Annotated in this window: 94 protein-coding genes and 1 tRNA gene (2 of these 95 cut by a window edge); 41 read left to right on the top strand and 54 right to left on the bottom strand. The window is 43.6% G+C overall.

Annotated elements, in window-relative coordinates:
- Together JKP82_RS08365 and miaE are read right to left on the bottom strand one after the other, a co-directional pair.
- On the bottom strand, positions 1 to 266 hold the 5' end (the start) of the coding sequence (locus JKP82_RS08365) for a Yip1 family protein (protein ID WP_159531817.1). The gene continues 331 nt to the left of window position 1, outside the view; the window shows 266 of its 597 coding nt (coding positions 1-266); it begins with the start codon at positions 264 to 266; its stop codon lies beyond the left edge, outside the window.
- 461 nt (positions 267 to 727) lie between these two features.
- Positions 728 to 1,486, bottom strand: a complete 759-nt coding sequence (miaE, locus tag JKP82_RS08370; RefSeq protein ID WP_218396613.1) for a tRNA isopentenyl-2-thiomethyl-A-37 hydroxylase MiaE — start codon at positions 1,484 to 1,486, stop codon at positions 728 to 730.
- A gap of 140 nt (positions 1,487 to 1,626) precedes the next feature.
- On the opposite strand from miaE, the gene JKP82_RS08375 reads away from it, so the two are divergent.
- Entirely contained in the window at positions 1,627 to 2,238 is a 612-nt protein-coding gene (locus JKP82_RS08375; protein WP_159531813.1) for an acyl carrier protein phosphodiesterase, read from the top strand.
- Here JKP82_RS08375 and JKP82_RS08380 read toward each other — a convergent pair.
- A complete protein-coding gene (locus JKP82_RS08380) occupies positions 2,235 to 3,167 on the bottom strand; it encodes a LysR family transcriptional regulator (protein ID WP_218396615.1) in 933 nt (310 codons plus the stop codon). The genes JKP82_RS08375 and JKP82_RS08380 overlap by 4 nt on opposite strands.
- A 137-nt stretch (positions 3,168 to 3,304) precedes the next feature.
- On the opposite strand from JKP82_RS08380, the gene JKP82_RS08385 reads away from it, so the two are divergent.
- The 5 genes from JKP82_RS08385 to JKP82_RS08405 all read left to right on the top strand — a co-directional run bounded on the left by JKP82_RS08385 (position 3,305) and on the right by JKP82_RS08405 (position 11,069).
- Positions 3,305 to 4,330 carry a zinc-binding alcohol dehydrogenase family protein gene (locus tag JKP82_RS08385; RefSeq protein ID WP_218396617.1) on the top strand — a complete coding sequence of 342 codons (1,026 nt, stop codon included), beginning with the start codon at positions 3,305 to 3,307 and terminating at the stop codon, positions 4,328 to 4,330.
- A gap of 365 nt (positions 4,331 to 4,695) precedes the next feature.
- Positions 4,696 to 6,936, top strand: coding sequence for a heparinase II/III domain-containing protein (locus JKP82_RS08390; RefSeq protein WP_218396619.1), 2,241 nt, complete (start codon positions 4,696 to 4,698; stop codon positions 6,934 to 6,936).
- 326 nt (positions 6,937 to 7,262) lie between these two features.
- Complete coding sequence (locus JKP82_RS08395) at positions 7,263 to 7,760, top strand: (2Fe-2S)-binding protein (protein WP_218396621.1); 498 nt, start codon at positions 7,263 to 7,265, stop codon at positions 7,758 to 7,760.
- Entirely contained in the window at positions 7,760 to 8,782 is a 1,023-nt protein-coding gene (locus JKP82_RS08400; protein ID WP_218396622.1) for an FAD binding domain-containing protein, read from the top strand. The genes JKP82_RS08395 and JKP82_RS08400 overlap by 1 nt, the downstream gene beginning before the upstream one ends.
- Positions 8,772 to 11,069, top strand: coding sequence for a xanthine dehydrogenase family protein molybdopterin-binding subunit (locus tag JKP82_RS08405; RefSeq protein WP_218396624.1), 2,298 nt, complete (start codon positions 8,772 to 8,774; stop codon positions 11,067 to 11,069). The genes JKP82_RS08400 and JKP82_RS08405 overlap by 11 nt, the downstream gene beginning before the upstream one ends.
- A 159-nt stretch (positions 11,070 to 11,228) precedes the next feature.
- Here JKP82_RS08405 and JKP82_RS08410 read toward each other — a convergent pair whose 3' ends face one another.
- The 9 genes from JKP82_RS08410 to JKP82_RS08450 all read right to left on the bottom strand — a co-directional run bounded on the left by JKP82_RS08410 (position 11,229) and on the right by JKP82_RS08450 (position 21,955).
- Positions 11,229 to 11,678, bottom strand: a complete 450-nt coding sequence (locus tag JKP82_RS08410; RefSeq protein WP_218396626.1) for a hypothetical protein — start codon at positions 11,676 to 11,678, stop codon at positions 11,229 to 11,231.
- Positions 11,679 to 12,221: 543 nt separating this feature from the next.
- A complete protein-coding gene (locus tag JKP82_RS08415; RefSeq protein ID WP_159531797.1) occupies positions 12,222 to 13,157 on the bottom strand; it encodes a transposase in 936 nt (311 codons plus the stop codon).
- A 243-nt stretch (positions 13,158 to 13,400) separates the two neighbouring features.
- Entirely contained in the window at positions 13,401 to 15,149 is a 1,749-nt protein-coding gene (locus tag JKP82_RS08420; RefSeq protein ID WP_218396628.1) for a flotillin family protein, read from the bottom strand.
- 17 nt (positions 15,150 to 15,166) lie between these two features.
- Positions 15,167 to 15,787, bottom strand: a complete 621-nt coding sequence (locus JKP82_RS08425) for an OB-fold-containig protein (protein ID WP_159531793.1) — start codon at positions 15,785 to 15,787, stop codon at positions 15,167 to 15,169.
- Positions 15,788 to 15,897: 110 nt separating this feature from the next.
- Positions 15,898 to 16,716, bottom strand: a complete 819-nt coding sequence (locus JKP82_RS08430) for a hypothetical protein (RefSeq protein ID WP_218396630.1) — start codon at positions 16,714 to 16,716, stop codon at positions 15,898 to 15,900.
- A 66-nt stretch (positions 16,717 to 16,782) separates the two neighbouring features.
- The gene (locus tag JKP82_RS08435; RefSeq protein ID WP_218396632.1) at positions 16,783 to 18,696 is read right to left on the bottom strand and encodes an alkaline phosphatase; all 1,914 of its coding nucleotides are present in this window, start codon (positions 18,694 to 18,696) and stop codon (positions 16,783 to 16,785) included.
- A gap of 13 nt (positions 18,697 to 18,709) precedes the next feature.
- Positions 18,710 to 20,293, bottom strand: a complete 1,584-nt coding sequence (locus tag JKP82_RS08440; protein ID WP_218396634.1) for an alkaline phosphatase — start codon at positions 20,291 to 20,293, stop codon at positions 18,710 to 18,712.
- 323 nt (positions 20,294 to 20,616) lie between these two features.
- Positions 20,617 to 21,342 (bottom strand): UDP-2,3-diacylglucosamine diphosphatase, encoded by a 726-nt coding sequence (gene lpxH, locus JKP82_RS08445; protein WP_159531785.1) that lies wholly within the window; start codon positions 21,340 to 21,342, stop codon positions 20,617 to 20,619.
- A 121-nt stretch (positions 21,343 to 21,463) separates the two neighbouring features.
- Positions 21,464 to 21,955 carry a peptidylprolyl isomerase gene (locus JKP82_RS08450; RefSeq protein ID WP_159531783.1) on the bottom strand — a complete coding sequence of 164 codons (492 nt, stop codon included), beginning with the start codon at positions 21,953 to 21,955 and terminating at the stop codon, positions 21,464 to 21,466.
- A 161-nt stretch (positions 21,956 to 22,116) separates the two neighbouring features.
- On the opposite strand from JKP82_RS08450, the gene cysS reads away from it, so the two are divergent.
- A complete protein-coding gene (cysS, locus tag JKP82_RS08455) occupies positions 22,117 to 23,499 on the top strand; it encodes a cysteine--tRNA ligase (protein ID WP_218396636.1) in 1,383 nt (460 codons plus the stop codon).
- A 67-nt stretch (positions 23,500 to 23,566) separates the two neighbouring features.
- Here cysS and JKP82_RS08460 read toward each other — a convergent pair whose 3' ends face one another.
- From JKP82_RS08460 to gloB, 4 genes are all read right to left on the bottom strand, one after another.
- The gene (locus tag JKP82_RS08460) at positions 23,567 to 25,699 is read right to left on the bottom strand and encodes a TonB-dependent siderophore receptor (RefSeq protein ID WP_218396638.1); all 2,133 of its coding nucleotides are present in this window, start codon (positions 25,697 to 25,699) and stop codon (positions 23,567 to 23,569) included.
- 115 nt (positions 25,700 to 25,814) lie between these two features.
- The gene (locus JKP82_RS08465) at positions 25,815 to 26,870 is read right to left on the bottom strand and encodes an ion transporter (RefSeq protein WP_159531777.1); all 1,056 of its coding nucleotides are present in this window, start codon (positions 26,868 to 26,870) and stop codon (positions 25,815 to 25,817) included.
- An 18-nt stretch (positions 26,871 to 26,888) separates the two neighbouring features.
- A complete protein-coding gene (locus JKP82_RS08470; protein WP_218396640.1) occupies positions 26,889 to 28,568 on the bottom strand; it encodes a lytic transglycosylase in 1,680 nt (559 codons plus the stop codon).
- Positions 28,569 to 28,631: 63 nt separating this feature from the next.
- Positions 28,632 to 29,423, bottom strand: a complete 792-nt coding sequence (gene gloB, locus JKP82_RS08475; RefSeq protein WP_218396642.1) for a hydroxyacylglutathione hydrolase — start codon at positions 29,421 to 29,423, stop codon at positions 28,632 to 28,634.
- Between the two features lie 85 nt (positions 29,424 to 29,508).
- Between gloB and JKP82_RS08480 the strand changes: the two genes are divergently transcribed.
- Entirely contained in the window at positions 29,509 to 30,339 is an 831-nt protein-coding gene (locus JKP82_RS08480; protein ID WP_218396644.1) for a class I SAM-dependent methyltransferase, read from the top strand.
- A 413-nt stretch (positions 30,340 to 30,752) separates the two neighbouring features.
- On the opposite strand, the gene metG is transcribed toward JKP82_RS08480, so the two are convergent.
- The gene (gene metG, locus JKP82_RS08485) at positions 30,753 to 32,780 is read right to left on the bottom strand and encodes a methionine--tRNA ligase (RefSeq protein ID WP_218396646.1); all 2,028 of its coding nucleotides are present in this window, start codon (positions 32,778 to 32,780) and stop codon (positions 30,753 to 30,755) included.
- A gap of 106 nt (positions 32,781 to 32,886) precedes the next feature.
- Here metG and apbC point away from each other — a divergent pair, with 106 nt between their 5' ends.
- The 4 genes from apbC to JKP82_RS08505 all read left to right on the top strand — a co-directional run bounded on the left by apbC (position 32,887) and on the right by JKP82_RS08505 (position 36,493).
- Positions 32,887 to 34,059, top strand: a complete 1,173-nt coding sequence (gene apbC, locus JKP82_RS08490; protein WP_218396648.1) for an iron-sulfur cluster carrier protein ApbC — start codon at positions 32,887 to 32,889, stop codon at positions 34,057 to 34,059.
- 146 nt (positions 34,060 to 34,205) lie between these two features.
- Positions 34,206 to 34,802 carry a dCTP deaminase gene (gene dcd, locus JKP82_RS08495; RefSeq protein ID WP_057791038.1) on the top strand — a complete coding sequence of 199 codons (597 nt, stop codon included), beginning with the start codon at positions 34,206 to 34,208 and terminating at the stop codon, positions 34,800 to 34,802.
- Between the two features lie 73 nt (positions 34,803 to 34,875).
- A complete protein-coding gene (locus tag JKP82_RS08500; RefSeq protein WP_218396650.1) occupies positions 34,876 to 36,285 on the top strand; it encodes an SLC13 family permease in 1,410 nt (469 codons plus the stop codon).
- Between the two features lie 131 nt (positions 36,286 to 36,416).
- Positions 36,417 to 36,493, top strand: a tRNA-Pro gene (locus tag JKP82_RS08505).
- 101 nt (positions 36,494 to 36,594) lie between these two features.
- Here the strand turns inward: JKP82_RS08505 and JKP82_RS08510 are convergent.
- The gene (locus JKP82_RS08510; RefSeq protein WP_218396652.1) at positions 36,595 to 37,080 is read right to left on the bottom strand and encodes a hypothetical protein; all 486 of its coding nucleotides are present in this window, start codon (positions 37,078 to 37,080) and stop codon (positions 36,595 to 36,597) included.
- A gap of 3 nt (positions 37,081 to 37,083) precedes the next feature.
- Positions 37,084 to 37,416 (bottom strand): PadR family transcriptional regulator, encoded by a 333-nt coding sequence (locus JKP82_RS08515; RefSeq protein ID WP_218396654.1) that lies wholly within the window; start codon positions 37,414 to 37,416, stop codon positions 37,084 to 37,086.
- A 280-nt stretch (positions 37,417 to 37,696) separates the two neighbouring features.
- Between JKP82_RS08515 and JKP82_RS08520 the strand changes: the two genes are divergently transcribed.
- The 3 genes from JKP82_RS08520 (at position 37,697) to JKP82_RS08530 (ending at position 39,685) form a co-directional block, all read left to right on the top strand.
- On the top strand, positions 37,697 to 38,641 hold the full coding sequence (locus tag JKP82_RS08520; protein WP_218396656.1) for an SPFH domain-containing protein: 945 nt from the start codon (positions 37,697 to 37,699) through the stop codon (positions 38,639 to 38,641).
- A 2-nt stretch (positions 38,642 to 38,643) separates the two neighbouring features.
- A complete protein-coding gene (locus tag JKP82_RS08525) occupies positions 38,644 to 39,093 on the top strand; it encodes an NfeD family protein (protein WP_218396658.1) in 450 nt (149 codons plus the stop codon).
- Between the two features lie 454 nt (positions 39,094 to 39,547).
- A complete protein-coding gene (locus JKP82_RS08530) occupies positions 39,548 to 39,685 on the top strand; it encodes a hypothetical protein (protein WP_167347523.1) in 138 nt (45 codons plus the stop codon).
- A gap of 194 nt (positions 39,686 to 39,879) precedes the next feature.
- Here JKP82_RS08530 and JKP82_RS08535 read toward each other — a convergent pair whose 3' ends face one another.
- From JKP82_RS08535 to JKP82_RS08550, 4 genes are all read right to left on the bottom strand, one after another.
- The gene (locus tag JKP82_RS08535) at positions 39,880 to 41,382 is read right to left on the bottom strand and encodes a catalase (protein ID WP_218396661.1); all 1,503 of its coding nucleotides are present in this window, start codon (positions 41,380 to 41,382) and stop codon (positions 39,880 to 39,882) included.
- Between the two features lie 188 nt (positions 41,383 to 41,570).
- Positions 41,571 to 41,867: a hypothetical protein gene (locus JKP82_RS08540; protein WP_218396662.1), complete on the bottom strand. Its 297-nt coding sequence runs from the start codon at positions 41,865 to 41,867 to the stop codon at positions 41,571 to 41,573.
- A gap of 88 nt (positions 41,868 to 41,955) precedes the next feature.
- Complete coding sequence (locus tag JKP82_RS08545; RefSeq protein ID WP_220099890.1) at positions 41,956 to 43,470, bottom strand: metallophosphoesterase family protein; 1,515 nt, start codon at positions 43,468 to 43,470, stop codon at positions 41,956 to 41,958.
- Between the two features lie 96 nt (positions 43,471 to 43,566).
- A complete protein-coding gene (locus JKP82_RS08550) occupies positions 43,567 to 43,998 on the bottom strand; it encodes a hypothetical protein (protein WP_159531749.1) in 432 nt (143 codons plus the stop codon).
- 563 nt (positions 43,999 to 44,561) lie between these two features.
- Between JKP82_RS08550 and JKP82_RS08555 the strand changes: the two genes are divergently transcribed.
- The 6 genes from JKP82_RS08555 (at position 44,562) to JKP82_RS08580 (ending at position 51,898) form a co-directional block, all read left to right on the top strand.
- Positions 44,562 to 45,101 carry a hypothetical protein gene (locus JKP82_RS08555; protein WP_159531747.1) on the top strand — a complete coding sequence of 180 codons (540 nt, stop codon included), beginning with the start codon at positions 44,562 to 44,564 and terminating at the stop codon, positions 45,099 to 45,101.
- 3 nt (positions 45,102 to 45,104) lie between these two features.
- On the top strand, positions 45,105 to 47,114 hold the full coding sequence (locus JKP82_RS08560; RefSeq protein WP_159531745.1) for an alpha/beta hydrolase family protein: 2,010 nt from the start codon (positions 45,105 to 45,107) through the stop codon (positions 47,112 to 47,114).
- 209 nt (positions 47,115 to 47,323) lie between these two features.
- Positions 47,324 to 48,463: an FAD-dependent oxidoreductase gene (locus JKP82_RS08565; protein WP_218396665.1), complete on the top strand. Its 1,140-nt coding sequence runs from the start codon at positions 47,324 to 47,326 to the stop codon at positions 48,461 to 48,463.
- 121 nt (positions 48,464 to 48,584) lie between these two features.
- Positions 48,585 to 49,640 carry an MBL fold metallo-hydrolase gene (locus JKP82_RS08570; RefSeq protein ID WP_159531741.1) on the top strand — a complete coding sequence of 352 codons (1,056 nt, stop codon included), beginning with the start codon at positions 48,585 to 48,587 and terminating at the stop codon, positions 49,638 to 49,640.
- Positions 49,641 to 49,740: 100 nt separating this feature from the next.
- Positions 49,741 to 50,922 (top strand): MFS transporter TsgA, encoded by a 1,182-nt coding sequence (gene tsgA / locus JKP82_RS08575; protein ID WP_218396666.1) that lies wholly within the window; start codon positions 49,741 to 49,743, stop codon positions 50,920 to 50,922.
- 10 nt (positions 50,923 to 50,932) lie between these two features.
- Entirely contained in the window at positions 50,933 to 51,898 is a 966-nt protein-coding gene (locus JKP82_RS08580; protein ID WP_159531737.1) for a nucleoside hydrolase, read from the top strand.
- Between the two features lie 20 nt (positions 51,899 to 51,918).
- On the opposite strand, the gene JKP82_RS08585 is transcribed toward JKP82_RS08580, so the two are convergent.
- Entirely contained in the window at positions 51,919 to 53,328 is a 1,410-nt protein-coding gene (locus tag JKP82_RS08585; protein WP_218396668.1) for an 8-oxoguanine deaminase, read from the bottom strand.
- A gap of 279 nt (positions 53,329 to 53,607) precedes the next feature.
- Between JKP82_RS08585 and JKP82_RS08590 the strand changes: the two genes are divergently transcribed.
- Together JKP82_RS08590 and JKP82_RS08595 are read left to right on the top strand one after the other, a co-directional pair.
- Positions 53,608 to 54,540 (top strand): DHH family phosphoesterase, encoded by a 933-nt coding sequence (locus tag JKP82_RS08590; RefSeq protein ID WP_159531735.1) that lies wholly within the window; start codon positions 53,608 to 53,610, stop codon positions 54,538 to 54,540.
- Between the two features lie 187 nt (positions 54,541 to 54,727).
- On the top strand, positions 54,728 to 55,399 hold the full coding sequence (locus JKP82_RS08595) for a nitroreductase (RefSeq protein ID WP_159531733.1): 672 nt from the start codon (positions 54,728 to 54,730) through the stop codon (positions 55,397 to 55,399).
- 100 nt (positions 55,400 to 55,499) lie between these two features.
- On the opposite strand, the gene JKP82_RS08600 is transcribed toward JKP82_RS08595, so the two are convergent.
- The 4 genes from JKP82_RS08600 to JKP82_RS08615 form a co-directional block, all read right to left on the bottom strand.
- A complete protein-coding gene (locus JKP82_RS08600; RefSeq protein WP_159531731.1) occupies positions 55,500 to 55,967 on the bottom strand; it encodes a CreA family protein in 468 nt (155 codons plus the stop codon).
- Positions 55,968 to 56,317: 350 nt separating this feature from the next.
- On the bottom strand, positions 56,318 to 57,892 hold the full coding sequence (locus JKP82_RS08605) for an FAD/NAD(P)-binding protein (RefSeq protein WP_258544369.1): 1,575 nt from the start codon (positions 57,890 to 57,892) through the stop codon (positions 56,318 to 56,320).
- A 285-nt stretch (positions 57,893 to 58,177) separates the two neighbouring features.
- Positions 58,178 to 59,521, bottom strand: a complete 1,344-nt coding sequence (locus JKP82_RS08610) for a sensor histidine kinase (protein WP_159531727.1) — start codon at positions 59,519 to 59,521, stop codon at positions 58,178 to 58,180.
- A gap of 8 nt (positions 59,522 to 59,529) precedes the next feature.
- Positions 59,530 to 60,243 carry a response regulator transcription factor gene (locus JKP82_RS08615; RefSeq protein WP_218396670.1) on the bottom strand — a complete coding sequence of 238 codons (714 nt, stop codon included), beginning with the start codon at positions 60,241 to 60,243 and terminating at the stop codon, positions 59,530 to 59,532.
- A gap of 168 nt (positions 60,244 to 60,411) precedes the next feature.
- Here JKP82_RS08615 and JKP82_RS08620 point away from each other — a divergent pair, with 168 nt between their 5' ends.
- A complete protein-coding gene (locus tag JKP82_RS08620; RefSeq protein WP_218396672.1) occupies positions 60,412 to 60,882 on the top strand; it encodes a Spy/CpxP family protein refolding chaperone in 471 nt (156 codons plus the stop codon).
- 119 nt (positions 60,883 to 61,001) lie between these two features.
- Here JKP82_RS08620 and JKP82_RS08625 read toward each other — a convergent pair whose 3' ends face one another.
- Entirely contained in the window at positions 61,002 to 64,148 is a 3,147-nt protein-coding gene (locus JKP82_RS08625; RefSeq protein ID WP_218396674.1) for a ligand-binding sensor domain-containing diguanylate cyclase, read from the bottom strand.
- A gap of 392 nt (positions 64,149 to 64,540) precedes the next feature.
- Between JKP82_RS08625 and JKP82_RS08630 the strand changes: the two genes are divergently transcribed.
- Together JKP82_RS08630 and JKP82_RS08635 are read left to right on the top strand one after the other, a co-directional pair.
- Positions 64,541 to 65,086 carry a superoxide dismutase family protein gene (locus JKP82_RS08630; RefSeq protein ID WP_159531709.1) on the top strand — a complete coding sequence of 182 codons (546 nt, stop codon included), beginning with the start codon at positions 64,541 to 64,543 and terminating at the stop codon, positions 65,084 to 65,086.
- 174 nt (positions 65,087 to 65,260) lie between these two features.
- Positions 65,261 to 65,764: a thioredoxin family protein gene (locus JKP82_RS08635; RefSeq protein WP_159531707.1), complete on the top strand. Its 504-nt coding sequence runs from the start codon at positions 65,261 to 65,263 to the stop codon at positions 65,762 to 65,764.
- A 228-nt stretch (positions 65,765 to 65,992) separates the two neighbouring features.
- Here the strand turns inward: JKP82_RS08635 and JKP82_RS08640 are convergent, their stop codons facing one another.
- Entirely contained in the window at positions 65,993 to 66,424 is a 432-nt protein-coding gene (locus JKP82_RS08640; protein ID WP_159531705.1) for an OsmC family protein, read from the bottom strand.
- Positions 66,425 to 66,738: 314 nt separating this feature from the next.
- Here JKP82_RS08640 and msrA point away from each other — a divergent pair, with 314 nt between their 5' ends.
- From msrA to JKP82_RS08665, 5 genes are all read left to right on the top strand, one after another.
- Entirely contained in the window at positions 66,739 to 67,332 is a 594-nt protein-coding gene (gene msrA, locus JKP82_RS08645) for a peptide-methionine (S)-S-oxide reductase MsrA (RefSeq protein WP_159531703.1), read from the top strand.
- Between the two features lie 188 nt (positions 67,333 to 67,520).
- Positions 67,521 to 68,309, top strand: coding sequence for a substrate-binding periplasmic protein (locus tag JKP82_RS08650; protein WP_159531701.1), 789 nt, complete (start codon positions 67,521 to 67,523; stop codon positions 68,307 to 68,309).
- A gap of 215 nt (positions 68,310 to 68,524) precedes the next feature.
- Entirely contained in the window at positions 68,525 to 69,133 is a 609-nt protein-coding gene (gene mobA / locus JKP82_RS08655) for a molybdenum cofactor guanylyltransferase (protein ID WP_159531699.1), read from the top strand.
- A 150-nt stretch (positions 69,134 to 69,283) separates the two neighbouring features.
- Positions 69,284 to 70,561 carry a beta-propeller fold lactonase family protein gene (locus JKP82_RS08660; RefSeq protein ID WP_159531697.1) on the top strand — a complete coding sequence of 426 codons (1,278 nt, stop codon included), beginning with the start codon at positions 69,284 to 69,286 and terminating at the stop codon, positions 70,559 to 70,561.
- 104 nt (positions 70,562 to 70,665) lie between these two features.
- Positions 70,666 to 71,688 carry an alpha/beta hydrolase gene (locus JKP82_RS08665; protein ID WP_218396676.1) on the top strand — a complete coding sequence of 341 codons (1,023 nt, stop codon included), beginning with the start codon at positions 70,666 to 70,668 and terminating at the stop codon, positions 71,686 to 71,688.
- A 56-nt stretch (positions 71,689 to 71,744) separates the two neighbouring features.
- Here the strand turns inward: JKP82_RS08665 and JKP82_RS08670 are convergent, their stop codons facing one another.
- Positions 71,745 to 73,553 carry a putative bifunctional diguanylate cyclase/phosphodiesterase gene (locus JKP82_RS08670; RefSeq protein ID WP_220099891.1) on the bottom strand — a complete coding sequence of 603 codons (1,809 nt, stop codon included), beginning with the start codon at positions 73,551 to 73,553 and terminating at the stop codon, positions 71,745 to 71,747.
- Positions 73,554 to 74,028: 475 nt separating this feature from the next.
- Between JKP82_RS08670 and JKP82_RS08675 the strand changes: the two genes are divergently transcribed.
- Complete coding sequence (locus tag JKP82_RS08675; RefSeq protein WP_246604338.1) at positions 74,029 to 74,214, top strand: substrate-binding domain-containing protein; 186 nt, start codon at positions 74,029 to 74,031, stop codon at positions 74,212 to 74,214.
- Positions 74,215 to 74,336: 122 nt separating this feature from the next.
- Here the strand turns inward: JKP82_RS08675 and JKP82_RS08680 are convergent, their stop codons facing one another.
- Positions 74,337 to 74,714, bottom strand: coding sequence for a type 2 periplasmic-binding domain-containing protein (locus JKP82_RS08680; RefSeq protein ID WP_159534591.1), 378 nt, complete (start codon positions 74,712 to 74,714; stop codon positions 74,337 to 74,339).
- A 578-nt stretch (positions 74,715 to 75,292) separates the two neighbouring features.
- On the opposite strand from JKP82_RS08680, the gene JKP82_RS20825 reads away from it, so the two are divergent.
- Positions 75,293 to 75,544 carry a hypothetical protein gene (locus JKP82_RS20825; protein WP_159531693.1) on the top strand — a complete coding sequence of 84 codons (252 nt, stop codon included), beginning with the start codon at positions 75,293 to 75,295 and terminating at the stop codon, positions 75,542 to 75,544.
- A gap of 11 nt (positions 75,545 to 75,555) precedes the next feature.
- Here the strand turns inward: JKP82_RS20825 and JKP82_RS08685 are convergent, their stop codons facing one another.
- Genes JKP82_RS08685 through JKP82_RS08695 form a run of 3 tightly spaced genes read right to left on the bottom strand, consistent with a single transcriptional unit; the run spans position 75,556 to position 79,580 of the window.
- Positions 75,556 to 76,596, bottom strand: coding sequence for an HlyD family secretion protein (locus JKP82_RS08685; RefSeq protein WP_159531691.1), 1,041 nt, complete (start codon positions 76,594 to 76,596; stop codon positions 75,556 to 75,558).
- A gap of 25 nt (positions 76,597 to 76,621) precedes the next feature.
- Positions 76,622 to 78,121 (bottom strand): MFS transporter, encoded by a 1,500-nt coding sequence (locus JKP82_RS08690; protein WP_218396678.1) that lies wholly within the window; start codon positions 78,119 to 78,121, stop codon positions 76,622 to 76,624.
- Complete coding sequence (locus JKP82_RS08695; protein ID WP_218396680.1) at positions 78,114 to 79,580, bottom strand: efflux transporter outer membrane subunit; 1,467 nt, start codon at positions 79,578 to 79,580, stop codon at positions 78,114 to 78,116. The genes JKP82_RS08690 and JKP82_RS08695 overlap by 8 nt, the downstream gene beginning before the upstream one ends.
- Positions 79,581 to 79,842: 262 nt before the next feature.
- Here JKP82_RS08695 and JKP82_RS08700 point away from each other — a divergent pair, with 262 nt between their 5' ends.
- Positions 79,843 to 80,496, top strand: a complete 654-nt coding sequence (locus JKP82_RS08700; protein WP_218396682.1) for a TetR/AcrR family transcriptional regulator — start codon at positions 79,843 to 79,845, stop codon at positions 80,494 to 80,496.
- A gap of 88 nt (positions 80,497 to 80,584) precedes the next feature.
- Here the strand turns inward: JKP82_RS08700 and JKP82_RS08705 are convergent, their stop codons facing one another.
- Both JKP82_RS08705 and JKP82_RS08710 read right to left on the bottom strand, forming a co-directional pair.
- Positions 80,585 to 80,827, bottom strand: coding sequence for an HP1242/YdcH family protein (locus JKP82_RS08705; RefSeq protein ID WP_159531683.1), 243 nt, complete (start codon positions 80,825 to 80,827; stop codon positions 80,585 to 80,587).
- Between the two features lie 45 nt (positions 80,828 to 80,872).
- Positions 80,873 to 81,718 carry an enoyl-CoA hydratase/isomerase family protein gene (locus JKP82_RS08710; RefSeq protein ID WP_218396684.1) on the bottom strand — a complete coding sequence of 282 codons (846 nt, stop codon included), beginning with the start codon at positions 81,716 to 81,718 and terminating at the stop codon, positions 80,873 to 80,875.
- A 376-nt stretch (positions 81,719 to 82,094) separates the two neighbouring features.
- Here JKP82_RS08710 and JKP82_RS08715 point away from each other — a divergent pair, with 376 nt between their 5' ends.
- The 4 genes from JKP82_RS08715 (at position 82,095) to JKP82_RS08730 (ending at position 90,809) form a co-directional block, all read left to right on the top strand.
- Positions 82,095 to 84,665 (top strand): M1 family metallopeptidase, encoded by a 2,571-nt coding sequence (locus JKP82_RS08715; RefSeq protein ID WP_218396686.1) that lies wholly within the window; start codon positions 82,095 to 82,097, stop codon positions 84,663 to 84,665.
- Positions 84,666 to 85,011: 346 nt separating this feature from the next.
- A complete protein-coding gene (locus tag JKP82_RS08720; RefSeq protein ID WP_218396688.1) occupies positions 85,012 to 89,016 on the top strand; it encodes an ExeM/NucH family extracellular endonuclease in 4,005 nt (1,334 codons plus the stop codon).
- A gap of 14 nt (positions 89,017 to 89,030) precedes the next feature.
- The gene (locus JKP82_RS08725) at positions 89,031 to 89,639 is read left to right on the top strand and encodes a hypothetical protein (RefSeq protein ID WP_218396690.1); all 609 of its coding nucleotides are present in this window, start codon (positions 89,031 to 89,033) and stop codon (positions 89,637 to 89,639) included.
- A gap of 210 nt (positions 89,640 to 89,849) precedes the next feature.
- Positions 89,850 to 90,809 (top strand): WYL domain-containing protein, encoded by a 960-nt coding sequence (locus tag JKP82_RS08730; RefSeq protein ID WP_258544370.1) that lies wholly within the window; start codon positions 89,850 to 89,852, stop codon positions 90,807 to 90,809.
- Between the two features lie 45 nt (positions 90,810 to 90,854).
- Here JKP82_RS08730 and JKP82_RS08735 read toward each other — a convergent pair whose 3' ends face one another.
- The 4 genes from JKP82_RS08735 to JKP82_RS08750 all read right to left on the bottom strand — a co-directional run bounded on the left by JKP82_RS08735 (position 90,855) and on the right by JKP82_RS08750 (position 96,944).
- Positions 90,855 to 92,990 carry a response regulator gene (locus JKP82_RS08735; RefSeq protein ID WP_218396692.1) on the bottom strand — a complete coding sequence of 712 codons (2,136 nt, stop codon included), beginning with the start codon at positions 92,988 to 92,990 and terminating at the stop codon, positions 90,855 to 90,857.
- 100 nt (positions 92,991 to 93,090) lie between these two features.
- Positions 93,091 to 94,221 (bottom strand): pectinesterase family protein, encoded by a 1,131-nt coding sequence (locus JKP82_RS08740; RefSeq protein WP_218396694.1) that lies wholly within the window; start codon positions 94,219 to 94,221, stop codon positions 93,091 to 93,093.
- Positions 94,222 to 94,261: 40 nt separating this feature from the next.
- On the bottom strand, positions 94,262 to 95,713 hold the full coding sequence (locus JKP82_RS08745) for a glycoside hydrolase family 28 protein (RefSeq protein WP_159531669.1): 1,452 nt from the start codon (positions 95,711 to 95,713) through the stop codon (positions 94,262 to 94,264).
- A gap of 37 nt (positions 95,714 to 95,750) precedes the next feature.
- Positions 95,751 to 96,944, bottom strand: coding sequence for a glycoside hydrolase family 88/105 protein (locus JKP82_RS08750; protein WP_159531667.1), 1,194 nt, complete (start codon positions 96,942 to 96,944; stop codon positions 95,751 to 95,753).
- A gap of 639 nt (positions 96,945 to 97,583) precedes the next feature.
- Between JKP82_RS08750 and JKP82_RS08755 the strand changes: the two genes are divergently transcribed.
- Together JKP82_RS08755 and JKP82_RS08760 are read left to right on the top strand one after the other, a co-directional pair.
- Positions 97,584 to 100,280, top strand: a complete 2,697-nt coding sequence (locus JKP82_RS08755) for a TonB-dependent receptor (RefSeq protein ID WP_218396695.1) — start codon at positions 97,584 to 97,586, stop codon at positions 100,278 to 100,280.
- A gap of 141 nt (positions 100,281 to 100,421) precedes the next feature.
- Positions 100,422 to 101,141 carry a rhamnogalacturonan acetylesterase gene (locus tag JKP82_RS08760; RefSeq protein WP_373996591.1) on the top strand — a complete coding sequence of 240 codons (720 nt, stop codon included), beginning with the start codon at positions 100,422 to 100,424 and terminating at the stop codon, positions 101,139 to 101,141.
- Positions 101,142 to 101,192: 51 nt separating this feature from the next.
- On the opposite strand, the gene JKP82_RS08765 is transcribed toward JKP82_RS08760, so the two are convergent.
- The 10 genes from JKP82_RS08765 to kduD form a co-directional block, all read right to left on the bottom strand.
- Positions 101,193 to 102,110, bottom strand: coding sequence for a sugar kinase (locus tag JKP82_RS08765; protein WP_159531661.1), 918 nt, complete (start codon positions 102,108 to 102,110; stop codon positions 101,193 to 101,195).
- 46 nt (positions 102,111 to 102,156) lie between these two features.
- Complete coding sequence (locus JKP82_RS08770; RefSeq protein WP_218396697.1) at positions 102,157 to 103,632, bottom strand: mannitol dehydrogenase family protein; 1,476 nt, start codon at positions 103,630 to 103,632, stop codon at positions 102,157 to 102,159.
- Between the two features lie 2 nt (positions 103,633 to 103,634).
- Complete coding sequence (gene uxaC, locus JKP82_RS08775) at positions 103,635 to 105,050, bottom strand: glucuronate isomerase (protein ID WP_159531657.1); 1,416 nt, start codon at positions 105,048 to 105,050, stop codon at positions 103,635 to 103,637.
- Between the two features lie 12 nt (positions 105,051 to 105,062).
- Positions 105,063 to 106,547 carry a UxaA family hydrolase gene (locus tag JKP82_RS08780; RefSeq protein WP_159531655.1) on the bottom strand — a complete coding sequence of 495 codons (1,485 nt, stop codon included), beginning with the start codon at positions 106,545 to 106,547 and terminating at the stop codon, positions 105,063 to 105,065.
- A 152-nt stretch (positions 106,548 to 106,699) separates the two neighbouring features.
- Positions 106,700 to 107,716 carry a LacI family DNA-binding transcriptional regulator gene (locus JKP82_RS08785; RefSeq protein WP_159531653.1) on the bottom strand — a complete coding sequence of 339 codons (1,017 nt, stop codon included), beginning with the start codon at positions 107,714 to 107,716 and terminating at the stop codon, positions 106,700 to 106,702.
- 106 nt (positions 107,717 to 107,822) lie between these two features.
- A complete protein-coding gene (locus tag JKP82_RS08790; protein WP_218396699.1) occupies positions 107,823 to 109,118 on the bottom strand; it encodes a TRAP transporter large permease in 1,296 nt (431 codons plus the stop codon).
- Positions 109,109 to 109,600, bottom strand: coding sequence for a TRAP transporter small permease (locus JKP82_RS08795; protein WP_159531649.1), 492 nt, complete (start codon positions 109,598 to 109,600; stop codon positions 109,109 to 109,111). Before JKP82_RS08795 ends, JKP82_RS08790 begins: the two co-directional genes overlap by 10 nt.
- Positions 109,601 to 109,604: 4 nt before the next feature.
- The gene (locus tag JKP82_RS08800; RefSeq protein WP_159531647.1) at positions 109,605 to 110,588 is read right to left on the bottom strand and encodes a TRAP transporter substrate-binding protein; all 984 of its coding nucleotides are present in this window, start codon (positions 110,586 to 110,588) and stop codon (positions 109,605 to 109,607) included.
- A gap of 20 nt (positions 110,589 to 110,608) precedes the next feature.
- Positions 110,609 to 111,454, bottom strand: a complete 846-nt coding sequence (gene kduI / locus JKP82_RS08805; protein ID WP_159531645.1) for a 5-dehydro-4-deoxy-D-glucuronate isomerase — start codon at positions 111,452 to 111,454, stop codon at positions 110,609 to 110,611.
- A gap of 15 nt (positions 111,455 to 111,469) precedes the next feature.
- Positions 111,470 to 112,228, bottom strand: coding sequence for a 2-dehydro-3-deoxy-D-gluconate 5-dehydrogenase KduD (gene kduD, locus JKP82_RS08810; RefSeq protein ID WP_159531643.1), 759 nt, complete (start codon positions 112,226 to 112,228; stop codon positions 111,470 to 111,472).
- Between the two features lie 155 nt (positions 112,229 to 112,383).
- Here kduD and JKP82_RS08815 point away from each other — a divergent pair, with 155 nt between their 5' ends.
- Positions 112,384 to 113,577, top strand: coding sequence for a DUF4861 family protein (locus JKP82_RS08815; protein WP_218396701.1), 1,194 nt, complete (start codon positions 112,384 to 112,386; stop codon positions 113,575 to 113,577).
- A gap of 118 nt (positions 113,578 to 113,695) precedes the next feature.
- Here the strand turns inward: JKP82_RS08815 and JKP82_RS08820 are convergent, their stop codons facing one another.
- The 3 genes in view from JKP82_RS08820 to JKP82_RS08830 are tightly spaced (at most 43 nt apart) and all read right to left on the bottom strand, a layout consistent with a single transcriptional unit that may run on beyond the window.
- Positions 113,696 to 114,283 (bottom strand): DUF1989 domain-containing protein, encoded by a 588-nt coding sequence (locus tag JKP82_RS08820; protein WP_218396703.1) that lies wholly within the window; start codon positions 114,281 to 114,283, stop codon positions 113,696 to 113,698.
- A gap of 43 nt (positions 114,284 to 114,326) precedes the next feature.
- Entirely contained in the window at positions 114,327 to 114,992 is a 666-nt protein-coding gene (gene gntA, locus JKP82_RS08825) for a guanitoxin biosynthesis heme-dependent pre-guanitoxin N-hydroxylase GntA (RefSeq protein ID WP_159531637.1), read from the bottom strand.
- A gap of 31 nt (positions 114,993 to 115,023) precedes the next feature.
- Positions 115,024 to 115,343: the final stretch of a glycosyltransferase family 2 protein gene (locus tag JKP82_RS08830; RefSeq protein WP_218396705.1), read on the bottom strand. The gene runs 583 nt beyond the window's last position; only the last 320 of its 903 coding nucleotides appear in the window; its start codon lies off the right edge, out of view — the gene reads right to left on this strand; the stop codon is at positions 115,024 to 115,026.

The following is a 115,343-nucleotide window of genomic DNA, read 5'->3' on the forward strand; positions in this document are numbered from 1 at the left end:
ACTACAGCCAAGGCTACTACGCCAGCAACTAAGCCGAAATACATACCCGTCGCCATTAATAGCGCACTGCTTTCGCTTAATTTTATTAGGTCTGAGCCCATACTCCAACCTGTGTAGGCCGTTGAGTAATACGCCACAATAGTGGGTATTAACGCAATAATAGCAATGTGGCTAAAAGCGTAGAAAAAGGTTTCTTGGCGTCGATCGATATTACGGCATTCTTCTTTTGGATGCGTGTACATCCCAATAACATGGTTTAAAAGCATTGTCCTTCGCCTCTGAGAAAGTCTGAAGAGTATTATTTATTATAAGAATCAATGTTAATACTGAAGTATAAAATGCAACATTTATTTTACACGGCAATTTTGCTACAGGATGATGAATCAGTCAAATAAATAGTGTGAAAAACAGGGCCTAAAATGCACTTATTTAGCTAATTGATGAAGGTGCACCAAGATGGGTCGAAGTCAGGCAGTCATTTGAGAGAAATGATGGCTAAATAGCCTAACAAATATAAGGATTATCTTAGGTAATGCGATGCCATCAATTAGGTATGAGCAACCAGATTTGGACATATTAACAAGAGGTAATAGTAGCTATGCAAGACTAAAAGGGAGTGAAACGAGAAGGTAGCAAGAAACGATGAGTTAAACGCGCGGCATGACACCACGCATTATCAACTTCCACCCCTTCATTTTAGAAAGCCTGTAAGGGCCTTATAAATACCTTAAGCTGGAAGCCCGCTATGGAATTTAAAATCGCTGTCACTGGTAGTGATTAATTCAGCTTCTACCTCACCAAAGTACGCAATTCTTTCTGAAATATCTTTGCCCGCGATATCGGTGGCCAGCGACAAGTAGTCTTGATAGTGCCTAGCTTCGGAGCGAAGCAAGGAAATATAAAATTCACCAAGCTTTGCATCTACGTGGGGCGCTAATTTTGCGAATCGCTCGCAAGAGCGTGCTTCGATATAAGCGCCACATATTAGTTTGTCGACTAACGCATCTGGCTCATGAGTTTTAACGTGCCTAAGTAATCCTTTTGCGTAGCGCGAAGGGGTGATGCTTCGATACTCAATATCGAAATTGTCCATCATCTCCAATACTTGATAAAAGTGATGTAACTCTTCTTTAATCAGCAGCACCATTTTATCAATAAGGTCTTGGCCGTATTTTGAATCAGAGCGTGGGATAACAGATTTCGACAGTTTATTTTTAGATAGTAAGTCTCGCCAGGCACCTTCACGTTTATACACGTATTGCTCGAAGGGTTGCAGCCACGCCAAAAGGGCATCGCTACTTTCTTTATCGACGGCATATTTTCGAATAAGAAACATGGCCGATTGAGATGCTTTAAGCTCACAAATCAAATGATCTAAAAGCAGCATGGAAAAGTTTTCAGGCTTTGTAGCTTCTTCAACCCATGCATCTGGTGTTGTAGCGTGTAAAAACCTATTTATGGGGGCGAGTAATTCTGCTGTATTCACTGTCTTTAAAACTAAATTAGGGCTAACGTAAACCACAATTGTACCACATTCATACTTCGAACCGATGGGGGACCTAGCAAATACCAAATAATATTTGTAGGGGGAAGCGATTTGCTCGTTAATTGGCGTATAATGGGACAATGAATTACCTCGCTCATCTTTTTTTAGCCCAACCCAATGCTGATTCTCACTACGGCAATTTACTTGGCGATTTTCGCAAAGGTGTAGCACTCGCCACGCTCAGTAATGGCGTTAGTAAAGGCCTAGAAAACCACTATACGGTAGATAAGTTTACTGACAGTCATGCTAGTGTGAAACAAGCAAAAGCGCTGTTTAAACCTGAGCACAGGCGTTTTGCACCCGTGGCGATAGATATGCTGTTCGATCATCTATTAATTACGCATTGGGCGCGGTTCTCTAACATTCCCTTTGAATCATTTTGTGAGCACAGCTTTTCGTTATTGGAAAAGAAGCTGCCTGTTATGCCCACATCTATGCAGCGTAGTGTTTCTCATATGATTACGCACAACTGGTTTGCAGACTACGCGGAGTTTGAAGGGATAGGTTTCGCTATACAGGCGGTAGCGAAGCGCATACGATTTAAAAATGATTTTGCTCAATGCGTGCAAGATATAGAAGCAAACTTCACGCCCTTGAATAGCCTATTTCTAGGCTTTTTTCCGGCCCTAATTGAACATGTTCAGCAACACGGGCCTGAGCGCGGTACTCCCAGCGGACTTATCACGGTTTAGATTCGCTCCTCGGCAAAAATACCTGCCGCCACCAACTGTTGTAATTGGTATTGGCATTGAGTCCTAAGGGTATCTCTTAGCAACCTTACGGCGGGCGTTATGGATTGCCTACTAGGGCAAATTAGCCATAATTGGGTAGGTTTAACAATATAGTCAGGCATTAACGCCACTGCGCGGTTATTAAGTAGGTCGTCGCACATGTCTAAACTAGACTTTACCGCAAGGCCATGACCATTCACACACCATCTTCGCACCATGTCGCCGTCATTAGCAGCACGGTTACCCTGCATTTTAATTTTCACGGGTTGATTGTTGCGGGTAAGTTCCCACTCGTTATAAATAATATCGTGTAGCTGATAAAAAAGGCCGTTGTGTTTAGGTAGGTCTTCTAAGGTTTTTGGTGTGCCGTGCTTCTTTAAATAAGCGGGGGAGGCGACCAACAACCTAGGCACCTCACATATTTTAAAGCCGTATAAACTGGCATCGTTTGGCGAGCCGTAACGAAGGGCGATATCAACAGGGTCGCGATAAAAATCGATATTGCTGTCACTTAAATGCAGCTTCATGGTGATACCAGTGTGCTCATCCATAAAGCTATTAAGCCTAGGGGCAATAACATTGCGGCCTAAATCTGACGATAAGCCTATGCGTAATTCGCCCTCAATATTTCCCGTATCTTCTTGCAAGTTTTGCTTTGCGTGTTCAAGCATGGTGATGGCTTGCTCGCAAACAGGTAAATAACGCTCACCCGCAGCAGAAAGGCGAAGCGAACGAGTTGTTCGAATAAAAAGGTCGGAACCTAGCGTACTTTCAACTCGTTTAACTGCAGCACTAGCAGTTGCTGTGCGCATGTCTAAGCTAGATGCTGCGGCAGTAATACTGCGAAACTCAGCGACCTTTAAAATAACAATGAGATCTTCAAGTAACATAGATTATCTATTTTCTATTGAAAATGTTTCAAATATTGTGCTGTTTAATTTGAAACAGTCAAGGCGTATTATATTCTCATTGCATATGAATATGCACATTCGTTCAGTATTTTACTTAAGCAGAAGGGGATTTCTCGATGAAAGCAATTGGATACACTACATCTTTACCTATAACAGATGAAAACGCACTAACGGATGTAGAGCTTGCCAAGCCTGCCGCGTCGGGACGGGATGTGTTGGTGAAAATCAATTCTATTGCCGTTAACCCAGTAGATTTTAAAATTCGCCAACGTGTATCGCCTGAAAATGGTGAACCTAAAATTTTGGGGTGGGATGCGGTAGGTGAAGTGGTTGAAGCTGGTGATGATGTAGAAACCTTGGAAGTAGGTGATAGAGTATATTACGCGGGCGATTTAACGCGCCAAGGCACTAATGCTGAATTCCAGTTAGTAGACGAACGCATTGTTGGCCATGCTCCGAAAAGCTTGTCTGATAGCGAAGCGGCGGCATTACCGCTTACCGCGATAACTGCATGGGAATTATTGTTCCAACATTTGGCGCTTGAAAAACAACAAGCGGGTAATACCAAGAAAACTGACGAAACCGTGTTGGTAGTAGGCGCGGCTGGCGGGGTTGGTTCAATCATGCTTCAACTGCTAAAAACCTTAACCGGTGCTACGGTTATTGCCACTGCTTCTCGTGAAAGTTCTATACAGTGGGTTAAGAGCTTGGGTGCTGATTATGTCGTTAACCACCGCCAACCATTAGCTGAACAAATTACTGCGCTAAATATTGGGCCAGTTACACATGTGGCAAGCTTGAACGCCACTGATGCATATCTCGATGCCTACGTAGAAATCATGAAGCCTATGGGTAAAATTGCGCTTATTGACGACCCTGAAGCATTAGATATTTCAAAGCTCAAGCCTAAAAGTATATCGTTGCATTGGGAGTTTATGTTTACCCGTTCAATGTTCCAAACAGAAGATATGAGCGCCCAAGGTGAGTTGCTATCCGATGTTGCCGCGTTAATTGATGCAGGCCACGTAAAAACGACAGTAGGCAAGCATTTGGGTAAGATTAATGCGGCGAACTTAATTGAAGCGCATAAGACCCTAGAAGCAGGCACAGCAATTGGAAAAATCGTTTTAGAAGGTTTCTAACTTGTTTGTTGGGGGATCGTATATCGAGTTTGATGTGATAAAACTAGCTCAATGCAATTTTGACTAGCGAAACATAACGTATTCAACGTGGCGTACTAAGTGGTACGTCACGTTTATCATCCTATTCACGTTTTTATTTAGTACCTGCCTATACAAGATTTTTTAGTAAAAATACTACAGCTGATTGCATTTTGAACAAATGATTGATTGTTTTTGCGTTTTCTCCCAGTGGTCAGCTTTTATACCTTAGAGGTTCTGTTATTGTACTAATCCTCAATTCGCTATCTTCTTATTAACAATTTTTACCCTACACCCATTGTTAATAAATTCTAAAAAGGCGAAGTGTTAAAAACGGAACTTATAATATGAATATAAAAAAATTTACCCTTACGTTATTAACGGTGGGCATAACTATGTCGCCTTTTACCCTGCAAGCAACAGAACACCCTAATCTTATTCTTACCAAACCTGGTGTGGAAAGAATGAGAGACAATTTAGGCCAAGTTCCCCTGTTTGACACAACATTATCAAGTGTTAAGCAGGAAGTAGATGCAGAAATTGCTATGGGAATTGATACGCCTATTCCTAAAGACTTTTCAGGCGGTTATACCCATCAACGCCACAAGCAAAACTTCTTTGTAGCTCAAAAAGCCGGTGTGTTGTATCAGGTATTGAACGACGAAAAATACGCAAAATACATTCGCGATATGTTGTTTCAGTATGAAGCCATGTACAAAGATTTACCGCTTCACCCTCAAGAACGCTCGTATTCACGTGGTAAATTGTTTTGGCAGTGCTTAAACGACAGTAACTGGTTGGTTTACATGAGCCAAGCTTATGATGCCATTTACGATTATCTTTCTGCTGAAGAACGGGAAACGCTAGAAACGAATTTGTTCCGTCCGTTCGCTGATTTTATCTCACTAGAGAACCCGCAGTTTTTCAATCGCGTTCACAACCATAGCACGTGGGGCATCGCGGCGGTCGGTATGATTGGCCTAGTAATGAACGACGAAGAACTTATTCAGCGTGCCTTGTATGGTATTGAAGATGATGGTTTAGAAGTAGGCGGTAAAGATAACGACGGTGGCACCATTAAGGTAGAAGGTCAGCGCAAAGGCTTCTTTGCTAACTTAGAAGAACCTTTCTCGCCCGATGGCTATTATACCGAAGGACCATATTACCAACGCTATGCAATGTATCCTTTCCTTATTTTTGCTTTAGCAATGGACAACAGCCGTCCAGACTTAAAAGTACTTCAGCACAAAGACAATGTGTTATTGAAAGGCGTAAACGCGCTTCTTAATTTGTCTGATGCTGATGGTGAATTCTTCCCAATTAACGATGCCCAAAAAGGGATGTCTTATTACAAGAGCTCCTTGGTGAGTGCGGTGGATTTAGCTTATTTCTACGGTGATAAGAATCCACAACTGCTTAGTGTTGTTGAAAAACAAGGCGAAGTGTTATTGCAAGAATCAGGGCTACAAGCGGCAATTGACGTTCGCGATGGTAAGGTTGAACCTTTTATCAAGCAATCAGTGAACTTAAGTGACGGCGTGAATGGCAAGCAAGGTGGCATAGGTGTGTTGCGCCAAGGTGATGAAGATATGACCTTGGTGTTTAAGTATGCGGGCCAAGGCTTAAGTCATGGCCATTACGACAAACTTTCTTTTTCAATGTATGAAAAAGGCGAGGAAGTACTACAAGATTACGGTTTAGCTCGTTTTGTAAATATTGAGCAAAAAGGTGGCGGTAACTACTTAAAAGAAAACAAAACGTGGGCGAAAACCACCATTGCGCACAACACGTTGTCAATAAATCAGAAGAAACATTTTAACGGCGATTACGATATTGCAAGTCAGCATCATTCTGAATTATTTACTTTTGATGCTGAACGTGAAGATATCAAAGTGGTGAGTGCGACAGAAGAAAATGCGTACCCTGGTACCTTGATGCACCGCACTATGGCTATGGTCGCTAACGACAACTTCGAAAAGCCGTTCGTGTTAGACATTATGCGTGTTGAGTCAGATAAGAAAAATCAGTATGACTTTCCGTTCTACTATTTTGGCCAAGTATTAGATATGAACTTCAAATACGATACGCCAACGAGCCTGAATCCGTTAGGTGATGATAATGGCTATCAACATTTATACGTTGAAGGAAAAGGCGATGCGGCTGACCACAACACTCAGTTTTCGTGGTTGAGTAATGGTAAGTATTACACCATCACATCTATCACTAACAGTGAAGATGAAGTGTTTTTTACCCGTATAGGCGCTAACGACCCTGAGTTTAACTTACGACGCGATCCTGCCATCATGCTTCGCAGAAGTGATACACAGGATACCCTGTTCGTATCGGTAGTAGAGCCTCATGGGTCATATAGCCCAGTAAGTGAATCATCACAGAATTCAAAAAGTAGTATTACTGATTTGAGCGTGATGATTGATAGCGAAGCCTATACAGGTATTAAAATTACCGACGTTAAAGGCACGGAGCAAGTGTTTATTATCTCCAATGAAGATGCGTCGCAAAACGCGAAACATAGTGTGAAAGTAGACGGTAAAAAGTATAGCTGGACGGGCCCTTACTTTTACCAGTAATTTGGTCGCTATAGAAATTACGGCATAAAATCAAAGCATCGTAATGACAGGTTCAAGGAAAAGTGTAAGTGAACGCTGTTTTTAAATAGCAATGCTTTTCGTAATGAAATGCGCAGTGTAACTAAAGCCGCACCAACTCCAATAGTCGTCGTTAGCATTCAGATGTTATCGGCAATCTAAAGAGCGTGCGGTTTTTCTTTTTTAAATCGCAACATCAAATGCTGAACCAAACATAAAAAGGGGGCGTAGTGAAAAGGTGAACGACAAATATTCAGCTAACTCCTGAGCAGTAACGGATTGATAGCTGTACGGTATAGGAAAACGCCATGTCTACACTTTTTGTAAATGAAGAAGCTTACCCCCTCCCTGAAGATCCAAGAACCACGCTACTCGATTTTTTACATCAACATCTCTCTATGTTTGGCGCCAAAAAAGGCTGCGACCACGGTCAATGCGGTGCCTGTACCGTATTAGTTGACGGAGAGCGAATAAATGCGTGTTTGGTTTTCACCTTTCAGCTTGAAGGAAAATCGGTTACCACTATTGAAGGAATAGCCAAGAATGATGAGTTACACCCCCTACAAAAGGCCTTTGTAGAGCGGGATGCTTTTCAGTGCGGCTATTGTACTTCGGGGCAAATTTGCTCAAGTGTGGCATTGCTTGGTGAGCGAGCAGCAAAGAACCCCAGTGCGGTAACCTGTGGTCCTGATTACTCATCTAAAGAAGATATCAGGGAAAGAATGAGCGGCAATTTGTGCCGCTGTGGCGCTTATCCCAATATTGTTGATGCAATACAAGATGTTATTGCTTTGGAGCCACAATAATGAACCCCTTTAGCGTACAGCATATAAAGCATACTCAAGATATTACCGGTTTATCAACCGAAGACCGCGCTAAGTATATTGCTGGAGGTACTAATCTTATCGACTTGATGAAACTTCAGGTTGAAACCCCTTCACAGTTGATTAATTTAAGCCAATGGGAAGATGAGCAGAGTATTACTGAACACGACGATCATTATCGTGTTGGTGCCATGGTTACGAATACGGCACTCGCCAACTATGCCTATCACAAGCCATCACTCTCCTTGCTATCTCAAGCATTATTAAGCGGCGCCACGGTACAACTTCGAAATAGAGCGACCACCGGAGGCAATCTACTACAACGAACGCGGTGCTACTATTTTTACGATACCACTAATGCCTGCAATAAGCGCCAACCTGGTTCAGGGTGTGCGGCATTAACAAGCATGAACCGTATTCATGCCATTTTAGGTACTAGTGATGATTGCATTGCCACTCATCCATCAGACATGGCTGTAGCTATGATAGCCCTAGATGCAAAAGTGCTGCTAACCGCAAAATCAGGTGAGGAAAGGGGGGTACCAGTACGTGAATTTTACTGCGAGCCCGGTAGTACACCTCATATAGAAAATATTCTCGAGAATGAAGAGGTTATTACTGCCGTCATTATTCCAAAACAACGTCATGGCAGCCAATATTACCGTAAGGTGCGTGACCGTTCTTCTTATGCCTTTGCTTTGGTATCGGTAGCTGCTGGGCTTGTGGTAAAAGGCAATAGAATTGAAAAGGTTACATTAGGCTTTGGCGGGGTAGGAACTAAACCTTGGTTCCCTGCGAGCGCTATTAAAATGCTTATAGGCGCTGAGTTTTCTGATGAAGTTTTAGACCTCGCTATTGATGCTGAGTTGGCCGATGCGAAGGTATATGGCAGTAACAATTTCAAACCTGATTTACTCCGTAATACATTCAAAAGCGTACTGAATTCACTTTATGAACATCAGTGTGAAAATGATGATTACGAAGGAGCGCTTTATGAAAATTGATACTTCGAAAAACGTATTAGGAAAGCCGATAAATCGTGTAGATGGTGTTTTAAAAGTAACTGGACACGCACGTTATGCAGCCGAGCAGCAGTTCGATGAAAAAGCGTTAGTGGGGTGGCTGGTATCTTCTGACACTGCCGTAGGAGAAATTACTCATTTATCGACAGAGAAAGCTGAAAAGGCAGAGGGCGTGCATGCTGTACTAACCTATAAAAATGCTGGACCGCTTAAGCCATTCAGTAAGCCCGCAAGCGAAAGCCGTTTTACGCAGAGTAGGGCTGTACTAAACGAGCCTCATATTCGTCATTTTGGTGCGCCAGTTGCTTTAGTCATTGCTGATACATTGGAGCAAGCCCGTTATGCTGCGAGTTTGGTTGAGTATACGATTGATGCTAAAAGTCCAGATTTGCTTCTATCTTCAGAGCAGGCCACTACCGTGCCTGATTCCCTTGATGGCGGATTTGAAGCTGATGTCGAAAGTGGAAATAGCAGCCATGATAAAAAGGCAGTGGAGATAGAGGCTGACTATACCACCCCCTCTCAAATATCCGCGGCCATGGAGCCACATGCAACCATTGCAAACTTTGATGGCGAAAAGCTAAGCGTGTATACCAGTGTGCAAATTATTGCATCAGCAGTGGACGCGTTAGCGGTTACTTTCGAATTAGATGAAGAGAACATTGAGGTGAAAAGCCCCTTTATTGGGGGAGGTTTTGGTTCTAAACTAGGTTTGCATTACGATGCCGTATTGGCCTGTTTAGGGGCGCGATATTTGAAGCGACCGGTGAAGGTTGTTCTAAGCAGACGCCAGGTATTTTACAATGCGCCTCATAGAGGACATAGTTTTCAGCAGATGCATTTGAGTTGCGACAGTGATGGTTTGATAGGTGATATTGAACATCATAGTGCTATGCCGAAAGCAAAAGGTTACGAGTTTGCCGAGGCTACTGGAGCGGGAGCACGTGTAACGTATGCTGCAGAATTTATAAACAGTACCCATAGAATAAAGGATGCAGACACCCCGCTTATCGATTCTACACGTTCGCCTGGCGATGCCATTGGCTCGCTGGCGTTTGAATCGGCCATAGATGAATTAGCCCTAAAAGCGGGGATAGATCCGCTTACCTTTCGAATTAAAAACCTACCTGAAGTTCACCCTGTTAGTGGTAAGCGCTTTACTACCCATAGGTTGGGAGATTGCTTACAAGAAGGGGCACAGAAATTTGGGTGGCAACATAAACCAGCGCCCAAGCCTGGGAAATTAATAGGCCATGGCGTGGCAAGTGCTATGCGTATGAACGTTCTGGTACCCAGTGCAGCCAGCATAAGCCTCGACAGCAATGGAAAGCTTACTGTGCGTTCGGATATGACAGATATCGGAACGGGATCTTACACCATTTTGGCGCAGATAGCGGCAGGCGCATTCCATTCACAGCTTGATAGTGTAGATGTACAACTTGGTGATAGCAGCTTGCCACCATCCTGTGGTTCTGGGGGCTCTTTCGGCGCGGCAAGTACAGGCTCAGCATTAATGAAGGCCTGCGAGTTGTTGAAGCAATCGTTGAAGAAAACACTCAAACAAAAGTTGCCAAACCTTACGTCGGAATGTGAGTTGGTGTTAGAAGGCAACATGCTGGTGGTTTACGAAACCGATGTGGACACCCACACTACAACAAATCTGGACACACACATTAAGAGAGCAGATGTGGACACACACACTAATAGTAGTGAGCCGCAGCGTTTTCTTTTAAGTGAGCTTATCGATAAGGATAATTTTCCACTAACTGAAATAGGTGAAGTGGGAGAAGATGATACAAGTGAAGACGAACAGTATTCTTGTGGCGCTCATTTCGTAGAAGTGGAAGTGGACACCCACACAGGTGAAGTGCGACTGAAAAGACAATATGGCATTTTTTCAGCGGGTAAAATCCTCAATGTTAAAACGGCGTCTTCGCAAATTAAAGGCGGTATGGTGTGGGGGGCAGGGTATGCACTTACCGAAGCCATTCATCATCACACCGATTCGGCCAGTTTTATCAACCCCGACTTCGGCGAGTATCATATTGCAGTTAACCGCGATATTGCTGATGTCACCTTAGATTTCCTAGAAACGCCAGATTATGAAGCATCTCCTATTGGCGCCAAAGGCATTGGCGAACTCGGTATTACAGGCGCAGGAGCTGCTATTGCCAATGCGATTGCAGATGCAACGGGCGTGCGAATTCGAGAATTTCCGATCACAATGGATAAGGTAATGGAAGGACTGCAAAATAAGCGTGGAGGTTAGGCATGAGGTTCGTTAAGGATATATGGCGAACCAATAGGCTTTAACCGAAAGAGTAGTAACTATTATCTTCAATTTTGGAAAGATAAAATTATGTGTGACTCATAATTCGCAAGGACGCGATGAGTCACACGTCGAGAGGTTCGATATAAATCACATAGATTATTTTAAAATTATTTCACGTAACATATATTCCCCGGTCAAGGTACGGATTTTGGGGTACCCGGCGCTGAGTTCTTCAGACATAGTTTGATTGTCTTCCCCCCATTTTTTCATAAAAGCTTCATATTTTTTCTTACTGGGCTCCAAATCAGAGAGCTTCTCATAGGTAACGACTAATAGCATATTGAAGTCACCAGTTAATGGGAGTTCACTTGCGTATATTTTCCAGTCCTTGATGTAACCCATATCTTTTTGAATTTGGACTGCTTTAGCCCATGATTGCTGTAACCCAGCTAAATACATGTCTTCCATATTGGGGGCGACTTTAACCATGGTCATTGAGACAAGCTCGGTACCAATATCAAAATCTTCATAGACATCAAGGCGATCTTTGGCTTGTAGGTTTGTACAAACGCCAATTAACGTAAGGATTAAAAGTATAATTTTCATGCATTATCTCCTGATAATATTGAAGTGAGTTAATGCCCCCTACTTCAAATTCCAAGAGACTTGCGGAGTGTAACAGTTTTTATGGGTTGGTTAAATTTCATACAGATTTTATTTTTACTTCAATCTAAAAATCGAGTATCTCGATAGAGCTCCAATATCTAAAAGCTCCAATATTTAGACACCCATACTTCTGCAACGATATAGGGTACTTATCTATCTGAAGTTTTAGTAATTCGCTTAAACCTTCAACCTTGAGACACTCACTCAAGTTCAAACTGCTAATGCAATATAATCACATTTCTCGGGCTATAAAACAGGAGCAAATTAAGACAGCCACCTTTAGGGAATGTATAGAATATCTGCTTTTAGGAGTAAATCATTTCCCTTCTCGTTGCTGGAAGTGACTTGTCAGTGAGGTTGGAACAATACGTATATCGCTTGTAACTATTGCTTGAAATCTAGCATTTTTTATAAAATGGAACGAACGCTTAGTTACTATTAGAAGAGTTGCGCTGAGGGTGCCGTTTAGGTTTATACAGTTAGTTAAGCGGTTTCCAGTATCTTCTGTCTCCGTATAGCTATTGAAAGACTAATTGACGATGAAAACTGTTTTTCAATCCCTTGGCACATGCCTTCCCAGTCAATATTTTGTAGTCCAGTGCGAACAAGAATAGGTGAGAGAATATTGGAAATATAGCCATTTTGATCCGAACGGATTTTTCTTCCCAATTTATCGACGAGCTCTAGGTAATCATCGAGTAGAAAAGGGAGCCCTTTAATTGTATTCCCGTTACCTGCAAAAGGTTGTAAATGCCGAGGTTGCTTTCCAATCCTAGCTGCAGCAACTCTTTTTTTGATACTTGTGAAATCAGATTGTTCTGGGGTTTCTGATAAACCTACGCGCAACGGATTCAAATCGACATATGCCATGCAGGCGGCCAAGGCAGCTTCATCAAGTAATGATTGAGATTTAAACCTACCCTCCCAAAAACGTCCGGTACATTCGTCTTCTTTGTTTGCTAGACGCGCAATAAACTCATTTAAAAGCCGCATAAACCAACTGATATCGTGCAACCTTTGACGATATATATTTGCTGTTGCTATTACGGATTCTATTTGGGCGTCTGAAAGTAAGCTACGCTGTTCAGCTTGCATATACTGACGGGTTAAGTTTGTGCCTTTGTGGAGCGTATGCCAACGTTTCAATACTTCGTGAGTAGTCCACGATAAGGCTTCATCTCTGTCGACATGCAAAACGACGTGTGTGTGGTTGCTCATCACTGCATAGGCACAAACGTTAATAGCGAATATACTGGCTAGTTTAATTAGCCTAGCTTCAACCCACTGACGGCGATGCTCGTAGCTCTTTCCGCTGTAATGGTCTTCACCACACAGGAACGCTCTGCGCACGCACCGCGAAATACAATGGTAGTAAGGGGTATCTTGTAAGCAGATGAGCGATTTTCGAGGGCGAGGCATAGCGTAAACTCAGTAATCTTTATAAGTGTCACAATAGTGCCGTTTACATGAATATTAATATACTGAACTTGGGGCGGGTTTGTGTGGCTGTCCAAGCTTAAGTTGCTAGTTTAAGCGAGGCATCGAAAATGAAGTTCGGTGGGTGTCCAAGTTTTGCTTAGAGAAAGTGAAAATAACCTATCGATATGAAATAAAGAAGCCCCTGAAAGGGGGCTTCTTTATGAGTTTATCGGCTACGCAATACTATTCCGCCAATGCATCGGGTTCAGGAGGTTTGGGGGCTTTTATGACAGGTGCGTTAGCAGCTGTACCTGTTAGTATTTCACTTTTGCCAGTAAGTAAGTCATCGAGGGTACCACTTTCACTGTTTACCAAGCCGACTTCCCGAAGCATTGCGTCAACTACAGGCGCATTTGCTCGGTAACTTAAAGCCGCTTGTGTGACCTGGTCTGCTAAACCGCTACCTGTCGCAACGGTTTGGCCACTACCAGATTGACCGCTCCCTTGACCGTAGCCTTGAAGAATTTTAATACCTTCGATGTTCTCAAGAGGCTTAACTGCTTGCGCGATAAGCTCAGGTAAAACTTCCATCATAGCTAGCGACTTTTGAAGTTCGATCTGTTCATCTTTAAGTGTATTTTCTGCTTCATAAAGTGCCTGTTTACCTGCGGCTTCTACGGCAAGCACTTTCTCGTCTGCTTCAGCTTGTAGCATTTTCGCATCAGCGCTGGCTTTTGCTTCCGTTAAAATGGCTTCAGCAGTATTTTCAGCAGCCTCTTTCTTTGCAGCTGCTTCAACAGTAATATTCACCGCATCACGTTCCGCTTCTTTTTGCGCATCAATGACTTCAATTTGCTTCTTACGTTCAGCATCGGCTACCAATTTAGCGGTGATAACAGCTTCTTCTTTTTCTACTTTGGTTTTCTCTGCTTCTGCGGCTTTCGCGCGCGCCGCCGATTCTTCTTCAGACTTATTTGCAACCGCAATTTGTTTTACTTGCTCAGCAACTTCTACTTCTTGCTGTTGACGAATACGCGCTTGTTCAAGAGCCTGACTCTTAGCGATTTCTTGAGTTTCTATCTCGCGAGACTTTTCAATTTCGGCAGCTTCAATTGCGCGATTTTTAGCAATCTCTGCTTCGCGCTCTTCACGCTCTTTCATTTCTCGCTGCTTCGAGATTTCCGCTTTTTGTTCTTGGCGTTTAAACGCAAGGGTTTGCTCCTGCATCAAACGGGCTTCTTCTTCATCGCGCTTTACTTCTAAAGACTGTTTCTCTGCAGCCAAGTTACGTTGTTCAATAAGAATACGGTTCTCTTGTTGAATATCGTTGGTTTCTTTGCGCTTTTCTTCAATAATTTTAGCAAGACGAGCACGACCTTCAGCATCGAATGCGTTGTTTTCATTGAAAAATTCAAGGTCGGTTTGATCGAAACCAGTTAAACTGACTGATTCCAACTCCAAACCGTTCTTTTCTAAATCGTTAGCCACGCTCTGTTGTACTTTCTGTACGAAATCGGCACGTTGTTCGTGCATTTCCGTCATGGTCATCTCGGCTGCCACGGCGCGAAGCACGTCAACAAACTTAGACTCCATTAGCTTTTTAACTTCTTCAGCTCGGGTTGTGCGTGTACCTAATGTTTGCGCTGCCATAGAAATTCCGGCTGAATTAGGCGCTACACGAAGATAGAAGTCAGCTTTAACATCAACGCGCATTCTGTCTTTCGTTATAAGCGCATCTTTCTGCGTTTTTTCCACCTCTATCCGCAGTGTGTTCATATTGACTGGAATAATTTCATGTACAACAGGAAGTACAACTGCACCCCCGTCTTTAATAACTTTTTCACCACCAAGTCCGGTTCGAACAAAGGCGGTTTCTTTGGTCGCTCGAGTGTACAGTTTGGCAAAAATAAGCCCAATAGTGATAAGGGCTACTACAATAATACCTGCAATAAATAGCAATGAAGGTAAGTTTGACGTTTGAAGGGTTTCCATACTCAGTCTCTTATTTATTATTGATAACGGGTGGCTAACCAGCTGTGGGTGGTTTTCTTAACAAGGATTACGCGCTCACCTTGCTTGAAGAGTTCATTGTCTTCAAAAGGTTCGACTAAAACATAGTGGGGCTGTGCATAATCATCGGTGAATTTAGCTTCTGCCGGATTCCCCTTCGATGCAATCCCAATAGTTATATGTGCTACCGCACCTATGAAGTCGTCGTTTTGAATAGCAGAAGTTTGAAATTTTGGAATTACAGCCGCAATTATCACACTTACTTTCGATGTGAGTAAGGTGCCGACAATCGCGGAAAAAGGGAGCGTTACCCAAACGGGTAGGGTGGTATTAGCAATAGATTTGGTGGCGTAATTAGTCACAAACCCAAGTAAACCGAAAATGCTTAAAAGCACCACCAGCCATATTAGCAGCGGGACTCTATCTAAATTGAGCCAGCTCCCAAAACTAAGAATAGAGCTACTTTCTACATCAATATTTGAGCTAGGCATGTCGTCAAGCAAACCAATCATGCTTATGCCAAAAACAAGCCCCACAATTTCTATAATGAATAGAATGGCTACCGTGGCTAACGCGATACTAAACCAAAAATTCGCATCGCTCAGCAAAATATCTAACATTTACACCGTCCCTGATGATGTCTTTATTAACCTTTTTATATCACATTCTGTTTATATATCCAGTCAAAAACGACCAAACTAGGGACAGTTTTATATGATAAACCTAAAGTTTAATGACGGTGACCTTCACCTATCGCATTCCCATTTTGGTCATAAAATCCGCTAGCGCCTGCTTCTATAAAACCCTGATTTACCATGTTAGTTAAAAAGGGGTCGGTATGATCATCGCCAATGTCAGCATAATCGGTAGCTTTGTATTTATCACGGCTTTCAAAAAATGCTTCTAAGTTTACATTGTCGTCAACTGAAACTAATGACCACTCTCGGGTAGTATTCTTTTCATTAACACGAAACTGTTGGATTAGTTTTAACTCAGGTAGCCAAGCGAGCGTCATATCCACTTTGCTATTTTGATAAGTTAAATACTCAATTCTCATACAACCTTTGCCTTCAGAACGCTCTAAAGTCATTTTGTTTAGCAAAGTATTGCTAATTAATTGATAACGAAATGAAAAGTCTTTTTCTACTCGGCCGTGAATACTTTCGCCTGGCTGATATTCGATAGCGCGTTCGTGCTTATCAAAATAACGAACAGGCTTGATTAGCTTGTTTCGCACCATTGTCCAAGTTTCAGTAATGCCAACCTGGGGGTACTGATGAGCAACCGTATTGTTATAGCGCAAAAGCGAAATTTCCGTGCTATTGCCGGGAGTGAATCCGCGGCGGGTAGTGACGGTATAGTCAGCTTTCAGGTTGCCTGCTTCAAGTTCGCATTTTGTGTGGATGTCCACCTTGCTGGCATTGCTGGCATTGCTGGAGTGGGTGTCCAAATCTGTGCTAACAGACGTCGCGTGGCTAGGCGCGATAGTTAGCAGGGCTGAAATAACATACGTGGCTAAAGCTAACGAGGGTAAAACTAGGTACTTCATGTATATAAAACTCCGAAATAAGGGAGCGCAAACGCTCCCTTACGAACTGACGATAAACGTAATTTTTTATTCCACTACGGCGTCTGCTTGGGTAACGAAGTCACCCGCGAAGTCCATAATATGGAAGATTACGCTTTGTTCGTTTGTGCCATTTACTAAGAAAGCGCCAGGGCCCTTAGCATGAATACTCACGTCTTCTCCTGAGTGAGTTTCTGAGCCCATAGGAACTAACGCTTCTTGGTGATAACCCGGGGTAGTAGTGTCGATATCAGTAAGGTCTTTGCGACCAGTATCGTACGCTGTAGCGTAACCCGCATCTGAATTGGTTTCGTCTCCAAGGTTTCTGAAGCCAAGACCATTGGTGTAACCCAACGTGGTATAGGGTGTACCATCAGACGCTGTAGCGGCTTCGTCAGCGCCAACATTTACCACTTTACCTAATATGGGATTACCACGTTTAGGGTAGCCGGCAATGGTAAATACATGGCCATGGTCAGCAGTAACAATAATGAGTGTATCTTCATCGTTAGTCAGTTCGTCAGCCATGGCAACAGCGTCAGCAAAGGCTAAGGTATCGTATAAAGCGCCATAAGCATTTCCAGCATGGTGAGCATGGTCAATACGACCCGATTCAACCATAAGGAAGAAGCCTTCATCGTTATTATCAAGAATATTGATAGCCGCTTCAGTCATTTCTGCCACCGAAGGCTCACCAGCAATATCGTTGCTGCGATCAGCTTCATACTGCATATGCGATTCATTAAACAAACCAAATACGCGTTCGGTCGTTTCGGTGTCTAAGCCGTCAAAACCAGATTGGTCGACGATATAAACACCATTTTCATACATATTCTGCCATTCCGCTGTAAGGTCTCGACCATCCGTTCTATCACCTTCAACTTCGCTTGCAGCATCTACACTATTAAACGCAGCATCGTTGGGAAGAAAGTGGCGGCGGCCGCCGCCCATTACTACTTCCAAGCCATCCACGTCTAAGCCTTCATAGTTAGCTTCTAAGTTAGCTTCGAAGTTTACTAGCTGATCGGCTATATCAGGGCAGCCAGCAGTAACCGCATCTTCAGGCATATCAGATACATCTTCCCAGTTGCGATCGGCCGACTTGGCGTAGGTAGCTGCTGGTGTAGCATGAGTAATGCGAGCAGTAGAGATAATACCGGTAGATTTACCCGCTATTTCTGCAAGTTCTAATGCGGTCATGAGTTCGTTGCCAGCAACCGTACTGCATTCGCCGCGCTCAATATCTTCATCAACGCCAATAACACCCACATCGGTTTTTACACCACTAACCATGGCTGTCATGGTGCCAGCAGAGTCTGGAGTTTGCGCATCAACGTTATACGTTTTAGACAATCCAGAGAATGGGAATTTACCAAAGCTAAGCTGGTTTTCTTCGCCATCAAGCCCTTTTAACTGGCCATCTAGAATTCGTGCGGCTGTAATGGTTGAAATGCCCATGCCGTCACCAACGAACAGAATAACGTTCTTCGCTTTACCGCGAAGGTCGGCTACCATAGCCTGTAACTCTTCATTGTTGGCTACTTGAGTAACTTCGATGTTAGCGCTCGAGATACTTGCTGAGGTGCCTGTCGCATCCATCCACACTTGCTTGTTGTTTTCCACTTTTGCACTGGCGGCTATAAACCAGTCGTTGTTCAAAGTGGTAAGCAGCTCACCGGTTGCAACTTCAGAACTGCCGGGTGCACAAACGTAACTTGTATCGGTGATTTCGTCGTCACCTAACGTGCCATCTGCATTGGTATCTAGGCCAGAATCAAACTGTACACCGCTATTCGGGCAGTTTGCATCGCCTACTGCTAACGCAGTTTGCACGGTTAAGCTATTAAGGCCATTTGAACCATCAACACCTGCTGCGCCATCGTTTCCGTCATCGCCTTCAAGAGAGCAGGCGGTTAGGCCGGCAACTGCTAATGCAACAATACTCAATTTAAAAAGTTTCATTGTTCTTCTCCACTTATTCGTTTATCAGGCCAAGGGCTTGGTTGATTAGGTGGAAAACAACATTTTGTTCTATCACACCTTGTGCTAATTGACTTCCTGGTCCAGTTGCGTGTAATGCTATATCTTCACCAGAGTGTGTTTCAGATCCAAGTGGAATAAGTGCTTCTTGGTGATAACCGGCGGTAGTGGTATCTACATCGGTCAAGTCCATACGACCTGCCGCATTGTCGTAGTTGTAACCTTCATCAGAATCGGTTTCTGTTCCTAGGTCACGAAAACCTAAGCCATTGGTGTAACCTAACGTGGTATATGGCGTGCCGTCGGACGCTGTTGCGGGTTCTTCTGCTCCAACATTAACCACTTTACCTAAAATAGGATTACCGCGTTTTGGGTAGCCTGCAATAGTAAACACATGGCCGTGATCAGCAGTAACTAAGATAAGTGTTTCAGAAGGGTCGGTATTATCATAAGCGGCCATAACAGCGGCTTCAAACGCCAAAGTATCTGTAAGTGCACCGGCTGCATTACCAGCGTGGTGAGCGTGGTCAATTCGGCCTGATTCAACCATTAAGAAAAAACCAGTGTCGTTGTTATCTAAGATGTTTACCGCAGCTTCGGTCATTTCAGCAATAGAAGGCTCGCCCGCTACGTCATTGGCGCGGTCTGCTTCGTATTGCATGTGCGACTCGTTGAACAAAGCAAAAACCCGTTCTGTTGATTCAGTGTCTAAACTGTCGAAGCCTGTTTGATCAACAACATAGACACCATTTTCATATATCTCTTGCCACTCTGCGGTAAGGTCACGGTTGTCTGTACGATCGCCTTCTACTTCGCTAACTGCATCAGCACTATTAAAAGCGGCATCATTAGGTAAGAAGTGACGACGGCCACCGCCCATAACCACTTCAATACCGTCTACATCAACACCTGTATATCTGCCTTCTAGGAAGCTCTCAAAATTGACTAACTGATCGGCAATATCAATACAGCCGGCCGCAGCAGCCTCTTCTGGCATATCTGAAATATCTTCCCAGTTACGGTCAGCTGATTTAGCGTAAGTGGCTGCTGGCGTAGCGTGTGTAATACGTGCAGTAGAGATAATACCGGTTGCTAAACCTTTAATTTCAGCAAGTTCAAGTGCAGTAATAACTTCATTGCCAGCAACGGTAGCGCATTCACCGCGTTCAATATCTTCGTCAACGCCAATAACACCCACATCCGTTTTTAGGCCCGACATCATCGCTGTCATCGTACCTGCTGAATCTGGAGTTTGTGCATCAACATTGTAGGTTTTAACCAACGCTGTGTGAGGGAAGGTTTCAAATGCCAAGTAACCTTCTTCGCCCAACCCGCCTTCTAGCTGCCCTTTGTGGATGCGCGCAGAAGTAAGTGTAGAAACCCCCATTCCGTCGCCTACAAACAAAATCACGTTTTTGGCTTTGAACTGGTTGTTTGTCACTAGTTTTTCAGTAAGTTTGCTTTGCGCATCTGAATACCATTCGTTATCTGTTTGGTGTTCGGGTAAAACAGCTGCTTGCAAACCAGATGAAGCAACCAGTGCAAGAGCACTAAGCTTCGTTTTCCAAGTACGATTCATCGTCGTTCCCTACATTGAATTTAAATTGTGATGGTCAGTTTTATTGTTAATTAGTACGCAAATCGCCAAATGAAATTGATTCTCGTTATCATTTAAATGCGCTATTTTCAACGATATATCGGGAAAGTGACGTTTATTTGACAGATTTTTGAACGGGCTTTAACAAAGCAACTACTAAGTACAAAATTTAAGAGAAGGAGGGCAAGACTATTTGTAAATTATCTTTACAAATTAGAGTGTTGGAAAAGCGTATTTTGAAGACAAATAATAAAATTAAATTTATGAAATTTTTAGTATGACAGGAAGCTAAGTATCAGATATCGCTACTTAAAAGTGTGATGTTGTAACATAACATTGGAGTGTGATACACACAATGTGCTGCCTTGATCATACCAGTCACCTAACACGATTCTGGTTGCAGGTTTGCCATTGGCGGTAAGAGAATGAATGTTAGGGCGGTGTGTGTGTCCATGAATTAAGCGTTGAACATTGTGCTGCTCCATAACCTTAATCACTTCTGTGGGTGTCACATCCATAATATCTGGTTTAAGATGCTTTTGGTTCTCTTTACTTTCCGCTCGACCATTTCTTGCAACGCGGCGTCTGTACCATAAAGGCAAGGCTAGCATTAGCCTAGGCCACCACCAACCGCGAGATTTCTTTCTGAATTTTTGGTAAGCCACATCGTTAGTGCAAAGCTCGTCGCCGTGGGTGATAAGTGTGGGTGTCCCGTATAGGTCAATAACGGTGGGTTCGTTGATAAGTGTCATTCCCGCCTTGTATGTCCAGCCTTCGCGTATCGCAAAATCGCGATTGCCATGCATAAAGTAAATAGGCACATGTTGGCTTAAAGTCTTGAATGCCTCTGCAATAGCGGTATTAAATGGGGTAACGTCATCATCGCCAATCCATACTTCAAATAAATCGCCCAACACATATAAGGCATCGGCTTCCTTTGCATCGCTTTCTAAAAATTGCATTAGGCACGCGGTGATGTCAGGGCGGTCTGCACTTAGGTGTAAATCAGCGATGAAGTAGGTAAATGACATAGAAATGGACAACTTTGAAAGGCGTTTCGAAAAAAGAGGCCGCTTTGAATGAGTACGGCCTTTGCTTAATAAGATGTAGCGATAGTGAGCATTTAAGGTTTTAAATGCTCACTTAACAGCACTAAGCTACAACCGCTTTTTCAATAACAACTGGCTCAACAGGTACATCTTGATGATAACCGCTTGAACCGGTTTTAACGTTTTTGATTTTCTCAACTACGTCCATGCCGTCGGTAACTTTACCGAATGCGCAGTAGCCCCAGCCATTCACTGATTCGCTAGTGTGGTTAAGGAAGCTGTTATTACCCACGTTAATGAAGAACTGCGCAGTTGCTGAATGCGGATCATTAGTACGTGCCATCGCAATAGTACCAATTTCGTTAGCAACGCCGTTGTTTGCTTCATTTTCAATAGTATCTTTGGTGTCTTTCTGATCCATATCTGCAGTGAAACCACCACCTTGAATCATGAAACCGTCAATCACACGGTGAAAAATAGTGTCATCGTAAAAACCTTCTTTAACATAAGCTAGAAAGTTCTCTACAGTTTTAGGGGCTTTGTCTTCAAATAATTCTAGGGTGATGTCACCAAAGTTTGTTTTGAGAGTAACCATTTCTTCGTGTCCTGCCTTTAAATAAGTAAATACCCAGTAATATTACCGCATAACCAGCCATGCGGGGAAGTAGCGATGCTAAAAAGCATCGCAAAATCTTACCATTTGGCCACATACAGTGCTAAACTTTGCGGCCATTTTGATACTTAGGAATTCACTTTATGCTACACCTTTACAATACCCGTACCCGTGACAAGGCGAAATTCGTGCCGCTTCAAGAAGGGAAAGTGGGCTTGTATGTGTGTGGTATTACCGTGTACGACCTAAGCCATATGGGGCATGCTCGCACTTACCTTAGCTTTGATATCTTAGTTCGATACCTGCGTCATTTGGGTTTTGATGTGAAGTACGTTCGTAATATCACAGATATTGACGATAAAATTATTGCCCGTGCTAATGAAAACGGTGAAACCTTTGAAGCGTTAACTAAGCGCACCATTGGCATGATGCATGAAGACTTTGCGGCTATCAATTTACTTGAGCCAGACGTAGAGCCAACCGTTAGCGGACATATGGATGAGATCATCGATATTATTAAGATATTGATGGATAAAGGCTTTGCATATCAGGCCTCAAATGGCGATGTATTATTTGATGTAAGCAAATTCCCTGAATATGGCAAGTTGAGTAAGCAAGACTTAGATCAGCTTCAATCTGGAGCCCGTGTTGAAGTAACATCGGACAAAGATGACCCGCTAGATTTTGTATTATGGAAGCCCGCTAAAGCCGGTGAGCCTGCATGGCAATCGCCGTGGGGTGAAGGCCGCCCTGGTTGGCATATTGAATGTTCTGCCATGAACAAAAAGCATTTGGGTGCACATTTTGATATTCACGGAGGAGGTTCTGACCTTACGTTCCCGCACCATGAGAACGAAGTGGCGCAGTCATGCTGTGCATTTGATACACCGTACGTAAACGTATGGATGCACGCTGGCATGGTGCAAGTAGACGACGAGAAAATGTCTAAGTCGTTAGGTAACTTTTTTACCCTTCGTGACGTATTACAAGAGCACGATGCTGAAACCTTGCGCTTCTTCTTAATGTCGGCACATTACCGTAGCCAGTTAAGTTACTCGCAAGATAACATTACCCAAGCAAAAGCGGCATTAGAGCGTTTATACACTGCGCTTCGTGGTGTATCAATAGATGAATCTACCGACCTTAGCTACGGCGGTTATTTAGCGCGCTTTGAAGCTGCCATGAATGACGATTTAAACGTACCTGAAGCATTTTCAGTATTGTTTGATGTGGCGCGTGAAATAAACCGTAATAAAGATAATGCCGAAGAAGCGAGTAAATTAGCTGCGGTGCTTAAAGGTTTAGGTGCTATTTTGGGCATGCTGCAAAGCGACCCAGATGCTTACCTTAAAGGCGGTAGCGAAAACGATGATGAAGCCGCTGAGATTGAAGCGCTGATAAAACAGCGTAACGATGCGCGTGCAGCTAAAGATTGGGCAGCAGCAGATGCTGCGAGAGATGCACTTAACGCTAAGAATATAGTGTTAGAAGATGGGCCTGCAGGTACGACTTGGCGCAGAGGGTAGGTGCTCAAAACAAAAAAGGGCTTAGCTGACATCATCGGCTAAGCCCTGATTATCAAAAAACATTCGCTTAAAAACGCTTTTCAATACCAATTTCAAATCTACGTTGTGCACCATACCAACAGTTATTCGTGTCGTAACATGCACCAACATACTCTTTGTCGGTCAAGTTACTTACACTGCCTGTTAGTTTTAAATCGTACTCTGGCATGTCGTAAGACAATACCGCATCAACCAAGGTGTAAGAAGGCACAGTGTCGGTGTTGTACTTATCTACTTGGGTTTCACCCACGTAACGTACACCTGCACCTAACATTAATCCGTCTAGAGCATCGTCGAAAAAGTAGTTTGCCCAAACAGAGGCACTTTCTTCAGCAACCCATACCGGTGTTTTACCTACTACGTCTGGGTCTAATGTATCTTCGGTCACTTCCATATCAAGGAAAGTCGCATTTGCTTGAACCGATAGTGCGTTGGTCACGCGGGTATTAAGTTCTAGCTCAATCCCTTTAGATTCAACTTCACCATTTTGTGTATATTGCGCAAAGTCTGACGTATTGACCACTACATTTTGTTTCGTCAGTACGAAGTACGCCCCCGTAAACGTGGTTGCGCCATCACCGCTAATATATTTAGTACCCACTTCAACTTGGTCAGCTGTAGTAGGTTTGAAAGCTTCGCCAGTAACTGAGTCGGTGCCTGAAACAGGTTCGAAAGATTCAGAGTAGTTCGCATACATGCGCCACCCTGAGTCAAACGTGTACATAGCTGCTACACGGCCTGAAAACTCATTCTGGTCAATTTCTGTGGTGCTGCCGTAAGGGAAGCCAGCGTACTCATTTTCAGCTACATCGGTACTTTCAAATTGATCATATCGACCATTAAGTAAGAACGTGAAATTATCGATACGAATTTCGTCTTGAAGATAAAAGCCAATTTGCTCAATGTCGATAACGTGATCTTCTTGATAGAAATCCAGTGGCAGCGAACTTACATCGAAAAGGTCGTTATCAATATTGCTTAAATCAAGCACTGGCGTATCTGTGGTTAATGTATCGCGATACGCTACGGTTGAGTCGGAATTTTGATAATCCACACCGAATAACAGGTTGTGTGATACATCGCCAGTTTTCACAAAACCTGCGACCTGCGTATCAACGGTCACACCATCAATTTCTTCATCGGTAAGGTACGCTGAACGGGTAAGGAAAATTCCATCCGTTGGTTCACCAGAATGATACGAGTTTTGCTGCAGGGCATCCGCATCGGTGTAGCGAAATTTTTGTAATACTGACCAGTTTTCACTAAATTCATGGTTCAGTTTATAGCCAAGCATAAGCACTTCGCGAGAATAACTGTTCCAGTTTTTATCACCGGCGTAAACACTAGCGTCAAGCTTGCCATAAGGTGCTTCGTAAAGGGTACCAACGCCTGGAAGTGGGGTAGAGGGCACCATTTCAGGGTCGTCTTGATAGTACGCAGAAAGGGTAAGCTCCGTTGCCTTGCTAATATCTACGGTTACAGAAGGCGCAATGGTGTAGCGCTCATTCTCAGTAGTGTCCTGAAATCCATCTTGTTTTCTACCAAGTGCCACAATACGAAAGCGCGCGTTGTCGGTAAGTTGGCCGGTAGTATCTACACCAAGCTCAAATAAGTTATCTGAACCTACCGCTGCACGAACCAAAGTTTCGTCTTCGTCTTTTGGATATTTGGCCACCTGATTCACCATTCCACCTGGAGGAACTAGTCCATAAAGTGAAGATGCAGGGCCTTTTAGAATTTCTAATGATTCAGTGGCGAACGAGTCTACTTGCGGGTACAAATTCCAACTGTTGTTACTTAAAAGGGGTAGGCCATCGTAAAAAGTTTGGTAGGTATCGAATCCACGAATGGTAAATTGGTCAAAAATAGTGATGGTTGGGCGACTTTCAGTCGTTACACCGGAGCTATAGCGCAAGGCTTCTGACACAGATTGTGCTTGGCGCAATTGCAAAAGCTCTTGATCGATAACACTGATACTGACAGGCGAATCGATAGGGCGCAAAGAAGATTTAGTGGCCGTACTTCTGTACGACTGCATAGGGTTAACTTCAATGTGCTCAAGGCTTTCATCTTCTTGTTCTTGTGCAACTGGTGATGTAGCTACCGCTATCGCTAATGCGGTTAAGGAAGGGTAAAACCAACCTTTACGACCGTTCGACATTCTTTATTTCCTCAAAATGTAAGACTAACAACCAATGGTATTGGTCAGAAGTCTACCATATGAGTATTGAAATGATAATGGTTATCATTAGGTTTTAATTCGCGCAAAGGTGTATCTACAAGTTCCTTTTTATTGTTGTATCCTCTGAAGGCGCTGTTACTGGCATTGTAGATTCTTTTTTAGCGAGCTCTGATTTCCAGCGCTGTTGTGCAATGTGTCCTTTCATCAATTCTAAGCATTCATTCACCACCTGTAATACTTCTTTATCTAATGCATCGGCTGTAGGGGTGTAATCATGCATACCCACTGAGATGAAATGGTCGATGCGATCAGCATCTAAATCAGACAACAAATTTACCAGCGACATGGTGACAATATCGGTTACCGATTCCTCCAGTGTGTTTTCAATTGTTTTACCAATTATGGGTAAGTAATTAAGCGTAGACACCTGGGAGTTTCCACGTACCGCTTTGCCTACACTTTTGCGAACATGTTCACGTATCACTTCACCATGTTCGTCGTTACTTATCGATTGCCCTAAGTGATTAATAACACCCGCCATCCATTGGGTAATAACAGGGCGGCGTGGTGCAAGGACTTGCTCGGTAATCTCATCTACCAATGGTGAGCCTGCGGCAATGTCTTTTTGCGCATCGCTTAATACTTTCACCACAATTCTGTCGCTAAGCTCTTCAACAAATACATCGTAATAGAAGGCGAAGAACCGAAAAATTGCGGTGCGGTTTAAATCAATAATTTGATATTTGTGCAGCCGATGCAAAATTGAAAATATGCGTAGGAAGCGGAACAGCCGCGTAGCCCCAAGAGGAATTAGTCCAACTAAATCGTACCAATGCAGAAAAGGGAAAAAATACCAACGCAGGTGCTCTTTGCGCACGATGGCAACAATCCACCTAAAACAAAACTCAGTGAGAAAAATGCCAATGAAGACTAAATCAACCAACAAGAAGTTGTGATGAATGGGGTCGTAAGCGTTAATTAAAGCGGGGAAGAAGGCATCTATTTGAGAATAGATAAAATCGGTAGCGTACAAGGCATCGAAAATTAGCCATGCTAGGTTTAAAAATAAAATACCCAGCATGACTAAATCTAAGATTAACCAGGGCGTTTCATGACTGTTACGTAAATTGTCCCGGTTAATCCTTAGCATTGCTCTATCCTTTGCTATTTAGCCTGTGCTATTTAATCTAGTGACGTCTACAAACAGCTTTAGCTTCTGGCCCGGCTGTAAGTAACGCGATGTATTAATGTTATTCCATTTGCCAATATTGCTGATGCTGACATTGAATTTATTCGCAATGCGCGACAGGGAATCACCGTTTCTAACCGTATAGGTTACGCGTTTGGTTATAGCATCAGCGTTTTTTGAGTTGCTATTGTTATTCTGCCAAACCACTAATTTTTTCCCAAGACGGAGCATGTCGCCAGGCGCCATATTGTTCCAACTCGCTAGTTTTTTAGTAGTAACGCCATATTTACGTGCAATATCCCATAACGTATCACCTGAGCGAATAGTATGGGTAACTTTATATGCACCGTGCTTTTTGTTTTGCACACTGGCTAAACGCTGGCCTTGTGATAGGTCGTAATTATCTAGCGCTTTCAAGGCCACAGGTACCATAATGGGTTGGCCAATACGAATAACGTTAGAGTTAAGCTCATTAACTTGCTTAATCACTTTTACAGTGGTGTGATATTTATTCGCAAGTTTCCCTAAGCTATCGCCAGGCTTCACCGTATGACGTACCCAATTCAATCGGTCGGTACGATCAATTTTAGCAAGCGCATCACTAAAATCAGCGGCTTCGGTTAACGGTAACACTAATCTATGCGGGCCCTCTGGAGCAGTAGCCCAGCGGTTAAAGCCAGGGTTCAATGCATGTAACTCTTTAAGCGTCATGCCCGCAAGGTCGGCAGCAAAGGCCAAATCTACCTGTGAACCAATATCAACCACTTCGATAACGGCGACGTTTTCAACTTCAGGCCATGCAAAAGCATATTCATCACGATGTTTTAAAATGTCTGCCAATGCTAATAATTTCGGTACATACGCACGCGTTTCACGAGGTAAGTTTAACGACCAAAAATCGGTAGGCTTACCGGCTTTTTTATTTGTGCGAATGGCTTTTGAAACTCTGCCTTCGCCACTGTTATACGCCGCTAGAGCATGTAGCCAATCGCCATCGAACATGTTCGATAAATAGGTTAGGTAATCTAAAGCACCTTTTGTGGACGCTATAACGTCACGACGCCCATCGTACCACCAGGTTTGCTCCATTCCGAAACGCTTGCCCGTGCCGGGAATAAATTGCCACATACCAGCGGCTCGGCCATGAGAGTAGGCAAAAGGGTCGAAAGCACTTTCAACAATGGGCAATAACACCAATTCCATTGGCATATCACGCTTTTCTATTTCATCAACAATGTAGTAAAGAAACGGCTTGGCACGAGTAACCACACGTTTCATGTACTCTGGATGCTTTAAATACCAGTTTTTTTGCACATCAACGCGGCGATCATCGGGAATGTATAAATCAAGCCCATCGCTTACTCGCTGCCACACGTTGGTAATAATGGCTTCGGTTTCTACTGAAGGATCGTCAATAAGCTCTTCTGCTTCCGACAGCAGATTATCTTTAGGGTGCACTACATCAATAACGCCTTCGCGCGCTATTTCACAGTCTTCAATTGCTTCTGGTGTGTCGTGTAATGTGTTGCAAGGTTCAGTTGAGCCTTCAACATTTTGTACATTCACCACGTCTTCTTGTATTTGTTCTTCGGTGATTTGGCACCCACTTAGCCCTAACGCTAATAAAACGGGTGACAAAACAAACAACTTCAACTGCATGTAGAAGGGACCTCTCGAATACCTGCAAACCGCACATTCTACCTTCAGTGCGTTAGTTTTGCATTAAAACTCATCTTTCCAGCGCCGAACTGCAGCAAATACCGCTACATCGTCGCCCATGTTTTTTTCGCAATAAGCTTCGGCAGCAGTTTGTACAGAAAGTTCATGAGAACGTAAGAAAGGGTTAATTTGTTTTTGCTCTGCCAAATATGAGGGCAGGGTTGGCATACCCATTTCTCGCTTTTTATCTACCCACGATGAATAGTTTTGTAGGTTTTGATTTTCTGGTTCTACTTCTAATGCGAAGCGTACGTTCGATTGAGTATATTCGTGGGTACAGTAAACCAGCGTGTTGTCGGGCAAGCGCTTCAGCTTGTTCAACGAGTGCAACATTTGTTCAGGCGACCCTTCGAATAACCGGCCACAACCTGCTGAAAATAATGTATCACCACAAAACAAAACGTTGTGGCCAAAAAACGCAATATGATCGAGTGTATGACCGGGCACTTCCATTACTTGGAATTCTAAATCTAATACAGGAAGCTGTAAGGTATCGCCTTGCGAAACGGATTTAGTGATGCCACGAATATGTCCCCCTCTTGGGCCGATAACGGGAAGGCCTGGGTTTGCCGACACTAATTTGGCAATGCCACCCGTGTGGTCATGATGATGATGCGTAATTAACACGGCCGCTAAATGTAGGTTTTCACTGTTTAAAAACGAGAGTACGGGCTCCGCATCGCCTGGGTCGACAACGATCGCTTGGTCGTTATTGTGAATACACCAGATGTAATTGTCGCTAAATGCTTCTATTGGAAAAATTGAAATGCCGTGAGGAAGAACGTCAGTCGTCATGGTGCACCTGCTTGTGTAGGTATAATTATGCGATACTATAAGAACTTGTTGTACACAGAGCAACCTTAAGGCACGCTTAGCATCTATGAGATCAGCATTTCGCTCCCAAGCACCCCGTTATCCTGAAGACTGGACCGACTTTCCAGCAGGAGAGCAAATTAAGCAAGCCATCACGCAAGTGTGCGACGACTACACCCAACGCATTTTTGGGTATCACTTCGTGAAACTCGGCAGTTTAAGTGCTCAAATTCCTTTGGTGAAAAGCCCAATACGTAACATTGTTAGCCAAGTGCCATTTAGTGCGATGCATTTAGAGCGTGATGAGATAAGTGAAAGTGCGAGTAATAGTGATGGGCGGATAGAAAGCGTTGATAGTTCAGCAAGCCCCAAAATAGTAGGACAGTCACATCAGCTGCCATTTTCTGAAAACAGCATAGATGGCTTTTTACTAGCCAATGAATTGGACTTTGCGCAAGACCCTCACGAAATTTTACGGGAAGTAGACAGAGTTATTACTCAAAGTGGTTACGTTATTATTAGCGGGTTCAACCCGCTGAGTTTAGCCGGCATCGCCAAGTACTTACCGGTCAAGCGCGACAATAAACTGCATGACGCTCGTTTTTTTACCTCATATCGCATTAAAGATTGGTTGCAGCTGTTGGGCTTTGAAATTGTAGAACAGCGCCAAATTATGTTTTCTACTTTGTTTTTTGAACAGCGGTGGGATTATGCGAAAAACATTCAGCAATACCTTTCCACTTATTTCCCATGGTGTAGTGCCGTTTACGTAATATTGGCCAGAAAGCGGGTAATGCCTATGACGGCTATTCGCCCGAAACTTCAACTAAAACGTCAGTTCTCTCCTGTTGGTGCCGCGAGCGCCAGAACCTCTTCCTATAATAAAGCCAAAAGCTGAGACACCCACAGTTTTAGTCTAAGCCGAAACATGGACACCCACGATATTTCTGGGTGCTTAAACGTGGACACCCACGTTAATTTGGAATATTAATCAGTGGATGTCCATTTTTTGATTGGGGTTAAAACATGGATGCCCACCTTTATCACCGATTTGACGAGAGCCAAAAACAAGACACCCACAATTCGCCTTGGCAATATAAAAGTGAGTGTCCGCAATAGAACTGGGGTTTTAAAAGTGGGTGTCCATGTTTTTAGTGGGCGTTAAAACATGGATGTCCACTTTTAAACTAGGCAGAGAAACAAGAAAATCTACATCATTTTCCCCACAAACAAAAAAGCCGCGTTGAGACTATCAACACGGCTTTCAAATTTTCTAGCGGTTCGTTTACCTAAAAAGTCAGCAACCCAATATTACTTAACGCGCATACCAGGCAATGCACCTTCGTGTGGCTCTAAGATATAAAGCTCATCACCCCCCGGGCCGGCAGCTAAAACCATGCCTTCAGACATACCAAAGCGCATCTTACGCGGTGCTAGGTTAGCCACCATTACGGTATGCTTTCCAATTAACGCTTCAGGTGAGTAGGCAGACTTAATACCGGCAAATACCTGCTTTGTTTCGCCGCCCAAATCTAGTTCTAAACGTAAAAGTTTATCGGCCTTTTCAACATGCTCAGCGTTGGCGATACGTGCAATACGTAAATCTACTTTAGCGAAGTCATCGAACGAGATTGTCTCGCTGATAGGATCTTTACCTAACGGGCTGTCTGGGCTAACCGCTGGCTTTGTTGGTTCTAGGTTTTCTTTTGAATCATCAACCATGGCGTCTACTTTCTCCATTTCTACACGTTGCATCATTGGCTTAAACTTGTTGATAGCGTGGCCCGTTAGCACGGTTTCAAGAGACGACCACGTAAACTCATCGTTCAAGAAGCCTTCCGCTTTTTCTGCCAATACTGGAAGCACAGGTTTTAAGTAAATGACCAACAGGCGGAACATATTAATACCCAACGAGCATACATCGTGAGTGAATTGCTGTTTGGTTTCGTCTTTAATAGTTACCCAAGGGGCGTTGGTATCAATGAACTGGTTGGCTTTATCGGCCAATGTCATGATTTCACGTATCGCTTGATGGTAACGACGGCGCTCGAATAAATCGGCAATAGTGTCGGCTGCATTTTGGAACTCGGCAATAAGCTCTGGCTCTAACACGTTGTCAGACAATTTGCCGTCAAAACGCTTAGTAATAAAGCTGGCACACCGGCTAGCAATGTTTACTACCTTACCTACTAAGTCTGAATTCACTTTTTGAGCGAAATCGGTAAAGTTTAAGTCGATATCTGTCACGCTATCGCCAAGCTTAGACGCAAAGTAATAACGTAAGTACTCTGGGTTTAAGTGGTCAAGATAAGTGCGCCCTTTAATAAAGGTGCCGCGAGACTTAGACATTTTCGCCCCATTCACCGTAACAAAACCGTGAATATTTACACCAGTAGGCTTACGGTAACCCGCACCTTCTAGCATCGCAGGCCAAAAAAGGCAGTGGAAGTAGGTAATGTCTTTACCGATAAAGTGGTAAAGCTCAGCGTCTGAATCGGCTTTCCAGAAATCGTCGAATTCCAAGTTGTTTTGGTCGCAGAAGTTTTTAAAGCTGGCCATGTAGCCAACGGGGGCATCTACCCATACATAGAAAAACTTATTCGGCGCTCCTGGAATTTCAAACCCAAAGTAAGGTGCATCGCGGCTAATATCCCACTGCTGCAAGCCTTCGGTAAACCACTCTTGAAGCTTGTTGGCCATTTCTTCTTGCAGGGCACCCGAGCGGATCCAGCCTTTAAGCATGTCTTCAAACTTAGGTAAGTCGAAAAAGAAATGTTCAGATTCTTTCAATACCGGCGTAGCACCCGATACCACACTGCGAGGGTTTTTAACCTCAGTAGGGCTGTAGGTTGCGCCGCACACATCACAGCTATCGCCGTTTTGATCTTCAGCACCACAGCTAGGGCAGGTACCCTTAACGAAGCGGTCTGGCAAAAACATTTCTTTTTGCGGATCGTATAATTGATTAATCGTACGCTTGCTAATGTAACCGGCGTTATCTAAACGAGTGTAAATTTCTTCACACAACGCCTTGTTTTCAGGCGAATGGGTTACATAGTAGTTGTCGTACTCTACGTGAAAATCGAGCAGGTCTTGGTGATGCTCTGCACGAGTTCTGGCCACCATTTCTTCTGGTGTAATACCCAGTTCCTGCGCTTTAAGCATAACAGGTGTACCGTGTGCATCATCGGCACAAACACTGTAACATTCGTTTCCACGCAGACGCTGAAACCGTGTCCAGATATCGGTTTGAATGTGTTCAAGCAAGTGGCCTAAGTGAATAGAGCCATTGGCGTAGGGCAACGCACTGGTTACCAGAATGCGGCGATTTTCAGACATAATAACGTATAGATTCTTCGCGTTTCAAAATGGCTGCAAATACTAGCGGAAATCCGCGTTTTTTGCATTACGAAATTCACAAAATACCCCGTAGACAGGATAATTTATGTTCTTTTCCCGTAAAGCTAAGCCACTCATCGACAGAGTTGCGGCTATTTTAGCCAGCTATTTCAGTATTGAAGCCGACATTACCGCACAATGGTGTGCAGATAAGTTAGGTTCAGAGCAAGCCATTGGTGACAAAAAAGCTGGTAGCGAAAAAGCTGACAACAAGAAAGCTGATCACGAAACTCCTTCCAACACATTCACCATCAACTTACCGTTTTGTTATAAAACTCAGCAAGCAACAATTAAAGCTTACGTGCTAGAAGCACTAAAAGGCGAGCTTTCCGAGCAGCAACTCATCGTTAGCCAAAACATAGCGTCGGGCGAAACTAAAAACACTGCCGTAAATAATATTAAAAATATTATTGCCGTGGCATCAGGCAAAGGCGGGGTAGGGAAGTCGACCACAAGTATTAATTTGGCCTTTGCACTTATGCAAGAAGGGGCAAGTGTAGGCATTTTAGATGCTGACATTTACGGCCCATCTGTGCCTATTATGTTGGGCAATACGGATGCACACCCTCATAGTAGTGATAACAAACACATGCAGCCGTTAAGCGCCCATGGATTGGTGGCAAACTCTATCGGCTACCTAGTGCCACAAGAAGACGCAGCAGTATGGCGCGGCCCAATGGCGAGTAGGGCATTAAAACAGCTTATTGACGAAACCTTGTGGCCAGTGCTCGACTACTTAATTGTAGACATGCCACCGGGTACTGGCGACATTCAGCTTACTATGGCACAACAAGTGCCGCTAACTGCTGCGGTAGTAGTAACCACACCCCAAGACTTAGCTTTAGCCGATGCCCAAAAAGGCATTAGCATGTTCGAAAAAGTGAGTGTGCCAGTATTGGGGCTGGTTGAAAACATGAGTTATTACCAATGTCGCGCCTGTGGCACCAAAGACTATGTGTTTTCAAAAGATGGCGGCGAAATCTTAGCTGAGCGACATGGCTTGCCACTACTAGGCCAATTACCACTCGATATCACCGTGCGCGAACACGCCGATGCGGGTACGCCACTGTTGGTAAGTGCACCTGAGAGCCCATTAAGTGAAAGCTACCGCGAAGCCGCTAGAGCGTTGTCGATGCAATTAGCGTTAACCGTTGTGCCCAGAACGCAGCAAAGCAAGCATATTAAAGGCGACCCCATTGGCGTTAACAGTAAGCTGTAAATGATAAATTTAAACAGAAATTAGTCACTTTTAACCGTCTCAGTTATTAATTTTGGTATTTAAAGTAAATAGAGCTTATAGCCAGTTGATTGGCGAGTGCTACATACGCATAATACCGCACACTTTATAGTAAGGACTTACCGCTTATGCGCCTTTGCGATCGCGATATATACGAACATTTAAAAGCTGGGAAAATAAAAATAGACCCAACTCCCGACTACGAAGAAATTAGTGGGGTGACGGTAGATATTCGCCTAGGTAATAAATTTCGCGTATTTGAAGATCATCAAGCACCTTACATCGATTTAAGCGGCCCTAAAGCGCAGGTACAAGAAGCGCTAGACCATGTAATGAGTGATGAAATTGAATTACCTGAAGGCAAAGCATTTTTCTTGCACCCAGGCGAGCTTGCACTGGCAATCACTCACGAATCTGTGACGCTGCCAGATTATATTGTAGGTTGGTTAGATGGGCGTTCATCGCTAGCACGATTAGGCCTGATGGTACATGTAACCGCACACAGAATCGATCCAGGTTGGTCTGGCAATATTGTGCTGGAATTCTACAACAGCGGAAAATTGCCGTTAGCTCTTCGCCCCAAGATGAAAATTGGAGCGTTAAGCTTTGAAGTGTTATCGAACCCCGCCGAAAAGCCATACAATGCCCGCGTAGATGCCAAATACAAGGGGCAAGACGGCGCAGTCGCCAGCCGTATATCGTCAGACGATAAAAACAGCGCCTAAACTCTACGGCGCAAAAACTCTATAAAGCAAAACATGTAACAAAACATGAAGTAAAGTATAAAAAGGATGCGCAGTGAGTGCCAATAAGCCGTTCGACAAAAGCTCGTTTATTATTCTTGTTGCCCTTCTTACTTCGCTTGCGCTTGGCTCAGGAATATACTTTTCAGATCTAAGTGCTGATATTGCACTTACCGCAGGCATTACCTTGTTTGTGGCTATATTATGGGTAACGGAAGCGCTGCCCATACCAGCCACTTCACTTATCCCGTTTGCACTATTTCCTCTTGCCGGGGTATTGACCCATGCCGAAGCGGCTTCATCGCTAGGTAGCCACGTTATTATCTTGCTAATGGCGGCGTTCATGCTATCGAAAGGGTTAGAGAAAGCTAACCTACATCAACGGTTCGCTATTTATATGCTACGAGTCACTGGGGCGGGAAGCCCGCTAAAGCTAATATTAAGTTTTATGCTGACCACCGCTATTTTAAGCATGTGGATAAGTAACACAGCCACCATTTTAATGATGCTACCTATGGCCATGGCCATTATTAATGCTATGGAAAACCCACGATTTGGTGTAGCCCTTATTTTAGGTATTGCTTATGCCGCAAGTCTAGGCGGCGTGGGCACGCCCATTGGCACGCCGCCCAATATTATTTTTATGAGCGTTTATGAAGAAACGCAAGGGCATGAATACAGCTTTATTGAGTGGATGAAAACTGGGGTGCCCATTGTACTGGTCTCTATTCCGCTAATGGCGTTGTGGCTAGCACGGGGATTGACGCAAGTGGGTAACATTGCTTTACCTCAACTAGGCAAATGGACAGTGGCCGAAAAGCGCGTTTTGGCGATATTCGGCACCGTCGCCATGGCATGGGTATTCAGGCCGTTCTGGAGTGCGTGGTTAGGTATTACCACTATTAGCGATAGCACCATTGCGGTAGCCGGTGTTGTGGCCATGTTTATGACCAATAACGGTGAAACAACGCCTGCCACTGAAACGCGCAAAGGCCAACACGACAAATTACTCGACTGGAAAACCGCCAATAATATTCCTTGGGGCATGTTGTTATTGTTCGCTGGTGGTATTTGTATTGCTAAAGCGTTTAAATCATCGGGCTTGAGCGTGCTAATGGGGGAGTGGCTTACCGGGCTTTCAACCCTACCGGTAATTTTCCTTATTCTGGGTATCTGTTTATTTGTAACCTTCTTGACCGAAATTACATCGAATACTGCCACAGCCACTCTGCTTATGCCTATATTAGCGGCAGCAGGCTTTGCGGTAGGCGTAGATCCTAAACTACTAATGATACCCGCCGCTATTAGCGCTAGTTGTGCGTTTATGCTGCCAGTAGCTACGGCGCCAAACGCAATTGCTTATTCCACCGAGAAGTTTGATATAAAAACCATGGCACGAGAGGGCATAGTGCTTAACGTAATTGTCGCCGTAGTGGTAACCGGTGTATGTTATTTAACGTTATAAAAACGGCGTTGTGCACCAAAATTTGCAGTATTATTTTACAAACTGATTAGCAATTAAGCGCTTAACCAAGGATTTGTGTAATTGTCGTTGCATTGTGACTAAAAATAAGTAGACTTATCGGCTCTTTCGGTCGGTGTGTGGCGCAGCTTGGTAGCGCACTGTCATGGGGTGTCAGGGGTCGGAGGTTCAAATCCTCTCACACCGACCAACTTCTCTGCTCCCCGCAGTATACATGACCAAATCATATCTATTTATTCAAGTACACCAAAATCACGTTAAGTCCACGCCAGAACCAATTGTCCTAAAGAATTAAGACATTTTTCGTTCAACGAAGCGCTTTAAACAAGCCCATTCTTTTTTTGCTGAAGCCTTAGTACCATCAAGAGTCATGAAGCTGGCAAACCAACCTAGTGTTAAAATCATCAGTACAGCTCCATTCGTGTCTTTATCATCAACAACTAAAGCCATAGCAAGCATTACGCTGGCCCATATTATCGCATGACCGAGCACTAATGGTGAATCTGACGAGGAATTGCCTTCAATTTTATTTATTACTCGACATATTCTTTGAATAATTTTGGCTCGGCCAGAAGACGCCCCCATCTCTGCTTCGGGGTAGCCCAATTCACTGGTCGCTTTTTCGAAAGCGAGCTGTTCATTGGTACCTGAATTTACATCTTGTTCGATAATGCAATATAAGTGGTCTTTCAATTCATCAACTTTATCTGCATCCCAAATGTTGTGAGAGACAACCTTATTACACCAATTCTCAACAGCGTTATCGAGATCAAACATGCGTTATTCTCCTTTAAAAGACATAAGTAAAGTGTATAGCTGATGCCACTGCTCTTGCATCTTAATTAATTCTTTGCGGCCTTCATCCTGCAAGGTGTAATACTTTCGCTTTCTACCCGTGTCGGCCTTACCCCAATAGGATTCAATGAAGTCGTTTTTCTCCATGCGATGTAAAATGGGATATAGCATTCCATCTGCCCATTCAAGCAAACCGTTTGAATGCTCTTTTACCTGCTGAATAATTTCGTAACCATAACTGTCACCATTCTTCAAAATAGAGAGTATTAACGGCGTTGCCGAAGCCGCGACTAAGTCTTTTGCAATTATTGAAGCCATAGCGTCTCTTTGCATAGGAGTGTTAGGTATAACTTACATAATACTTCTATGTATGGCAATGGTTGTTTTTTGAGCGGGAGCTAAGCTGTTAAAACGCAGGAGAAAATAGCTGTGTTAAGTAAGTATGTATTTGATTACCCGCTAGCGGTGGGTGTCCAATGATTGCCGCGCTCACTAGTCAATTGAAACGTTCCCTCACAATTTAACTGCTTTTAGTGTTTAATTATTGTGATATAAACACTAATTGAAGCCATTGTATTAATCGTTCAGGAGTACGTAAATGGAATTAGACACCTTACTAGGATACGTTTTTTCGTATCAAATCATCTTACTTGTGCTAATTGTTATTACCCTTAAATCGTCAATAAAATTTGTACCTCAAAACCGTGCGTACATCATTGAGCGCTTTGGTAAATACAACACCACCTTGGAAGCCGGCCTTAACTTTATTGTTCCGTTTATTGATAAGGTTGCTGCAAACCGCTCTTTAAAAGAGCAGGCGGGCGACGTTCCAGAGCAATCTGCCATCACTAAAGACAACATCACTCTAAGTGTTGATGGTGTGTTGTATTTCAAAGTGGTAGACCCTTACAAAGCCACTTACGGTGTGGAAGATTATACGTTTGCGGTAACGCAGTTGGCGCAAACCACCATGCGCTCTGAACTTGGAAAAATGGAATTGGACAAAACCTTCGAAGAGCGAGACTTATTGAATACTAATATTGTGTCTGCGCTTAACGAAGCCGCTGCGCCATGGGGCGTTCAGGTATTGCGTTACGAGCTAAAAGATATTAACCCACCGAATTCAGTGCTAGATGCGATGGAACAGCAAATGAAGGCGGAACGATTAAAACGCGCCCAGATTTTAGAATCTGAAGGTGATCGTCAAGCAGCGATTAACCGCGCCGAAGGTGATAAGCAAGCCATCGTTCTTGCCGCTGAAGCCGATAGAGAAGAGCAAATACTAAAAGCTGACGGTGAAGCGCAAGCGATTATTCGTGTTGCTCAAGCAGATGCAGAAGCCATTGAAACCGTGGGTAAAGCGGCCGCAACCCAAGAAGGGCAAAAAGCGGTGCAGCTTGAGCTGGCGAAAGGCGCTATTCAGGCGAAAGAGAAAATTGCAAAAGAGTCTTCCATTGTGTTGCTGCCTGAAAGTGGAACAGAAATAGGTAATGTTGTGGCGCAAGCAATGACGATTGCGAACACAATAGGTAAGAAGGCGTAGCCATGGACAATATGTTTACCAACTTACCGCATTTTTTAATTGGCATAGGCTTATTGTTGCTAATTATCGAAGTATTAATGGGTTTCACCACAATACTTCTGTTGACGTTGGGCATCGCAATGATGCTGGTGTCAGGTCTTATGTATATTAGAATACTTGATGAGGCGTTGTTAGATGCGTTTATTGCCATTGCGATTATTGATGCAATCCTTACATTAGTGCTCTGGCGTCCATTGAAGCTACTTCAAAAAGATCGCGCTCCTAAAGAGGTAAAGTCAGACTGGATAGGAACACAGTTCGATTTAGAAAGTGACGTGGCTCCTGGGGCGCCCGGTACCGCGCGATTTTCTGGCGTGGTATGGACAGTTAAATCTTCATCGGCCATAAAAAAGGGCGCAACGGCAGAAGTGGTGAAAGTGGAAGTAGGCGTTCTACACGTTCAGCCGGTTTAACAAAAAACCAAAAGGGTCAGAGTTAATTCACCATTTCAAAGTACTCTGATCCTCTTATCCCTTTACCGTTTTCCTCCTTCACGCTTTCCCTCTCATCAAATACTGGCGGTGGGTATCCACAAAATCTCCAATTTGCTTGTAGCTCGCTGTGGGTGTCCATAAAGTTAGATGTCCGTAAAATTATTGTGGGTGTCCATAAATCCCCTCTCAAATATTAACTCGATTTCCACATCTTTATTTGCGAGTTTGGTGTAAAATACGGTTATCACACATGAGGTGTTGTTCTAGCTTATTTGTGCGAAGGCATCTGAGTATATCTAAGTATAAAGGGTGCGCTTATTTCTAATCTTTCCATCTTTTTTGAACGGTGCAGGAAGTTGAACCGCTACACATCTATTCACGTTGAAAGCTAGAACCGCTGTAATATTGAACATACAAAACATGAGATTTATAAATGACAAAATTTGATGACAGAGTTAAAGAAATAGTGGCTAAACACCCTAACTTAACGCAAGAAGAAGCGATTAAAATTGTAACCGACAAGAACGAGCGAAAGAAAAAGAAAAGAGCGGAACGTTCTGATAAGAAATAGCCCGTTTAAAACCTAGCGATAAAAGTGGGTGTCATAGCTATAAAATATTAGGCATTGTGTAGTTCAACTCCCACGCATCTTTAAGTTTCGTTCTTATCTAATTTGAATATCAATAAAAAGCCCCAAACACTTCGTGTTTGGGGCTTTTGTGTAGCTATTTAAAATAACGTTAATTCAAACGTTACCGATTGAAATTAGTTATCTTCAATCGGCGTATTTTCGGTGATAGGCACAGTATTAACGTCGGTATCCAAGGTTTCTACCGCGTGCTTCACACCCGCAGCATAATCTGGATGTACTTTTTCTAACACGGCATACCAGCGCTCTTTTACGCTATCTGAGCATGGGCCCATCGCCGCCGCGTAGTTTTTATACATACGCTCTTTTTGTGCGTCATCGAACATCTCATAAAGTTTACGAGGTTGAACGTAATCAACATCCGCATCTTCTTGATGATATCTGTCTGCATCGCCGTCTATGCGAAGTGGCGGCTCTTTAACCGAGAAATCTGCCACAGGGCCTTCGTGTTGGTTTGGCTCGTAATACGCATCTGGATTGCCAAAATCATTGGTAAAGAAGCGCATTGCACCGTCTTTATGATAGTGGTTCACCTTGCTGTTTTTAGGCGCGTTAGCGGGTAACGCTTCATAATGCGTACCTAACCGGTATCTGTGTGCATCAGCATACGAAAAGATACGAGCTTGCAACATTTTGTCAGGGCTGAAACCAATGCCAGGTACAACGTTGGATGGGCTGAATGCCGCATTTTCAATCATTTGGAAATAGTTTTCAGGGTTTTGATTCATTTCCAGCTCGCCTACTTGAATAAGCGGGTAATCATCATGCGGCCACACTTTCGTTAAGTCGAAAGGGTTAAAAGCTTGCTTACCCGCATCTACTTCAGGCATAGCCTGAATGTACATGGTCCATTTAGGGAAGTTCCCTTCATCTATGGCGCTATACAGTTCTTCTTGATATTTCTCACGGGTACTACCAATAATTTGCTCAGAGGTTTCATTGGTGTAATTCTTAATGCCTTGCTGTGTTTTGAAATGGAATTTCACCCAATGGCGTTTGCCGTCTTTGTTCCACATGCTGAAAGTATGGCTTCCATAACCATTCATATGCATAGGCGATACGGGTATACCTCTATCAGACATCAGAATAGTCACTTGGTGTACACTTTCTGGCTGGCCTGCCCAGAAGTCAAACATCGCTTCTGGAGAGCGAAGGTTGGTTTTCGGGTGGCGTTTTTGGGTGCGAATAAAATCAGGGAATTTGTAGCCATCACGAACGAAGAACACCGGGGTATTGTTACCTACCATGTCCCAGTTGCCTTGTTCGGTATAAAACTTCAGGCTGAAACCACGCACATCGCGCTCGGTGTCAGCCGCGCCAGATTCGCCTGCTACGGTTGACCACCTGCTTAGCACTTCAGTTTGCTTGCCTACATGTGAAAAAATATCAGCGCAAGAATAGTCAGTAATATCATGGGTAACCGTGAAAGTACCTTGAGCTCCCCAGCCTTTAGCGTGAACAACGCGCTCTGGAATACGCTCTCGGTTTTGGTGAGCTAGTTTTTCTAGCAATTGATAATCTTGAAGAAGAGCGGGGCCGCGTGCTCCTGCCGTTTTAGTTGTTTCATTACTCGCAACTGGCGCACCAGCTGACGTTGTTAGTTGGGGTTTTTTAGCCATTGTAAATATCCTTCAGGGCTTTGAATAAAGCCAGTTTCCGTTGCAATCATGGTCGCTCGACCGTGGGCTTATTATTGCTACGGCACAATGCGTGAAAGAGTTTAGAAATGATTACGCAGGTGAAAGAATAAAATCAGAAGCGGGTGGGGAAGTTTACTTACTCTTTGTTCATTGACGGCTCTATAAGGTTAACAATCTGCCTCTACAATAGATGTCAGTATGGTATTAATAATATCTGGAAGTGGTTCACCGATAACTTGCTCGGCAGCTAACGACACTTTGTAATTGGCACTTTGCCCCTGCATAACCAGGGCTGCATTTATATCGTCAGATAAATAGGGCTGTACAAGAGTTTGAACGTCCGACCAAGCGATATCTTTACATTCCACGACAACCTTGTGTGATTGTCGTGCTTGCTTGGGGTCAAAAGCGTAGCTGTTTACTGAAAGTGCTGTCAGTATTAATGCAAATGCAACGTACTTCATTGCTGGTGCCTTATAAAGGTAATTAGGAGCGTAGTGAAAAGTTACACTATTGCGGCAAGCAATAGCCAGTAGTAATAACGTTTTTTGTTCAGTTTAAGGCAATCGTAAAAGGCGCTTTAAATTGGGGTTTTGGCTTCCCGTCTGCATCCGTTTTCCTAATTAACCATGCTTGAACAGTCATGTTCACTTTGCCGTCTATTTTGTTAAAACCAATTGTCATCATGTGTTCATTCGTTTTCTCCCGCCAGTAAGAAGAAAACCATCGGCCTTTCGTTGTGGTGAGTTTGTATGGCTTATCATAATAGTCAACGTCACTATCTGGCCAATTTACATCTAGCTTGGCTTTCGGGTCGGGAAATTTCTCGGGGCAATAGCTTGGCTTAGATGAGGCAACAGAGTTTACCCCAGTAAGGTTCGATGTTGGCGATGCAACGACTTCAATGAGTTTAATGCCCTGTGTACCAATATCTACCGAGCATATACGGCCAAAGTGCACATCGCCCGCCAGTACAACAATGTCATGGCTGGCAGTAGCAAGGGCATTTAAAAGCGCGGTGTATTGTTTTTTAAAGCTTAGTAAATTGCGTTCTAGTTTATTTTCTTGGGTGACTAAAACCTGTGGAATGACCAATACCCCAGGCATTGTAAGCGTGGTTATCCATTCAATGAGCTCAGCAAATCCCGCTTTGTTGATAAACTGGGTTTTTGACCGCGAAGAGCGTAAATCAGCGATGCAAAAAGACAAATCGTTACCAATGGTGAAGGTTTCAACCAGCGCTTTCGTTTGCTGAATGCGCTTAACACCATCTTCAGATGCGCCTTTCCACGCGGCACGAATTTTAGGGATTTTCAACATGTATAGGGTAGGTACTATGCCATCATAAAACGGGTAATCATTCCAATATTCGTGGTCGTCCGGTAGCATCCATGTGCCGCCACGAGAAAGCATGCTTCCTAGTGCTTGCCAATGCTTGGCGTAGTCATCGGCAATTCTAAGTCTTACTTCGTTGGTTAGCGGGGAAAGAGAGTCAGCGCCAATATCTAAGTAAACTTGGTCGCCTACCATGAACTTTATGTCGGGTTTAAACACCTTATCATTGTTTGCGTACAGCGTTTTGAAGGCTTGGGCAGTTTGGCCATAGTCTTTGTGCTCATAGAAGCAGCTGCTTAAAGAAACCGTAAAAGCGTTTGCCTCGCTGGTGGGAAGTGCTAAAGGTAAGGTGCTGAAATAAGCTGTTTTTAACAGAAGCCAATCGCCTGCGTAATCCAGTGCATCGTCCTCTAATTGTTGAAAAAAAACCACTTTGTATTCTTGATTTGACTGCAAGTTATCCAGCGTTAAAAGCGTATAAAATCGCTTGCTGACACGGCGAAAAGGGCGTTGCCATTGGTCTAGGGTAATATCTACTCGGCTTATTTCGGTATTATTTATATATACAATTATACGGCTAAGCGCCGGTTTTCTTAAATAAGGGAATAAAGTGCCCGTCCAAATTTCAGCACTGTGTTCAGAAACCTTATGAGGCACTAGGCTCCAAACCGATGTGTCTGAAAAAAGATCGGGTATCTCGTTCTCAATACTGCTCCGATTGACTATTTCCATATGAAGCCCACGTGAGTTAGTGGTAAATTGACAGTAATGGGTTAGTGTCGTTGTCGTGTTAACACCTCGATTGCGGCTTTGGGTTATACGTGCAATCTAGTCATCCATTTGTTCTCTTATTTCTGCCGACTTTTTGGCCTTGGCGTAAAAGCTGAATTTTTCTCTTAGCTCGGGATGCTCCATGATTAGTTGCTCCATGTGAGCATTTGCGGCTTCTTTAGTGTTGGTAGTTAAAAAAAGTATATCGTCAGAATTTGGCGCGCTGCTCAATCTGATTGAGCCATTATTCGTACTGCCATTATTGATATCGTTTTGCGTTCGATTGAACATTGCGTGCTTGAAGAACATGGGTTCACATACATTTCGCTTGATGTTCGAACCAATTGGTTTTTCTGCTCTGCAAACCATTCTAAATTTTTCAATTGTATTAAGTTGATTAAATAAGTCGTAGAAATCAACTTTAGCCTGTTCAGCTATTTGGCCCCACTTTGCTGCAGAAAATTGACCTATAATTTGAATAACTTCCATGTCTTCTTGGCTGCTTGTTTGTGTGTTTTTAGCCGAGGCTACGTGTGAAAGTAAAACAAGGGGGATTATTAACATCATCCTAATTTTCATTAATATTCTCTCGTCAAATATGTTTTTTTCAATTTGTTGTGAATAGAATAAAGGTTAAATGTTTGTTCGAATTTTGTTCAATTTAAAACGTAGCAAACTTTCTCTGATTTAACAATATGCTGTTGGGGCGGTGAACAGGGAAAAGGAAATTGCCTGTCGCCAAGCTTGTGGCCTGTCGCAAAGCCAAGAGTGTGATCGCGAACAATTTCCAAACATTTTACTGCGAGTTAATAAGCTTGAAAGGCCGATTAAACTATTCGTTAAGGTAATGATGTGCAATTGAAATTGGGTTATACAGATACGAGTGAATTAACGTTAAACGTCGTGCTTGATAGTCGTGTAGACAAAAGTATAGTGCCTAAACATGCGCGGGGCTGAAATTTAATTTTCCACAAAACGCCGTTGATAATCCTTCTCTGGTTGAGTAAAGTGTCTGGCAAAATAATTACAAAAAAATCAAAGGAATGAACTGCGTGAAAGCTGTATTAATAGCAATATTTGCCTTATTTTCGGCTGAGGTATTTTCAGAAATAGAACCCCTTGGACCTGATGAAGGATACGTTGCCATTGCACTGTATTCTAAGGGCTATTCAGAAAGCATTGTTTTAAAAGGCAGCGGCTTCGGGAACAAACTTACTTTTGGGCCGTTAAATTACTCCCAACATATCGAAGTCATAAAAATGCCAGCCGGTACGTATTCGTGGACCGAAGTATACGAACGTACGGGTTCCAGAAAAAAAGGTAACTTACTAAAAGTTTATTACGATTTATCTGACGATAATTTGACCTTTTCCGTTAAGCCTGGCGTGTTGAACTACACAGGCTTATTGATGATTGAAAAGTTGGGTAGCCGACTTCAGGTACGACAGCTAAACAGAGCGTCAATTATTCTCAAAATTCTAGAGCAAGATCACCCTGGTTACATAGGGAGTTTCGATGTAGTAAACGGTCTTTATCCAAACGATCACTATATCGACTTTTATCTCACTCATGCATTAAAAGAGGGGGAGTAATATATGTCACATCTTAAAATTATACTTTTGGTAATGTTTTCAAGCTTAGTGTTTATTTGTGCTCCTGTTCAGGCTGTAGATAAGGAAGCCAATGGTGAAGATATAAGCGACTTTTTCAAAGCATCTAAGTACAAGTTATTTTCCATAAACCCTTCAGGCACCGCCGTGGCATTTATCGAGCCTAAAGCAGCCACTTACGACCTTATTATTTATGATTTGAAACGGGGCACTATGGACGACCCAATAACGTTCGAGCGCCAGCAACTTCAAGTACAGCACCAAAACAAGATAATGAGTTGGGAAACTCATTATAATAAAATTCATGAATTAAAGTGGCTCTCAGATAGCTTTCTTTCACTTAAGCAACATTCTAACGGCCGTTTTCACCGTTATGTGCTCGTTGAGTTCGCAGATAGAAGTCAGCAGCCTAATCCGGCTTTTAGACTTTCTTATATTTCGCAGGAAGGTTATTGGGTAGATACATTACCTAATCAGGCACACAAGGCTATTTTCGCCCGTTATGAATACTCTGATGATTACGATTATTACATCAACTTATTTAAGCTAGATCTCACTAAAAAGATTTCTGAGTCTAATTTTCGTAGAAAGCTACGACTCAATAAAACGGGGCCAAAACTGCACAACTGGGTGTTCGACAGCAAAGGTTGGCGATTGGCTGGAACCAGAACCGTTGATGAAGTCACTGAACTGTTTGCAAGAACGGGAAGCAAACCCAAGAAATACCGTTACAAAGCAGTGTGGAAGAGCAATGAAGGCGATGTTTTAAAAGTCGTTGGCGGTAATGCAGACAAATTGCTTTTACTCACCAATCACAACAGCGATAAAATCAATTTACGTGCCTTCGATATTGAATCTCAACAGTTTACTGAGGTTGTTTTTGAGCACCCCTCTTACGATTTAACTGCTGCCATTAGGCACCCTGAGACGAAAGATATCATCGGTGTATCTTTTATTGAAAAAGGCATGGCGAAGCAGGTCTATTTTTCTGATGGCTACAACGCGCTAACATCTCGGCTTAGTAAATCAAGTCAAACGGAGGGGGTTTATGCGGTAGATATGGATAAGTCGGGGAACAATATTATTTTCGTGGCTGACGACAGCGCAAATCCTGGGCAAACCTATTACTACAACCGCACCACTGACAGTTTTAGCCACCTTATTGATTTGTACCCTTGGCTTGCCAAAAAGTCCCTCAGTAAAACAAAGCTATTGCGCTTAGAAGCTGAAGACGGAGTATCGCTAGAAGCATTCCTAACCCTTCCAAATAGCGAAAACCCTCCATTGGTGGTTATTCCCCATGGTGGCCCCATAGGCGTGAGTGACTCGCGTCATTATTCAGGTAACATACAAGTGTTGGTTGATGCAGGCTTTGCTACACTTCAGGTTAACTACAGAGGTTCTTCAGGGTATGGAAAGGCCTTTAAGCAACAGGGGCTTCAGCAATGGGGGCGCCTTATTGAAGATGATATTGAGCAAGCTCTCGCTTACACCAAAGAAAATTACGAGGTAAACCCAAACCAGGTCTGTATTGTAGGGGGCAGCTATGGCGGCTACTCAGCCTTGTACAGTGTTATTCGTTCCCCGCAGCTTTATAAGTGTGCAGCGTCTTTCGCAGGGGTTACTGATCTCGCTTTGCGATTCCAACGAAGTGATGCCAAAAGCGATGACATGATGCGGGCACTTACAGAAATAATGGGTGATCCCAAAACTCAGCAAGATGAGCTATTTAAATATTCACCATTGTATCAATTCAAAGATATAACAAAGCCCGTTTTTATTGCCCATGGTACAGACGACAATACGGTTGATATTGAGCATTCTTATCGATTACATTTTGCGTTAAAAGACCATGGTATAAAACACGATTGGATGGTGATGGATGACGTGGGCCACGGCTTTATAAATCCTGATGATGCGGGGTTGTATTACAATGCACTCATTGAGTTTCTTAATACGCATCTTGAAGAAGAACAAACCAATATTAATCACTAAGCATCTACCCGAGCTTGAGCACGGGTTATCGTTATCAAGATAACCCGTGTTTTTCAGCGGTTTCACATTAGCCTTTTCTACTTCATTTTTTTCCATTTTAAATCAATGCCCTTGGCAAGTGTTTTGCTTTCTTTCGTTTTAATTTGCAATATAAACCGAGTGTCTTGCAGTAAAGTCGGATATAACCAAAAACACATTGAGGAATGGGCATGGTGAACAACAAACTCAAACGCCGAGAGTTTATACAAGGTATTGGCGCAGGAACGTTAGCAGCATCACTTGCAGCGTGCGCTACATCAGCAACTAAAACCTCAACAAACCACGTGTTTCAGCGCCCATTTTCTCGTAGGCCCATGGTGGCGCCTAAAATTTCTGCCAATAATATCGTTACCGAAATAGTGGGGCATCGTCCTTATAGACCTGAAGGCTTTGTGGTAAAAAGCGAAGCATTCGGGAATAAAACATTGGTGCACAATTACGGGCATGGTGGTGGGGGGATTTCCCTATCATGGGGCTCTTCGGCACTGGCAGTGAATGAAGTTGCTAATTTTGAAACTAAAGAAGCAGCTATTATCGGTAGCGGGGTGATGGGGTTAACCACAGCCCGTTTGCTGCAAGAAGCGGGTTGGAAGGTGACTTTGTACACTAAATCTATGCCGCGCTTTACTACTTCACAAGTAGCAGGTGGAGAATGGGGGCCATATAGTGTGCACGACCCATTAATATCTAGCAGCACGTTTAAAACCCAATTGCAGCAAGCAGCAAAAATAGCACACAGCACCTTTGCGAAGATGGTGGGGAAGGACTACGGCATTCAATGGAAAGAGTTATATACCGCCGGAAACACAAAGCCTGATAGTGAAGGGCTTTTTCGGCGATACTACCCTTATACACAAGTGTATGGGCCTGAGCAGCACCCATTTCCAACCGATTACTGCATTTCATCTGCCACTATGCTGGTGGAAACCACCACCTTTTTAAGGCGCTTAGTAACTGATATTCGATTATCGGGTGGTGAGTTTGTGATACGTGAATTTACCAGCCAAGACGATATACACTCATTAGCTGAGCCAATTGTATTCAACTGCACAGGTTTAGGCTCAAGAGCGTTGTTTAACGATGAAGGTATTATGCCAGCTAAAGGACAGTTGGTGTTGTTACCGCCAGACCCCGCCGTCGATTACCTTACGGTAGGTGGCGGTTCTGACGTTTTGTATATGTTCTCTAGAAACGACTATATGATATTAGGCGGAACCTTTAAACTGAACGATTGGACTACCGAACCCGATCCTATCGAGACGGCAAGGATCATCAGCGAAAGCCAAGCTTTCTTCTCTTCTATTACTTAACAATAACCGTTAGCAAGCGCGTATGCGAGACTTGATATAGAGAATTGATATCGAGAAGATAAACAGAAATATGCTGTTTAAAATGACTCGCTAAAATTAAACATCTAAATTTGGAAAATACGTGAAATTCATAAGTACTTTACTGCTTATTTTGATAGTAAGTGGCTGTCAGGCTCATCAAAACGCGCAAGAACACAGTCAAAAACAAAAGCAAGCTCAGCAAGACATTCAATCATCAATAAATACTATTTCACCGGCTTTTGAACTTATTACCTTAGGTGACACGGGCGGTATTGAAGATGGAAACCTAAGTTCGTTTTTATTGCGCAGCGTAGAAGATGAGAACTTTATTAGCTTAGACGCAGGCTCTTTAGTGAACGGCATTAACGTGGCGCTTGAAAACAAAGCTTTTGATAGCTTAACTACCACACCAGACCCTTCGTTAAACCCAAACGGTAATATTCTGCATCATCATGTTAAAGCTTACTTACTTAGCCATGGTCACCTCGATCACGTCGTTGGACTTTTAATTGCATCCCCTGATGACAGCAGTAAGCCTATTTATGCGCTTTCGTCGGTAAATCAAACCATGAGCGATACTTATTTTAACTGGCAGGCATGGGCCAATTTCACCAACCGTGGTATCGCGCCAATGTTAAATAAGTACGAGGTTATCGACTTAACGCCTCAGAAAACGGTAGAAATTAAAGACACAGCACTTAGCGTTACGGCGTTTAGTTTAAGCCATCCATTAGAGTCCACCGCATTTGTGATTGAGCATAATAACGATATGTTTGTGTATTTTGGTGATACCGGGCCTGATGAAGTAGAAAAGCAAGGAAAGCTAGATGCAGTGTGGCGTTATCTCGCAAAGCAAATGCAGCATAAAACCCTTCGCGGTATTTCCATTGAAGTCTCGTTCGACAACACACGGCCTGATAATCTGTTATTTGGCCACCTTACGCCTAAATGGTTGATGCAAGAACTCACAACGTTTCATGCATTGGTAGAAGACAAAGAACAACTTAGCAATATGAAGGTTATCATCAGCCACATAAAATACAGCTTAAAGCGAGGCACAGATCCGCGAGCAGTTATTGCACAGGAATTAGAAAGTGCTAATGCACTAGGCTTTAACTTTATATTAGCGAAACAAGGGCAAGTGCTAGCGTTATAAAATGATTTTTTGACTAAATGGTCAATATTTTTATGGAGAGCATTGTTGTTTCAGTTCTAACTCGGTATAAAAGAGTATTACTAGCACCTAGGTCTAAGAATTGAATCGACTTTTACTTACCGCAATAGGGTTCATTAGCTACATGATAATGTCGGGTTTACTCACCCAAATTGGCGTTATTTTGAATGCGGTATCGTCTTCGCTAAATGCCACGCCAGCGGCAACCGTCGGCGTGTTTTCATGGCTAACTGGTGGCGCACTGTGCGGTACATTCGCATCACTATTCTTGTACGCTCGCCATTCGCTAAAGCAAGTACTTATAGCTAATTACACGCTATTTTTGGCGATCATGCTGGTATTGGTCGTCGTGGCGCCTACTTCCTATTGGCCGCTTGCAATAGTGCTTTGGGGGCTTGGTGTAGGCTGTGGTTGTGGGCTTGCTGGTGGGGCAGTCATTTTATCCAAGATTTATCATGAAGCAAAAAGAGCTTCGGCATTTTTAGCCACCGACTGCGCGTTCAGTGCTGCGGGGTTTATCTTTCCTTCTTTAGCTGCCGTAATCATTGCCGCGCAAGTAGATTGGGTTTATAGCTTTGGGGTTGTGGGGGCGTTGGCACTAGTACTTTGGGCAACCTTATTTTTTGTTCGCTTTCCTGCCACTGAGGCAGACGATACTAACGCGGCATCGGCATTGTCACAATTTAAACGGGTATTAACCCCTAGGGTGTGTTTAATTGCCGTGGGCGTTTGTACTTATTTAATGGCCCAAACTACTTTTCTTACTTGGTCTCCAAATTACTTACAACACACGTTCGGGGTAAGCGAAAAAATATCGGCGCAGGCCGTTGGGAATTATTGGGGTATGTCTATTTTCGGATTAATTACCGCAGCTATTTTTGTGAATAAAATTCCGCAGCGCTCGTTATTGATGTTGGTAACCGTGTTAGCAAGCCTGATCACTTTCACATTTATGTTAGCTTCCTCTGCGGAGTGGTTTCTCTTAACCAGTTACCTATTTGGGTTAACCACTACCTGCATATATAAAATTGCGATATCTGTTGGTTCTCAGCAGCTAACTTCAGCGCCCGCTGTGCTCGTCACCTTTTTATTATTCAGTGGCAACGTAGGCAGTACAATTGCACCCATGTTATCTGGTTGGGTGGTGCAGCTATTTGGCGTACAAAGCGCGATTATTATGACATGGGTTGGCTACACCTTTGTGGCGCTTGTGTTTGGTTTTTGTTTATTTTTGGAAAAACGTGAGCTGCGTGCCCACGCGTAAGGAATTAAAAATGGAAAAGATTATTTTTGATACCGATCCAGGTATTGATGACGCTATGGCGATTTTGTTTGCACAGGCAAGCGCCGATATTGATTTGGTGGCCATTACTACAGGCTTCGGTAATGCGAATATCGACACCGCCACGCGTAATGCCTTGTACCTTAAAAAGCGCTTTAATTTAAGCGCAGATGTGGCCCGTGGTGCAAAAGAACCATTAGTCATTCCGGTAGACGAGCCTGCCGATTTTGTACATGGCGATAACGGCTTGGGCAACGTCGATATTGATGAAACCGACTTACCAAGTGAAGTGTCACTTGCCGCTCACGATTATATTATCGAGAAGGTGAAAGCAAACCCCGGTGAAATCACGTTAGTAGCCGTTGGCCGTATGACTAACTTAGCGCTGGCACTTCGAAAATGTCCTGAGATTATTAATTTAGTGAAGCGTGTGGTGATCATGGGCGGTGCATTTGGTTACCATGGTAATACAGGAAACGTGAGCCCCTTTGCTGAAGCCAATATTATTGGCGACCCTCATGCCGCCGACGAAGTCCTTACCGCTGACTGGTCGGTAACCGCAGTGGGGCTTGATGTCACTAAAAAGGTGATAATGAGTAACGACTACTTAGCAAGCCTTGCTGAGTGTTCGCCTAAATATGGGTCTTTCATTTATGATATCACTCGCTTTTATGCCAATTTCCATCAAGAAACAGACCAAGTTGATGGCATATACGTGCACGATTCATCAGCGATTATGCAGGTGATTGCGCCACAATTGTTTGAAACGGTAGAGGGGCCAATTCGTGTGATCACAGAAGGGCCTGCCATAGGTCATACTATGCAAAAAACGGTAGCAAAGCGTTTCCCTATCGACGAGTGGGCCAATTATCCTGCGCAATCGGTTTGTTCAGATGTGGATGTAGATGCCTATTTGGCCAAGTATAAAGATATACTTAGCCAAGCGGCTTTTGACTAACGGGTTGCTAAGTTACTAAATTAACTGACAAGTTTCGCCGCCACTGCACGGTGGCGCGCCATTAGCGTTTGGGTATCTAACCCAATAATTTGCCCTGCTTTTACCCGCCATTTTCCGCCAATCATTACCTGTTCGGCTTTATCTGCTCCGCATAACAATAGTGCAGATATAGGGTCGTGACTGCCACTAAAACGCAGCTCATCGAGTTTGAAAAAGGCAAGGTCGGCTTGTTTGCCCACGGCAATTTCGCCTATGTCACAGCGGCCTATAAGCGATGCAGAACCCTTAGTCGCCCAGCCTAGAATTAACTCTGGGGTGATTTTTGCTGCACCATACTTTAAGCGCTGTAAGTAAAGTGCTTGGCGGGCTTCGTACATCATATTCGATGCATCGTTAGAGGCTGAACCATCTACACCCAAGCCAATGGGGGCACCCGCTTCAATCAGTTCAAGGGTAGGGCACATGCCGGAGGCTAAGCGCATGTTTGAAACCGGACAATGCGTTATGCCTGTGCCCGCTGCGCCCAAGCGGCGAATTTCATCTTTGTTAAAATGAATACCATGAGCCAACCATGTTCTATCGCTTAACCAGCCCACACTTTCTAAGTAATCGACGGTGCGCATGCCAAACATCTTCAAACAGAAGTCTTCTTCATCTAAGGTTTCAGCGAGATGAGTATGCAAACGTACATCTTCGTCTATTGCCATTTGCGCGCTGTCGGCCATAATTTCCCTAGTAACCGAAAACGGAGAGCAGGGCGCTAGAGCTATTTGCATCCACGCGCCGTCACCACGTTCATGGTAGGTGTCTATTAGCCGTTGGCTGTCTTTTAGTATTGCATCACCACTTTGCACCGTGTGCCTAGGGGGCAGTCCACCTTCATCTTCACCCAAGCTCATGGAGCCTCGAGTAAGAAGGGCGCGCATGCCCATACGCTTTACCGAGTCTACTTGCACATCTATGGCATCTTCCATACCGGTTGGGAACAAATAGTGATGATCGGTCGTGGTAGTACATCCAGACAGCAACAATTCAGCTAACGCCACATCGCAGGCTAGCGACAACGCATCGGGGGTAAGCTTTGCCCAAACTGGGTATAAGGTTTTAAGCCATGGAAATAGCGGCTGATTGACCACAGGCGCCCATGCGCGGGTGAGGGTTTGGTAAAAGTGGTGGTGAGTATTAATAAGCCCCGGAAGCATAACCAATTGAGAGGCATCTTCTGTTGCATCGATAGGCGTTACTGGTGTTTTTCCCGCCCCTACAAGCTCAACAATTTTATTGTCTTGCACCACAATGCCGCCTGCAGCATCGAGCTCGTTGCCGGTGAAAACGGCTTGCGGGTTTTTAATCCAAAGTGATTTAGATTTAGATGAAGGTTTAACTTGAGGCTTATCTTGAGGCTTAAATAAGGACGACAATTCAGACATAACTTGGCTCCATAAAATAATAAAATTAAAGATGCCAGCTCAGTTATGCCCTGTCTGCTGATCCAGGGAGCGTTTGTTTTACAAGTCTTTGCTAATTAACACTGCTAATAAACAAAGACTATTAACGATTAACGCAATATAGGATTGTAATGCTAATGCATTTTAGGTTCGATTTAAAGCCCTTCTACGAAGGGAGGATTGTACTGTTGTGGTATTACGCTAAACTTCATTTTAGCTGTTACATTAAAAGCAGCAGCCTAATGGAGAGATGGAAACCACATGCCTGACAATAAATTTAGACTAGTTACTCGAAGCGACTTTGACGGATTAGTTTGTGCCGTTCTTTTGAAAGACTTAGGTCTCATCGATGATATTTTATTTGTGCATCCAAAAGATATGCAAGACGGTAAAATAGATATTACCGAAAGTGATATAACCACTAATCTGCCTTATGTGGCAGGCTGTCACATCGCGTTCGACCATCATCTCAGTGAAACAGTGCGAAACGCGAGTGATATTAAAAATCATGTTATCGACCCTGATGCGCCTTCTGCTGCGCGAGTGGTATACGACTATTATGGCGGCGCAGAAAAGTTTCCTAATATCTCCCTTGAAATGATGGAGGCCGTAGACAAAGGTGATGCCGCGCAGTTTTCCGAGGAAGAAATATTAGAGCCAACCGATTGGGTATTGATGAACTTCATTATGGATGCGCGTACTGGTTTAGGTCGTTTCCGTGATTTCAAAATTTCGAATTATCAGCTAATGATGAAATTGATTGATGCTTGTAAAGACAAGAGCATTGAAGACATTCTGGAAATAGAAGATGTTGCCGAGCGTGTTGCTTTGTATCACGAGCACAATGAGCTAGCGAAAGTGCAATTGGCTAAATGTGCAACTGTTCACAAGAACCTTGTTGTGCTTGATTTAACAGAAGAAGAAACCATTTACGCTACAAATCGCTTTGTTATTTATGCCATGTACTCCGACTGTAATATCTCTATTCATAAAATGTGGGGTATTAAGAAGCAAAATGTGGTTTTCGCTATTGGTAAATCAATCACGAACCGCACTTCAAACACGAACGTAGGTGAACTATGCCTTAAGTATGGAGGTGGTGGTCATTTGAACGCCGGTACGTGCCAAGTAGAAAGCAGTAGAGCGGAAGCCGTTCTAGACGAGATAATTGACACTATCACGTCTGATGGTTAATCCATACCAATAAAAGTACGCTGGGGGGGATGTTAAAAATCATTGGTAACGCACCCTGGCTTTCCCCTCGAATACATATCTATAAAAACAAACAATCCAATATCTGGTTAGCGCTTATTGCATACCTATCTTGCTGTGTTTACTCTATTTTAACAATTGAGCGTAATGACTAAAATAGGAAGTAAGTATGAACTTTGCTGAATTTGCTGCATCACGTAAGAGCGTACGTGGTTTTACGAAACAAGCTGTTACTAAAGAAACCGTTGATGCCATAATTAACGCAGCAAAATGGGCCCCTTCGTCTTACAACACCCAAACGTGGAAAATACATGCGGTATCGGGTGACGTGCTTGATAAAATTCGTGAAGGTAATACAGAGAGAACATTAGCCGGTACGCCTTACGTGAGAGACTTCCCGTACAAGGAGGATTATGACGGCGTTCATAAACAGCGCCAGCGTGAAGTTGCCATGCAGTTATTTGATGTAATGGGTATAGCCAGAGAAGACAAAGAAAAACGTATGGACTGGATGATGCGTGGCTTTCGCCAGTTCGATGCGCCTGTATCGCTCGTATTAACTTACGATAAAGCTCTAGAGCCTGCAGGTATCACGCAATTTGGTTTAGGCTCTCTAGCTTACGGTATTGTATTAGCCGCGTGGGATTTAGGGCTTGGTTGCGTAATTAACGGTCAAGGCATAATGCAGTCTGATGTAGTGCACAAACATGCGCAAATACCAGACTCTGAGGCCATTATGATTTGTATTGCGCTAGGTTACCCTGATGAAAACTTTGCTGCTAACGAGGTAAGGTCGGTACGTGCCGACAATGAAGAGTTCGTCACGTACCACGGTTTTTAGTTCTAAATTAAACTTAAATTACGTCTCTAGCTAATCTTTGACGGCTAGCAATTGACGGGTAGCAATTGACGGGTAGCAATTGTTGGTAAGTAATCGGCGGTTAATCTTCGTTAGTAATCACACCGTAGGCCGCCGTTCCCCATAAAGGCACGGTTGATAAGCTATGTTTATAACTTCCTGATGTTTCTTTTGTAGAATACGAAAGATACATCAAGGTTTGTGACTTGGCGTCAAAAATGCGTCTCACTTTCATATTTTTAAAGAAAATACTTTTCGACTTTCTGAAAATAATATCGCCTGAATCTGACTTATCGATATCTCTGAGCATTTGCGCGGTAATTTCACCGGTTTGACGGCAAGCGATAGAGCTATCGGAAGGATCAGACACATCTAAATTCGCTTCAATGCTAGAGATGTGGCAAGTTACGCCCGTAACGATAGGGTCTTGCATGGCATCTAATTTAATATCTTTAGTGGTGAATACGCCTAACGACACATCTCCCACTTCGTTATCACTGCACGCGGCTAAGCTGGCTGCTGCGACCATCACGGCAATTATCTTTTTCATTTTTCTATCCTTTTAAAGCACGTTCTAATAGTGCGTCTACCCCTAATACGGTAATCACTTAAAAATCGATTTTTATCCCCAAATGACACAGGCACTCTAGCATAGATGGTGCATAGTTTTATTGGCTCACTTAAGCTTATTCACAACTAACTCGGCGACTTGATCGCAAAAGTCGAAACCGGAATAGTCTGGATTAAACCCACTAATATAGGGTACTGCCATAATAAAATAACGTTCATCCACGCTGCCGTTCGCTAGAAGGGGCTGAAAATCATCATTAATAGCAAAACCACCCGTTTCTAAATAGTATTCATTGTCGGAACCTTTGCATTCGCTATTAGGGTTGTCTGCTAAATGCTTTTTACCTTGGTGCTTGTCTTTAAACGTACTTTAGCGACCAATGGCTCGGCATCTGCAAACATAGATTTAAAGGGAAATTCGTCTATTGGCAGCGACTTCTGCCCAGTGCAATCGATAAAAGTTTTATATGTGTTTACAGCAGGCTTGTTATCCTCGTCCTTAAAATGAAATTGAAAATCGCCATCGCCTTCAATTTCAAGGTGACTACTGCTATCTACAGCAACAATATCGAGTACGCCACTATCGTGAAGGGCAAGTAATTGAGAAGCGGATGATTGCGGAATGTTCGCAATCATAAGGCCAATGAGTGGTAAAAGGTGATTGCGTAGTCGTAGGGTATCTTCTGCGCTAAAATACTTAGCGGGGTGGTTCATCGTGAAGCTTAACAATGCGAGGGCTTCTTTCCATTCTAAGGTGTGCGTTTGTTTAATCGACTGCTCAGCTTGCAGGTACTCAATTTTAAATAAGGTGGAGGGCTCATACGCTTTACGAGACTCAAGCATCCATTGGCAAAACGCTTCTACATTCATGTCTTCGATTTTCTGATGAAAGTGAGGGGCGCGTTTTTTTAATGTCGCTTTGAAGTTTCGCTCAAAAATAAAGTCTAAACTTAAGAAACCATCGTTATCAGCCCTATGTTGAGCAATTTCTTGCTCGCTTAGCATGCCTTCATCAGACACTAGTGGGTCGTCTAAGTGAAAGCGAATATTCGGCAGTAAGCCCGCTAAAGAGTGCATGATTATCTTGAAATCTGGTACGTCGTCGAATAAACGATATTTTAGTTGGTTATCAGATTGATAAAACTCACCATTAGCTTCGCTTAATGTACGAATTGCATCAATAGCGGTAAGGGAACTGCCTTTAAGCGCTATTGTATGGTTATATTTTTGCTGCAACTTAGTGGGCGGGTAGGGAGAATCAAAATACCCTTTTACTTTACCTTCGTGGATCTTGGGCCAAATATGGCCAGTGCAGATCACCACGTTATCGAATCCTGTTACCCATCCACTGTCAGTTAATATGTTAGTGCCAGTATGACTGTCGGTGTTTGTAAGCTCAGGGCTATTATTACGCTCAAGGCTACTTTCATCTGCAGTGCTGGGTTTAATGTCCAAAATGTTGCACTGAAGATGCACGTTCACGTGTATCCCTGCTGAACGGCATTTGCCAATTAGTTCACAAAATTGGGCCTGTAAATATTCCCCAATGAGCAATCGGGGTACCACGTGTTTTTCATGTAGTTTAGTTTTTACAATTTGATATTCCGCGAGGTGCTCGGAGCTTTGTTGGCGCAGCCATTCAAGTAGTGTTTCATCAAACGGAGCCAGCTCATCAGATGAAATGTTGGTAATATGTTCCCACGACGCCCCATCTTTACTATAAGGCATGCCTTTGCCAAGGGCGGTATTTCGCTCAAAGATATCGAAGGTTAAACGAGGAGGTGCTCTGCCATTTACACTCTCGGCATCATCAAGCTGCTTGTCAAAAAAGCGCAATACTTTTTTTAGAATAGAAAGGGCGCTGGGGCCGCCACCAATTAACGCAATCCTTGTTTTTGTCATCATTATCCTGCCCGTAATAAAGCACGCTATTTATTAGAAATATATTATCTCCACGGTGTTGTCGAGCCTATACTTCAAGCACGTAACGCAGGCTATTCACATTGGCAAACACGGGGAATAAGTTAGCTAGTCATCATAAATAAGCAGGTTATATGCCTTATTTTCAAGCTGCATTGCACTGGTTTTTTACTCGGCTGTAGGGGGCAGGTTAGACAGTACTGGTTTATATCAGGATTGAATCTGGTTCAACGTTCTATATCGAATAGTTGGCGGATTATACGCGGTGGATTACTGATTTATCGGCAACGCAATTGCAACGCTTAAGCCACCATCGGCAGGGCGAGTCATTTGTAATCTTCCACCATGTTTTTCAATGGCTTTTTTCGCAATGCTCAGCCCTAGTCCGAACCCTGATGTATGCATTTGGTTGCCTGCACGGTAGAAAGGTTGAAGCAACTTTTCTATTTCATCACTATCAACGCCAGGGCCATGGTCGCGCACGGTAATTACAGCCATGTTATTCTGCTTTTCCGTGCTCACCTCAACCAATTCACCGCGAGATGAATATTTGCAGGCATTGCCGATAATATTTTCCAGTGCTTGATGAAGGGCTTCTGCATAACCTGAAATTGTTACATTTGGCTCGCAGTTAAGGGTTAGAGGAATGCCCGGGTAGTGCACTGCCATATCGTCGGCTATACGTTCGCACAGGGCATTAATATCGCAAGCTTCTGGGGTTGGCTTACCTTTTTCTAACTTTGAATAATCCAATATTTGTTGAATAAGTGCATCCATACGAACGCAATCATTATGAATTTGCTTCACATGGCGACTATCAGGCGTGTGCTGCTCTATAATGGCTGCTGATGCTTGCAAACGAGCCAGCGGCGCGCGAAGTTCATGGGAGACATCATGCAACAGTTGTTGCTGATTCGTGGCAGCTTGATGCGTTTTATTGACCATAAAGCTAATATCAGCGGCTAAGTCGCCTAGTTCATCACCACGAGTCAGAATGGCTCTAGGCAGCGTGGCAACTTCTTGTTGGTTGGCATAACGTCGACTAAACGCACCTAGGTAGTTAATAGGGCGTACGATGCCCCAACTTAATAGCGCACTGACAATGGCTGAGGCAATAAAGATAAAAACGAACTGCAGAGATTGAAACCGGTAAAGTACTTGTTTATAGATGCGAGGCGCTTCTGGCAATCGGGTTTCTACCCGGTAGGGCAGTGCAGATAGGCCATAAACTAATTTTACTGTGCGATCCCGTTGAGGCACTTTGTTCATACGATAATGATAGATGGTTCTACCCGTGTTATCCGATATCTGCATAGCAATGAGATCGCCACGATGTCTGACATTATGGCTTATCCAATCTTTTATTTTCCCTTTAGGGACATTACCGTTTGCAAGGTCTTGCTCGTAACGCCACACAATGCGTTCGGCTTGGCTAAGTACACCATTAAAATAACGTTGGTTGTATTCATCAGAAGTGTATTTACTAATCAGTACATATCCTGTGGCAGTCATCACGAGTAGGCTAGCTAACCAGAACGTAAGGAATATTCGCCAAAACAGGCGTTTGAACCCAAACGTTTGTTTTATTGAATGCCAAACCTCTGAACGCTTCATGCTATACCTTACTGTTGCGTTGGTGGGGTAAGCATTTGATAACCCACGCCACGAACCGACTTAATCACGTCGTTTATACCTACCGCAGTCAGCTTCTGGCGTATTCGGCTTACGTGTACATCCATCGCGCGGTCGTAGGCTTCAAGTGGCCGATTAAGCACTTCTTCTGTCATTTCTTGTTTAGTAATGGTTTGTCCAACGCGTTCCATTAACAAGCTTAGCGCATTGAACTCTGCGCCAGTTAAAGGCAGAGGGGTGTTGTCTACTAACGCCGTTCTAGCGCCGCTATCAAGTACAATACCGTGAAGTTGAGCATGCACAACCGCTTGGGTTGGCGCATTGCCATTTTGGGTCCGGCGAATAATGGCGCGAATACGCGCGCCGAGTTCCCGTGGGTTACAAGGCTTCGCTAGGTAATCATCCGCCCCCATTTCTAAGCCAAGAATTCTATCTATGTCATCACCACGGCCCGTAAGCATGAGAATAGGCGTTTGCTTTTTTGCGCGAACATTACGCAGTACATCAAGGCCTGACATGCCGGGCATCATAATATCTAATACTACCGTATCGAACTCATCGCTTTGCAATAGGCGGGTAACGGCGGCATCGCCACTATTTAAGGTTTCAACTGCAAAGCCGTCGGTCTGCAGGAATTCACTGAGTAGCGCGCAGAGTTCTGCGTCGTCATCTACCAGTAAGATTTTGTATTTTTCATTTTCCATAAAATAGAGCTTAACCGTTTTATTTTGAGGGCTTTTCAACTTTACCGAACTTTACACTAGCTTAACCCTACTTATCGAATCGTTTATGCATACTTAGCTTCGTTGATGAAACAAAACGTTTCCCCCATGTCATGCAGCATCATGACCAAAACAAGTAGGAATATTAAGATGAAAAAATTAATTGCCGGTGTTTTATTGAGTGCATGTATCGCCACTACTGCTTATGCAGGTGGTAAACATTCTGATGATCGTAAAGGTCCCGACTTCTTCCCCATACACAAAATGACGAAAGTGCTAGATTTAACTGACGAGCAACAAGATGCACTAAAAGCATTAAAAGCTGAACTTAAAGCGGAGCGTAAAGCAAACCGCCCAGAGAAAGGTAGTGAAGGCTCGTTCAGAGCGCAATTTAAGGCACTCGATCCGTCAGACGCTAATTACGAGCAAGACCTAAATGAACTTGCAAACCTAAAAGCCGAAAAAGCGAAAGCACGTTTCCTTAAAATGGCCGATGTACGTGTCAAGGTAAGTGAAATTCTAACTGACGAACAGCTAGAAAAGTTCGAGTCGATGAAAGAAAAGCGTGGCAAGCGTGGTGAGCGCGGCGACCGTGGTGACAAGAGAGAAAGAAACAGTTAGTCGTATTATAGACTTTGTTTTTAATAAAAGCCCCCGCAGTTGGAAAGTCCAACGAGCGGGGGCTATTTTGTTGACTATTACTGTTTTATGTTCAGCAAAACTCGCCTTGGTGTTCTTTATTATTGCGAGTTACTAGGTTGTTGAACTTGCGCGTAGGTAAAAATAGATGAAGGCGCTTTGGCAACCTTTTCTAGTGCCTTTCGGTCTGTGCTTGATGGAATAGACGTTATTCCCATCCATGTGTTGCGGCGATTATTTTTCGCGCCATAAAGCGCGGTATCTGCAAACCCTATTGTGGTTTGCCAATCAAAAATATTGTAGTGCTGCTGAGAAAGCGGGTATGCAGCATAGCCAATTGAACAGGTGACGTGTTTGCGTGTTTCTTCTGTAATTTGGAAAGTAGTCGAACCCACAATATCCACCGCTCGCTCTGCCAACACGCAAGCTTCTTCTCTAGGCGTGTTATGGACGACGACTAAAAACTCTTCACCACCCCAGCGAATAAGGTAATCAGTCTCACGAAATATATGCTTTAAGCGTTTTTGTGTTTCAATTAGAACCTTGTCACCAGCCTGATGACCATAAGTATCGTTAATGTTTTTAAAGTGGTCTAAATCGACAACGAAGAATAATATATCGTAGTCGTTATTGGGAACAGTGTACGTTTGATCGCAGTTATCGTAATAACGCTGCACTAGGGCAATATCGCGCTCAATATGTTGTGTTAGATAGCGCCTGTTGTGCAACCCAGTCAGCGGGTCAGTCAAGCTGGCCTCTTTGAGCGCGGCGGCTTGTTCACTGAGTTGCTTATTGGCTGTCAATAACTCAGCGGTTCTTGCGTTCACGAGTTTTTCTAAAAATGCTTGACGGTGTCTGTGGTGTTTTACCCCTAGTAAATGGCCTATGTACACAGCGACACATAAAAATAAAATAGCGGCAAATTTTGCTAGCGGGGTTTGATACCACGCTGGCAAAACAACTAACTGTCGATGCAATGCGTTTTTTTCCCACGTGATCCCATCGTAAGAGTACTCAATTTGCAAAGTATAGTCGCCAGGTTGTGGCATAGTAATGACGGCTAAACGTTGCTCAGCATTTGCTTGAACCCAGTTTCCATCTAATCCCAATACGCGATAGCGATAGTGAGTATGTTCAGGGGTAAGGTAATCAAGCGCCGCAAATTCGAAGGTTATTCGTTTTATCAGCGGAGGAACTGTCAAATCAGTCGCGATTAGCCCTAGCGATTCGATGCTATCGTCATGGTGAACCACAGTAACATCAGTGAGCAAAATCGGCACAGACGACTTCGAAAACGTAAAGTTAGCACTGTCAATAATGGTTAAGCCGTTGATGCCTCCAAAAACAATGTCGTTCTCATCTGTCGTTGCAGCTGCTGAATGTGCATAAGGCGCATTCACCACGCTTGGTGCAGCGACTGCGTGACTGACAACAAAAGTATGGCGATTTATTGCCGCAATGCCCTGTGTAGTACTTACCCAAATATGATCTTCGCTTTCTCCCGCGATAGCAGCAATATTATCGCCTGGTAAGCCACTAGAGCTCTCTATTTGAATCCAGTCGGCTTTGTTAGGGTTAACAAATAAACCTGCAGAGCCTGTACCAACCCAAAGGTAACCTTTATCGTCAACGAATAAGCTAGATATATATTGTTGTTTTAGAATGGGATGAGCAACGTGAGTTGTAGCCAAGTTGATAGTTCGATCCATTCGAATATCGCCTTCGACCAATCCTTGCCACGTACCAATCCATAAGCGATTCTCATCAATGGCCAATGAGGCGATACGTCTCTCGGTAATACTGTCAGCAAATTCAATTTGTTTTTCTGTAGCGTTGTGCTGCACCCATAAGCCGTCTGTGCCGCCTAGCCACAAACTCGTCCCTGTCGATAAAAAGGCAGTGGTAAATGTTGTAGGGCTACGTGCTGAAACCGCCAACGGTCGGCCTTGTTTAGTGACACGGTCAACTTTCACTGTTGCAAAGTTGCTTGACGCATATACATCACCATTTTTAGAGACATGCAAGGTTTCAACGGGGTTTTCTGAAGTTTCCCAAAGCGGTTCTGTTTTGCCGTTTACTGGTGACAGTATTTCAATACCAGCATTACCAGAACCGACGAACAGTTCGCCATGATGAGACTGTACCGAATGTACTTTTCGGTAACTCAAGCTTTTATCAATATTTGCACCACCAAATATATTGATTATTGAATGGTTATTCGCATCGAAAATATTCAGTGTGTGCCCAGCGCCAATCCACACTAGCCCCTTGCTATCGGTAAAGGTAAACCAGATATTGTCGTCAGCAAGCGAGGCTGGTTGAAGTGGATTGTGCGAAAACTGGCGGGTTTCGTGAGTCTTAATATTCACTTCTATCAACCCTTGCCCAAAAGTGCCAAGCAGCAGCAAATCAGGTTTTATTTCGCTCATTGTGAAAAGCCAAGGCAATGTCGTGCTACCAATCGCTAATTGGCGAAACGGTGCATCCACATTTTTGACGAACAAGCCTTTGTCGGCGGTGCCTACGACGAGTGAGCCTGAAGCGGTCGAAAGAATACTACTGATACGGGGTTGTTTATCACTACCAACTTCTACTAGTTGCGGAGCATGTTTTATGCCGCTACTTGCGATATCAACAAGCGGAAAATGAAACAGCCCATGTTGAGAGCCAACCCACAACTGGTGCTTGTTATCTACATGAAGAGCATGGATCCTCGCTTTATTAGGTAGTTCAAATCTCAATAGTTTTTTCGTTGCATCATTAAAAATGAACAAGGCTCTATCTGATGTAAAAGTGAAAATATTATTATTGGCAACCGAGGTGACGTTAAGGTGGAGTATCGATACATCCGAAAGTAAACTTTGTTCATAAGCAATGAGTTGAAGTTTTCCTTGGTGTAAACGGTAGAGACCTTGTTGAGTACCTACCCATACTTCGCCATTGTTTGTAGCAAAGGTGGCTTGAATTTGAGGCGATGGCGTATCGCTTTGCTTATTTTCAAATGTTACCGCTTTCAACGACTGGGAATCCCATCGCCATAACCCTTTGGAATCAACAAACCAAATAAACCCGTCTTTAGTTTCCAATACCGAAAGGATAGGGCCGTCAATGAGTGAAGTCTCGGCTAGAGGCGTGTAAAACGTAGGCTGATGAAGCGTATGCCAGCTAGTGCTAGCTAAAGCAGGGATGCAGAAAAATAATGGCAACACTGATAAAGTGCGAAACAGATTAAAAACTCTAGTTAACAAAGTAGCGTACCACGTTAATCGTTAGTATTAACCCAATGCATACTGATGCACTAAATCTCTTTTGTACTTTGAGAATAAAGCGTTGTTATTCGTGTTGCAACGAGAAACAGGCGGCAGCAGTATTAATATAGACTTCATTGAATAAGCGCTTGTTTGCGTAAAGATTACACATCACCAGTTAAATCGTTACACCTATTCAAAGGCAACGGTAACGCTTAAATTATCGAGATCCTATTAATGTTTGCTTTTCATGTGGTTATAGCGAATTAACCACTTATGGTGCAAATTATGCTGCTCTTAAAAGTAAGTTGTAATGCAAGCTCGCCTAACAATTGCACGGGTACGGGTACGGGTTTCATTAATACGAATTTTAAGCAGAGAAGGAGAACGCGATGAAAAAGCTTACGTTAACCGCTATGGTGGGTGCAATCTCACTAGCCTTAAGCGCAAATAGTTTCGCAGGCCATCATGAGGATGAAGGGAAAAAGATTATGATGAATAATCTGAAAACAGGCGAAGCTATCGGCAGCGTGATGGTAAGTAGTTACGACGATGACGGTGTGGTATTTACGCCAAAATTATCAGGGCTAACCCGAGGTATTCACGGCTTTCATATACATGAAAATGGCGACTGCTCTGCGGCGATGAAAGATGGCAAAAAGGTGCTAGGTGGTGCTGCAGGCGGGCATTTCGACCCTGAAAATACGGGTAGTCACAGTGTACCTTGGTCTGAAGAAGGTCATGAAGGTGATTTGCCAACCTTGTACGTTGATGAAAGTGGTAATGCGACTCAACCTGTGTTCGCACCAGAATTGGAGCTTGAAGACATCGAAGGGCGCGCCATTATGATTCATGCCGGTGGCGATAACTACTCTGATTCCCCAGCCAAACTTGGCGGTGGCGGCGAGCGAGTGGCTTGCGGCGTAATCGGTAAATAGATAGCCTCTAAGAGCAACATTAGTAACCAAAGCGGCAGGAATGCCGCTTTTTTTGTGTTTAAGTTCCTCACAACTATCAAAGCCGTTCAAACCTGAAAAAGGGGGAATAGCGAACTTGCGTTTTACCTCAATGCACTATTGAATACGGTAATACGCTTTTTAAGGAGATGTAAGGTGTTTACAGATAAGTTTGTGTCTACTGTGCTAAAGTCAATGTTAACTGTATTAATAGTAATAGTCTCAACCAATGCTACGAGTGCAGATGACATTTCAGATGTTGTGGGTGAAATTAGCGGTGAAGCATTGCTAGCACAGTATCCAGCCTTTATGGACGAATATAAGTCGTACCAACCGAGCGACGCTGAGATTAAAGCAGTATCTGCTTTAGAAGACGATACGCTAATCATACTATTTGGCGCATGGTGCCATGACAGTGAAAGGGAAGTGCCCCGACTATTAAAAACACTAGATGCTAGCGGGTTAGATGTACCTCAATTTACTTTATTCGCCGTTGATAGAAAAAAGAGCGACCCAGAGGGAGTGGCAGAAAAGCACGGGCTTAACTATACGCCTACCTTCATATTAATGCGCGATGGTGAAGAAATAGGGCGAGTAGTAGAACGTGCGGAAACCAGTTTAACCCAAGATTTACAGGTGCTGGCGTTAGCGGCCGAGTGAAGCAGCGGATAAAGAAGTAGTTGATAAGATGGTATTGAATAAAAGAAGCAGCAGGCCTCTGTTAGCCTGCTGACTTATCCACTAATTTTTTACAATCGCCTTGTTCAAGAGCTAGCCTTAAACCTTAGTTCAATAACCTAACCTAGTCGCTAATTCAAGAACCTGGTCAAAAGACCTAAGCCAAGAGTTAAACTCAGTAGCTATTAATTAATAACATGACGAAAACTGTTACTGGTTAAGCGTGTACTCAAGGGTGATTTTCGTATCTAAAAGCTGCGAAACTGGGCAGTTATCTTTTGCTTCCTGAGCAATTTTAGCAAATTCGTCTTCGGTAATACCCTCAACGCTCGCTTCTAGGCTCAACGCTGACTGACTAATCTCATAACCATCGTCTGTCTTGTCTAAACTAATTTTAGCCGTAGTGTTTAGTTCTCCGTCATCATAGCCTGCGCTTGATAATGCAAAAGATAAGGCCATGGTGAAGCAGCTAGCATGTGCCGCCCCTATGAGTTCTTCGGGGTTGGTGCCTTTGCCATCTTCAAATCGTGTATTAAATCCGTAGGGTTGATTAGATAATGTGCCTGTTTCGGTCGAAATACTGCCTTTGCCTTGTTTGCCTAAAGGTTTGTATGCCGCACTGCCTGATTTAACTATGCTCATTTGCTATTTCCTTACGTTTTTGACCAAACTGGTTATACAGTTTGAATTTTAAAAACGTAACGATGCAAGTGCTCTGCCGTTGTCACTAATTTTCTGCAAACCTAAGCCATGCAGGCGATAGCGTTATAATGCTGATAGTAAACGCCACGAGTGTCGTAAGTTAAATGTGGTGTCATCACGTTATGGCTACAGAGATACATGAAAATTTTACGTGCAATTATAATGTCACTGAAAATGAAAGTTTCTAAGGCTTAATCCGTTCTGTATTAGTGAGCCGTATATTTTGTCTTCGATAGTTAATTTTAAGGTTAATAATGAAATCTATTTTGCCCGCATTATTATTAAGCACGTTTATCGCTGCCCCAATTGCCAATGCTGACGAGACTGTTCTGGCTGGTGGGTGTTTCTGGTGCATGGAATCTGATTTTGAAAAATTAGAGGGGGTAACCGATGTGGTCTCGGGTTTTACCGGAGGAACCGCGCCCAATCCTACCTATAACGGCAGCCATAAGGGGCATTATGAAGCGGTGAAGATAACCTATGATGAAAGCAAGGTGTCGTATCGAGAGATACTCGACCATTACTGGGTGAATATCGACCCCTTCGATGCAAGAGGGCAATTTTGTGATAAAGGCCCTAGTTATTTAAGTGCCGTGTTTGTGGCTAGTGAAGAAGAACGTGCCATCGCACAAGACACTAAAAATGCGGTAAAGGCGCAATTTCCAAATCAAACAGTGGTTACGCCTATTTTAGATTCATCGACGTTTTATCCCATTAAAGGTGACGAGATAGGTCATCAGGATTTTTATAAAAAAAGCCCAGTGCGCTACAAATTATATCGCTGGAACTGCGGCCGCGATCAGCGCTTAGAAGAGATTTGGGGTGATAAATCAACAGGTGAGTCTTAATTGGTTTCGTGCGGTGATCATTATTGAGTGCCGCTGCAGTGGACTAAAACACAGGTCTGCTTTGTGTGGCATTATCCGATTTGTATTTTTATCTCGCTATTTTTTCTTTATAGTTAATTTTAAAAGACACATAAACGTTGTTTAACATTTAATAGCGATGAAATTATCAAAACGGCTGGAAGTTGTACATGAAGAAGTACGTTGTGGTTAAGCTTATCTTGCTGTGTCTGGGATTTTCATCTTACGTTAGTGTGGCTGAAAAAAGCCAGCTACCTATGCCGAAAGATGGCGATACACTGTTAACCACAGGTTCGAGCTATTTCCCTTATGTTGATAAGAAGGCGCAAGACGGTGGCTGGTCTGTTTCCTTAGTGAAAGCTATTTTCAAGCGTATGAATACCCCCATTTATATCGATTATTTACCGTGGCAGCGCGGTTACAAATGGGCGCTTGAAGGCAAGTACCAAGGTACATTTCCCTATGTTTATACCGACGAGCGGGCTAAGTCGTTTATTTACTCTAAAAAAATTAATTCAATTCCCGTACGTATTTACACCTCGAAAGAAATGAAAGTGAATACATTAGCTGACGTTACAGGGGCTCGCCTGTGTTTGCCCTATGGTCATAGCTTAAGTAGCGAACAGTCGGCGTTTATCAAAGCTTATAAACTTTCTGTTCAACGAGCGGCCGATGCAGGAGGGTGTATTGTTCAAGTATCGAAAGGCTGGGGCGAAGTAGGCTTTACTAACGGTTATCTGCAAGGCGATTACAATTCAGCGCTATTTGAAGTGTTAGATAGTGTGAATATTATCGATATTCCTGTAGCCACTATTCCGCTTTATTACATTGTCTCTAAAGAGCTTGAAAATGCGCAAGCGCACATCGATAAATTTAATGCAGCATTAGCGTTTATTGAACAGTCCGGCGAGCGCCGCCAAATAGATGCGCGGTTTGAAGCCATAGCCAATCAAAAATAGCACTGGTTGAAATACTGCAAGCAATTAGGCGCTGTCATTGCGCTTAATCAATGTAAATGTGCTTAATAGATAACCATATTAACTGGCGTAAACCGCTAACTAAATACTGCCTCAATTATCATCAGTTGACTGAAATTTATGACTATCTCCATGCTAATAGCGTGGTAAAGTGAGTTGAGATTTTGTTAAGGGTAGTATTAGGAAAGGAAGTTGGTATGGTCATCGATGGTGTAGTGCTAGCAGGTGGGATGTCAAGCCGAATGGGGGAGGATAAAGCACTTTTGAAACGTGACGAGCGCGATATGCTTACTTACACGGCAGACTTAGTTTCCTCATTACCTATTGAGTATTTATTGATTAGCCGCAATGAAGCGATCACTGCTAATTATCTGACTAATGAGGCTGATGACTGCGCTCAGAACTATAAAGTGGTCAATGATGTTGTGGCAGATATTGGGCCTCTGGGGGGGATATACTCTGTCGCTATTCAGAGCAACGCTGACGCATTGATTATCACGCCCGTTGATTTGCCACTGTTACGAAAAGAAGATTTAGAAGCGCTTATCAACAGAGGAACTAGCGCAAAACGTCCCGTCTATTATTCCCATCATTATCTACCCTTATTTTTGCCATTAACCATAGAGATTCGTCAGTACCTGGAAGATGTTGTTAAAGGAAAAGTGCCGCAGCGTTCGGTCAATACAATGTGTACAAATTTTGGTGCAATTGAAGTAACACCTAAAAAAAATTCGCGGTTAACCAATGTGAATACGCCTGCACAGTGGAATGCCGCAAAAAAATTGCTATTACTGGCCGGAAATTAACGACATTTCAACGAACATTACTTTCTTGTTAGTGTGTTTAATCATCAGCTGGCTTATTATTTAAGCGCGTAAACAAATCGCTTTTTGCCAAAGCGCATCAATTTCACCGAATTCAATATTGCTTGTTCAATACATTTAAGGGTTAATGCAATGCTTTGTACCTCTTTATCATCCGCTAAATCTTATATGCAGATAGCTGGCTTGTGCATTTGCTGCGTTGTCTTCTCTTTCTCGGTGAGTGCCGCTAATGCCAACGGTCAGGCTTCCACTGATGGTGAAGTTCGTCAGGAACCACTATCCCCCAGTTTGGTTGACGTTGAACGCTACCCTGAAGCAGATGTTACCCAACCAGTCCCTCAATTTAGTGCAGATGCAAGTTGGCCTACAATGCCGAAAACATTGATTATTGGTCAGGTGCCGGGGCTGTCTGTAGATAAAAACGATAACGTGTGGATACTACATCGACCAAATTCACTGAGTAAGCTTGATGTAGGGCTTTCCAACAAGATGGGACTGTGCTGTGAAGCTGCCCCTCACGTCTTACAATTCTCTGCGCAAGGCGACTTACTGAAAGCGTGGGGCGGGCCTGAAATTTCACCTTCAATAAACGGCGAAAACCAGTGGCCAGCAACAGTCCATGGACTTTATGTGGATGAAGAAAGCACGGTGTGGTTAGGCGGCAATGGCGATGGCGATCATGTGGTGCTTAACTTCACTGAAAATGGGGAATTTATACGCCAGTTTGGCACTCGCGGGAAAACCGACGGCAACTTAAGTAAATCAATGTTAGGTAATCCTGCCGACATTTTTCATAACACCCTGACTAACAAAGTTTTTATTGCCGACGGGTATATTAATAAACGCGTGGCGGCGTTTAACACAGATGCCAACGAGTTTGACCAACTATGGGGTGCGTACGGCACTGCACCCGGCGGCGGTACGCGAGAAGGCGCGTTCGATGTTTCTCAAGCTACCGCCAATGCCGGTGCTACCAGCACACAAGCGCAAAATTTTGGCGACATTGTGCATTGTGTAACCCTAGCAACTGACGGCAGAATATATGTGTGCGATAGACGGAATAATCGGATTCAAGTATTCAAAGCTGATGAGAGTGGCACGGTTAATTTCGTGCAAGACGTGATAGTGGCTGGCGAAACCGGCGGCTTAGGTACAGCTTCTGACATCGCATTTTCGCCAGACAATAAATACATGTACGTGGCCGATATGATGAATGGTCGCATTTGGATTTTATTACACGAAAACTATCAAGTGTTGGGAAGTTTTGGTCGTCCTGGCCGCTACCCTGGTCAGTTTACTTGGTTACATAGTGTGGTAGCTGACAGCAAGGGTAATCTGTACACCTCTGAAGTCAGTACAGGCCGACGAGTACAAAAATTTGTATTAACAGGCTTTGAGAATAATCAATAGCGCTAGGCAAATCGGCTAAGTAAAAAAGTTGAACAATAGCGGTAAGCACCAGAACTAGACACCAAAGCCAAGCCATAGAATAAGTCACAGCAATAAGGATAATAATGGTTCGACATAAAAGCGTTAAATCACACCATGTAAGAAGAAGGCTTAATGTAAGTTTGCGCCTTGGAGCTGGGGCATTAAATACAGTGCTAACTAATTCGGTGCGATTGAGTGAATGGTTATTAAGCCTATTACTATTAAGTACAGCGACCGCTGTATACGCTGATGTCGATATAAGTAGCCAAGGCGAAAGCAATATTGCAACCTTAAGCCAAAACGTAACCTTAAGCCAAAACGTAACCTTGAGCTCGGGTGCCAATGGGGTACTGGACAAGCCTGGCTGCACCGTTAAAAACGATTCAAATGTTAATGTAAAAGGCGCAGTGCTGTTAATTCACGGTTGGGCAGGGCAAAAAGACGAAGTAGGCGACTTATATAAAGATTTGGCTCATCAGTTAAGTACGCATTGCATAGCCTCTGTTAGATTTGATGTTCGAGGTGAAGCTGAGCGTGAAGCAAGTAACTATACGTTGTCGAGTACCTTTAAAAGCCGCGTAGAAGATGCTCAGGCTGGGCTAGATTACTTGCAAGCGCAATACCCTAGTACACGACTGGTAGTGGTAGGGTTTAGTTTAGGGGGCGCGACAGCTATGGAGTTGGTCAGTACGCACCCTAAAGTTTTCGATGGTATGGTGTTATGGTCCACAGCGCTAAACCCAAATGAAATAGTCACGAATGCGCAGAACTATAAAGAAGTTCGACAAGCGTTAGAAGAGGGGCAGAGCACGTTAAAAAGCTGGGTTGATTTGACCCTGACCCGCAAGCACGTAGTGGGAATGTTAGGTTACAACCCTATTCGAAACTTAGGTGATTTTGAAGGGGAGTTATTAGCGATAAGAGGCTCGAACGACTATTTACCTGCCCATGAAAAAGTCATTTTTGAGGCGAGTAATGCGGTTCGTGAAGATGCCTATTACCTAGGTGGCGCCGATCATATATTCAACGTTTATGAGCCTGATACGAGCAAAAAAGAAGAAGTGCTGACTTTATCAGTTAACTGGATCAAGCAGCTACTTAATTAATGAAAGTTGTTTTTCAGACAAAGGCTGAAAACACAGTGCAGGAAAAAGCCGCCATGTTAAGTGTTACGGTTTAACAAAAATTCTATTAACGCGTTTTCAGGCAATGGTGTAGACCAGAAATAACCTTGCCCAATGTCGCAGCCAAGTGACAGGAGCTTTTGCAAGGTTTCTTCATCTTCAATCCCTTCCGCAACCGTCTTCAAGCCTAAACTGGCTGCCATATTGATAATCGCGCCTACCAGAGACTCATCGTGCTCAGAGAAACATAACGGGATAATAAAAGATCTATCTACTTTCAGCTTGGAGGCGTTAAAATTTCGAAGATAACCCAAGTTAGAATAACCAGTTCCAAAGTCATCAATGGCAATGGTAATGCCAAGCTCACTCAGTGACGCGAGCTGCTTTTGTATTTGCTCGGTTTCGTCAATCAATAAGGATTCGGTAAGCTCTAGTTCTAAGGCTTCAGGAGGTAAACTTGCTTCATACAATGCACTTTCTATAGTGCGTTGAATCTGGCCGTCTTTAAATTGCATCACCGATAAATTCACTGCCATGCGTATGTCATGATGACCTTGCTGGCGCAATTTGGCACAAAATTGGGTGGCTTGACGTATTACCCAGCTACCTAGTTCATTAATTAAGCCGCTACCTTCTGCCAAGGGGATGAATAGGTCCGGTGGGATCATACTGCCATCAGGTTGAGGCCAGCGTAATAGTGCTTCTAAGGTGTCAACTTTGCCACTTTTTAAATCTACAATGGGCTGGTAGTGCAGTTCGAATTGCTGTTCACTCAGCGCGGGGCGCAAGAGCTGTAGCATTTTAAACTTGTTTTCGCTGGCTTTGTCTAAGCTCTCATTGTAATGGTGATAGGTATTGCGGCCATCTTGTTTCGCTTTGTACATGGCGATATCGGCTTTACGGCACAACTGCTTAAAATCAGTGCCATCTCTAGGTGCGCTAGCTGTACCTAAAGAGGCTGAAACCGTTACCTGGGTTTGAAATATATCGAAAACAGATGCGCACTGCTCAATCAGAGAATTAGCGAGGGACGTCAATTCATTAGTTTGAGGGGTGATTGGGGCAATAACCAGAAATTCGTCACCGCCGAAGCGGATGAGATATTGTTTTGGCGACAAGATTGCAGTTAGCTGTTGGGTAAGTAGTTTAAGCAATTGATCGCCAGCTGCATGGCCTAAGGCATCGTTAATAGGCTTGAAATTATCTAAATCAATAAACAGAATTGCTAATGACAGCCCATTTTCTTCACACTCGCTTAGCGATAAGTTAAATAGGGTTTCACCATAAAGCCGGTTAGGTAAGTTTGTTAGGCTATCGTGGTGCGCTAAATGCTGAATTTGCGTGCGACTTTGGGCCACTTTTATATTTTCTCGCTGCAGAGATGTCATCAGATTTTTGATATCACGAACTAAAATGTAAACACTAAAACCCGTGACGATAAATATTACTAATGTAAAAATTAAATGCTCCCAGCTAAGCGACGGGATATTGGGGCTAATAACGCCTTGAAGTGATAACCCGACAATCAGAACACATTGCAAAATAACGAAAGAAAGTAGCGTTAAAAACAAGCCTACACCGCCTAAAATAGCAGCGAAAATTATCAGGGTGGGGTAACCCAAAATAGCTAGGTCGAATAACCCTGCACCGGTTGCCGCTAGCGCGAACAACATGGAAGACAATGACACCAGCAGGGTAGAAGCCGAGGCAAGTACTTTATGTTTATAAGCGAATACAAACGCAGCAATTAGGCAGGTAAGGCCGGCGGCAATAATGAAAAAGGTAATGTTTCGAGCCACAGAAAGAGAAGCCACTAGCCCGAGGGCAGACACTCCACAAATTTGCATGAGTCTACGGCGACGTATTTGATTAAACGCGTCTTTATCTATGGTTAACGCAGAGTTAGAAATTGTGAGCTCTTTCTAGTGACTAAAGGCCTTGGGATATGTATTTATAATAGCTCACTTTTCCGGTGAGGTAGATTAATTCCAGCGCTTGTATTAATACCTTGAGCTGCCTCCCGATACTTATGCACAACGTCGGAATGTGCTATAGATGGTGTTAAACCATTTCTTGCTCATTTACTCACTCTCTCTCAGTTCAATATATTAGCCACTTCTTTTGACACTTTTTCATACTCAATTGATTCGATAAAGCCTATCGAGAACGTTTTAGGCGTATTCAGAAACTTGTTTTTTCCTTTTCCGACCGAAACCGAGCACCGTCATATTGCCCTTACTACCGAACTTTTAGCGCACTTAAAACCAAGAAGGGGTGAGTGTTCCTGACGAGGTTCCTTTGTGAGGTTTTGATGATATTCCCATGACAGCGTTTTTTAAAGTACCTGTTACGGTAGTAAAGCAAGAGCCTTACATTATAGGAAAAGAAGCTGCACAACTGCTTCTTGAATTGATAGAAGATAAAGACAAGCATTCACAAAAAATTATGATTTCCTGCTCAGTAACGCAAAGAGACTCTTGCGCTAGCCCGAAGAGAAAAGGGGGGTAGTAAACGCGAGAGGAATAGGTGAATTTTGCTGTGGGGCGTAGGGTTTACTTGATACTTAATGGCAAATAAAAAAAGCGCTTTCAATATGATTAAAAGCGCTCTTGTTGCAAAATTTTATCTAGTTAGAAGCTACCGACTACGGTGACAGAGTCATTCGCTAAACTCTCATCCACAAAGCCAATAGTGTTTGGATTATCAGCAACAAGTTGCAGCATTTCTTCTTGTGTAGATACCTCTTCCGGGGGCGTTCCTTGGCCAGTAAAAACTAATTTAGACCAAAACGCAGAGTATTGGCTCTCTGATTTACCTAGCACGCCAGTATTAAAGGCACCACGAACGTCATTACCTTGTTCAAATGTTAAAGGAAGTGCTTTGCTTCCGTCAGGAAATGCTTTCATTTTGCCAAGATAGATTCTTTTGACGGATTCGGCATCAATACCCGAACTATTTTTTGCACTAACGATAATTACGTTTGCTGCACTTACAGGAAGTGCACACATTAAACTAAGTAATAGGACCGCTTTCGCTTTCATTTTCATTATTCCTTAAAATACTAAATCTAAAGATACTGCTATTGCAGGGGGCGATTGCTCTATCGTAAGGCGTTAGTCGATAGCGCCGTTGCGTCTGTGTCGTCGAATCCAGCATGTATCCTGCTAGGCGCGATAATTACGTATTAATTCTTCGAACTTAGAATAGTATAAGTTCAGTATATTAGCAGTGAAAGCTTATGCAAAATGTTAAATCCTCCATACTGAACGTTAATGTGCCTACTTTTACCTTTTACCTTTAAAAAATAAACAAAGATGCAGACTTCCACTACGACATACCCAGAATAAATACCTAAAACCGAATACCTCACATAATTACCTGAGTGTTATTATGGAGATATGAGCCTTAATACCATAATAGGTGAAGTTTTCGGGAACTTCCATTAATGACAAGCTAAGCGTGTGCCCAATAGGTTTATGGATTGGTGTATTATCAATATAGCGTATGTGGAAAGGATGCTTGTTGTTGCCACAGATGTTTAAATTTAGCATCGCCAGGAACGAGTTGATTCATAAAGTGGGCAGATATGGCAAAACCAAACAAAAAGGGGCCAGTTCGAACAGTGCAAATAGCCTGCGCGAAATGTAAAACCCCCATTTTTAAATACCGTAAAGGTGGTAAAGGAGCATTAGTAAAGTGTTTTAAGGAGCGTATTGTTGAAAACTATACCACCACACCTTGCCAATGCCCGGGCTGCGAGCAGTCTTTTGCTCGAGAAGCTCTCGTGCGGGGCGCTCCTGCTTATAAAATAATTGGCGGCAAAGTGACTATGAAATAGTAAAACTCGCGTTATTTGCCAACGCTAGTTTCTATGGTTGTAACTACCGACATGCCCACCCGTAAATCTTCAATATGTTCTTGTGTCCCGTCTAAACCAATGCGTATGGGGAGGCGCTGAACAATCTTTGTGAAATTTCCTGTCGCATTGTGTGGGGCAACTGCAGAATAACTGACATTACTTGCTGGTCCTAAGCTGGCTACCTTACCCTTCAGGGTGATACCCGGTAAGGCATCGACTTCAACGTTTACGGTTTGGCCCGCTTTAATATGTGCCAATTGCGTTTCTCGGTAGTTTGCCGTGATATATAAAGTATTACTAGGGACGACTACCATCAAAGGTTCCCCTGTATTTATGTACTCACCAACCCGCGCTAGTTTCTTCCCAATGATACCGTCTATAGGGGCATAAAACTTTGTGTAGGACAGTTTAAGCGTTTGAGTGTCAAGGTTTGCTTCGGCAAGTTCAAGCGCAGCTCTGGCTGCATCCAAACTTGCTTTAAGTACCTGGGTTTGCTGCTGTGTAAAGGTTAGTTCTGCTTTACTTTTCGCTACGTTAGCCTGAGCAATAGTAAGTTGAGCATCCGCTTGTTGTAGTGCTTGCTTACTACCTGAACCATCTTGGGCGAGGTTGCTGAAACGAGTTTGATTCGCTTTTGCTAAGGCGAGCGCGGCTTTACTCGCTTTATACGTTGCCTCTGCTTGTTCAATCTTTGTGTGTTGTTGAGATAATTTCGCTTTAATACTCGCGAGGTTCGCATTAGCACTATGGGCTTTCGCTTTGCTAGCGGCAACGGCAAGCTTAACGTCATCATCTTCAATTAAAACCATTAGGTCACCTTGTTTGACCTGCTGGTGTTCCTCGACTAAAACGGCTTTAACCGTACCTGATAACTTTGCTCCCACCGAACTGAAGTCGGCTTCTATGTAAGCGTCGTTTGTGGTTTGGAAGGCGCTGTTAGATTCTGGTTCATTTAAATAAACTACAGTGCCCACTGCTAAGACGACAAGTACGCTAGCGATAGTCAATTTGATAGGGCGGGGTAATGCCATAATTTGTTATCCTTGCTAAAAATGATTAATTGGTTACAGGTGAGCTGGGCGCTGGCACGTGAGTCATACTGAGCACGATGGGGATCAGCAGGCATGCAAGCACACCAAATAGACGGTAAATATCGGCTATTGATAGAGTAAGCGATTGCTGAGCGAAAACGTGTGACAACTCTGCAGGGTTCAGTATGGGTAAATATGAACTTGATGTTGACGCGTGCCCGATAAGCGTATCTGTATGCAAACTGCCGCGCTGCGTCAAAAGGTGGCCTACTAATGCGCCGCCTAACAATGTTCCTAATACCCGCAACGTATTGATAATACCTGAGAAGTAAGGGCCTTCGTGTGGTTGAACCACGCTTGTCATCAGAAACAGCATAGACACCACCGCCATAGGTTGCCCAATGGCTTGCAAAACTTGCGTTACTAAAAATTGATCACGGTTCCAGCTGCTGGTAATACCGGCACCTATGAAACACGCGATACCAATAGTTAATAAACCTATGGCGAACACAACACGTGCATCAACCCACTTTTTATATAGCAGTATGGCTACCACAGAACCCAACACTAGCTGAGGCAGGGCGATGATCAGTGCAAGTTGAGACGATTGGAGTACTCGATAATCTTGTACTGCAGTTAAAAAGTTCATGGGTAGTACCGTCGCTGACATGAACACAATTAGTATTAGAGTAAAGATGAGCGATCCTAACCCTAAATTTCTGCGTCCGAGTAGTCGCAAACTTATAAAGGGAGTAGGGTGGTACCACTCAGTAATAAGATAAAGAGCGAGCAAAGCGCCCCCATTTATTGATGCTAGGGTGATTAAGGTGGAATTGAACCAGTCTAAACGTTCCCCTTGTGTAAGAGCGATAGTTAGCAGCGCCATGCCAATTACGCCTAAGCCCATGCCTAGCCAATTCCCTTCTTTAAATCGCGCATACTTGGTGGCTTCCTTCGGTGCCCCCCAACGTACCAACGCAATAGCCACAAAACACAGCGGGATAACTTGCCAATATATAAGGCGCCAATTGTTTACCTCATCAGTCCATTGTCCGGTTAACCAAATAGCAATATTAGGCGAAAATGTCGCTGTCATGGCGTATAGCGCTAGCCCATGCAAACGTATATGCAGCGGCAATGCTTTTAACGCCATCATCATCAATAGTGGAACAAGAGCCCCACTGGCTACGCCTTGAACGAACCTGAGCGCGATAACCAGTGATAAGTCATTGACGAAGGGCAAGGTAAGCGCAATCAATGCGATAATTATCACCATGTAGGTGTGAAAACGACGAACCGAAAAGGTAATGGCAAACCATGTCGCAAAGGGGGTAATGAGTATTTCCCCTGCTAAATAGCTGGTGGTTATCCATGAGCCACCATCTACCCCAAAGCCAAGCGCGCCACGCACGTCCACTAATCCCAAGGTGCCAACTCTGTTGTTAAGACCTGCCATCATCGCACTGATAAATATACCAAGTAACGCTGCTAGAATTTTGGTGGGTGGTAAAGCAGGTTTACTCATCGCTCACCTCTATTGCGTTCCAGCCGCCGCCCAACGATTTATATAAAGACACCAAGCTTAAGCTTGTACTGGTCACACTTTCGCTCAGTGCAAGTTGGCTATCGAGCAAATTGCGCTGTGCGGTTAATACATCAAGATAGTTTCCCGCTCCTTGTTCAAAACGGCGTTCTGCAAAGTGAAGCGCCTGTTGATAGCCATGGTAGGCTTTTTCAAGGGCATCATGATGGCTTCGCATAGACGCAAGTCCATCGAGGGCATTGTCTACTTCGTGCCACGCATTTAGTACGGTTTTTCGGTAAGTGATAGCCGCACTTTTTTGAGCTTCTTCGGTTAGTTCTAAGCGTTTTTCGAGCTTCCCACCTTGGAAAATAGGTAAGTAAATAGCTGGGCCCATACTAAAAAAACTGGCATCCCATGTGGCTAAGTCGCCACTTTCAAATGACTCGAACCCCGTGCGGCCAACTAAGGTAATGCGCGGATAGAAGTTAGCTTGTGCCACCCCAATATCAGCAGTGGCTTTATGAAGCCTAGCTTGGGCAGAGAGCACATCAGGGCGTTGTTGCGCTAACTCACTGGGTATGCCAATGGGAATGGTATTAGGTAGCGAAGGTTGGGGCATGGCATCAATAAGCAGTGCATCGAGTGCGTGCGGCGATTCACCAAGCAAGATAGCAATACTGTTCATTTGCGCATTTCTTTTTGCAATAATTCTGGGGATTTGCGCTTCCACCGTGGCTAGCTGAGCCTCTGCCATCGACATATCATAGCGCGTAGCAAAACCATTGTTAGCTTGGTTACTAACCAGTTTTAGTTTTTGCGCTGCAATAGCTTTATTGTGTTGCACAATCTGTAATTGGCTTTGCGTACCTCTAAGTTGTAGATATTGGTGGGCAACTTCGGCCATCAAGCTAACCTTAAAGGCTTCTCGGTCTAGAAGCGTTGCCTTTAACTCAGCCATAGCACCTTCTTCGGCACGCTTGATATGACCCCACAAGTCGATTTCCCAGCTTGCATCGAAGCCTGTTTGCCAGTAGTTGTTTCCACTGTCTTTAGCGCCAAGCGCTGCAAATTTACTCTTGTCACTAATATCTTCACGGGTGTAGTCACCAAAAAAAGATACTTGGGGGAGTTTATTGGCTTTGGTTATTCCTAAGCGTGCTCGGCTTTGCTCAATGCGACTCGCGGTAAGTTGTAAATCCAGATTGGCGTGTTCAGCTCGCGCGGCAAGTTCAGTCAGGATAGGGTCATTAAATTGCGACCACCATGAAGCGGAAATCATGGTATTAGAGACATTATATTGCTGAACGTAGTCTCTATTATTCTCTATATCCGTTATTGAATAAGCTTCTTTAGGAATAGTAAAGGTTGGACCTACTGTGCAACCAGCAAGAAGCGCAATGCCTACAGAAAGAGTCAGACTTTTAAGCCTAAGGGCTGTTTTGAAGTAGTGGGTGCGCATAGCAATAGAATCTCTTGGTGTTGGTTATTACAAATCATAAAATCGAACCGAACTTATCGGTACAGTTTAAAGTCGAAAGAAAATCAACTCACTATTTAATAGTGAATCGATTTTCAGGGAATTCGTGGTCTTTTAGACTTAGTGTTATTAATTCTCAGAAAAATTTTTGGGAAGAGAATAATATTGAACTGTACCGCTCAGTTCGGTACTATAAGGTTGAATTGAAGAATTGTCAATAACGCTTAGGGTTGGGTAGTGCACAATGACGATAGCAAATGAACAAGAAAACGTAGCGCAAGCGCTTGGTAAGACACTAGGGGCAAAGGCCATCACGGTTTTACAGGCGGCAAGAAAGGTATTTTTAGCCCATGGATTTTCTAATGCTACAACTGACATGATTCAGCGAGAAGCGGGAGTATCTAAGTCTACGGTTTATGCGCATTTTGCCAACAAAGAAACCCTTTTCAGTGCGGTTGTACAGACCGAATGCTTTTCCACCTCGACTAGTATGCGTACCATTCGATATAAACCCGGACAGTTACGCGACGTGTTACGCAAGGTCGCTAACGTGTACTTGAATGTTGTTCTATCTAAATCAGGGGCAGCATTAGCGCGTATGGTCATTGCAGAGGTAGAGCGCTTTCCGAATTTAGGTAAAATTTTCTATGAATCTGGCCCGCGGGCGAGCATTAAGGTTGTCGCAAATATTATTGTTTCAGCGAATGAAGCAGGTGATCTAGAGCTCGGGTCATTAACGAGTGAAGAAGCGGCGAGAATATTTATTGGTTCAGTGAGAAGTGAGTTACAACTCTATTATTTAACTCACCCAGATGATATGCCTACAAAAGCACAAAAAGAGCAGTGGATCACGTTAATTGTCGATACCTTCACGCGAGCTTACGGTAAGAGCGCTTAGTGTAAAACGAACATTCATACCCCCTGTTGTACTAAGTAATACGTGCAACAGAGGGCGTAAGAAATTACCTATTAAATCTGCTTATTATTTACGTTGCCGCTTGTAACTTGTTGTACAGCGTATCTTTGAGTACTGCGCGGTCATGCTTCATTTGATGCAGTGTTTCGTCGCTGGTTGGACCGCCTTTTAGCTCAAGCTTGCGGATTTCTTCATCTAACGCGTTGTATTGTTTGGTCTCGCTGGCAAACGTACTGTCGCTTTCTACAAGTTTTTCAATAACGGCTTTGTATTCTGGAAAGTCAGATTGTAACGAGTGGTTTTCACCTAACATAATATGCTCCTAAAATTTTTGTTCACTAAAATGTTTCAAGTAGTGTTAGTTAATATCTTGTACGGCTACAACGAGATCATTCCAATTACGTTGATTTTCCATGTCGTATTCCATGCCTTTAATGTCGGCTTCGTTAAATCGTTTAACGGCAGGGGTTTTACTGGTTGCTTGATAGAGCCAGTAAGCTTCTGCACGTAACGCTTCATCTATAGGTTTATCGATAGACTCATAAACGGCTTGTTTACAGGCATTAATCGATTCTGCGGGAAACAGCGCAATGCGTTTAGCAAGGGCGTCTACATATGGGCCTATTTCATCGGGCTCCAGCGCTTTATTAATGGTGCCGTAAGCTTCGGCTTCATCGGCGCTAAAATCACGGGCACTTAAAATTATTTCTAGAGCACGGCCAAGGCCTGTTTGACGAGCCATCCGAGATGCGCCACCACCACAAGGTAATATTCCCATGCCTACTTCCATTTGCATGAACTTGTATTTGCCGCGAGCGGCGAAACGCATATCGCAAGCTAAGGCAAATTCATGACCACCACCTCGGGCAAACCCTTCAAGTTTCGCGATTGTGGCCTGTGGCAATTTGCTGATACGTTCTAATACCACTTGAAGGTCGAGCAATTTCACATCGCTGCGAGCTACCGCTTCGGTAGACATATCTTTTAGAAGGTTAGTGTCATAGTGACAAACCCAAATTTCCGGATTAGCTGATTGGAACACCACAACCTTGACGGTGCGATCGCGCTCAAGTCGCATAGCAAGACCCATTAGGTCTTCTAGCATTTCTTGGCCCTGAACATTAACGGGGCCGAAATCGAAAGTGACGGTAAGTATTGCACCGTCTTGCTTTGCGGTAAAAGTGGTATAGCCGTTATACGCCATGATAGTTTCCTCTGATTGCTTAATTGTTAAGTCATTCTATAGATGTGTTTAACTTTCCATTAAAAGACTAGCAGTGATTGGGTGGCTAAATAATCGGTAAAACCGTGAATACAGTTTATGTATTTTGTTGAAGATAGGATTTGTGCTGCGAATGTCATCACTGCGTGTTTGAGGTGAAAGGAAGGCGGGGAAAGTTGGTAGTAAGATGGAGGAACTCTCTGTTGTAACGGACATTTTTCGTAACAATTTCAAGTTTGATTTGCGACCGCCTACGTTGCGTACCGTGACAAACCTGATTATGCTCCCTCGCGATTATACTTGGGGCAATGCTCCGGCTTCAGGGACTCAGTTCCCTCTCTACATGGAATTATAAGATATGAGACGAATCATAACGTTGTTCAGTTGTGTTTTGGCGCTGCTAACAACACAAGCGATAGCAAAAGATGTGGAATACCGTTTACCCTCTTCCGTTACGCCAACCTTTCAAGATATTCATTTACACCTTGATCCCGATGCACCAGATTACTCTGGTTCTACTCGCATAAACCTTACGGTTAATTCAACCACTAAAAAAGTAGGCTTTTATCAGCAAGATCTTGTCGTCACTCATGCCGAGCTTATTCAAAACGAGCGCGTAATAGCACTTAATGTTGAAGAAGGCGAGTACAACATGAATTGGGGTATGGCTGATGCTAACATTGCACCAGGTAAATACACGCTAGTCATCAACTTCGAAGGTAAGGTAAATACTTCATCTGATGGGATGTATTTATCTCGTTTTGAAGAGACAAACTACCTATTTACGCAGTTTGAAGATATGCATGCACGTAAAGCCTTTCCTAGCTTCGACGAACCTGCATTTAAAATAGCGTATCAAATGACAATTACAGCCCCTGAAAAACAAGTTGTTGTGTCGAATACGCCCGTGGAAACTCGAGAAGTTAGCGAAGGCATGCAAACGGTTAAGTTTGAAAAAACCAAACCTATGCCAACCTACTTAATTGCTTACACCGTAGGGCCGTTCGATAGCGCAGAATTAAAAGGCTTGTCGGTACCTGGTAAAATCTACGTGCCTAAAGGCTATGCAGATAAAACAAAATTTGTGGTGAAACATACCCCTGAAATTTTAGCCACGCTAGAAGATTTCTTTGCTATTAAATACCCTTACAAAAAACTCGATTTTGTTGCAGTGCCTAACTTCACGCACGGTGCGATGGAAAACGTAGGGCTAATTACTTATCGCGACAGCTTATTGTTATTAGAAGACGAGCCGGGTTTAACGGAACGCAAAGGCCCGCTTAACGTTATTGCACATGAATTGGCACACCAATGGTTTGGTAACTTAGTTACCATGGCGTGGTGGGACGATTTGTGGCTAAACGAAGCGTTTGCCTCGTGGGCTGCCAGCTATACCATGATGGAGCTGTACCCAGAGCTTAATTTTGCCGATCGTATCGTGCAAGAATCTGCGTTCGGTGCCGACGCAAGCCCTACCGTTAAACCGGTTAAGAAAGTGGTTCGTACTCAGCCAGATGTAATGGATGGCTTGGGACTTAATTACTCAAAAGGCGAGTCTATTTTGCAAATGATAGAGTCGCTAATTGGTACTGAAAAGTTCCGTGAAGGTGTACGTAACTATATGAACACCCATGCGTGGGGCAATACGGTTGCTGACGATTTATGGGCTGCCCTTGATGGTGTTTCAGATATTAATCTAAGTGCCATGATGAAAGCCTACTTAGAACAACCTGCTTACCCACTTATTAGTATTAACGATAACGGCACTATCACCCAAGAGCGCTTTCATTATGCGGGCGCTAGCGTAGAAGCTCAAACATGGGCTGTTCCACTCAAACTTACTTATAAAGTAAACGGAAAAGTGAAGCAGGAAGTGGTATTTATCGATAAAGCCAAAACCACATTGCCACAACTTGCCGAAGCAGAATGGGTGTTTCCTAACGATAACGCCACAGGCTATTTTCGTTGGGCCATTTCAGCAAAGCAGATGGGCAAACTTCTAAACGACCTCAATGTACTTAATAACCGCGAAAAGAAAAATGTGTTGTATAACATGCAAGCATTACTTAACGCGGGCAAGGTGAGTATTGATAGCATAATGCCAGTATTAACGGCATTGGCAAAAGACAAGGACCCTGTTGTTAAACGTGCCGCGGTAGGCGTTTTGGGTGAGTTTGACTACTTAATTAACGACGATAATAAAGCAAATTATGCTGCCTTGTTGAATCAAGAGTACTTACCTTTGCTAAACGAACTTACACTAACGCCAAAAAGCGGTGAATCAGAAAGTATAATCAGTCTTCGAAATCAGCTTTATAGTTTGCTTGGAAACAGAGCAAACAACGAAACACTGATAAAAAAGAGTGAATTGATAGCCAAGCAATACATCGAAGATAGCAGTGCAGTTCCTGCGGGTATTGCTGGCACCGCGATAGGTATCACCACGAAGTATACTGAAGATGATCTTTACGATACGTTAGTGGCCGCATTCAAAGAAGCGCAACTACCAAATGTTAAACGCACTTTGCTTTATTCAATGCGCTACACCGATGAAGCTACGGTAAATAAGATGCTAGATTTAGCATTAACCGATGATATTACGCCTGCCAACACGCTTTATATGTTGGTAAGAGTATCGCGTAATCTTGAGCTTAAAACCGTATTGTATAAATGGTTAAACAAAAATTTAGATGCATTGATTGCCAAGATGCCTGATTACCATGTATCTCGTATGCCTGAATTTGTATCTACTACCTGTAGTGCTGAAAACTTAGACATGGCTAAAACATTCTACGAGCCAATCAAAGATGAGCATGAAGGAATGGCGCGTAGTTTCGACATTATGTTGGATGAATCGAACCAGTGTTTGCGTTTAAAAGCGACATACCAAGAAGACTTTAATAAATTCTTAGCCAAATACGGTAAGTGAATATAAGATTTAATTAATGTCTTTATAAATCAACAGCATTACTGTCACTCAACGCAAGAGGCTGCCATTCGGTAGCCTCTTTTTTATTTTCTACTCCAAAATGTCATAAAAGAGGGCGGTAAGCTTCAATTTTGTTACGACCCTAGTTTTTGCACGAAATTTACACACTTAGTTTTACCTGTACCAAAGTACACTTGAGTTAAACAAAAAATAAACTTATTTAAAAGAAATAAAGCTTTGTTTTTTATGGCTAAATAAAAAACTGTTATTATTTTGCACAAGTTCTTGCTGTGTATACGCAAGTATATAAATTTATACGTTCCTAAAAAAAGTGGACGACAACAACATGGCGAAACTGGGTAGGCAAGGGCGAGCGAAGTTGAGTAAGTCAGCTTTGTGCGTGAAATTAATATTGGGTAGTGTGTTAACGCTGCCACTTTCTTTTAATGCTTTTTCCGATGTAATTTGGGAAGAGAACTTCGATGAGGCTGCATTAGACGGTAAGGGAGCTACCGGAGGCGACAGCGTCGCAATTGATATGGAAGGCGTTTCGCGTTGGAATATTGATGTTTCTGCAGCGGAATTAACTGCAACATCGGATTGGTTTAAAGTTGTGAATGAGCAACTCAGTGCCCGCGATGTTGATGGCGAAGCAGTATGGTTGTCAGAAGTTATTATTGTTAATGGCTTAAGCGACTTGCAGCTCGACGTAACCGTTTCTGAAAGTGGTACGCAAGAAGCTGCTGATTACTTTGACGTGATGTATTCCGTTGATGGTGGAGAGTTCGTTCTAGTCACCAACGATTTAGGTACAGACAGCCATACTCTTGTAGATGATTATAGTAGCGCCGTGATTAATGCCTCTATCCCAGAGGGAAGTACGGTTCAAATAAAATTAGCCATGATAAATAATTCTGGCAGCGAATATCATCGCGTTGACAGTGTTGTATTATCAGGTTCGACTGGCTCAGAAGGGGAGGGTGAGGGCGGCGATGATGGCGAAGCATCTGAAGACACACTTCGTACCCTAACCGAAACCTGCTTTAACTGCCCTGATTTAACCGCAGTTAAATTACCTAGCGACTATGTTGAAGCGGATTATTATGCGCAGCTTGATACTGCAATAACTAACAATGAAAGTGCTGAAACACTTAAAGCGCTGGCTCAAAATATCATCTCACTCGATCACCATCAGCTTTCTTATTCAGAAGCATGGACAGCCCTAACTGACACCGATCAAGACCCTGCCAACCCAGACAATGTCGTGTTGTTCTACATGGGAACATCGTTAGCTAAATTCAGTAACGGTAGTGGCACGCAAAGCACTAACCAAGACAATTGGAATAGAGAGCACGTTTGGGCTAACAGTCATGGTTTCTCTAGCAATAGCCTAGCGGCATATTCAGATATTCATCACCTTCGCCCAACCGATATTTCAGTAAACGGTTCTCGCGGAAATCTAGATTTTGATTTCAGTGATGGTGCTTTGTCTGAAGCGTCAGCTAACCGTATCGACAGCGACTCGTTTGAACCGCGTGATGCCGTAAAAGGCGATGTAGCGCGTGCTATGTTCTACATGGACGTACGTTACGATGGCAGTGATAGCAGCGAGTCGGAAGAAGACTTGGTATTGGTTGACCGTTTAACCAGCACTGACGAAGCTGCCCATGGCAAATTGTGTGTTCTTTTACAATGGCATGAGAGCGACCCTGTTGATGAATTCGAACTCGAAAGAAACAGCAAAGTTTTCGAATTCCAAGGTAACCGTAACCCATTTATCGACAAGCCTGAGCTTGCTTCACTAATATTCAATGCAAGTTGTGATGGTACAGACGCTGGCGATTCAGATGGCGGTGATACGGGAGAAGATTCTGGTGATTCAGGTGATGATGCTACCGACGGAAGTGCAGGTTCAGGCCACGCGGTTTTCATTTCTGAATACATTGAAGGCAGCAGCTATAACAAAGCGGTAGAAATTTACAATGGCTCAACTGAAGCAGTAGATTTAAGTAACTATAAGCTTAAACTACTTTCAAATGGCGATACCAGCGTAGGTGATGAGAAAGTATTAGAGCTTAGCGGCACGTTAGCCTCTGGTGCCGTGGCTACCTTTAGTCATGCTAGCGCTGATGATGCGCTGACTACAGGCTCGACGTTGAGTAGCTTTGTAATGAACTTCAACGGTGACGATTACATCGAGCTAAGTTACGGTGATGTCACCATTGATGCTGTTGGTACGTTTGGCGTAAAAACTAACTGGGGTAAAGATGTAACCCTAGTGCGTAAAGCTTCAATTACTGAAGGTAATGCAACACGTAACGCTGCTTTTGACCCAGACAGTGAGTGGGATAGCTACAGCCAAAACACTTACGATTATTTTGGTTCGCATAATGGCAGTGTGGTCGACCCTACAGATCCAACCGACCCAACTGATCCGACAGACCCAGTTGACCCAGTCGACCCAACGGTAGAACTGGTACTTATCAGTGAACTGCAGGGCGAAGGTGATGCATCACCATTAGCTGACACTACCGTGATTATTGAAGCAGTAGTGACTAAAGTAGCTGAAGACTTATCTGGTTTCTTTGTTCAAGAAGAAGCGGCTGATTCAGATGGCAACGACGCAACCTCTGAAGGTGTGTTTGTATATGCTACTTCCCTCGAGACTTTCCCAATGGTTGGCGACTTGGTTCGCATGCAAGGTGATGTGGTTGAATACAACGACTTAACCGAGTTTGTACTATCAGGCGACGTTGAAGTGTTAGGCGCAGGTGGAAGTATTCTATATACCGAACTTAGTATGCCATTTAACATAGATACCAACCTTGAAGCCTATGAAGGTATGCAAATTACCTTTACCCAATCGTTACTGGTTAATGACGTATATAACTTAGGTCGTTACGGTCAGTTTAACGTGGGCTCTGAGCGCGTGATGATCCCGACTAACCAATATCCTGCGGGCACAGTCGAAGCGATAGCTTTAGCAGAACAAAATGCCCTCAATACATTGTTGGTAGATGATGCTTCAAACAGTCAAAATCTAGATGGTATTCCATTCCCTGTGGGCGGACTAACGCATGCTAATCCTCTTCGTTTAGGCGATACAGTTGAAAACCTCACAGGTGTAATGCATTACTCGTTTAGCGAGTATCAATTGCTACCGGTAATGGACTTAGAATTAGTTCGCACTAATGCACGTACGGCTTACCCGTTAATTGGGTTAACTGGCGATGTGAAAGTGGCTAGCTTTAACGTACTTAACTATTTCGATGGACCAGACTTCCCAACCTCTCGCGGCGCTACCAATGAATTCGAATTGGTTCGCCAAGAAGCGAAAATCGTTGCAGCACTAGCAGCAATGGATGCAGATGTTGTGGGTCTTGTAGAAGTTGAAAATGATGGTCATGGTGAAAATTCTGCCATTGCAACGTTAACCGCAGCGGTTAATGCTGAAATGGGCGGCGATGTTTATAGCTATGTGTCAATCAGTGAAGCATTAGGAACCGACGAAATTGCAGTAGGCATGATTTACAAGCCTGCAGTAGTAACACCATTTGGTAACGCTGTTACATCGTCTGAGTCACCGTTTGACTATGGTAACCGTCAGCCGCTTCTTCAATCATTTACAGTGAACGCCAACGGTGAAGCATTCACCCTTGCCGTAAACCACTTTAAATCGAAAGGAAGTTGTTCCAGTGCTACCGGTGATAATGCCGATTCAGGTGATGGCCAAGGTTGTTGGAACGCATTGCGTACCGATGCAGCAAACGGTTTGGTTGCTATTGTAGAAAACAATAGCGATACCTTATCTGACCGCTTATTAATTATGGGTGACTTAAACGCGTATGCAGCAGAAGAGCCTATTTTGGCCCTTGAAAGTGCTGGCTATACCAACCTGGTTAACACCTTTGGTGGCGACTCGGCATACTCATACACCTTTGGCGGCGAACTAGGTTACCTAGATCACGCATTATCAAGCCCAAGTTTAACTGAATATGTGGTTGATGCGACGGTTTGGCACATTAACTCAGATGAGCCTCGTGTGTTTGATTACAACGAAGAGTATAAAACTGACGCGCAAATCACGGATTATTACGGCGCTGATGCATACCGCTCTTCAGATCACGACCCAGTATTGGTAGTGCTTAACTTCCCAGATGCGGTTCAGCCTGGCGATTTTGATGGTGACAACGACGTAGATTATGACGACATTATGGCGTTCTACGGCTTGTTCTTATCAGGTGGTGCTAGTGACTTACAGTATGATTTTAATAATGATGGCGTGGTGAGTGCTTACGATATACGTGCCCTTATGACGTTATGCAGCCGCGCTGGTTGTGCAGTAAATTAATAGGAATTTTAATAATGAAAAAGTTAGCTTTAATCTTAATCATGGCTTTTACAGCTAATGTAAACGCTGCAATAATTAATGTTAGTACCGATCAGGCAACCTATAATGTTGGTGATACAATACTAGCTACTGTAATGCTTAACGTCGATGAATTACCAGACTCGGCAATTGGTTTTGGAGAAACACTGGTCAGTGGATATGACTTGAACTTCACATTTGACGATTCGCTATTGTCATTCATTAGTGGTTCTGAGTCGTACGGAACTGGGTTAGGGGTTGTGGCTTTTTCTTTTCCTGTACTTGCTTTCGCTGGCGTCGCTAACGTATCTCAAGCTGCTGACATCTTCGCTGATTTAGCCACATTACAACCTGATTTTGGAGAGTTCATGCTGTTCTCTTTACAGTTCACGGCGACCAATGTAGGAAGCGGAATTTTAGATGTTGTTAGCAATTCTCCCATTGCAATGCTAACCGATTTTTTCGGCGATGAAATTCCTAGTGTAACAACACAATCTGCGAGTTTTTCGGTTGAAGCGACCTCAGTCCCAGCGCCAAGTACTGGAGTTTTGGCATTACTTGCTTGCTTCGGTATGGCGGTATCACGGGTTAAGTCGCGTCGCTAATCGAGATATCGTAGCAATGTAACCCAACACGCTTATTACTAAGCATGTTAATAAAAACCCAGCATCTGCTGGGTTTTTTATATTTTACACTCGCTAAAGCATTTAAGACTTCTCATAGAAAACACCCACAAAGAATACGACAAAAATTTTTATTTACAGTGTGCTTAAAATGAACCACACTGGCTAAAAACACAGTTAAATGGAAATGTTATGTCTGCCACCCAAATGCTAGGTAATGAAGGGCGAGATTTCGGCCTTAGCGATGCTTCACCTTCAGAAAACGTAAGTCTTGATACTATCAGCTTTGCTCAGCGCCAGCGGTTGGCTTATATCGATTTTTGTTTGTTGTTTAAAGGGGCGATTTATCGCCAAGATCTTATAGGTCGCTTCGAAGTGGGCTTGTCTGCGGGATCTCGAGATTTCAGCCTGTATAAAGTGCTGGCACCCAATAATCTTACCTACGACGCGCGAGACAAGCGTTATTTCCAAACCGATACTTTCGTACCTTTGTTCGAGCACGACCCTCGAAGAACCTTGGTGAAGTTGGCAAACGATATTTCTGATGGCTTCGATGCTATCGGCGACATTCACTTTCCCGTTGAAAGTGCGTCTTCATTGAATGTACCCGACATTTATGTGGTAGCAAAATTAGTGCAAGCCATTGTTAATAATAAAGCTGTCAGTGTTATTTATACGTCGCTTTCAAGTGGTTCGGGAGCACGAGAACTGGTGCCTCACAGTATTGTGGATAATGGTCAACGTTGGCACGTACGCGCGTTTGATAGAAAGACGGGAAGCTTCAGAGACTTCGTGCTAACCCGTATTAGTAAAGTTACGTTAAAGGCCGATCCTGCACTCAGCGAACAGAGCCTTGCTGATGAAGCATGGCAGCGAAAAATAGCTTTGGAAGTCGTACCGCATCCGAAGAACATAAACCATCCGACTGCCATTGAGCTCGATTATGGTATGGAGGAGGGGGTACTTCACCTTGAAGTGCGCGCTGCTATGGCAGGCTATTTACTGCGCCAGTGGAATGTAGATTGTACTAAACATGCTAGCCTGCGAACGGGTGAGTACCAGCTATGGTTACGCAATCAAGAAACACTGGAAAACACCGATAACCTTGCCATTGCGCCTGGGTATAGTGGCGAGGAAAAACGCTACGAGTAAAAGGGTTTTCTCTAACGGCAGGTATGTCGGTCGCTTATACGTGCGTTACCACTTTTGCGTAAATTGCTTAATACTAGAAAGCAGAAGCTCTTTATCTAATGGCTTGGTAAGAAAATCATTCATGCCTGCATTTAAACATTCTTCTTTATCTTCAGGGAAGGCGTTGGCAGTAAGAGCTGCGATAGGCGTGTTTATCTTTAATTCGTTTCGAATGATGTTAGCGGCCATAATGCCGTCCATTACAGGCATGTTGCAGTCCATCAATATGAAGTCGAACAAGTTTTTGGCGCAGGCTGCAACGGCTTGCTCTCCATCTTTCACATGCACAATTTTAAAGCCTTCGCCTTCAAGCATTGCCTTTACAATTTCGGCGTTAATATCATTATCTTCTGCAATAAGAATGCGCAACCTAGGCGCTGCTTTATTGGGGAAGCCGGTTGGCTTGCTGGCTCGGGACACTAGGTTTTGTAAATCGAGCTCTAAATCTTTGCGGATGATCGGCTTTGCATGTGAGCGCCAAATAAGGTCTTTCACGGCCTCTTCACAATCTAATCGTTCAAGTTCTGCTGAAATCAAAATGATTTTTGGAAATGGCGAGATATCTGATTTTACTAATTCTCGTAACAAATCAACGCCGCTCATCTCTGGCATCGCTAAATCGAGAATAATAACATCGTAATTGTTGGCCGTATCTTCCAGAAAGTCCTTTGCGCTTGAATACGACGTTGGAATAAGCGACATTGCGGCAACCACGTGTTCTAGATATTCTCGGCTTGTAAGCAAGTCGTCCACAATAGCGCAGCGCAATGTGGCATCAGTTTTAACCTTGATGGAAGGCAGAGACTCTTCAATCACTGGAAGGGTTAGCGTAAATTCACTACCCGCGCCTAAGGTTGAGGTGGCTAAAATATTACCGTCCATTAATTGTGCTAATTCTTTGGCAATACTTAGCCCTAGCCCAGTGCCTCCATAATGGCGGGTGGTAGATTGATCCGCTTGCTCAAATTTTTGAAAGATGGACGACAATTTATCGGAATCAATACCAATACCGGTATCTTTAACCGAAAATAGCAAGGTATTGCCACTCGCCGTGGCAGCCTGGCTAACCGATAAGGTTACGCTACCTGACTCGGTGAACTTAATGGCGTTACTTAATAGGTTATGTAAGATTTGTGCAATACGGGTGATGTCACCTTGAATAATGGGCGCTAGCGTTTGCTGTTTATTATAATAAAAATCTAAGCCTTTGTTCTGGCAATAAATACGCTGTATAGATACCACCTCATCAAGCAGTTGGAGCAAGTCGACAGGGCCTTTTTCAACGACAATTTTTCCCGCTTCGATTTTTGATAAATCGAGAATGTCGTTAATAAGGGTAAGCAGTTGCCGTCCAGCGGTTTTGGCCTTTCTTAAGTAATTTTCACTCTTGCTTGGGTTATCCATCGCAAGTTCAATCATGCCAAACAACCCATTCATTGGTGTTCGTAATTCGTGACTCATACTCGATAGAAACTCGGATTTAGCTCTATTGGCTTCCTGTGCCTTTTGCGCTTCTGTTTCTGCTTTTTCAGAGGCTTCATATAGATGCTGTATTGTCTTTTTTATTTTTCTATCCATGGGCGCGAAAATGAAAAAAGCTTCAACCCCTAGTAAGAATATAGTGGCAAGCCACAAATAGAATTCAAGAGACGAGACCTTATCAACATGATTTTTCGCCTCTTGTTCGAACATATAAACCACACTATTAAGTTGCTTTAGCAGCCTGGTGGCTTGTTCTATAGTAATAACAATTGAAGAAGAACATTGGGGTGAATTCACAAGTGCCCTTGCTTGTGCAATATATTGATTAACCTTTGCATCAAGCTGGCTAGTACCGAAATACATATTGGAGATAGAGTTTGGTAAAGAGGGCAAAGAGATTAGTTTTTGATGATTACTTGAAAAGGTATTAATGGCCGTTTCAAATATGTCGGTAGACGATGCGCTGTCTTCACCACAGGCATTTATTTTTTGTACGAGTAGGGCAATGCGTTGAGAGAGCATTCGCTGCTGCCCCGCAATATTGATAATTTCAGCATCAAGACGCTGACCGATCAGCAGTGTTCGCATTGTGAATACAGATGCCGTAACAAGACAGGCAATGAGAAGCAGCGCTAGCGTGTACCGTATGCGAATGGACATAAAAATAACGTTTTTCTTAGAGTATCTAAAAGATAATTGATACCAAGCATTTACGCAATTTAAGATCTTCTGAATTAGCCACAAGTAGTAGATGTTGTGCTTACATGGGGTGCCAGTCTTGTAAAATGGCTGCTTTACTATAAAAAAGAATTTCTACGTTAGTAAGGGTAGGGCGAGCTTCGTTTTCAATTGCGCCAGGGCCATGGCTTTTAAATTCAGCAAACCTAGCATCGGTAAGCGGATTAAAGAATTTTTTATCACCTTCTTTTGTCTTACCCGACATGCTACTCCAACCGTTTGTTGCAATGTGGGTATCCATATAGGTGTTGATATAAAGTGAGTGTCCAATAGCGTAAGGCGACGCATACTTTCCATCGGAAAAGGTGGTAGTAGGATGCCAAGGGCGCCCAAGGGCAACGGAATGGTTGGGTACGCCGGCTTCGCGAGCTAAGGTGCAATTAAAGAACACAAAGCCAAATGGCCGAGTGTTAAGTGTACTTGGCGCCGTGATATAGCCTGTAATGCCATTCCCTGTATGTCGTTTTCGCGAGACAACATCTACGCCATCGAAAAAAGCGGTGCCACCGCCGAAGATAAAATCGATATGGCCCGCCACTAAGCCACCTTTTATGTAGGCTCTGTTTCCTTTGAGATAAAGCGTATCTTGATAGCCCCAAAGCGCAATATTATCTAAAAAGGTTTTATCTGCAGTTACTGCTGTTTTTAACGCGACCGCTTGGGTACCTGATACTCGATTAGGATCATCTTGTGAGCGAAGTTCATTGGCGGGATAGTCAAAGCTATTCAGTATGCTTAGGTTCGAAAGATGAACGTTTGATGCGGTTATCTCGACAGTGGCTGTTCTTTGAGTGCCAAAAACTTCATCGGTACCTGGGTGTATTGCTTGACCAGCGTACCGCGAAAAGACAATTTTAGTCGTTTTTCTGTCTACGCCTCTTACGTGGATGTTGGGTGTTTGAATAACTATCGATTCCTGATAAATGCCAGGCTGAACTTCAATGACCCACGTCCCAGAATGCTGAGTAGGAATAGCGTTAAGTGCATCAGTCACACGTGTGTATTGGGGAAGGTGGGAATTAAGTGTAACTTGGCTAACGAGCGCATTCGCGTCGGGCTGTTGCGTTGCTTGAGCGCAACTTATAAAGCATAAACAAAGCAGGGCCAACCGCCTTTGTGAAAAAAAGCTAGCCATAAAGAATGCTATGTACATCCGCTCCTGCCATTCACTTTCGATTAAAACGCATAGCCTTTTAAGCATCACGTAAACCCACTTTCTTTCCTGCGATGACAATATTAGAGGTGTCTATTGCCTTCACGTTCTCAATAATAGATGGCTGTTCAACAGAGGCAATAGAGATATCGTGCAGGGACAACCCCGTAATTGGAGTATGGTCATAACCTCTTAACATAAAGGCTCTGTCTGCTCGTTTTACCGTCAAATGTTCTACCGTAATCCCCTCTAGTTTCGGTGGGAAATTCCCAGCATCCCCTTCTTCATAAAAGAAGTTCACTACTATCGCGTCTTTTACATCGCCAATCGAGATATGCCGATAATTTAAATTTTTAAGATGGCCGCCTCGTATACTGTTGGTTTTAATTCGTATACCTCTGTCTAAGTTAGGGCTACTCATCACGCAGTGCTGTGCATAAAGGTTGCGAACCCCGCCGGAGATTTCACTCCCAATGACTATCCCGCCATGACCGGCTTTCATTTCGCAATCTTCTATGATGATGTTCTCACTCGGTTGATTTAGCCGTCGGCCGTCTGCATTTCGTCCCGATTTGATGGCAATGCAATCATCACCAGTGTCAAAGACACAAGATTGTATGAGAACATCAGTACAGCTTTCTGGATCACACCCGTCTGAATTTGGGCCAAAACTTTGGCAGTAAATATTGCTTACCGTCACATTTTTACATAACACAGGGTTAACCAACCAAAAGGGAGAGCGAAGTATCGTGACTCCCTCGATGAGCACGTTTTCACACAAGTAAGGTTGAATAAAAGGAGGGCGAAGATAGTTCTCATCAAATACTCGTTCAGAAACAGGAATGCCATCTTCAACCATAGCTTGGAGTATATCTCTGGTGTATTTTTGATTCTCAACGGCATGATCGCCCCATTCAGATGTTTTCCACTTTCCTTTCCAAGGCCACCAATTATCGGCAGAAGCGCCTCCATCTAATGTGCCTTCACCAGTAATGGCAATATTCTTCTGCTTGAAAGCGTAAATTAAAGGGGAGTAGCCCATTAATTCCATGCCTTCCCAACGGGTGTGTACATAGGGCTTGTAGTCTTGACTATCGGTAGAAAAGTGAAGCGTGGCTCCTTTTTCGATATGCAGATTAATATTGGATTTTAAGTGAATAGGCCCTTTGCAAAAGTATTCCCCTTTTGGCACCACAACCATACCACCCCCTATTGATACGAGATGCTCTATAGCCGCATTAAGAGCGGGTAGGCTGTCGCTACTTAGTGCATTGGGTAAGGCGCCAAACTGCTCAATAAGCACGGTATTATTTGCAAAGGTGGGCCGGGCTATACGGTCTCTAATTAACAGGGCCTCTTTATCCCATTGTGCTTGGCTTCTTGTCGTACTTGGGGCTGATACAGAACAGCCTGCTGAAAATGGGATAACAGGGGCTAACGTAGCGGCCAACCCAGCTCTCAAAAGATGACGGCGGTGTTTATTTAATGTCATAAAAACTCCGTGGGGCAACACAACATAATGATCAGAATTACTTGCCTAGGTATAATGCAGCAAGAATAAATGGACCTACGCCTTTTGCGTCATTAGCGCGAATAGGCTCGCTAAGATAGTAATCAAAAGAGCCATCTCGATAAGGTTTACCGCCAAGTCCTGCAACAGCGCAAACTTGGTTTAAGCTGATGATATTATTCGATGGGTTTACGGAAATCATCTGATCAATAAGTCCTGCAAATCCTTTTTCTGCGTGGTCTCGGTAATGTTCTGGTAACAGTTTTAACGCAACACCCTTTGCGATAGCGTAGGTGATCATCGACGTCCCAGAGGCTTCTAGATAATTCCCTTCTCGCTCTGCAAGATCGGTAACTTGATACCACGCGCCCGTTGTATCTTGATAGGCTAAAGTTGCATCAATAAAGGTGTGGAACTTTGATCTCAGCCATGCCGATTTAGGGTGCTTTGCTGGCACAATTTCTAAAACATCAACCATTGCCATGGCATACCACCCTAACGCCCGTGACCAATGATGCGCCGACAAACCGGTAGTTTCATCCGCCCACTTTTGGGCTCTTGATGAGTCCCACCCATGACGAGGTAATCCAGTTTTTTCGTCGTATAAGTTCGCTTCTATAAGTTCGAATTGAAGAAAAACATCGTCAAGTTCTGCCATGTCGCCATATCGAACGATATATTCAGCATAAAATGGAGCGCCCATATAAAGCCCATCTAACCACATTTGCTCTGGGTAACGCTTTTTGTGCCAAAAACCGCCTTCGTTGGTTCTTGGATGGCTAACAAGTTGTTTTCTTAATAAATCAGCTGCTTTTTTATATTTAGGTTGACCAGTTTCTTCGTATAGGAAAAACAATACCTTTCCTGGATTGACCATATCAATATTGTATTTCTCTATATCGTAAGTATTAATACTCCCATCGTCATTCACTAGCATGTCGTAGTAGCCAAGTATGTAGTCTAAATAGCGTTGGTCTTTCGTATGCTGGTACACCTTAGAGACTGCTAGAAGGTTCAGGCCATGAACATAATCCCACTGCGCTGATTCATCCCAATCTATTTGCCACGCTTCTGGAAAACGCACCATTTCAGATTCAATCATCCGTTGCGACCATGGTTTGGTGTTATCCAAGGCTGAAGGCTGCGCAACAATAAGAGGAGAGACAAGTAATACAGTGGCCATCGAAACCACTTTGGCAATACGTTTAATCATAATATGACCTTAAAACAATGTTGAAACGATAAATGCTACCGGTAGCATAATGAGGCGCATTTATTACTCTGTCAACGAAAAAATACCCCATTTTTAACAGATTGTTTACGCAGTGCTGTTGCTGTTTTAAATGAGTTAACTAATTGAAAAAAATGAATAATAGTTATTTTGGTTACTTTCAGGCGCTATTGCAGTCGTCGCCCATTTTTAAAGGGCTGTAGCTGAAATGTTAACAGTGAAATGATAATTTAGTAAAAATTGTTGCCACCGGTAGCATTTGAATATAGGATGTAAATCAAATGTAAATCATGTTGCTATTTATACATGATTTATGTTTCCCCGAGAAGGTATGTGTATTTAAGAAATACATACTGTATTGCCCTACAGGCCCTAAAATTTATCGGGTTAGGAATGCTGGAAGTTTAAAACTAGAAGTTAATTGGTGTGAAGTTAACAGGAATGATTAAAGGCTTTGAAGATAATTGATAAGTCGTCTGTGCTACCGTATATTTACTCAGTTTGTAAATGAAATGTTTCACGGTGGCAAAAGGCTGGCAGTGTCTATTTTTTGAAAGAGCCACACGGCATGACGTTGTAATTCCTGCACCTCAATAAAATATAAAAACCGGAGAAACAACCATGGTACTTAGAAGAAAACAGCTTGCTGTACTTGTTGCGTTAGCGTTGTCAGGTGCTCACGTGAATGCTCAACAAGTCGCTAACGAAGGCGCCAAACTACAGGACGAAAACCTAGAGATTATTGAAGTTTCAGGATTTCGCGGCTCGCTGAATAAGTCGCTTATGGAGAAGCGTACTTCAGTTAATAATAAAGAATCTATCGTTGCTGAAGACATAGGTAAGTTTCCCGATTTGAATATCGCTGAGTCTATTCAACGCGTTCCAGGTGTGGCTATTTCTAGAGAGGGTGGAGAAGGAAGACAAATAACGTTGCGTGGCCTTAGCCCTTCATTTACCCGCACCACATTAAACGGGATGGAAGTGCCCGCGAGTACAGATGGCACCGATTCTGGTGGCGGTGTTAATGGTGGTCGCGGGTTCGATTTTAACGTATTTGCTTCTGAACTATTTAACCGAGTCGATATTCAGAAATCTCCAACAGCTTCAATGGAAGAGGGGGGGATTGCCGGTACTGTCGATTTATATTCTGCCAAGCCTTTCGATTATGAAGGATTTAAACTAGTCACTTCGGTACAAGGTGGATACAACAGCATTACCGAAGAAACCGATCCTCGCGCAGCATTTATGGTTTCAAACCGATTCGCTGACGACAAAATTGGTGTGCTTTTTTCTGCTGCACTGTCTGAACGTACTGTTCGCCAAGAAGGCTTCGGTACTGTTCGTTGGACTACTCCAGTTCGAGACGGGGGCGGTTTATATGCAGATACGTCTGATACGGTTGTTTCAGGTACACCCGATGTAGGAAGTTGTACAGATAACGATGAAGCGGTAGATCCACTTAATTGTTTATGGACACCACGATTACCTCGTCCTGATTACTTTGGGAACGAACAAGAGCGAGTAGGATTTACTGGCTCTATTCAATGGGCGCCAAGTGAAGATTTAACATTTACGCTTGATGGTTTGGTGTCATCGCTAGAAAACACGCGGACGATGTATAACTTTTTCCACATGTTTAGAAGTACGTTCGATGAAATCACTCCTACAGCAATTACGGTACACCCGAATGGCAAGCAAGTACTTGCAGGTTCTTATGAGGGCATAAAATCAAGAATTGAAAGTAGATTACAAGAATCGACGACTGATTTTAGCCAGTTTGTTTTGTCAGGTGAGTGGTTTGCTCTTGATAATCTTCGCGTAGAAGCGATGTTTGGCACCGCTGAGTCAGATGCTCGCTCCGAGCAGTACCGGTACAACATGACATTGTTAGAAAGCACATCATATGGCTTCGATTTTACTAACAATGCTAATGCGCCAGAGATTACTTATGGTTACGATGTTAACGATGCCAGTAACTATAACCTCAGTGATGGACGCTTACGGGCTACTGATGTTGAACGCGAAAATGACACATTTAAAGTTGACGTTTCCTACCTTGGTGATGAAGTAACCATTAAAACGGGTTTTGCGTATAACGATAGAGTGGTGACCTATGCTGAAGAACAAATCAACGGTTTCCCTGATCAAGACTCAGCCGTAGGTTACGCCGAAATGATGCCGGTTGATGATTTTGGAAGTGGTTTTGATGGTCCACTTGAGCCTTTCCTTGTTGCGGATTTTGATGCAATAAATGCCAATTTGTTGGATGTGGTTTGGACACCTCGCTCAGCTCAAAGTTGGCAAGTAGGAGAAGAAACTAGCGCTTTGTATTTGGAAATGGACACAAGCTACGACATTTCAGATATGTTACTACGTGCCAATTACGGTGTGCGATACGTAAAAACGACTACAACGTCTGAAGGGTTTATTCAGGGAGAAACCGTTCAAATTGAGAATGACTACAGCAATTTCCTTCCTGCTGTAAATTTAGCGCTAGAAGCCACCGATGATGTAGTGGTTCGACTTGCAGTAACCCAGTCGATGACGCGTCCTAGCTTAAACTCGTTGAACCCAGGTAATCCGAGTTTCGACTATATAAATGGCTCAGTATCGGTAGGTAACCCTTTCTTAGACCCATTTACATCAAACAACGTGGATTTCGGTGTTGAGTGGTACTTTGACGATGAGGCGTTATTAGCCGCTACGGTTTTCTATAAAGACATTGACAACTGGATAGTGCGTGCATCGGAAGAGCGGTTTGTCGACCCTGCTTACTTCGACTTTATCGATAATGATGCTCAGTACGACCCGCAAATAGCGTTAGATCCTCGTGAGGTGGCGTATGAGCACAGCAGCCCTAATAATGCAGAAGAGCGCAGTATCAGTGGTTACGAACTTATTTATCAGCAACCCTTAAGCTTCTTACCTGGCATGTTTGAAAATATGGGGGTGGTGTCTAACTATACCCATGTGAATGCCGATGATATTGAAGGAATGAGTGAGACGTCTTACAACTTCACGCTTTATTATGAAACAGATGTTTACGGTGCTCGTGTGTCGGTCAATAAGCGAGATGACTATCTAACTGATTTTACAGGAAGTAATGGAAACGTCGCTCATGGCACGACTGGTCCTACCCAAGTAGACTTCTCATCGTTCTATAACCTCAATGAAGCGTTAACTTTCACCTTTGAAGTGATTAATCTTACTGATGAATATGAGCGATTGTTCACCACAGGTGATGGCTCACTGAATCTTGTACGCGAGTACAACCATACGGGTAGACAGTTTTTCTTAGGGGCGCGTTACTCCCTTTAGCCTAGTGTGTGTAAACCGCTAACTGCGGTTGTGTCCTGGCCATCATTTTGATGGCCTTTTTTTTAATAAAGGCAACGCTAACAAAATAGAGTAAAAATCATGAGACGAAAACGAACGATTGCGTTTTTGCTATTAATTGGAATGGCCAGTGCAACGGCTGAAACACAGCTGTCATCAATTAGTCTTCATCTGGTGGGCGACTCTACCATGTCGGATAAACCTAACGTAGCTTATCCCGAACGAGGTTGGGGGCAAATTTTACCTGAATTTGGGTTGCCTCAGCTTAGGATTAAGAACCACGCAGCGAATGGCCGCAGCACAAAACGTTTTGTTGATGAGGGTAGGTGGAATAGTGTGCTCTCTTCATTATCTGCGAACGATTATGTACTTATTCAATTTGGGCACAATGATCAGAAACGCGAAGACCCTGCACGCTTTGCCAGTGCTGATACAGATTATGCCAACTACTTAAGTCAGTTTATTGATGATGTGGAAAGCAAAGGCGCCAACGCCATCATTGCCAGTTCTATTTGCCGGCGTCATTACACGGATGCCGGTGTGCTTAAAAGAACGTTAACCGACTATGCCGCGGCTGCACAGCGTATCGCGCGTGAAAAAGAGGTTTTATTTGTGCCCATGAATCACCGTACCTGTCATTTTTTTGCAAATATAGGCGAGGCTGAAAGCCAACAATACTTCATTCAGGTTCCGCCCGATTTGTATGGGCGATACCCACAGGGCAAGGTTGATAATACACATTTGAATGTAGTGGGCGCAGCCAAAGTCGCCCAGTTTTTTGTAAGAGAATTGGAAGCGTTAGCGCACCCTCTAAGCAACTACTTTTATAGAGATAGCCTTTAAAGCGCTCAATTGAGCGCAGCGGTGGGGAATCAGATTATTCGGCAAAGGCTATTACTTAAGTGGCGGTATATGACTTGAAAATATACCTGAAGGAATAATCGCGCCAGGGTAGGTAATCACCGTTGCGGCGACTTTTGCCCCAAAGCTTGCACTTTCAACGGCGGGCTTGCCTGACAAACGAGCTGCCATAAAGCCTGCATTAAAAGCATCTCCTGCAGCTGTCGTATCTACCACGGCGCTAACGTGTTCAACGGGCACAATACACTGCTCTTTTTGTGCAAGAATGTGAACACCAATCGCGCCGTTTTTCATAACAACCTCGGTAATATTCTTATCCTCAAGATAGGCGAAAATATCATCGGCACACGTGTGGCGGAACAACATCAAATGGTCATCTGCCCCAGGAAATGCTAAATCGGCTTCTTGGTACGCTTGAGTAGTCCAATATTGAGCGGTTTTTTCATCTTCCCACAGGCGAGGGCGATAGTTGGGATCAAAGGCTATTTTACAGCCTTGTGATTTTAGTTTTTTGATTAAACTAAATAGATTTTCACGCTGCGCATTGTCTAAGATTGCGATAGAGATCCCACTAAAATAGAACCAGTCGGCATTGATATTATCATCGGGCATGAGGTTTATGGTTTGTGTTGCGGCAGACTGAGCGCGCCAATACGCAAAAGTGCGTTCCCCCTGATTATCATTGCGAATCATATACAAACCCAAATTGCGCTCAGTAGAGCGAAATACAAGGTCGGTGTTAATCTCGTGCTCGCCCATCTTTAGTAGTAATTCGTTACTTAAAAAATCGGCACCGATGGCGGTTAAGTAACTTATCGATGACACGGGTAAACAACGCTTGAAATACACCGCTGTATTATAGGTATCACCGGCGAAACTTTTCGCCATGGTATCGCCGTGTTGAGTGCGAAGTTCAACCATGCACTCGCCAAATATAATTAGTCTTTTCATACTAAAGCCTCATAAAGCTCACAAATGCTATCAGTAGAATGTTTCATTACAGGTCTCCCAAAATCGGGTTTAACGTTTCATCAACACCTAGTGAAGAGCACTCACTTAGTGTTTTTACATGGGCTAATACATGGCTGCGAAATACCGAATTTGTACTGAGTTCAGCAAAAATTGCGGCTTCATTGAGTAAAGTATTAGTCACTGCAACGGGATCGAAGGCATGTTGAGAGGCCATGTCGATTAGTGCGGGCGCTTTTGGGTCGGTAATGGCGTCACCCGATTTAGCCTTGCGAGTAACAAACAAACACCATGCTGCAATAGGAACGCACAGCAAGTTAATATCTCGGTTGGCATGTAGATTGTCACGAATGGTGTCTAAAACCCGAAAAGGCAGCTTTTGTGAGCCATCCCACGCAATCTGGGAAAGCATGTGACGAATATGCTTGTTGTGATAGCGAGCGACGATGTCATCAGCATATTGATTTAGGGTTTCAATGTTATCGGTTTCAATCGACGGTATTATTTCTCTCTCTAAGAGCGCGCTAATTAGCGCCTGTATTGCAGGGGTGGAAATGGCGTCATAGACAGTTTCCTTGCCAAATAGCAGGCCTACATAAGCCAGTGCAGAATGGGTACCATTGAGTATCCGCAATTTTGCTTTTTCAAAGAACAAAACGTCTTTGGTAAAGGTAACACCTACTTCCCCCCAAGGTGGCCGAGGCCCTGAAAAATTGTCTTCGATAACCCATTGAGTGAACATTTCACGCTGTATAGGCCAATCATCTTGAATCCCTAGATTGGTACTGACGTTAGCTTTTACTTCATCATCAGTCGCTGGGGTAATGCTATCTACCATAGTACAAGGGAAAGCGATGCTGTCTTGAATCCACTGAGCCAACGCTGGTGAAAGGTGATAGGTAAAATCAATGACCGCTTTTGCTAGTTTCTTGCCATTATCGGTTACGTTATCACAGCTTATGATGGTAACGTCGGCATTGCCCGAATATTTCCGCGCTGTTAAGGCTTGAGCAATAAGGCCTACAGCACTAATAGGCAAGTCTGGGTTGGCAAGATCGTGTTGGATATCAGGGTTCTCAACATCGAGACAGCCGGTGTTATTTAAGCAATACCCTTTTTCGGTCACGGTTAAAGAGATTATCTTAGTGGCTGGCGAACATAAGGCCGCGGTAATGACATCTCTATCTTCACTTAGCGTTGAGAGGGTCTTTATTGCACCTATCACTCGTAAAGATGGCGTATCATCGACAACAGCGAGGGAATAAAGGTTATCTTGGGGGGCCAGCGCTTTTTTTAGCGTATCGCTTCGCATCGATACACCGTGAATGCGCCAATTTCCACCATAGGCCAATGCTAAATCAGTATAGTAGGCTTGATGTGCACGGTGAAAGGCGCCGGGGCCAATATGTACAATACCGCATTGTGAATTAAGCAAATCGTACTCTGGAACGGCAACATTACTGTTGAGCTGGTCGAGTGTTTTAATACTAAGTTGCTTTTCCATGCTTATCCTAACTTATACGCTTGTTTCGCGAAATCGTATGTGACCTTTTTAGCGATACTAGCGGCTTCCGTTTCGCTGATGCGGTGCTGAACAACTAACTCTGCTAAGAACCGACAATCTATACGGCGGGCAACGTCATGGCGGGCAGGAATAGACAAGAATGCACGAGTATCATCGTTGAAACCTACGGTGTTAAAAAAACCAGCTGTTTCAGTAACTTGGTGACGAAAACGTAACATACCTTCTGGGCTGTCGTGAAACCACCAAGCAGGCCCTAGTTTTAAACACGGATAATGGCCGGCCAGCGGCGCTAACTCACGGCTATAAGTGGTTTCGTCTAAGGTAAATAAAATAATATTTAAGCTAGGCTCATTTCCATACTTTGAGAGCAAAGGGCGAAGCGCGCGAACGAAATCCGTTTGCATGGGAATATCGTGACCTTTGTCACGACCAAACTGGTTAAACAGTGTAGCATTGTGATTTCTAAACGATCCTGGATGAATTTGCATAACCATGCCATCTTCAACGCTCATGCCTGCTAATTCCGTTAGCATTTGAGCTCTAAATAGCTCTTGTTCCTGGCTATTACTTTGTCCGGTGCGAACCTTATCGAACAGAGCAATACACTCGTTAGTGCTTAAATCTGCGGTATTAGCAGTTGGGTGACCATGATCGGTGGCTGTGGCGCCGTGGTCTCTAAATACAGCGCGTCGGGCTCGAATAGCGTTTAAGTAACCGTGCCAAGTTTGCGTGTCTTCGTTGGTCATCACTCCTAATTTTTCGATATTGGCGACGATGTCTTCCCGTGAAGCATCAACCACATCATCGGGTCTAAATGTGGTAATAACCCGCTTATCCCACCCCGTACCTTTTAGTGCTCCGTGATGAGGAAGCTGATCAAGCGCCCCTTCGGTGGTTGCGATGAGTTCTATGTTGAACCTGTCCATTAAGGCGCGTGGTTTGAAACTGACGTCTTGAAGTTTGGTGGTAATATGCTCGTAATATTCGCTGGCGTTATTGCTGCACAACATGTCGGTAAGCCCAAACACGTCATGAAAAACGGTATCTAGCCACATTCTTGATGGGGTAGCAGCAAACAAATAATAATTGTCTGCAAGGATTTGCCAAATTTTTCGCGGGTCAGACTCAGTTGCGCCGCCATCCCACCGAGGAACGCCTAATGATTCTAGTGAGATTCCCTGACTATACAACATCCTGAAAACATAATGGTCAGGGGTGATGAATAGCTCAGTGGCGTTAGTAAAATTTTTATTTTGTGCAAACCACCGCGGATCTGTGTGCCCATGGGGGCTGATAATTGGCAAATCTCGTATTTCTTGGTAAAGCGCACGGGCTACTTTTTTAGTGGCTGAGTCAGATGGGAATAGTCTGTCTTCATGTAATAAAATTGATTCCATAACAATCTCTTCTTAAAGCGTGACGCCACGTTTCCAAATAGCAATTTCATGGCTGCCATTTTTCTCGTTGCAGGTTAATTGACCCGATGCTACTGCAAGACATTGTTGGAGCAGCGCGTTGGCACACTTATCGATAGACATGCCTTCCAACACCTGACCGGCGTTAAAATCTATCCAATGTGGCTTCTTATTAGCGATATCTGAATTTGAGGATATCTTTATTGTGGGTACAGGGAAGCCGAGGGGAGTACCTCGACCTGTGGTGAATAAAACTATATGTGCGCCAGATGCGGCCAATGCAGTTGCACTGACTGCATCATTGCCTGGCGCTTGTAGTAAATTTAAACCGTTAACTGTTCTCGGTTGACCGTAATTGAGCACGGACTGTACCGTTGATTGTCCACCTTTTTGCACCGCGCCTAACGATTTCTCTTCTAACGTGGTTAGGCCCCCAGCTTTATTACCTGGCGATGGGTTTTCGTAAATAGGTTGATTGTGTGCAATAAAATACTGTTTAAATTCGTTAATTAAGGTTTCTATATCATCAAAAACAGCCTTGTTTTTGGCGCGGTTCATCAGGAGTTGCTCGGCGCCAAACATTTCTGGTGTCTCAGTAAGAATAACCGAGCCCCCTAATTGACAGGTTAAATCAGTGACTCGGCCCACCGTCGGGTTTGCAGTAATACCGCTAAATGCATCGCTACCGCCACACTTCATGCCTAGCACTAACTCATTTGCACCAATAGGCTCTCGTCTATCCTCGTTAAGGGTTTTCAATAGGGAATAAACAGCATCTACGCCAGCTTCAATCTCGTCTTCCACTTCCTGTGCATTGTAGAAACGTAGCCTCGAGTCGGGCTTATCAATTTCAGGTAACATTGATTTAAGCTGATTGTTTTCACACCCCAGTCCAATAACCAGAACCGCTCCGGCATTGGGATGCGAGGCGAGCGAGGCGAGTATCGTTCTTGTATCATCTAAATCGTCGCCTAACTGAGAACAGCCGAAAGGGTGGGTGAATGCTCTAAAGCCATCACATTCACCAAAGTAACGACGCTCACATTCTTGCGCAATGCGTTCGGCAGTTCGATTGACACAGCCCACCGTATTAATGATCCAAACTTCGTTGCGGATACCTACTTTACCGTTCTCTCTGCGATACCCCATAAAAGTGGGGATATGGGCAGGTTTCGCTAATGCTGCTCGTGTCGGTGTGTATTCGTATACTTCACTGCCATCAAGTTTTGTCTTTAGATTGTGGCTATGAACGTGCCCTCCCAATTTAATACTTTGCGTGGCAGCGCCAATTTGAAATCCATACTTAACAACTGGGGTATTCACCGCAATATTGTGAAGTGCCACTTTGTGGCCAGCAGGGATGTGCTCGGTGATGAAAAGTTGATGACTTTCAATGAAGGTACGTGCGGCTATATCCTGTGTTGCCACGGCAACATTATCACTGGCATGAACTTTCACTAATAAGGTTTGTAAACTCATCGCGTACCCTCAGATTTTGCGTTACTAGCACCAAAAACTTGGGCTAACGGACGGACTTAACAGATTGGTTGATTTTAACACTTTGTAATATACGTGCCACCGGTGGCATAGTAAAGCAAAACCAACTATTTATTAATTTAAGCGGCTAAAAATCACACTCTTTTTATAGAGTCACGAATAATAAGGTGGGGTTTTACTAAGTAGGTCTCAGTTTCGCTCACTTCAGTGCCTTCAATTTGAGCGATTATCTTTCGAGCTGCAAGCGCGGCCATATCGCCTACAGGCCTTTGTACTGTAGTTAATGCAGGAATTACTCGTGCTGCCAGCAAGTTGTCATCAAAGCCAGCAACCGACAATTCATCAGGAACAGTAATGCCCATTTCATGTGCGACCTTGAGTACACCAGCGGCCATTTCATCGTTGTTAGCGAAAATAGCTTTCACACGGGGAGATTGAATGAGTAGGGTTCTGGCGCACTCAATACCACTTTCGTAACTGTTTTTACCTTCGATAATGCGGTCGATGGGAACTTCAACGTGCAGGTCATTCAATGTTTCTAAAAAGCCTTCAAGTCGCTCTTTAGATGAGTAATAGCGCTGTGGACCGCTAATAATACCGATGTCTCTATGTCCTAAAGACACCATGTAGCGGGCTAAGTCTCGAAGGGCTGCCCGATCATCAGAGACAACAATGTTACTGTGATCATCTAAGTCCACCGAGGCCATCCGAACGTAATTTATCTGCTTTTCTCTGAGTGTTTCAGCTAACTCTTTAGCTTCAGATACCGGTGGCAGTATAATGACACCATCTATTCGAGAGCGACTAACGAATTGAATACAGTTACTGATAAAGTCGTCAGTGTTGTAGTTGCAAGGATGAACGACCAGCTCATACCCTTTTTCTGAACAAACGCTTAGTACCCCGCGCTGAACTTGATCGATATACAGTGCATCGGGGTTATCGTAAATAAGCCCAATAAGGAATGATCTACTAGCCGCAAGCCCTCGGGCTTGCTTGTCAGGTGAAAAGCCAGTTTCTTTTATTACTGCATCAATTCTCTCGCGCGTTGCTTTGCCCACATTAGATGCGCCGTTAATGACCCGAGATACCGTTCTTTTCGATACGCCAGCAAGGCGGGCTACATCATTAATAGTGGGGCGTTTGTTCATTATCGGTATGTTTCCGCAGTTTGAGTATTGAATTTACTGAACATTATTGAATGAATAGTACCATAAAATAAAGTCATTCCATTTGACACCAGTTCGTTGTCATATTTTAAAAGCCAAGTGCCCTAGGTAAGGCTTCACTAAACCAAGGAACGTAGGTGACTAACATCAATACAACGAACATGGCAAAGTAGAGGGGCAGTAACGGCTTGATAATATTTTCTAATTTTGTTTTCGCAATCGCACAGGTGATAAAAAGCACAGCGCCTACTGGCGGAGAACACAGCCCAATAGACAAGTTCAACACCAGCATTATACCGAACTGTAGCTCAGACATACCCAGTTGAACGGCAACGGGTAAAAATATGGGGGTAAAAATAAGCACGGCTGGGGTCATATCCAAAAAGGCACCCACGACAATAAGCAATAAGTTGATTAATAGTAAAATTAGAATGGGGTTGTCGCTAATTGCCAGCAATGCATTGCTCAAGGTTTGCGGAATATTTTCATACGACAGTAACCAACTCATTGCGGTAGATGCCGCAATCAATAACATAACAATCGCTGTGGTTTCTGCGGATTTCAATAAAATACTAGGCAGTGCTTTTACCTCGACTTCGCGATAAAAAACGACCGCAAGTAACAGGGCATAGACCACAGCAATCGCACCTGCCTCTGTGGCAGTAAAGATACCGCCCACAATTCCACCTATGACTAAAACAATGAGAAACAAAGAGGGCAGGGCAGCTCCCACTTTTTGTAATACAATTGATAAAGGTAGTCGGGCAGACAATGGATAACCTTTGGCTTTGGCGTAGCCAAAACACACCATCATTAATGCTAGGCCCACCATAATTCCCGGTACATAGCCTGCCATGAATAAAGCGGCAATCGACACACCACCACTGGCAATAGCATAAACAATAAGGATATTGCTAGGAGGGATCAGCATCCCTGTAGTTGAAGCGGCTGCGGTTACCGCAGCACTGAAGTTTGGTTCGTAACCTGCTTTTTTCATTTCAGGCAGCATAAAGCTGCCAATAGCAGATGTGGCTGCAACCGCAGAGCCTGATATAGCGCCAAATAGCATACAAGACACCACGTTAACCAATGCCAACCCGCCTGGTAAGGCGCCAATAAGGGCCATAGCGCATTCGATTAGCCGCTTCGCAATGCCACCTCGTCCCATAATTAGGCCTGATAATACGAAGAAAGGGATAGCCAAAAGAGCAAAGCTATTTAACCCTCCAGCCATTCGCTGTGCAATAGTAATGGTTGCTGGCGCCAAATCCATACTCATCAGCATCGCGATGAGCGTAGCTAGGCCTATACTAATAGAGATGGGGACATTCAATAGTAAGAGTACAAAGAAGGCTACCAAAAGTACTATGCCTGTTAATTCCATTCGTTAAGCTCCTTTTCAGGTGAATGCCATAGCGCAAAAATATTCACTATGCTGTAAATAACAATGAGTCCGCCTGAAAGGGGCAGTACCAGATAAATCAACCCCATCTTTATGCCTAACGCAGCAGAAATTTGATCTAGTTCTAGTGTTAACATCACTAATTCAGTTCCACCGTAGCCCATTACCAACGTACAAAATGTGATAACGCATACTTCAACTAGGGTTAACAGAACGCGCTTTACTAGGGGGGATTGACGCTCTACGAGTAAATTAAACCCAAGGTGAGCATGCTGGCGGTAGGCATAAGCTGCACCTAGTATGCCTATCCATATGAGAAAGAAACGTGAGAGTTCCTCTGTCACTGACGCCGGATCTTGTAAAATATATCGCGATATCACCTGCCAAATTACGGTGAGTAATATACTTGTCATCGCAACAATTAAGGTTCCAGCCAGTAACTTATCTAGCGTTTTAATAATCATTAACTTACATCGCTTTTATTTGCGTAATGAGCTTACCAATGTGGGTGCCGGTGAAACTATCGTGAAAGGGTTCGACTGCGTCTACGAATGGCTTCTTATCTGGGCGAATAACGGTTACACCTTCTGCTTCAACTTGTGCGAGTGACTCAGTGGTTGAGGTTGTCCAAAGCTGGCGCTGAAACTGAACTGAGTCTTGCATCGCTTTGGTTAACCATTCTTGTTGTTGTGTGCTTAAGCCTTCCCAAACGTGGAGTGAACACAGCATAACGTCGGGAACGCTGGTATGTTCATCCAAGCTGTAGTATCTGGCGATTTCGTAATGCCTAGAGAGGTGATAACTAGGCGGGTTATTCTCTGCACCATCTACTACGCCTTGTTGAAGTGCAGTATAAAGCTCTCCCCAAGAAACGGGTGTTGCTGCGCCGCCCAGAGCTCTTACTGTCGCCACAGCGGTAGGGCTATTGAGTACTCTAATTTTCATCCCTTTTAAATCGCTAGGTGTTCGAATAGGACGATCGTTGGTATAAAAACTTCGGCTTCCTGCATCGTAATATCCCAACCCTTTTAAACGAAAATCTTCAACGCCACTTAATAGATCACTACCAAGTTCACTGTTTAGCACTCGCCAAAAATGGTCATTGTTTTTGAAAATATACGGAATGCTGAAGATTTTCATGTCAGGTGAAAAGCCTTCAAGGGGGCTCGCCGATACCTTGGTCATCGACAAAGAACCAATTTGTAATAGCTCTATCATTTCCCTTTCAGTACCTAATTGGCTGCCGGGGTAAATGATGACTGTCATCTTACCGTCTGAATAGTATTCAAGGCGTTCACCCAAAAACTCCATGGCTTTATGCACCGAGTGCTGAGTGTCTAGGGTATGACCTAAACGCAGTACGGTGATTTCGCCGCTATTTTCGTGCTGAGAGCATGAAAATAGCGCAAATACGCTCATCACTAAGATCATAAACTTGCTAAAACACTGCATAATACTATCCATGCCATTTATTAACGTAAGGCTGAGGGAGGAAACTTATCCATGTCATCGTAGTCGAGATTTTCACCCGCCATACCCCATATGAACGCATAGCTTCCTGTACCTACGCCGCAGTGAATTGACCAGGGTGGCGATATAATGGCTTCTTCATTTGCAACGAACAAATGGCGTGTTTCATGGGGTTCACCCATAAAATGACATACACGATTTTCTTCGTTCATATCAAAATAGAAATATACTTCATTCCTTCTATCATGCTGATGTGCCGGCATTGTGTTCCAAACACTGCCATTGTGAAGGCGTGTAAGGCCCATTTGTAATTGACACGTGTCTACAACGGTATTAATCAGTAATTGCTTTATATCTCGTTCATTAGAAGTTTCTTGGCTGCCCAAATGCAGCACGTTGGCATCGTCCTTACCTACTTTTTTACAGGGGTAGGCATGGTGAGCAGGCGCTGAATTCATGTAATATTTAGCGGGGTTATTTGCATCGTCAGACGCAAAAGAAATCTGCTCATTTCCTTTACCAATATACAATGCTTCTTCGGGAGCAAGATGGTACTCAGCACCATTGACTGTGACCGTGCCTGCACCGCCAATGTTGATAATGCCAACTTCACGGCGGGCAGTGAAATAAGGCATTTTTAACTGGTCTTCAATAGTATCAAGGGTAAGTGCATCGGTGGTTGGTACTGCGCTCCCCAGCATGAATCGTTCATAATGGGTATAAATCCAAACCACTTCTCCCTTCGACATGAGTGAAGAGGCTAAAAAAGCATCTCGTAATTCTTCGGTGTTATAAGCGTTTGCTTCTTTTTTTCCTATAGCATAGCGAACATCAATTTCTGGATTCATCATCTTTTCCTTCATTTATCTTGCGAGAAAACCGCCATCCACTGCGAGGGTGTGGCCGCTTACGTAATTGCTTGCTGAGCTAGCTAGAAAAACAGCAGCCCCAGCTAAATCGTCAACTTCGCCCCATCTCCCTGCGGGAATTCGTGAGAGAATTTCTGCGCTGCGTTTAGCGTCGTCTTGGAGGGCTTGGGTGTTATCGGTTTTGATATAACCTGGTGCAATAGCGTTAACTTGAATATTTGAAGTACCCCATTCATTGGCAAGCGCTTTGGTTAAACCCGCGATAGCGTGTTTACTAGCGGTGTAGGCCGGAACTGTTACACCACCACTAAAGCTCAGCATAGAAGCAATATTGATGATTTTGCCACCGCCATGAGAAATCATATGCTTTCCAATGACTTGGCTCAGTAAAAATGAAGCGTCAAGGTTCACTTTCATCACTTTCTGCCACGCGTCTAAAGGAAACTCTGTCGCTGGAGCTCGAAATATGGTTCCGCCGTTATTGACCAATATATCGACTCGTTTACCATGTTCGATGGCTGACGTCGCTAAATTGGTTACTGCGTCGAGGTCGCTTAAATCAGCACTGATTGCCTGTGCACTACCACCTATTGCATCTATTTCGTGAAGGGTGTTTTCACATCCACCTTCTTTCGAACTTGAGCATATAACGTGGGCGCCAGCGCCAGCTAGCGATAAGGCCAGTGCCCGACCAATTCCTCGACTCGCTCCGGTAACGAGGGCAGTCTTCCCTTCTAAACTAAAGTTCACCATATTCATTACCTCTCATTCTCAGAAAATCTGATTTTATACTCTAACCAAATTGACACATTAAGTTAACAATTTATAAAATAATTGCCACCGGTGGCATTTGTCAATATATTGTTTAAGAAATATTGTATTGTTAACCAGCCATAGGAGATGGAATTATGAGATTTATTATGGGCTTAGCATTAATTTTACCAATAATATTAACGGCGTGCTCTAAAGACAAAAACAGTAATATACCGAGTGTGATGGTTAAAAACCCAGCAGAAGGAGGGGGCGTCACTCAAGAGGTTTCAATACCATTGGAAGAAAAGTACCGTGGTTGGTTATTAAAAGAGGTGGCATCGGAATGGCGTGAGAACGCCAATGGTGAGGCTACATTGTACGCGTACATCGAGATGAACCCCGGTGAGGAAAAAGCATTCTCTTTGGTTCAAACCAAAGAGGCGGTAACCGATTCCGCCCACGCTGAGCTATCAGTGCGCTCAGGGGGGCAATGGGAAGGCGCGGTGTATACTGCAGATGGTTTTGCATTTCAGCCTGTAGAATCCTTTACTGCACCTTCACAGCTAACCGATCACTCATATTTTTTAAAGTATGAAGGGCCCGGTTGGGAGAACGACCAGATAGGCTATCGGCTTTACCTAGACTGGCGAAATGCTATCGACGTTTTTGCAAAAACGAAGGATGAAGTGGTATTGCCGCATGTAGGTAATGACGGTTATGACGCTTACCATAAACTTGCAGATTGGGGCGGCGATGCGTTGAAAGTAGGGAAGTCATTAGGGCTGGGTGCATTAGGAAGAAAAGTTGAACAGGGGGTTATGCACTTTCAACATGTAGATAATACCCATTGGGTATTAACTGAGAACACCCATTTAACGGCGGCTTTCGATGTTAGCTACAGTAATTGGCGTACACGTGAAGACTCAGAGGACGGGGTTGATGTGGTAACCCGTTATAAGATTAATACTGGGGATGCATCAACCCGTATAACGGTTAATACGTCATCTCCCACATCAAATATAGTTACAGGATTAGTAGCACATGACGGTATGACGAAGATCGCATTTGAAGAGGGCGAATGGGGCGTTATTGCTACATGGGGCGAGCAGAGTGTGTTAAGTGACAATGACTTGCTTGGCATCGCTGTGTTTTATCAACTACATGAGGTTAGTGGTGTAGCTAAAGGTGAGTTCGATCATTTGATCACTTTTAAACCCACTACCACGTTCGAGTATGAAATAATGGCGTACTGGCCGGCAAGAGAAGGGGATGAAAACCCCAAGGCTAGTTTTGAAACTTTACTGCGTCAAAAGGTTCGCGCCTTAAATCATGGTCTACAGGTGATGTAATTCGAAATTGCTGGTGATTTTACAATCGCCAGCAATTTGTACGTTATGCGGTGGCCATTTTAGTATAGTCTTCCTAAACTGTGGCATGACCCACATGAAATGACATTTTTATTCTTACCTATAAAGCGGGTAAAATTTCAAATTGAATAGGTTTATAGCGAAAGTTATTCGATTCGCCCGCAGAGCATGCAGTAAGACCTACAATCATGTCCATTTTTGCTTCAAAAATAGTGTAATCACCGGCTTTACTCGTAGGCGGTAGCACGGCAATTTTCCCCTCGGGGCTCACATCCACGTTCATAAAGGTATTGAATGTAGTGCCAATATGATGTGCAGGAATGTCGAACTCAGCGAATGCGGCCACTAAGTTCCCATGGCATCCAGGTACCGGTGTTTCACTGGGATAAAAGTGTTTGAAGGTATCCACACTGCAAGGGGTTAAAAGAAAATCGTGTTCTTCCACCGTATCTTCAATAATGTCAAACATCACCTGACTTTCATTGGAATAAAGCTTACATCCTGATTTAAAGTGGGTGCTTTCATTATAGTCTAGCGAACGGCCTGACGACATGAACTCATTTTTATCGTGGGCATTAAAAGCATATAAATCGGCAACTTGTTCGCCTTCAGGATCAATAACCTTAAGTCGTTCCCCTTTATTTATGGTGAATGCCGTGCCGCTTCTTGGTTGAATGGTTTGTCGCATTGCTGCCCCTTTATTTTCTTTATTTGAATCAATGTAGATTAGATTAGTTTTGACTCGCGTGGAAAGGACATTGCCAACGTTTAGGTTGCTGCTTTCCACTGTACTGATATGCTTCTGATTGCTCACCATGATTTTGCAATAAGGTATTTTTTGAGCCACAGAAGGCTTCGTCTTGCTGACGAATGTGGTCCCTTAAATCTTCAAATTTTCCTTGCTCGCGAAGTAGCTCGAATTGCTCATGCAGATTAAACACTAGCGCGGGGCGCTCAAAGCGTCTGCTTTTTCGCTTCGCACCTGGGTGGAGGCCAATGATAAAAAACGCTTTACCGCCCAGACTAAAACTAAAATTAGGGCTATGCGGATTTTCGTCTACTTGGTTATCCCAGTCGTGCATGCAGGTATCGATGTCATGAAGTTGCTGAAGCTTGCGCCACATCAATTTATCAAAAGCAACCTCGCTTAAAATCTCTGGTTGTTCAAACGTGAGTACCAAAGAAGAATACATGTCTTTTTCTAGCTCAAAGCGATGAATGAAGTCGTAGATGTCCGTCAAGATGTCGGTGTCACTCATGTCGCATCGAAAATTATCGTACTGCTTTACAGTAATCTTACCCTTGTTTAGAGCGGTTTTGGCTCCTACACAGGGATAATCAGCTTGATTGATGAAAGCTGATACTTTTTGCGCTAGGTCAGGTTTTAATATAGACATAGTCACTCCTTGAACAGTCTTACCACGATTTTTAAGCAGTTTGCTTTATCAGCGGGATATCATGCGCTTGCGATGAAACTTCTTTTTCAGGTGACGGCTTTTCGCGCTTCGGCAATTGCAGTACATGAATACCGGCAGTTTCAAAATCTTTATTGATATAACCGGCTTCTGCGTAAGCATTTAGCACATCGATACATGGGTTAACACCCCACTTGGCGTGGTAACGCTCAGCGTTTCTGACAAAATCTAGAAGGTGGTTAATAGAGCAACGGTAATTGGGTCGCTCTGGCGCAAAAGTCTGCATTTCGATTTGATTTAAAGAAAAGCCCAATGAACGGCAATTGGTAAAAA

The organism is Alteromonas lipotrueae, assembly GCF_019249215.1.
Lineage (GTDB): Bacteria > Pseudomonadota > Gammaproteobacteria > Enterobacterales > Alteromonadaceae > Alteromonas > Alteromonas lipotrueae.

Bases quoted from the DNA above. Each gene is read 5' to 3' on its own strand.
- JKP82_RS08375 (WP_159531813.1), top strand. From the start codon at position 1,627: ATGAATTACCTCGCTCATCTTTTTTTAGCCCAACCCAATGCTGATTCT.
- JKP82_RS08380 (WP_218396615.1), bottom strand. From the start codon at position 3,167: ATGTTACTTGAAGATCTCATTGTTATTTTAAAGGTCGCTGAGTTTCGC.
- JKP82_RS08385 (WP_218396617.1), top strand. From the start codon at position 3,305: ATGAAAGCAATTGGATACACTACATCTTTACCTATAACAGATGAAAAC.
- JKP82_RS08390 (WP_218396619.1), top strand. From the start codon at position 4,696: ATGAATATAAAAAAATTTACCCTTACGTTATTAACGGTGGGCATAACT.
- JKP82_RS08395 (WP_218396621.1), top strand. From the start codon at position 7,263: ATGTCTACACTTTTTGTAAATGAAGAAGCTTACCCCCTCCCTGAAGAT.
- JKP82_RS08400 (WP_218396622.1), top strand. From the start codon at position 7,760: ATGAACCCCTTTAGCGTACAGCATATAAAGCATACTCAAGATATTACC.
- JKP82_RS08405 (WP_218396624.1), top strand. From the start codon at position 8,772: ATGAAAATTGATACTTCGAAAAACGTATTAGGAAAGCCGATAAATCGT.
- JKP82_RS08410 (WP_218396626.1), bottom strand. From the start codon at position 11,678: ATGAAAATTATACTTTTAATCCTTACGTTAATTGGCGTTTGTACAAAC.
- JKP82_RS08415 (WP_159531797.1), bottom strand. From the start codon at position 13,157: ATGCCTCGCCCTCGAAAATCGCTCATCTGCTTACAAGATACCCCTTAC.
- JKP82_RS08420 (WP_218396628.1), bottom strand. From the start codon at position 15,149: ATGGAAACCCTTCAAACGTCAAACTTACCTTCATTGCTATTTATTGCA.
- JKP82_RS08425 (WP_159531793.1), bottom strand. From the start codon at position 15,787: ATGTTAGATATTTTGCTGAGCGATGCGAATTTTTGGTTTAGTATCGCG.
- JKP82_RS08430 (WP_218396630.1), bottom strand. From the start codon at position 16,716: ATGAAGTACCTAGTTTTACCCTCGTTAGCTTTAGCCACGTATGTTATT.
- JKP82_RS08435 (WP_218396632.1), bottom strand. From the start codon at position 18,696: ATGAAACTTTTTAAATTGAGTATTGTTGCATTAGCAGTTGCCGGCCTA.
- JKP82_RS08440 (WP_218396634.1), bottom strand. From the start codon at position 20,293: ATGAATCGTACTTGGAAAACGAAGCTTAGTGCTCTTGCACTGGTTGCT.
- lpxH (WP_159531785.1), bottom strand. From the start codon at position 21,342: ATGTCATTTACCTACTTCATCGCTGATTTACACCTAAGTGCAGACCGC.
- JKP82_RS08450 (WP_159531783.1), bottom strand. From the start codon at position 21,955: ATGGTTACTCTCAAAACAAACTTTGGTGACATCACCCTAGAATTATTT.
- cysS (WP_218396636.1), top strand. From the start codon at position 22,117: ATGCTACACCTTTACAATACCCGTACCCGTGACAAGGCGAAATTCGTG.
- JKP82_RS08460 (WP_218396638.1), bottom strand. From the start codon at position 25,699: ATGTCGAACGGTCGTAAAGGTTGGTTTTACCCTTCCTTAACCGCATTA.
- JKP82_RS08465 (WP_159531777.1), bottom strand. From the start codon at position 26,870: ATGCTAAGGATTAACCGGGACAATTTACGTAACAGTCATGAAACGCCC.
- JKP82_RS08470 (WP_218396640.1), bottom strand. From the start codon at position 28,568: ATGCAGTTGAAGTTGTTTGTTTTGTCACCCGTTTTATTAGCGTTAGGG.
- gloB (WP_218396642.1), bottom strand. From the start codon at position 29,423: ATGACGACTGACGTTCTTCCTCACGGCATTTCAATTTTTCCAATAGAA.
- JKP82_RS08480 (WP_218396644.1), top strand. From the start codon at position 29,509: ATGAGATCAGCATTTCGCTCCCAAGCACCCCGTTATCCTGAAGACTGG.
- metG (WP_218396646.1), bottom strand. From the start codon at position 32,780: ATGTCTGAAAATCGCCGCATTCTGGTAACCAGTGCGTTGCCCTACGCC.
- apbC (WP_218396648.1), top strand. From the start codon at position 32,887: ATGTTCTTTTCCCGTAAAGCTAAGCCACTCATCGACAGAGTTGCGGCT.
- dcd (WP_057791038.1), top strand. From the start codon at position 34,206: ATGCGCCTTTGCGATCGCGATATATACGAACATTTAAAAGCTGGGAAA.
- JKP82_RS08510 (WP_218396652.1), bottom strand. From the start codon at position 37,080: ATGTTTGATCTCGATAACGCTGTTGAGAATTGGTGTAATAAGGTTGTC.
- JKP82_RS08515 (WP_218396654.1), bottom strand. From the start codon at position 37,416: ATGGCTTCAATAATTGCAAAAGACTTAGTCGCGGCTTCGGCAACGCCG.
- JKP82_RS08520 (WP_218396656.1), top strand. From the start codon at position 37,697: ATGGAATTAGACACCTTACTAGGATACGTTTTTTCGTATCAAATCATC.
- JKP82_RS08525 (WP_218396658.1), top strand. From the start codon at position 38,644: ATGGACAATATGTTTACCAACTTACCGCATTTTTTAATTGGCATAGGC.
- JKP82_RS08530 (WP_167347523.1), top strand. From the start codon at position 39,548: ATGACAAAATTTGATGACAGAGTTAAAGAAATAGTGGCTAAACACCCT.
- JKP82_RS08535 (WP_218396661.1), bottom strand. From the start codon at position 41,382: ATGGCTAAAAAACCCCAACTAACAACGTCAGCTGGTGCGCCAGTTGCG.
- JKP82_RS08540 (WP_218396662.1), bottom strand. From the start codon at position 41,867: ATGAAGTACGTTGCATTTGCATTAATACTGACAGCACTTTCAGTAAAC.
- JKP82_RS08545 (WP_220099890.1), bottom strand. From the start codon at position 43,470: ATGGAAATAGTCAATCGGAGCAGTATTGAGAACGAGATACCCGATCTT.
- JKP82_RS08550 (WP_159531749.1), bottom strand. From the start codon at position 43,998: ATGGAAGTTATTCAAATTATAGGTCAATTTTCTGCAGCAAAGTGGGGC.
- JKP82_RS08560 (WP_159531745.1), top strand. From the start codon at position 45,105: ATGTCACATCTTAAAATTATACTTTTGGTAATGTTTTCAAGCTTAGTG.
- JKP82_RS08565 (WP_218396665.1), top strand. From the start codon at position 47,324: ATGGTGAACAACAAACTCAAACGCCGAGAGTTTATACAAGGTATTGGC.
- JKP82_RS08580 (WP_159531737.1), top strand. From the start codon at position 50,933: ATGGAAAAGATTATTTTTGATACCGATCCAGGTATTGATGACGCTATG.
- JKP82_RS08585 (WP_218396668.1), bottom strand. From the start codon at position 53,328: ATGTCTGAATTGTCGTCCTTATTTAAGCCTCAAGATAAGCCTCAAGTT.
- JKP82_RS08590 (WP_159531735.1), top strand. From the start codon at position 53,608: ATGCCTGACAATAAATTTAGACTAGTTACTCGAAGCGACTTTGACGGA.
- JKP82_RS08595 (WP_159531733.1), top strand. From the start codon at position 54,728: ATGAACTTTGCTGAATTTGCTGCATCACGTAAGAGCGTACGTGGTTTT.
- JKP82_RS08600 (WP_159531731.1), bottom strand. From the start codon at position 55,967: ATGAAAAAGATAATTGCCGTGATGGTCGCAGCAGCCAGCTTAGCCGCG.
- JKP82_RS08605 (WP_258544369.1), bottom strand. From the start codon at position 57,892: ATGATGACAAAAACAAGGATTGCGTTAATTGGTGGCGGCCCCAGCGCC.
- JKP82_RS08610 (WP_159531727.1), bottom strand. From the start codon at position 59,521: ATGAAGCGTTCAGAGGTTTGGCATTCAATAAAACAAACGTTTGGGTTC.
- JKP82_RS08615 (WP_218396670.1), bottom strand. From the start codon at position 60,243: ATGGAAAATGAAAAATACAAAATCTTACTGGTAGATGACGACGCAGAA.
- JKP82_RS08620 (WP_218396672.1), top strand. From the start codon at position 60,412: ATGAAAAAATTAATTGCCGGTGTTTTATTGAGTGCATGTATCGCCACT.
- JKP82_RS08630 (WP_159531709.1), top strand. From the start codon at position 64,541: ATGAAAAAGCTTACGTTAACCGCTATGGTGGGTGCAATCTCACTAGCC.
- JKP82_RS08640 (WP_159531705.1), bottom strand. From the start codon at position 66,424: ATGAGCATAGTTAAATCAGGCAGTGCGGCATACAAACCTTTAGGCAAA.
- msrA (WP_159531703.1), top strand. From the start codon at position 66,739: ATGAAATCTATTTTGCCCGCATTATTATTAAGCACGTTTATCGCTGCC.
- JKP82_RS08650 (WP_159531701.1), top strand. From the start codon at position 67,521: ATGAAGAAGTACGTTGTGGTTAAGCTTATCTTGCTGTGTCTGGGATTT.
- mobA (WP_159531699.1), top strand. From the start codon at position 68,525: ATGGTCATCGATGGTGTAGTGCTAGCAGGTGGGATGTCAAGCCGAATG.
- JKP82_RS08660 (WP_159531697.1), top strand. From the start codon at position 69,284: ATGCTTTGTACCTCTTTATCATCCGCTAAATCTTATATGCAGATAGCT.
- JKP82_RS08665 (WP_218396676.1), top strand. From the start codon at position 70,666: ATGGTTCGACATAAAAGCGTTAAATCACACCATGTAAGAAGAAGGCTT.
- JKP82_RS08670 (WP_220099891.1), bottom strand. From the start codon at position 73,553: ATGCAAATTTGTGGAGTGTCTGCCCTCGGGCTAGTGGCTTCTCTTTCT.
- JKP82_RS08675 (WP_246604338.1), top strand. From the start codon at position 74,029: ATGACAGCGTTTTTTAAAGTACCTGTTACGGTAGTAAAGCAAGAGCCT.
- JKP82_RS08680 (WP_159534591.1), bottom strand. From the start codon at position 74,714: ATGTGTGCACTTCCTGTAAGTGCAGCAAACGTAATTATCGTTAGTGCA.
- JKP82_RS20825 (WP_159531693.1), top strand. From the start codon at position 75,293: ATGGCAAAACCAAACAAAAAGGGGCCAGTTCGAACAGTGCAAATAGCC.
- JKP82_RS08685 (WP_159531691.1), bottom strand. From the start codon at position 76,596: ATGGCATTACCCCGCCCTATCAAATTGACTATCGCTAGCGTACTTGTC.
- JKP82_RS08690 (WP_218396678.1), bottom strand. From the start codon at position 78,121: ATGAGTAAACCTGCTTTACCACCCACCAAAATTCTAGCAGCGTTACTT.
- JKP82_RS08695 (WP_218396680.1), bottom strand. From the start codon at position 79,580: ATGCGCACCCACTACTTCAAAACAGCCCTTAGGCTTAAAAGTCTGACT.
- JKP82_RS08700 (WP_218396682.1), top strand. From the start codon at position 79,843: ATGACGATAGCAAATGAACAAGAAAACGTAGCGCAAGCGCTTGGTAAG.
- JKP82_RS08705 (WP_159531683.1), bottom strand. From the start codon at position 80,827: ATGTTAGGTGAAAACCACTCGTTACAATCTGACTTTCCAGAATACAAA.
- JKP82_RS08710 (WP_218396684.1), bottom strand. From the start codon at position 81,718: ATGGCGTATAACGGCTATACCACTTTTACCGCAAAGCAAGACGGTGCA.
- JKP82_RS08715 (WP_218396686.1), top strand. From the start codon at position 82,095: ATGAGACGAATCATAACGTTGTTCAGTTGTGTTTTGGCGCTGCTAACA.
- JKP82_RS08720 (WP_218396688.1), top strand. From the start codon at position 85,012: ATGGCGAAACTGGGTAGGCAAGGGCGAGCGAAGTTGAGTAAGTCAGCT.
- JKP82_RS08725 (WP_218396690.1), top strand. From the start codon at position 89,031: ATGAAAAAGTTAGCTTTAATCTTAATCATGGCTTTTACAGCTAATGTA.
- JKP82_RS08730 (WP_258544370.1), top strand. From the start codon at position 89,850: ATGTCTGCCACCCAAATGCTAGGTAATGAAGGGCGAGATTTCGGCCTT.
- JKP82_RS08735 (WP_218396692.1), bottom strand. From the start codon at position 92,990: ATGTCCATTCGCATACGGTACACGCTAGCGCTGCTTCTCATTGCCTGT.
- JKP82_RS08740 (WP_218396694.1), bottom strand. From the start codon at position 94,221: ATGTACATAGCATTCTTTATGGCTAGCTTTTTTTCACAAAGGCGGTTG.
- JKP82_RS08745 (WP_159531669.1), bottom strand. From the start codon at position 95,713: ATGACATTAAATAAACACCGCCGTCATCTTTTGAGAGCTGGGTTGGCC.
- JKP82_RS08750 (WP_159531667.1), bottom strand. From the start codon at position 96,944: ATGATTAAACGTATTGCCAAAGTGGTTTCGATGGCCACTGTATTACTT.
- JKP82_RS08755 (WP_218396695.1), top strand. From the start codon at position 97,584: ATGGTACTTAGAAGAAAACAGCTTGCTGTACTTGTTGCGTTAGCGTTG.
- JKP82_RS08760 (WP_373996591.1), top strand. From the start codon at position 100,422: ATGGCCAGTGCAACGGCTGAAACACAGCTGTCATCAATTAGTCTTCAT.
- JKP82_RS08765 (WP_159531661.1), bottom strand. From the start codon at position 102,110: ATGAAAAGACTAATTATATTTGGCGAGTGCATGGTTGAACTTCGCACT.
- JKP82_RS08770 (WP_218396697.1), bottom strand. From the start codon at position 103,632: ATGGAAAAGCAACTTAGTATTAAAACACTCGACCAGCTCAACAGTAAT.
- uxaC (WP_159531657.1), bottom strand. From the start codon at position 105,050: ATGGAATCAATTTTATTACATGAAGACAGACTATTCCCATCTGACTCA.
- JKP82_RS08780 (WP_159531655.1), bottom strand. From the start codon at position 106,547: ATGAGTTTACAAACCTTATTAGTGAAAGTTCATGCCAGTGATAATGTT.
- JKP82_RS08785 (WP_159531653.1), bottom strand. From the start codon at position 107,716: ATGAACAAACGCCCCACTATTAATGATGTAGCCCGCCTTGCTGGCGTA.
- JKP82_RS08790 (WP_218396699.1), bottom strand. From the start codon at position 109,118: ATGGAATTAACAGGCATAGTACTTTTGGTAGCCTTCTTTGTACTCTTA.
- JKP82_RS08795 (WP_159531649.1), bottom strand. From the start codon at position 109,600: ATGATTATTAAAACGCTAGATAAGTTACTGGCTGGAACCTTAATTGTT.
- JKP82_RS08800 (WP_159531647.1), bottom strand. From the start codon at position 110,588: ATGCAGTGTTTTAGCAAGTTTATGATCTTAGTGATGAGCGTATTTGCG.
- kduI (WP_159531645.1), bottom strand. From the start codon at position 111,454: ATGAATCCAGAAATTGATGTTCGCTATGCTATAGGAAAAAAAGAAGCA.
- kduD (WP_159531643.1), bottom strand. From the start codon at position 112,228: ATGGTGAACTTTAGTTTAGAAGGGAAGACTGCCCTCGTTACCGGAGCG.
- JKP82_RS08815 (WP_218396701.1), top strand. From the start codon at position 112,384: ATGAGATTTATTATGGGCTTAGCATTAATTTTACCAATAATATTAACG.
- JKP82_RS08820 (WP_218396703.1), bottom strand. From the start codon at position 114,283: ATGCGACAAACCATTCAACCAAGAAGCGGCACGGCATTCACCATAAAT.
- gntA (WP_159531637.1), bottom strand. From the start codon at position 114,992: ATGTCTATATTAAAACCTGACCTAGCGCAAAAAGTATCAGCTTTCATC.